This is a genomic window from Streptomyces sp. NPDC059866, assembly GCF_042731325.1.
GTDB lineage: Bacteria > Actinomycetota > Actinomycetes > Streptomycetales > Streptomycetaceae > Streptomyces > Streptomyces flavusporus.
In genome coordinates this window covers 57,672-164,143 of sequence record NZ_JBHWJT010000022.1, presented here as the reverse complement: position 1 = coordinate 164,143, position 106,472 = coordinate 57,672, and the positions used below count along the sequence as shown (strand labels likewise).

Below are 106,472 nucleotides of genomic sequence, written 5' to 3'. Positions count from 1 at the left end.
CGTGATTCGGCCGGGGGTGGCTTACCTCCCCCGGTTCGTGCTCCCCCACTCGGGGCGTTGCCCGCCCTCACGCGGGCGCCCGCGGGCCGGGGGCCGCCCACGGCCGCGGACCGCCCTGCACCGTCGTCGGCTCAGCGGACCCGTGAGCCCTCAGCCCGCACGCCGTCAAGGCGTCGGGCATACTCGGCCTGCTCGGTGTAAGCCGTCACCTCGGGGGTCTCGGGCTCCGGAAGGCCGCAGACCTTCCGGGCAAGCTGTGCCATCGGTCCGGAGGGCGACAGCTCCGAGCGCTTCATCGTGAGCATCCGCGTGGGGAGCAACGGGGTCCCGTTGAACTGCTCGAAGGTGCTCACCCGGTCGCCGAAGTCGGAGAGGAAGAGGTCACGGATGACACGCGAGATGCGCATGCGGTCGTAGGGCTCGCCGACCGCACCCGCCTGCAGCGGCGCGAGCCAGTCGTGAAGCTCGGGATTGTTCCACTGCTCCTCGGTGGGGAACAGCAGCGAGGCACGACCGGCGAGGTCGACCACCTCGTTCCTCATTTCCGCGTAATGGTCCAGGTAGTACGACCGGCCGAAGTCGAAGAGCAGGACGTTCGGCTTGTAGAGCCCCGCCGGCGAGATGAACCCTTCCGTCTCGGACGCGATCACGTGGGCTCGTATCGTCTGGTAGAACTCGACGAGACGCGCCACGCGTGCCTGGACCGGCGGAAGCTGGTAGGTGCCGAGGTGCTCGGTCATCAGCATCGCGAGGCCGGCCATGAGTTCGGCCCGGACCATCGTCCGGATGAGCGCCTCGTAGTGCACCCAGTCGAAAATGCGCTGCGGGTACAGAGAAGCGTGCTCGGTGCTGCCGATGTGGAAAACGTGCTCCCACGGAATGAATACATTGTCGAAGATGACGGTGCATTCGAGCTCGTCACCGGCCGAAGAAATCGGGTGGTTCTCGGGGTCGTCACGAACCGTCGCCTCGCGGGAAACCATCGCGACGCCCGGCGCGTTCGCCGGACACACGCCGTAGATGACCTGTTCGCTCTCGATTCCCGGGCGGTAGAAGACGCCGATGTGAATGTAGTCGGCGAACGGCGTACCGGTACTCACGGCTTTGACACCGTTGACCACGATGCCGTCGTCGCGAGTCTCCACGATACGCAGCGCGCTCTTGGCCGCGTGTGTCTTGGACCGGTCGATCTGAGGGTCGATGAAGGCGAAGGCGCAGTTCCAGTCCTCCTCCTTCAACTGATCCAGGAACTTTCGGATGCCGACGGTCAGGTCACGCCCGCCGGTGCCCACGGACTGGTCACTCCACGGCTGCGGGTCCTCTTCGTAGGTGATCAGGCCGTAGTTGTTCGCGCACGGGGTCCGGCCCGTCGAGCCGCCGTCGAGCTCCCGGACCACGGTCTCCAGATACACACGCTTGCGCCGCAGCCCCGCGGCGTCCGTGTGCGTGAACCACATCATCGAACGACGCACTCCGTCGTCGTCGACGAAGGTCATGACGTCCTGCATCTCGGGCTCGTGATGCAGGTCGTAGAACTTCGCCATGCGCTGGGCCTGCGCCCTGGTCAGCGGGTGGGTCGTGACGTCGTCGACCCGCTCACCTCCGACCCAGACAACGCGCCCGTCCCTGAGAGACTCCAGGTACTGCTCGCCAGTTCGCATCAAGTGCCACCTCTCCACTTCACCCAAGTACCGTCGTGCATGGACTTTTGTTGCCGGCCGTCGGACACGTTCCACTCGACAGAACGTCACTGGGAAGCTGCCGCGAACCCGTTTGTGAACTTAGCCTCAAGGCGTTAGGAGCCGGGAAATCGGCGCTGTTATCGACTGAGCACTCGAACCGCTCGATCAGAATCGACGAAAGCACATATTTCCCAGAAGTGGGGACTCGCTCGGCCGTTGATTCCCTTGAGCTTAGCCACGGGATGTTAGTGGGGTGTTAACCGCTACGAAACAGCGCCGTCAATTCCGTTAGGGAGCCCGGTAACAGGGCATTGGGAGCTCGACCGGCGCATGAATGGCCGGCCTGTTTCACAGCCGCGACGGGTAACAGGTGGACGGGGTCACGCACGAGTACTGCCGAGGGGCTTCAGGCCTTCCTCGTCCGGCACAGCGTGAGGCCGGCCGGACTTCCGTCCGACCGGCCTCCTTGACCTGACGTTTCAGAGCTGGGCTTCCACCGGTGCGGGCGGCGCCGGCATGTCCAGCTCGAAGGCCATGACACGGTGGAAGCGTGACAAGGCGTTCCACATGCTGATGCACATGACCAGCTCGACCAGCTGTGCCGCGTCGAACACCCGCTGCACTTCGTCGCGGAGACCCGCCGGGACACCAGTGAGGCCGTCGTCCGCGGAGACCGTCGGAAGGGAGACCGTCATCTCCTCAGCCAGCTGAAGTGCCAACTGCTCCTGCCCGGCGAAACCTTCGAGCTTGCCGGTCGCAACGGCCGCGAGCTCGTCGACCTCCACCCCCTTGGCCAACGCCGACGTGCAGCGGTGACTCGCGGTATAGCGGCAGTGGTTGAGCACGGCGATGCGTACGGCGACCAGGTCCTTCAAGCGCCCGTCCAACGCCCCCGGGCCGTTGAGCTGCCCGAGGAAGGGGAGGTACTTGGCGAGCAGGCCGGGACTGTTCCCGATGGCGCCCCAAGTGTTCAGCACTTCACCGTAAGCCTTCACCCCCTGGGCGAGGGCGGGTTGGTCGGCCGATGAGAACTGATCGGATGTGAGGATCGGCACCAGCGACATGGGAATCACCTTTCGACAGGCCCTGCCGGTGAGCGGCTGGGCTCGGGTTGAGGTCTGGGCGGCACGCCTAGGGAGTGGCCGTGTCCGCGGGCGAGGTCCGGCAGCGCGGTGAAGCGCCGGGTTTCCGCAGGCCGATCGCGATCCCCATCGTCGCGTTGAGCCACGGCACGAGGAAGGTCAGGGCGACGCGCGAGGCGAGCACCCATGTGAACGGGCCGTCCCGGACCTGCGAGTACAGGTTGACCAGGAAAAGAACCGACCCGACCGCCAGGGCGGCCACGATCGTCTGCGTCAGTGACCTGCCCCGTACGGCACTGCGCAGCGCCACGCTCCAGGCGACAGGGGAAGTCTCCGTTCGCGGGTCTTGCTCAGGCCGGCTCGTGGTGTCCCTCAACGCTCCGGCCTCACGCCACCATCGTTCGTGCCACGTCTCCCGCCGGGTGCCTCGAGGTGGCAGACCTCCATCACCCATCCCTCCTTCACCCTCGGAACAGGCTGAGCGCAGGCCAGTGTGCGCCTCTCACCGTTAGCCCTCGGGAAGGTGCGAGGTGGTCCGACTGCCCACGTGTGAACCCTCCGTTAACCGCGCTTGCAGCGGCCTCGGCTCGTCAGTTGCACTCTCCGCAGCAAGGATTGGACCGCTGACTGGAGGGGCCGAACATGGCTGCAGGTTGGAACTTGGAAGGCCGCACGGCTTTTGTGACCGGTGGTAGTCGAGGACTGGGCTTCGCCATCGCACAGGCGTTGCTCGAGCGTGGTGCCAAGGTGGCGATCGCAGCCAGGGACGAGGCGGCTGTCAAGGCTGCGGCCGGTCGCCTCATCACCGGATCCGACGCGGAGGGCGTGCTCCCCGTCGTCGCGGACGTCACCGACGCGGATTCCGTCAACAGCGCACTGGCAGAGGCGCACGCGTGGCAGGGCGGTCTCGACATCCTCGTGAACAACGCAGGTCCGCAGCTCGCCCCGACCCCCCTGGACAAGATCGACGAGAAGATCATCGCGTCGGTCTTCGACACGAAGCTGATCGGGTTCATTCGCGTCGCGCAGGCCGCTCTCCCGTTCTTGAGCCGGACTGGCAGCGGCAGCATCGTCAATGTGGTCGGCGCGACCGCACACATGCTGATTCCCCATGCCGGTGCTACGGCCATCGTGAATTCGGGTGTGGTCGCGCTCACGAGCTACCTGGCGGCCGAGGCGGCTCCCAGCAACATCCGGGTCAACGGGATCTCCCCCGGAATGACGAAGACCGAGGGCTGGCTCACCAAGACCGAGGCCATGGGCCGGCAGCAGGGCAAGAGCCCCGAAGAGGTTCGGGCCGGCATGGCTCAGGGGCTTGGCATTCGCCTCAACCGCTGGGCCGAGCCCGCCGAAATCGGCGCCGCGGCGGCGTTCCTGGCGTCCGACGACGCCTCCTACGTGACCGGTCAGGTGCTGCGCGTCGACGGCGGGATGACGAAGCCCGTCGCCTGATCGCAGGCCCCCGGGCAAGCGCCATCCAAGGCCCGCACTCGCCTTGGATGGCGCTCCTGGTTTGCGTACGTGGCCATCCGCCGAGTGCTGTGCACCATCGACACCCTGGAGTGTTGGGAATGCTGATCGGAATCGTGAGCGAAGCCCGCCGTGGCGAGACGCGCGTGGCCGCGACTCCCGCCACCGTGGTCCAGCTGGTGAAGCTGGGATACGACGTCGTCGTGGAGGCGGGCGCCGGTGCGCTGTCGAACTTCCCGGACGACGCGTATGTCGAGGCCGGTGCGAGGGTCGGTGACCCCCTCGCGGCAGACATCGTGCTCGGGGTGGACGCTCTCACGCCGGAGCAGTTGGACGGGTTGAAGCCGGGCACGACGGTCATGGGCATCATGAGCCCGGCGTGGAACCCCGCGCTGGTGGAGGACCTGGCGAAGCGGCCGATCACGGCGTTGGCGATGGACGCGGTGCCCCGCATCTCGCGCGCGCAGTCGTTGGACGTGTTGTCGTCGATGGCGAACATCGCGGGCTACCGGGCGGTGGTGGAGGCCGCGCACGTCTTCGGCCGGTTCTTCACCGGTCAGGTGACGGCCGCGGGCAAGGTGCCCCCCGCCAAGGTGCTGGTCTGTGGGGCGGGGGTGGCGGGTCTGGCCGCGATCGGAGCGGCAGGCAGCCTGGGCGCCGTCGTCCACGCCACCGATCCGCGGCCGGAGGTCGCCGACCAGGTGAGGTCACTGGGAGGCCAGTACCTCTCGGTCGAGGCGGCTGACACCGGCGAGGTGGAGGTGTCCGCGACGGGTTACGCCAAGGAGATGTCGGAGGACTACAACACCCGTGCGGCCCAGCTGTACAGAGAGCGGATCGCGGAGATGGACATCGTGATCACGACAGCGCAGATCCCCGGCCGGCAGGCGCCCACGCTGATCACCGCGGAGATGGTCGCGTCGATGAAGCCGGGCAGCGTGATCGTGGACATGGCCGCCGCGAACGGCGGCAACGTCGAAGGCGTGGTCCGGGACGAAGCGGTGGTCACGGCCAACGGTGTGACGATCATCGGCTACACCGACCTGCCGGGCCGGCTGCCGGCGCAGGCGTCCCAGCTGTACGGCACCAACCTGGTCAACCTGATGAAGCTGATGACCCCGGGCAAGGACGGCCGGCTGGTGCTGGACTTCGACGACGTGGTGCTGCGGTCCATGACCGTGGTGCGCGACGGCGAGTTGACCTGGCCGCCGCCACCGGTCCAGGTCTCCGCCGCGCCGGCGGCCGCTCCCGCTCGCGCCGAGGTGAAGCCGGCCGGTTCCGGGACCGAGTCACCGATGTCGGCCCGGCGTCGGTTCACCGTGGCCGGGGTCGGCGCCACGGTGTTGTTCCTGCTCGCGGCCCTGTCCCCGTCGGCGCTGCTGGGACACCTGACGGTGTTCGCGCTGGCGATCGTGATCGGCTACTACGTGATCGGGCAGGTGCACCACGCCCTGCACACGCCGTTGATGAGCGTGACCAACGCGATCTCGGGGATCATCGTGGTCGGCGCCCTGCTGCAGATCGGGCACGAGGGGACCCCGAACGGCACGCTGGTCACGGTGCTGTCGACGATCGCGATCCTGCTGGCCGCGGTCAACGTCTTCGGTGGCTTCGCGGTGACCCGTCGGATGCTCTCCATGTTCTCGAGAAGCTGAGGGGCCTGTCATGTCTGATCTGACGACTGTCGAGACCGCCGCGGCGGCTGCCTACATCGTCGCGGCCCTGCTCTTCATCCTGGCCCTGGCCGGACTGTCCCATCACGAGACCGCAAAAGCCGGCAAGACCTACGGCATCGGCGGCATGGCGGTGGCCTTGACCGCGACGATCGCGCTGGCGGTCCACCATCACATCTCCGGAGTTGGTCTGGCACTGATGATCGGCGCCATGGCGGTCGGTGCCGCGACAGGGCTGTGGCGGGCCCGGGTGGTGGAGATGACCGGGATGCCCGAACTGATCGCCTTGCTGCACTCCTTCGTGGGTCTGGCCGCGGTGCTGGTGGGCTGGAACGGCTACCTGCACGTCGAGGCCACCCTTGACGGCCCTGTCAGCGCCGAGGTCAAGGTGCTGGAGGCTCAGGAACTCCTCGGGATCCATTCCGCCGAGGTGTTCATCGGCGTCTTCATCGGCGCCGTCACCTTCACCGGCTCGATCGTGGCGTTCCTCAAGCTCTCGGCACGCATCAAGTCGGCCCCGCTGATGCTGCCGGGCAGGAACTACCTCAACCTCGGTGCCCTGGCCGGGTTCGCGGTGCTGACCACGTGGTTCGTCATCGACCCGGCACTGTGGCTGCTGATCGCCGTCACGGCCGTCGCGCTGGCCCTGGGCTGGCACCTGGTCGCCTCGATCGGCGGCGGTGACATGCCGGTGGTCGTCTCGATGCTGAACTCCTACTCCGGCTGGGCAGCCGCGGCGTCGGGATTTCTGCTGGAGAACGACCTGCTGATCATCACCGGCGCCCTGGTCGGCTCCTCGGGTGCCTACCTGTCCTCCGTCATGTGCAAGGCGATGAACCGGTCCTTCATCTCCGTGATCGCCGGCGGGTTCGGCATCGAGGCCGGCCCGGCCGACGACAAGGACTACGGCGAGCACCGCGAGATCACCGCCGAGGGCGTCGCCGAGCTCCTCGAAACGGCCGACTCGGTGATCATCACCCCCGGCTACGGCATGGCCGTGGCCCAGGCCCAGTACGGCATCGCCGAGCTGACCCGCAAACTCAGGGACCGAGACGTCAACGTCCGCTTCGGCATCCACCCGGTCGCGGGCCGGCTGCCGGGCCACATGAACGTGCTGCTCGCCGAGGCCAAAGTCCCCTACGACATCGTGCTGGAGATGGACGAGATCAACGACGACTTCGACGACACCGCCGTCGTCCTCGTCATCGGCGCCAACGACACCGTCAACCCGTCCGCCGCCGAGGATCCCGGCTCACCCATCGCCGGCATGCCCGTCCTGCAGGTCTGGAACGCCGAGAACGTCATCGTCTTCAAACGCTCCATGGCCTCCGGATACGCCGGCGTCCAGAACCCGCTCTTCTACCGCGAGAACTCCGCCATGCTCTTCGGCGACGCCAAGGACCGCGTCGACGACATCCTCCGAGTCCTCTGATAGGCAAGTCTTGCTGCAGGCGTCAGCAACTGACCAGGCCCAGCAACGAGATTGGCGCGCAATCCGGGCTCCGGGAGTTCGACGCCGGTCCACGCGCTCGTGACGGTCGAGGGGCCACGAGTGACGGCAGCACTGGCAGGCGAGAGCCACCCGCGGCTCGGAGACGCCGAGCTGGTCACCTTTTCCAAGCGCGTCGAGGACGCTGAGGTCGCCGAGCTTTCCGGCACCGTGACGCAGCGCCCTGGGCGGGGACGCAGTATGACGCATCGCGACGCAGTGAGTCCGACATGCCAGGAATCGAGCGCGCCGTTTTCGACAGACAGACCGCACCTCGTCAACAAAGTGAGAGGACTCGGATTATGAACAGCGTGGACAACGTCTGGGGCGGCGGCGTAGAGCAAGAAATGGTCGGTGCTACCGCCATCTTGACCATTCACAATGGCGAGCGGAACCTGCTGAACCCAGGCATCCTCACCGACATCCGCACCCGCCTGCAGGAGTGCGACGACAACCCGGACATCCGCGCCGTCCTGCTCACCGGTGCAGGTGACACCTTCTGCGGCGGTCTCGACATCGCTGCCATCAAAGCTGGTGCAGATCCAGCTCTGTTCGGCGAGGCGTTGCTGGAGGCCCTGCGGATCTTCCCTCGTCTGGGTTTGTCTGTCGCGGCTGCCGTCAACGGCGACGCGCTCGCCGGGGGCGCTTCGTTCGTAGCGGCCTGCGACTTCGCCGTCGCAGTGGACAGTGCGCGAATCGGCACGGTGGAGGTCAGCGCCGGGAAGTGGCCGATGATCGCGCAGGTGCCCATCATTCATCGGCTTGGGCCACGCCTGGCGTTCGAGAACATCGGTTCCGGCGAGCCGTTCACCGCCGAGAGGGCCCGCGAAGTGGGTCTTGTGCAGGCCGTGGTTGAGGCCGGCCGAGCAACTGTGGTCGCCCAAAAGTGGCTCGACAACGCACTGCGGGCGGCTAGCGCAGGTGCCCCTGGCCGTCGCTCCCTCTACGAGTTCGCATCGATGTCATACGACGACGCACTCGACGCTTCGCTACCACGTTTCATCGAGTTGTTCCATCACTGATCTTGCTGCCAAGCCGCTGCTGTGACAGGTGGTGCTGGTTCATAGCACCGCCCGTCACGGAGCAGCCGGCCCGCGACCGGGTGGATGCCGAAGCGCACGTCCTGCGGGTCCTCTGATATGCGCCTCGCCGAAGGCGCCGCCCATCGGCGACGAACATCCATCGTCTTGTACGTCCCTGATACAGGAGCCCCCATGCACGTGTCGACAGACCACCGCACTCACTCCGACTTCCCGACCGAATTCCGCGGCGCGGTGCTGCGGCCCGGCGACGACCAGTACGACACGGCACGTGCGCTGTACCAAGGCCGTGCCGCCGACGAGGGTCCCGCGCTGATCGCGCAGTGCGCCGACGAGGAGGACGTCGCCACCGTCCTGCGCTACGCCACCGCACACACCATCCCGGTGGCCGTACGCAGTGGCGGGCACGGTTCCGACGGCTATGCGATGCCGGGCGGCGCGTTGGTCATCGATCTCTCGGCGATGCGGGACGTCATCGTCGACCCCGAGACCCGGGTGGTACGGGCCCAACCGGGCGTCAGGCTCGGCGAGATGGACGCCGCCGCACAGCAGCACGGCCTGGCCGTACCCGCCGGGACGGTCAGCAACACCGGCGTCGCCGGGCTGACCCTGGGCGGCGGCATCGGCTTCCTGATGCGCCGCTACGGCGCCACCGTCGACAATCTGCTGGCCTGCGACATGATCACTGTGGACGGCCGCAAGGTCCGCGCCGACGAGACCGAGAACCCCGAGCTGTTCTGGGCGCTGCGCGGCGGGGGCGGCAACTTCGGAGTCGTCACCTCGCTCGAGTACCGCGCGCACCCGGTCGGCCCCGAGGTCGTTGCAGGACAGCTGATCTTCCCGTTCGACCAGGCCGCCGACGTCCTCGGCAAGCTTTCGGCGCATCTGGCCACAGCCCCGCGGGAGCTGGGCCTGCTGGTCGCGATCTCTGATGCTCCCTCGCTTCCCATGCTGCCCGATGAGGTGCACGGGAAGCCGGCGCTGATTCTCGTCGTGGTCCACACCGGGGAGCCCGCCACGGCCGACGAGGTCGTCGAGTCGCTCGCCGCGCTCGGCCAACCGCTGGCCAACCTGGTCACGAAGACCACGTGGGTTCAGGCGAACAGCATGCTCGACGCCGTCGCCCCCTACGGCATGCGCATGAACCTGCGTGGTGGGTACCTGCCGACACTGTCCGGCAACGCCGTCGACGTGCTGCTGGAGCACGTTGCCACCGTGCCGGCCAAACCCGGCGACATCTACGCGATCAACATCTCGTTCATGGGCGGTGCGATCTCCGAGGACATGAACGAGGACGCCATGGCCTTCTCCCGTGCGGGAGCCGGCTGGCTGTGGGAAGCCATCTGCAAGTGGGACGAACCCAAGTCCGACGCGCAGTACGACGAGTGGGCGACGACCCTCACCGAGGCGATGCGGCCGCACACGCTGACGAACGGCTACGCCAACCTCACCGACGACCTGGGCGAAGAGTGGCGCCGCGGAGTGCACGGCAGCGAGGCCAAACACCAGCGGCTGCGTTCGATCAAGGCCGCCTGGGACCCTCAGAACCTGCTCCGCTTCAACAAGAACATCGCACCTGAGACCACCGACTGACCGCACACGGACAGGGCGTCACACGAGCGGCTCGCCGTGTGGCGCTCTTCCTTTCGCCTCGTACCGGCGGGGCGAACTCCGGGATCTCCGCGGCAGCCGGACCGCGGCCGTACCTGTCGGCGGCCCCACCGAACTTCCCCGCGCCGCCACAGTCCTGCTCCACCGTCACGACGCTCTCGCCCTGCGCCTGAAACGCATGATGACGTTGTAGTCGTCACCATGCGCTTTCCCGGTCCGGTGCGTGGAGCGTACGTCCGTGCGACGTCCCGTGAGTTCTCGCCGGGACGTCGCACAGAGGGCTCTGCTTCTTCCTCTTGGCCTCGGATCTACGTGATCTGCCGGCCGCGGGTCTCCGGGAGCGCCAGCACGCCGACGATCACCAGGACGTACCCCAGTGCTCCGATACCCATGGCCGCCTTCAGTCCGAGGATCGATGAGAGCACGCCGACGAGGGCGGGGAAGAAGGCGGCGACGCCCCGGCCGAAGTTGTGGGCGATGCCGACGCCGGCGCCGCGTACCCGGCTGGGGAACAACTCGCTGAAGAACACGCCCGAGCCGGCCAGCAATCCGCACGCCGCCATCCCCAGCGGCACGCCCAGCACCAGCAGCAGGCTGTTGGCCCCCTCGGGGATCCAGGTGTAGGCGACCACGCACACCACGCCGCTGAACGCGAAGAGGATGTACGTCTTCCGGCGGCCGATCCAGTCGTGCAGGTACCCGCCGGTCGTGTAGCCGAGGAAGCAGCCGACGATGATGACCGAGAGGTAGCCGCTGGTCCCGACGACCGTCAGACCGCGCTCCTTGTGCAGGTAGGACGGCAGCCAGGTGAAGACGGCGAAGTACCCGCCCTGCGCTCCGATCCCGACCAGCAGGGTCAGCAGTGTGGTGCGCCGTAGGTCGCGGCGGAACAGTTCGGCGAATCCGCTCCACACCGTTGTGGCGGACGCCTCCTTGGCCCGGCGGCGATTCTCCTTCGAGGCGTCCGAGTCCTTGACGTTGCGCCGTATGAAGATCAGCGCGAAGGCGGGGAGGATGCCGAGGATGAACAGATAGCGCCAGGCGTCAGGGCCGGCGTGGCTGAAGATGACGGAATAGGCCAGGACGGCCAGGGCCCAGCCGACCGCGTAGGAGCTGGCGACGAATCCCATGATCCGGCCGCGATGCCGGGCGGGGGCGATCTCGGCGATCAGGACCGCGCCGGCTGCGAACTCGCCACCGAATCCAAGTCCTTGGAGCCCCTTGAACAGCAGCATCTGACCGTAGTTCTGGGACAAGCCGGACAGTGCGGTGAAGACCGCGAAGGTCGCGATGGTGATCATCAGGACCCGCACCCGTCCCACCCGGTCCGCCAGCATGCCCGCGAGGGCACCGCCCACCGCCGAGGCCAGCACGGTCACGGTCACGATCATGCCCGACTCGGTGGAAGTCAGCGCGAATGCCGCGGCGATGGACCCGAGGGCCAGCGGCAGGGTCATGAAGTCGAAGGCGTCCAGGCCCCATCCGGCGGACCCGGCCCAGAACGCTGGCCGGTGCTCGCGTGGGATGGAGTGGTACCAGCGGGGAAAGGGTGCTTCCGGGGACGCGGCGGCCGTCGGCGCGGCCGAGGGCGGTGCTTCGGTCATAGGGTTCTCCTGAGCTCGTTCTCGAACGGGTGGGGATTCCCTGGGAGTTGTGTTGCGACCGGACGGCGGCCCGGGGCGTTGCGGGAGGGGTCCGGTCGCGGCCGACACCGCCCCGCGGGACATGAACACGTCAATCCGGGATCAGGACGCTTCGGGGAGACCGCGAGTCAACCTCGTGGTGCGGCACATCGTCCGGCGCTGTCAGCAGGACCGGGTGCGAGGAGCCACGGGCGGCGCCCGCGCCCATCGCGCCCGGTCCGAGGAAACCGAAGGTCCGCGTCAGCTCTTCCAGATCGACTTGAGGTTGCAGAACTCCCGGATGCCCTCCGCTGCGAGCTCGCGGCCGATGCCGGAGTCCTTGACGCCGCCGAAGGGCAGCTCGGGGTAGGAGACGCTCATGCCGTTGACGAAGACGGCACCGGCCGCGAGGCGGTTGATCAGGAACCGCTCCTCGTCCGGGTCAGTGGTCCACACCGACGAACTGAGACCGAAGGTCGTGTCGTTGGCGAGCTCCGCCGCCTGCTCGATGTCGTCGACCCGGTGGACCACTGCCAGCGGGCCGAACGTCTCCTCCCGGTACACCCGCATCTCGCCGGTGACCTCCTCCAGCACCGCCGGCTCGAAGAACCACCCCTCGGTACCGACCGCCGACCCACCGCACCGCAGGACGGCACCCTTCGCGACGGCGTCGTCGACGAGTTCGACGAGCTCGCGCCGGCCGGACTCCGTGGCGATCGGCCCGATCTGGGTTTCCTCGTCGAGCGGGTCGCCGATGGTCAGCGCCTTTGTGCCCGCGACGAAGGCCTCGACGAACTCCTCGTACACCTCCGTGTGGACGATGAACCGCTTGGCCGCGATGCAGGTCTGGCCGTTGTTGATCGTACGAGCGGTCACGGCGGTGCGGGCGGCGGCGCGGACATCGGCGGAAGGCATCACGATGAACGGGTCGGACCCACCCAGCTCCAGCACGACCTTCTTCACCTCGGAGCCGGCGACAGCGGCGACCGACCGCCCGGCCGGCTCGGAGCCCGTCAGCGTCGCGGCGGCGACGCGCCGGTCGCGCAGGACCGCCTCGACGTCGGCTGCTCCGATGAGGAGCGTCTGGAACGAGCCGGCGGGGAAGCCCGCCCGTTCGAAGAGCTTGTCGAGGTACATCGCGGACTGCGGCACGTTCGACGCGTGCTTGAGCAGGCCGACGTTGCCGGCCATCAGCGCAGGCGCGGCAAAGCGGATCACCTGCCACATCGGATAGTTCCACGGCATCACGGCCAGAACGACGCCGAGAGGCTGGTAGGAGGTGTAGGCAACCGAGGCCTTGACCGTGCTCGGGTCGGCGAGCGGCTGGTCGGCCAGCAGGCTTTCGGCGTTGTCGGCGTAGAAGCGCATTGCGTGCGCGCACTTGAGGACCTCGGCGCGGGCCTGCGCGATCGGCTTGCCCATTTCGATCGTGAGCCTTCGCGCCGTGTGGGCCGCCTCGGCCTCGACCAGGTCAGCGGCGGCCCGCATCCACTGGGCGCGAGTGCCGAAGTCGGTTGCCCGGAGCATCGCGGCCGCGGCCTCTGCTTGCGTCAGTCGCTGGTCGACCTGTTCCTTCGTGAGTGGAGTGAACTCTTCGATGAGCTCACCGGTAGCGGGGTTGACGGTGGCGATGGGCACGGCGCTCTCCTCGTGGCGTGGGCACCAATGAGTCTCGATTGGATCCATCGTAGGCTTCGCATTGACCGTGGACTAGTGCCCTTGCAGCACAAACACCATGCGCTAGCACCAAGTTGGATACATTTCAGTCGGCCGGCCGACAGGGTCCGATCAACGGCGCATGGTGGGAGCCGGTCCCGCTGCGTGTGCCGAAGGCGCACGACGGGGACCGTCGTCGCGGTATCCGGTGCCGGACCGGCTGCCCGGTCAACTCGTGGTCCAGCAGGTCCGCCGATGGCTCGACCGGTCGGACCGTTTCAACCGTCCCGGCGGTCTCCTGCGCGTCCGCTCAGGAGACCGCAGGCCTCCCGCTCGCGTCGTCGCTGTCGACGAAAAGCTCGGGATGGGCCGTGAGTTCGACCCTGGTCCGGCGGATGTGCCCCGTGAGGTACCGCTCGCAGTCCTCAGGATCGCGGCGCCGCACGGCGTCGAGGATCAGCCGGTGTTCGGCGTTGACGATCGTCGCCCGGTCGGGATCGGCGAGGACCATGAACGCACGGCGGTAGTGCTGGGTGGAGTTCCAGAGCCGCTCTGTCATGGCCAGCAGGTGGCCGCTGGGGCAAGCCGAATAGCTGGTCATGTGGAAGTCACGGTCGAGCAGCAGGAACCGGTTGATGTCGCTCTGGTTCTCGATCTCGTCCTGGATGCGCTCGAGGCGGGCGAGATGCTGGTCGGTGAGGCGGGTGAGGCTCTCCGTCAGAGTCAGCGGCTCGAGTCGCTCACGCATCCGGTAGTACGTGTTCACGTCCTCGAGACTGAGCACGGGAACCCGCGCGCCCCGGTTGGGGAACGACTCGGTGAGGCCCTCCGACTCCAGGATCCGCAGCGCTTCACGGACCGGGATGCGGCTCGCGCCGAGGCGCGCGGCGAGTTCGTCCTGGCGCAACCACGTGCCGGGGGTCAGATCGCCGGCGAGGATCTCGTCACGGAGGATGCCCGCGATGCGCTGGCTCCTGACACTGTCCGACCCGCGCGGATCACGAGCGTGCGCAGGACTCAAGTGCGGTCACCTCTGGAATGCCGACGGGTCGTGGTCGTAGGCCTTGCCGTCAGGATAGGACACCAGCTCAAAGTACATCCCCCACGGTGAGAGGAAGTAGACCCACCGCTGCCCCTTGGACGGTCCGGCACTCACGGTCGGGGCTCCCAGTACGGGAACGCCCCTCGCCCTCAGCCACGACACTGCCTCGTCCAGGTCCTCGACGTAGAGCGCGACATGGTGACCGCCGACGTCGCTGTTGCGCGGGACAGCCGTCCGCTGCTCAGCCGTCTGATACTCGAAGACCTCGAACACGGCCTGCTCTCCGCACCGGTAGAAGCGCAGTTGACGCAGCACCGTGCGCGCGTCCACGTCGAGATGCTCCGACATCCAGTCGTCCGCCGAGCTCAACGGGCCGATCGCATACAGGTACTCACAGCCCAGGACGTCCACGAGCCAGGCGTGCGCCTGCTCCAGGTCCGGCACCGTGAAGCCGATGTGGTCAAGGCGGGTGAGACCGGGTAGAGCCATGATCTTCCTCCTTTGGATCCAAAGCGAGCTCCATAGTGGCCATGTCGACGCCAGAAGTCGAGGGGAGTCTTGTTATTGGATCCAATCCTGTGGCAGGGTCGGTGCACTCCGGTCGACTGAAGGAGGCTCCCGATGCCTGCCGAACACCAACTCCAAGCAAAGGCCGCATGGTCGGAGTCCGTCGTCACCCAGGACGACTGGGACGCCGCGGACCCCGACCTCCTGACGGGCATGTTCAGCCAGTTGGTGCTGATCCGGACCTTTGAGGAGTACGTCCTGGAGCTCGCCGCGGACGGGCTCATCCACGGCCCCGCGCATTCCAGCATCGGCCAGGAGGGCGGCGCGGTCGGTGCGTGCTTCGCCCTTTCGTCGCAGGACACCGTGAACGGCTCGCACCGCGGCCATCACCAGTTCCTCGCCAAGGTGCTGGCCCACCTCCATCCCAAGGGCATCGACCCGACGAAGCCGTTCCCGGAGGATGTGCGGGCCGTGCTCCTGCGCAGCCTGCGCGAAATCTGCGGACTCGACCGGGGTTTCAGCCACGGTCGCGGCGGCAGCATGCACCTGCAGTGGCACGAGGCCGGCGCCATCGGAACCAACGCGATCGTCGGCGGCGGGGTACCGCTCGCGGCCGGATCCGCCTGGGCCCACAAGAAGGCCGGCACCGACGCGGTGACCTTCACCTTCTTCGGCGACGGAGCGATCAACATCGGATCCACGCTGGAGAGCCTCAATCTCGCGGCGGCGTGGTCGCTGCCCTTGTGCTTCTTCGTCGAGAACAACCTGTACGCCGTCTCCACCCACGTGTCCGAAGTCACCGCCGAACCACGGCTGTCCGGCCGCGGCCCGGGCTTCGGCATCCGGAGCTGGAAGGTCGACGGCATGGATCCGCTGGCCGTGTACCTCGTGACGCAGCAGGCCCTCGCACACATGCGCAACGGCAACGGTCCGACGATGATCGAAGCCGATGTGTACCGCTACTTCCACCAGAACGGCCCCTTCCCCGGCTCGGCGTTCCGGTACCGCACCAAGGAAGAGGAAGCGCAGTGGCGTGCCCGCGACCCGATCGACACCATGGCGGGACACCTGGTACGCCGCAGAATCCTCACCAAGAAGGCGATCGCGGAGACGATCAAGCGCGCCAGGACCCTGATGTCCGAGCTCGGCGACGTCCTCCTGGAACCGCGGCCGGGCGGCAAGCCGGGCGAGCGACGCATCGTGCCTTCGGAGTGGCCTGACCCGGCGTTCGTCGACGAAGGCGTCCGGGGCGACCTCTCGGAGCTGGCCGGGATCGAGTTCACCGACACCGAGGACTTCTCCGGCGACCTGACCGATGTCAAGTTCCTGGGCGCCGTCGCCGGCGTGATGGGACGCCGCCTGGACAGCGATCCTCGCGTCGTGGTGATGGGCGAGGACGTGCACAAGCTCAACGGCGGAACCAACGGCGCCACCCGGGGTCTGAGCGAGGCGTTCCCCGACCGGGTGATCGGGACCCCGATTTCGGAGAACGCGTTCGCCGGCCTCGGTGGCGGACTGGCTCTGGACGGCCGGTTCCGCCCGATCGTCGAGTTCATGTACGCCGACTTCATGTGGGTGGCGGCAGACCAGCTGTTCAACCAGATCGGAAAGGCCCGCCACATGTTCGGAGGTGAGGGCAAGGTGCCGTTCGTCCTGCGCAGCAAGGTCGCCATGGGTACCGGCTACGGATCACAACACTCGATGGACCCGGCCGGCATCCTCGCGACCGCACCCGGCTGGCGCATAGTCGCACCGTCGACGCCGTTCGACTACGTCGGCCTGATGAACACGGCCTTGGCCTGCGACGACCCGGTCGTGGTTCTCGAACACGTGGACCTGTACAACTCGACCGGTCCGGGCCTGCCGGAGAACTACGATCACTACCTTCCCGTCGGCAAGGCCGCCGTACGCCGCGAGGGAGCGGCCCTGACCGTCCTCACCTATCTGGCGATGACGCCGGCCGTTCTGGCCGCCGTCGACCAGACGGGCGTGGACGCCGAGGTCATCGACCTGCGCTGGCTGGACCGGGCCAGTCTGGACTGGGACACGATCACCCGATCGGTGATGAAGACCAACAACGTGCTCATCGCCGAGCAGGGCGCCATCGGCACCTCCTACGGCGGCTGGCTCGCGGACGAGATCCAGCGGCGGCTGTTCGACTGGCTCGACGCCCCGATCGAGCGGGTGACCGGTGGCGAGGCGTCGCCGAGTATCAGCAAAGTGCTGGAGCGTGCCGCGTTCGCCTCGACGGAGGAAGTCGTCGCCAAGCTCCGCGAGATCTCTGGGGAGCGGAACGATGGCTGAGGTCCTGCGCATGCCCGAGGTCGCCGCCAACACCGAAGAGGCAATCCTGCAATCCTGGAACGTCGGCTTGAACGCCCGTTACGCGGCGGGGGATCCGATCGTCACGGTGGAGACCGAGAAAGCCGTGGTCGAGGTGGAGGCCGAGGGCGACGGCGTACTCCTGCGCCTCCTGGTGGATGCGGGTTCGACCGTGGCGGTGGGTACACCGATCGCGATCTGGGGGGCGCCGGGCGAGTCGGCGTCCGCGGTGGACGCCCTGGTGGCTTCACTGGGAACGGAAGCGGTGCCCATGGCGGCTTCCTCCGCCTCGGTGTCGGCGCCTCAAGAGCGCGCGACGCCGACAGCCATGGTCGCTCAGGCGCCCACGGAGGCGGCACAGGACAAGGGTGAACGCCTCTTCGCGAGCCCGCTGGCGCGACGTCTGGCGCGCCGGCTCGAAGTCGATCTGAACGGCGTGGTCGGGAGCGGCCCGCACGGACGGATCCGGCGGTCCGACGTCGAGGCGGCTGCCGCCAGGTCGGCGGAGCCGCAGGAGGAGGTGCCGGCCCACCCGCGCGAAGACTTCCGGACGACGGCGACTTCGGCAGTCGATCCACGGTTCGTGGACGTGCCCGTCACGCGGATGCGTCGGGCCATCGCCCGTCGGCTGACGGAGAGCAAGCAGACCACACCGCACTTCTATCTACGCGCCGGCGCACGCGTCGACGCGTTGCTCGAGCTGCGGCGGCGGATCAACGCCGGCCAGGGCGTGAAGGTGTCGATCAACGACCTGCTCGTCAAGGCGATCGCGTCCACGCACGGGATCGTTCCCGCCATGAACGTGCAGTGGAACGACACCTCGCTCCGGCAGTTCTCGGGCGTCGACATCGCCGTGGCCGTCGCCACCGACGGCGGTTTGGTCACCCCGGTGGTCCGCGACGTGGACTCCCTGTCGATGAGCGGCGTTGCCACGGCGACGAAGGACCTCATCGCCCGTGCGAAGGAGCGCCGGCTGCGACAGGAAGAACTGGAGGGCGGCACGATCACGATCACCAACCTCGGCATGTACAGCACCGACGACTTCGCAGCGATCATCAACCCGCCACAGGCCGCGATCCTGGCTGTCGGCGCGGTGCAGCAGGCGGCGGTCGTCGAGGAAGGTGCGGTCACCGTCGCGTCCGTTCTGCGACTGACGCTCGCCGTCGACCACCGGTCGGTGGACGGCGCCACCGCGGCCGAGTGGATGAAGGCGTTCGTGGACGTTCTTGAACATCCGCTACAGATCCTGCTGTGACCACGCCGACGTTTCTGCAGTCGGCGGCTCCGTGCTTCTCCGAGAGAAGAACCGAGCCCCGAGCCCTCGGCAAGCGCGGTTAACGCAGGACTCACACGAGAGCGCCGGGCCGCCTCACGCTTTCCCGACTGCTAACGGTGCGAGTCTCATACTGGCTTGCGCCCAGCCTGCCCCCTAGGACGAAGGAGGGATGGTGATGGAGGTTTTCAGCCTCGAGACACCCCAGGGAAGACGGGGCCTCCGTGGTCGCAGCCTCGCTGGTGGAGCCCGCTCGCGCACCAAGGTCGCGATAGGGACCTTCGACGGCGTTCACCTCGGTCACCGTCAGGTCCTTCAGGGGTGCGACACCGTGCTCACCTTCGATCCTCACCCGATGCAGGTACTCGAACCGCACCGTGTTCCGGGCCTGTTGAGCGATCGCCGGCAGAAGCTCCACAAGCTCGGCTCACTGGGGATCCGACAGGTAGTGATCGTCCCGTTCGACCATGCCTGGTCGCGAGTCCCGGCTGAGGACTTCGTCGAAAGCGTCGTGCTCGACCGGCTCGGTGCGCAGTTCGTCAGCGTCGGCCAGGGTTTCCGGTTCGGCGCCCGGGGCGCCGGGACGGCAGCCACCTTCGATCGGTATCCCGAGCTGAGCACCCAGGTCGTTCCTCTCGTCACGCGGGGCCCGGCCGGTGAGCCGGTCTCCTCCACGCGCATCCGCCGGCTCGTCTCCGACGGCGACGTCGAATCGGCCGCTGACCTGCTGGGAGCCTCCCTCACCCTTCCGGCAGTCGTTGCCGACGAAGGCCGGTTGCTCATCTCGTCCAGGTTCGCGCGTCCCGCACCCGGGCTCTATCTCGGATGCCTGGACGGTCACCCTTGCACGCTTGAAGTGTGCCGGGATCACACGGTGGCCGCCATGGGCGCAGCGCCGACCGGCACCACTGTGGAGGTGACGTTCGTGAAGCAAGCGTTCAGTGACGCTGCACATAAACCTGCCCATCCCTGAAGCCCTGCAGGAAGGCGGCTCGCGACAACCGCGGCCCGGCGGAAGTTGACGTCACCCGCCCCTGCCTGTTTCAGCACCACCTGACAACGTGCGCCCATGCCGAGTGCACACGGCGCGCGTGCCGCTCCCATCCCCGCAACTACACGCCGGCAAAGGACTTGTGATGGCGATTCCGACGTTTGGACCGAACACGGTCGACTGGGAGACCCGAGTCGACATGAACAGGCTCCGCGACGAGCGACTGGCCAGTCTCCGCAAGTCGTTGGAGCAGTCCGACCTCGGCGCGGTCCTGGCCTTCGACTTCGCCAACATCCGCTACATGACCTCGACCCACATCGGGACCTGGGCGATCGACAAGATGATCCGGTTCTCCCTGCTGGTCAGGGGAGGTGAGCCGATCGTCTGGGACTTCGGTTCAGCCGCCAAGCACCACCAGCTGTACAACCCGTGGCTGGACTATTCGAACGCCCACGTGGACGGTGATCCGCACGGAGCCCACCACGGGGCCGATGCCCGCAACCCCAGCGGCGCTCGCGCCGGCATCTCGACGTTGCGCGGCGCCATCAACCCCCTGGTCGGGATGGCCGACTCCGTCGCCGAGAAGATCAAGCGTGAACTCGAGCTCTACGGACTCCTGGGGGAGCCGGTCGGCGTCGACGTCGTCGAGCTCCCGGTCCTGATGGCCCTGCAGAACGCGGGCATCACCGTGGTCGACGGCCAGCAGGTTTTCCTGGAGGCCCGACGCATCAAGACACGTGACGAGATCCACCTGCTCACCCATGCGTGCTCGATGGTCGACGCCGCCTACGAGAACCTCTACGAGTTCCTCCGGCCGGGTGTGCGTGAGAACGAGTGCGTGGGTGTGGTGGCCAAGACTCTCTACGACCTCGGCTCGGAGTTCGTCGAGGGCGTCAACGCGATCTCCGGGGAACGGTGTGCACCACACCCCCACGTCTTCTCGGACCGCATCGTGCGGCCCGGGGATCCGGCGTTCTTCGACATCCTCCACAGCTACAACGGCTATCGCACGTGCTACTACCGCACCTTCGCCGTCGGCAGCGCCTCTTCCGCTCAACGCGACGCCTACACGCGGTGCCGTGAGTACATGGACGAAGCGATCAGCCTGGTCCGCCCCGGAGCCACGACGGCCGACATCGTGTCGGTGTGGCCGACGGCGCAGGAGTTCGGGTTCCCCGATGAGGAGGCGGCCTTCGCGCTTCAGTACGGCCATGGTGTCGGGCTGTCGATCTGGGAGAAGCCTGTGTTCTCCAGACTGGTGTCCTTCGAGCACCCCGAGGTGCTCGAAGAGGGCATGGTGTTCGCCCTGGAGACCTACTGGCCGTCAAAGGACGGCTGGGGCGCGGCCCGGATCGAGGAGGAGCTCGTGGTGACCGCGGAAGGGTGTGAGGTGATCACAAAGTTCCCGGCGGAGGAGCTGCTGGTCGCCGGTCGGCGTTACTTCACCGTCTCGGGACCGTTGTCGGCCGAGCGCGACTCGCAGTCGCACCTGAACACGGTGGCCGGGACCCGGTCCAGCCACCGGGACGACTCTGCCGGCCTCTGACCGGAAGGTCGTCCCGGCCCAAGCCCGCGGGTCCGCGCGAGCGCGGTCGACGTCATGCCCGATGAGCGCAGCTCGCACAGTTCTCTTCACGGCATCGTCGAGGCCGTCGCGGGGACCCCGGAAGCGCCTTCACCGACGCGGTGATCCGTCTGCTGGTCGGCACTCCTCTGCGCTCTGACGACCGGCTGACGATCAAGTCCCTCGCCCAGGGGGCGGGGCTCAAGCGCAACAAGCTCACCCACCAGCACACCGGCCTGAACGGCCTGTTCTACGCCCTGGTGCGGATGCAGGACAGGCGGCCGATTTCGTGCCAGACCCGACGTTCAGCGCGGAGTGGTGGCCTGCACGGGATGGAGGTCCATAGGCCGAGAGATGTTCCGGTGCGATGGCGGGCGCGGCCGGTGAATGCCGGCGGCGCCCTCGCGGAGCACGCGGTCTGCTGCTGAAGTTCCCGGGGCGGAACGTAGCGAGCCCATCGGTGCCGCAAGGATCGGACAGCCCAGGATGCGGCACCTGTTCATGTGCCGCTGCTGTTCCCGCCCGCCTTTGGCGGGCAGGGTGCGCAGTCCACGCGCCCGTAGGTGCGGGCCCGGCTCGGTTTCCCTTCGCGGATGCCTCAGCCGACGGGCGCGTGACGGCGTGCTCCTCGATGAGATCCTTCGGGACGCCACGACCGTATGGCCAGGAGAGTGGAAGGATCGGTGCCATGGGCACCGAGAAGGGCTGGATGTACCGGGTCGACGAGCCGCACGGCTCGCAGGGCTGGCGCCCTTACAGCGGCCATCCCGAGCGGTGGCGGGGGACCATCATCACCGATGATCCCAAAGAAACCGCCGAGTACGTCGCCGCCCTCGTCGTCACCGACCTGGTGACCGAGTGGGAGGTGCGCGGCACCGGACAGAGGCACGTGCGCGTGATCGTCTGGAAGAGCGAGGAAGGCGACGGCCCCGAGGACGCGGCCTTCACCGTGGAGATCCAGCCCGACATCGATGCAGTGTGACCGATCCGGCCGCACGGGACGGGCTTGGCATGGTAAAGCCTTCGCACGTGGCCAGGCCCGCGCGAAGACTCCGAGGGCAAAACAGTCCCCGGTAGTGCTGCGCGTGTCCTGAAGCTTCAGTCGTCACTGTTGCCTCGGTGTCGCGCCGGCTTGCCGGGGGCCTGAGCCACATCCTGTCCAAGTCACTCCGCCGACTAGACGTCCTCACCGACTTTGTGACTCTTTCGGTGTTGTGGCCTATTAATAACGATGCACGAGATATGTGGCGAGTCAATAGGGTTTAGGTAAATTCTCCATCATTCGGTGAGTGAAAGCGCTGTGGCACCGCATGGACGGCCGCCCAGGCGAACGCAGCCGGATCCCTGTACTGGCCGATCCAGTTCACCAACACCAACACCAACACCAACAGCTGCGCGGCTATCCCGCTCCACACCCCCGCCCCCCTACGGGTCTGCTCGCGCATCTTCACCATCAGCCCCATGACAACAGGAGTTCCCGGTCGCCGTCGCCGGGCTCCCGATCGCCAGGCCATTCGTGAGCGGCGAAGACGGCGGTGAGGAAGCCACCGGGGCTTCGACGTCCTCAGGCGTCGTGGATGATGTGTTCAGTCCGCGTCGGGTTCTGCAAGCGTGTAGCCGTACAGCAGGATCAGTTTGATCGTTTCCAGGGCCAGCAGGCGGTCCGTCTGCTGTTCCTCGTGGGTGAGGTCGGCATACGGGACCAGCAGGGGGTGGGTGCGTCTGCGGTCGCTGCGGCGGGGGCCGTGGCGCCAGCCCTCCGCCAGGCGCCGGCGCGCCCAGTTGTCGTGCGCGTGCTCCGCGAGGACCTCGATCAGCGCGTGCAGGCTCTCGGGGACCTCCACGCCGTCGGTCTTCGCCGGAGCGGGCTGCCAGCTCCCGGTCGCGGAACGGGTTTTCCTGCGGCCACGGAACGTCATCCGGCCCTCCTCGGCGGGGTCGGCCACGCCAGCCGGATCGCCTCGACGATCAGTGTGGCGGCGGCGTCGGCGGCGTACGCCTTCCACGGTTTGTCTTCATCCGGCCGCAGGGAGCCCACCCGTACCCCGGCACTGGCTGTGCCCGCTACCCCGCACACCAGCGAGACGGGCACGTGAGTACGCCCGGCGCGGCGGACCTGGGTGATGGCGCGTGCCGCGTTCGATCCGTCGAGTTCCACCGCGGCCAGCTCGGGCCAGGCGGCGAGCAGCGGGCGCAGCGCCGGGTCGCCGGTGCCGCCGGCAGGTGCGTCGCCCGAGGCGACGGCGCCCACCCGGATGCCGGGGCCGCCCTTGCGGGAGGGCGTGGCGGGCAGCCGTTCGTGCACCTTCGCCGCCCAGGAGGCGTGGTTGGGGCGCATGCTCTCCCCCAGGGCCGATATCCCCTCGTGCGCCAGGTGGCTGCAGTCGGGACGGGGCAGGCAGGCCTGATCGAGTTCGTCGTGCGTGTAGCCGTGGACCCGGCTGGAGATCACGACGTCGCCCGGGCGAGGTCCGCATCCAGGGCGCAGCACACGCCGACGAAGACCACCGCCTCCGGCTGGTATTCCTCGATCGTGGCGGCGATGGCGCCGCCCACACCGTCGGGCCCGCCGCAGGGCTCGGCCACCACCAGTTCGTAGCCGCTGCTGCGGCCGACCGCCTCGATGCCGACGTGCAGCCAGCTGCATCCCGTGCCGTGCCGTATGGTCTCCACGCGCGCCCCCGGGCTTCCACGTGCCGACGCAGCGCCTGGTGGGCCTCGGGCAGCAGGCTGATCACGGCGATGTCGGCGCGCCGCTCGGTGGGGGCGATCATCCGCAACTCCTTCGAGGACGACGCGCGGTGGGGCCGTGCGGCGGTACGCGGACTGGGCGCGGGCCTGGTCTCGGTGCTGCTGTACTTCGCCTGGCAGCTGCTGAGCGTGCCCGCGCTCCTGAACGACCTCGACGTACGCCGCCTGCTGTTCTTCACCATCCCCCTCGGCTTCACGGCAGGTTTCACCTTCGACCTGGTCTTCGAACGCCTGCGCCAGGGCACGGCGGGCCCACCGCCCGTACGGCCGCCGGACCCGCTGGCGCCGGGCACAGGGCCGCCCACAGGCCGGGACTGAAGCACACGCCGCCAGGCGCCCTCCTGCTACGGGCCTGCTGTGCGTCGGCCGGCGCGGTGAGAAGGCCGGGCAGCAGTTCCCCACCCCCATCGCTTCCAGAAAACGGGCCATGCCAGGCAGCCTGAGGAACACCACTGACAATGCCCTTGGTCGAAGCCGGCATCGTCGATGCCGTACGCGGCCGGCTTCGGCGCATGGTGTCCGTCGAGAATGGCGGTTGCCCGCACTTCGGGCGCGGCGAGGAGCCGGACGCCCCTCCACCTTCGAGTGCCGGTCCACCGCCGACAGCCCTGGCCCGCGCTGTCACCTGCCGGGCTCCGCCGGCGCGCTGGGCCGGGAAGCGGTGCGAGCCTTCGAAGCGGAGCACGACATTGTTCTGCCCGAGCCTTACCGGACCTTCCTCGCCCAGATGAAGCGATCCGGGTCTGATGGAGGCTCCGGCCTGTCTCATCTCCCCTCGGCGTATGTCACACCTTGGGCAGGTTGTCTGTCATAAGGGCAAAAGCAGGCGCGAGCCTACTGACCCAAGGAGCGCAGTGATGACCAAGCCCGTTCTTGAGCCCGCGGCGCAGGAGCTTGCGGATGCGACGGCCAACCCGCCGTTCCTGTATGAGCTCGGCCCCGAGGGTGCCCGCAAGGTCCTGGACGACCTGCAGGCAGAGCCGGTGCAGAAGCTGGATGTGCAGGAGAAGTGGATCACGGTGCCCGCCGACGTCGGCGATGTGCAGGTACGTATCGTCAAGCCCGTCGATGTCGAGGGCACCCTGCCGGTCGTCCTCTACGTGCACGGCGGCGGCTGGGTCCTCGGTAACGCCGGCACTCATGACCGTCTGGTGCGCGAGCTGGCCGTCGGGGCGAATGCCGCCGTCGTGTTCGTCGAGTACGACCGTTCGCCGGAGGCCAAGTACCCGGTCGCCATCGAGCAGGCGTACGCGACTGCTCAATGGATCACTGCGAAGGGTGCCGAGGAAGGTCTGGACGCTTCACGTCTGGCGGTGGCCGGCGATTCCGTCGGCGGCAACATGACCGCGGCACTGGCCATCATGGCCAAGCAGCGCGGCGACGTGACCTTCGTGCACCAGTCGCTGTACTACCCCGTCACGGACGCGGCCCAGGACACCGAGAGCTACCGGGAGTTCGCGGACGGGCCCTTCCTCACGGCGAAGGGCATGGCCTGGTTCTGGGACTGCTACACCACCGATCCCGCCCAGCGGGCGGAGATCACCGCCTCGCCGCTGCGGGCGAGCCTGGAGGAGTTGGAGGGCCTGCCGCCCGCGTTCGTCATCGTCGACGAGAACGACGTGCTGCGGGACGAGGGTGAGGCCTACGCCCGCAAGCTGACCCAGGCCGGTGTTCCCACCACGAGCATCCGCTACAACGGCATCCTGCACGACTTCATGATGCTCAACCCCCTCCGGCCCACGCAGGCCACAACTGCTGCGATGGAGCAGGCCATTCATACCCTGCGCATCGTCCTCCGCAGCAACTGAACGTACTGCGCTGCTCAGCCCAGCCGCGGCACCTGACGGACCCGCAGCAACGAAGCTGTTCACCACCTCGGCCGCTCGTGCGCGTGGACCTCGCAGCCCAGAACAACGATCATCCACTTCCTCCACTTTTCACCACCCCACAGGCAGATAAGCACTGTGGACAAGCCGGTCAGTGCGGTCGCTCGGCACTCTGCCAACCCGCACAGGGACCGTAGAACCCGATCGATTCACTGAGCCGACCCTCGGCCGCAGCCCGCTCCCGGCAAGGCGGGACGTGTTCCCGCTTGCCGCTCACGGTCTGCCTCTCCATGACTTGCGGCAACCAACTGCCGCAATGCGGTCAGGTCCACCTGTACGGACATGACCGAAACCCCTGCCTCGAAAGGGCTTTTCATGCATCGTCATTCGCGAATTCGGCGTGCCCGCACGCCTCTCGCGCTCATGGCCTCGGCGACGGTCGCCACCGCCATCCTTGCCACGACGGTTGGCTCGGCAAGCGCCGCCAAGAGCACCACCCCCGAGCGCACCACCTCAGAGGGCAAGCCGACCGTGGTGCTCGTGCACGGCGCGTTCGCCGACTCCTCCAGCTGGAACGGCGTCATCAAGAGGCTGAAGGAGGACGGCTACCCGGTGGTGACCGCGGCCAACCACCTGCGCAGTCTGAGCAGCGACGCCGCCTCCGTCAGGAGCGTGGTGGACAGCATCGAGGGGCCGGTGGTTCTCGTCGGGCACTCCTACGGCGGAGCGGTGATCAGCAATGCTGCCCACGGCGCCGACAACGTCAAGGCACTGGTGGTCGCCGACGGCTTCCTGCTCGAAAAGGGCGAGAACTCCAATGAACTGGTGAGCAAGTTCCCGGGCAGCGTCATCAACGATGTTCTGCGGCCCATCCCGATCACCAAGCCTGACGGCTCCCAGGACGTCGACCTCTACATCGACCAGGCCAAGTTCCCCCAGGTGTTCGGTGCGGATGTCCCCGAGGACACCGCTGAGCTGATGGCGGTCACCCAGCGTCCGGGGACCGGCACTGCCCTCAACGAACCTGCTGGTGATCCTGCCTGGAAGACCATCCCTACCTGGGCCCTGGTGGGCACCAATGACAAGATCATCCCCCGGGATGCTCAGGTCTACATGGCCAAGCGCGCCAATGCCCAGATCAAGGAGATCAAGTCCTCCCACGCGGTGAGCGTGTCCCACCCGGACGCCGTCACCGACATCATCGAGAAGGCGGCCCAGGCGGTCGACTGACCGGCACACTCAGCAGGGCGGGGCGGCGAAGGTGCCGCCCCGCCCGTTCGCCGTCAGCTGCCACCAGTCTCCTTTGAGCGTCCGCGGTCGGCGTGCGGCTCGGACGGCCGCTCAGGTCCGACCGTGGTTCTCATCCGACCTCCTCGCGTCTGACCGCGAAGCAACAAGTGCGGGTCGGGGATGCCGAGTCATCCGCCCAAGGGGCGACGCCGCAGGTCGCGAGGCGAGGGAGACATGGCGCGGAGCTCCATGGGGTGTGCCCGGTGAGAAGCACTGCCGGCGTGCGACGCCGACAGGCCGGTCTTCGACCCGTGGCGTACAAGCTGAAGCTGTGGGAGGCCATCAGGCGCGGCTTGGTGGCGCCGTATCAGGTGGTGTCCGGACATCCGCGATCCGGAGCTGTACGCCGTGCTCGCGGTGGAGTCAGCCGGCTCGGACTTCGTGCGCGGGGCGCGCCTGGCAGCGCGGCGGACGGGTTCGTCGACTGCGGTGGCCAGGGAGCGGCTGCGGCGCATCCTGACCTTCCACAGCCACGTCAGGTAAGCCGAGGCCAGGGCCGCGGGGGTGCCTGGTGTGGGGGCGCAGCCGGCGGAGGAGGATTGGGGGGAGTTCGCGCCGGCGGGGCGGTGTGGGCGGACTGGCTGTACGGCGAGCACACGCCCTTGTATCGGCGCCGGGTCCTGGATGAGTTCGCCTCGGATTTCATCGATGGCGATGAGGCGGTCGGTGACCTGGACCGTGGCCGCGTCCGGCCCGTCCCAGGTCTCCGGCTTGGCGAAGCGGAACTCCTTGCCGTGCTTCGGAGGCCGCCCGCCCTGCGGCGGCGAGATCCACAGCACCGGGACGGGCTTGCGCATCATCCGGTCCGACCGCATTCGCCCTGGAACTGAGCGAGGCTGAGGCCGCGCCGACCGCGTGGGCGGAGATTCCGACGCTCAGCCACGGGTGAAAGCGTCGATCACCCTTTCAGCCCTCTGCCTTGTGGCGAAGTCCGTCCGAGGGCGCCAGCGACACAAAGTGCGTCGAAGGCGTGTCCAACGCCGCCGCGAAGCCGCCCCGTGAAGTCGGTGGGCTCGCCTCAGGTACTCGCCGATCAGGGCCTGAGGTGCGGGGGAGGTCTAGTTCGGCCCAGACGACCTTGCCGCCTGGCGTCGAGCGGGAGCCCCATCTGCGGGACAGCTTGGCGACGAGGAAGAGGCTGCGGCCGTTCTCGTCCGTGGGGCGGGGGCGACGCGGCCGCGGGACGAAGGCCTCGGTGTCGGACACTTCGACGGTCAGGACTTGGTGCCGGACGAGCCGCAGCCCGATCTGGCCGGTGCCGTGGCGCAGGGCATTGGTGGCGAGTTCGCTGACGATCAGTTTTGTGGCGTTCTCAAGACCTTCCAGTCCCCACTCCGTCAGTTGGCATGCTGCAAGGTTGCGGGCGCTGCGGACGGCGTCCTGGTCAGCGGGCAGTGTCCAGGAGGCCACCCGGCTCGGGCTGAGGGAGCGGGTCCGGACGAGGAGGAGCGTGACGTCGTCGCACGGCGCCTGGTCAGGAAGGGTCTGCGTTGCGATGTCGCAGCGTTCTTCCAAGGATCGGCCCGGCTGTGCGAGGGCGCTGCCCAGTCGGCGCATTCCCTCTTCGATGTCATGGCCGCGGGTCTCGATCAGGCCGTCGGTGTAGAGGGCGAGCACGCTTCCTTCGGCCAGTTCCAGTTCCACGGACTCGAACGGGTCCCCCAGGCCGACACCCAGGGGGGCTCCGGTGGGAAGGTCGAGGTACGTGACCCGGTCTTCCGGGTCGATGATCGCGGGCGGGGGGTGCCCGGCCGATGCCATGGTGCACCGGCGGGTGGCGGGATCGTAGACGGCGTACAGACAGGTGGCGCCCGACACCGCGGAGATCTCGTCCGGGAGATCGCAGTCTTCCTCGGCCAGTCGTTGAACCGTGTCGTCGAGGTGACTCAGCAGTTCGTCGGGGGGCAGTTCCATGCTGGCGAGGGTGTGGACGGCGGTGCGGAGCCTGCCCATGGTCGCGGCGGCGTGCAGGCCGTGCCCGACCACGTCGCCGACGACGAGCGCCACCCGGGCGCCGGACAGCGGGATCACGTCGAACCAGTCGCCGCCGACGCAGTGGTCCACGTCCGCGGGCAGGTAGCGCGACGCCACCTCGATCGCCGTGCCGCCTCTCAGCCGGCGGGGCAGCAGACTGCGTTGCAGCGCGAGGGCGGCGGTGTGCTTGCGAGCGTACTGACGGGCGTTGTCCAACGACTGCGCGGCCCGGTTGACGAGCTCTTCGGCCAGGAGCAGATCGGCCTCATGGAACGGCACGGGATCCTCTGTGCGGACGAACAGCGCCATGCCCAGCAGGGCGCGCCGTGTACGGATGGGTACGACCATGATCGAGTGCATGCCGCTCTCGCGGACCCTGTGCGCCAGTGCCGGTACCTCGTCGACCCATGTGCCCGAAGCGGTGTCCAGGACCGGCTCCAGGCGAGACTGCCCGGCATGCAGGGCGGCGGTAAAGGGTGAGGTGGGAGGCACGTTGATCGGCTCACCGCGCACCCAGGGGGACTCCGGGACGCCCTGGCGGATCGAGGCCAGGCCTGCCCGCCGGAAAGCGGGGAGGCGCTTGCCCGTCGCGCCGATGCGGACCGGGGGCCCCTCCCCGAACGAGACCGACTGCTCCAGGTCCACGGCGACGTAGTCGGCGACCAGCGGTACGGCGACGTCGGCCAGCTCCTGGCTGACCTGCATCACATCCAGCGTGCTGCCCAGACGCGCACTGGCCTGGCCGAGGACGGCGAGGCGCTCACGCGTCTGCCGGTTCGCGGTGACGTCGGCGCTGATGACGCACACCCCCAGCGCTGCGCCGTCGGCGCCCTGGAGGCACTGGAACGAAGCCGCGAACTGGTGCTCCGGGCCCTGGCTCGTCGGCAGATACGTCCGGTACTCGTGGATCTTGGTCGCACCGTTCTGGAGGACCTGCCGCATCACCGCCTCCAGTGTCTCGGCATGGGGACGGGGCCGTACATCGGTATGTCGACGCCCGAGCCGCCGGGCACCGGGAAGGCCGTCGTGGCTCTCAGCGACGTCGTTGACGAAGGTGCACCGCAGCTGCCGGTCACGAATGACGACACCGATCGGCTCGCGGGCGAGGAGGGGCCCCCTCACCGATCCGTCCGTCCCGTCCTCGGACAGCGGGCCGGTGCCGGTCATGGACGCGAGCCATCGCGCTGTTCCGTCCTGACCGCGCAGCATCGTGAGCCGCAGACCGACGTCGAGTACACGGCCGTCCCGGTGGCGCAGCGCCTGGGCCCCCGGCCAGCCGTTCTCGGTACGGCACTGCTCGACGAAGGCCGATGTCGTCGCGGCTTCCTCGAAGGCCGGCAGGACGAGCGCGGCGGACCGTCCCACGACGTCCCCGGCGGAGTATCCGACAAGCCGTTCGGCGGTCTGGGTCCACCCGGCGACAATCCCCTGCTCATCGAGCAGCGCGATTGCCGTGTCGGATATGTCAGACGCGTTCAACTGCTTGCCGAGTGTCACTGCGCCGAGGCTGGTCATGGTCATCGAGTGCTCTCCTCGGGTGTCTGGGAGGGCCGGCGACCTGAGGCTCAGATGTCGATTTGCCCCTCTTGTTGCATGCATGACCAGATCAGACCCGGCTTTGTGACAGGGGCAGGCCAGCCAGCGACGCCGTCAGGACGGACAGTGCACATCGTTCGGCTCCAGCTCACGTGGTGACGCAGAGCAGTTGCACTCACCGGCCGTAATGCCAGCGGGTGAAGCCGTCCGGATGCGGTTCAGACGACGAACGGCATGGCGTGCCCACGTTCACATCGTCACTCCCAGCGGCACGGGGGGGGGGCGCCGGCCCGTCCCGCGATTCATCACAGAGTGTTACTGCCGGACACGGACCGGAGCCAATCGTTCGGCGCAACTCCCGATCATGGAAGGTGCATCGATGACCAGGGAGAGCGTGGCCGGGCACGAGGCCGGCGAGTCGGCAGCGGCTGTGCCCGCGAAGGCCGTGGACGGCGTGGAGGAGATGGTCATCTCGCTGGTCTGAGAGGTCGGGATCTGACATGCCGTCCCCCATGGTGCCCCCGGCACCGCGCTCAGCCCGGTCCGGGCGCTCACGGCAGGCGTGCCCGCGAGCCTCGCAAGGCTCTGACGGCCTCCCTCGTCCACGAGTACGGATGTCACACCCGGCCAGGGTGGGCGGTCATGTCTTGACGACAGCAACAGCCACCCGCCGTACAAGTCGGCGGTGGCCCATGACGCATATCCACAAGGACACATCGTGACCACTGGGCCCGCATTGACGAGCGGAACCAACCTCCGCTCGCTACTGAGGTGCGCGATGGTCGCCGCTGCAGTTCCCACCGCCCGCCTCGTGCTTCGGCGGCCTGCCGGGCAGATGCCGCGACCAACTCGACAGGCTTTCCTCACTCAGGCCGTTCCCCTCCGCATCGGTCAGGCTCGCGCTCAAGGCCGACGGCTACTTCGTCGGACAGATCAATGGAAACGGGCACTGGGGCGCTGTGGGCGATCCCTGGAGTATTTCCCCCACATCGGCCGTGTCGGAGTTGCCTTCATATTCGGCAAGGACATGGTGCGTTCCGGCAACACAGAGACCCGCCGTCCACGCATCGCTGACCGGTCACGCCCACTCCCACACACCAGCCGACTGTGGAACGCGAACGCGTTCCACAGCCCTGAGCTCAATGCACAGGAGCGCCTCATGTCCTACCACGAGCACACCGACCACCAGTACGCCAAGCACATCCGTGCCGGCGCCCCTGCGGCCTTCAAGGCATTCGTGGCCTGGGACGCACAGGTTATGCGTGGCAGTGACAAGGTCATTCCGCCGAAGTACACCGAACTGATGGCCGTGGCCGTGGCACTGACCACCCAATGCCCGTACTGCATCGAGGCACATACCAAGTCCGCACACGCCGCAGGCGCAACCCAGCAGGAACTGGCCGAGACCGTCATGGTCGCGGCAGCGCTGCGCGCAGGCGGAAGCTACGCCCACGGCTTCATGGCGATGAAGTTCTTCGACCAGGCCGAGAGCGGCGACACCCCTGACGCGTAAATACAAAACTGCGGCCGAGGCTGCGCCTGTCGGCTGCCACCTGCGGATACGGTTGGTGGCGCCGCTGACAGTTCATTTCTGTGTACCCAAATCGAGGGAGTTCTTCGATGGTTGATGGGCCGATTCTGGTACTTGCCGCGACCGGCGGACAGGGTAAGGCCGTGACCGACGCGCTGTTGGGTCGCGGCGCCGAGGTGCGGGCGATGGTACGGAATCCCGAGCACAAGGCTGCGCGCCAACTGGCCAATCAGGGCGTCGACGTTGTGGCGGGTTCCTTGAGTGATCGCGGATCCCTCGCCGCAGCGATGGACGGGGTCGCGGGAGTCTTCGCCTACACCACGCCCTTCGAGGCCGGCGCGGATGCCGAGGTGGCCCAGGGGCAGGCAATCCTGGCTGCCGCCGGCGAGAAGCGCGTACCTCATTTGGTGTTCAGCTCGGTGGCCGGGGCTGACCAGCAGAGCGGCGTACCGCATTTCGACAGCAAGGCCCGCATCGAAGCCGTACTGGCCTCCGGCGATGTGCCTCATACGATCCTGGGGCCGACGTACTTCTTCGACAACGCCCTCGGCGGAACGGAACGCATCCTCAGCGGGGTGCTTGACCTGCCGCTCCCCTCCGACAGGCCGTTGCAGCAGCTTGCCCGCACCGACCATGGCGCGTTTGCGGCCGGGGTGCTGCTCAACCCCGCCCCCTACCTGGGGCAGCGTATCGAGCTGGCCAGCGATGCCCCCACCCCCGCCCAGATGGCAGCCGCACTGAGCGCGTCCTTGGGGCGGGCAGTCCGGCACGAGTACGTACCGCTGGAGGCGATCGGCAACCCCGACATGCACGCGATGTGGGCGTTCCTCAACGGACCTGGATACCGCGTCGACATCCCAGCTCTGCATACGGCTCATCCGGAAATCGCCTGGACCAGCTTCGCCGACTGGACGCAACAGGCGTTCGCCACCACCCACTGAGCCCGAGGCGCTCACCCATCAGAGCCGGGGCCTCCGGCCGCGCACACCACAAGACACACTGCATCGCGGCGATATTGCGACGGGATTTCACAATGACAACCTCGCGCTTTCATGAAGCGGACTGTCCGACAGGTGGTCAGCGAAGCTGAGAAGTGCCTATCGGCTCGCACCGACAGCGCCGGAGGCACGAAAGCGTTCCTGCACCACATACATGTCCTGCGCTCGCCCGGGATGCGCGCCTGCTTTTCCGTCGGACACCCCGTCACCGAGCTGGTCCGCCGTGCGATCCGGGCCCTGCTCGAGCAGGTCTGGTACCCCGCGCTGGAACAGGGCGGCTCCTTGCGTCACGGTGCGCAGGTCGCCGAGCCGACCGGCATGGTCGGCCTGGACGGCCACCCGGACGGCACCCGGACGGCACCCGGACCACCGTGCGGCACGAATGCCCGCCCCCGGGCGCCCAGTTGCCGTTGTTGGACCTGGCCGAGGGAATGTGTCACGAGGTCTTCCTCACCGACGCCTTCCTTTCGCGCCGCAGGTGTCCAAGGGAAAGGCTCGCCGAGGCGCTGAACGGAACGTTCAAGGCCGAGCTGATCGAGATGCAGGGTCCCTGTTGCTGTTGCTTGCCGGTGAGGCAATTTTCTTTGCCGAGTGTCACATTTTCCGGGACCTCTCGGTCTAGAAGTCGGAGATCGGGACGCCGGGACAGAGGGGCGGTGGAGACTCGTGGTGAACGCGGCAAAAGAATCAGGCTTGGCGCTGTCACGTCGGCTTACGGCCGAGTCGAACCGGCCTGGGCGGTACGGGAGTCGACGACTGCATCCAACCGGCGAAGGCCGGCGACGTGTCCGTCGTCGGCCTGTCCTCTTCTGGGCTTCGGCCAACGGCCGTCGCCCAACGCCTCGGCAGAGTCGAGGGGGTAACCGGCCTCAGCGGTGGGGCAGTGCGGAAGAGCCGCCGTTCTGGTACGTCATCCCGACCGTGGACGACGACATCCCGGCCGTCGCACCCCGTCGCATCCGGCGATGAAGTCGCGCCTCGCCTCGTCCTTCGACAGATCATGACCGGCCATCGGCCCCCCTGCTAAGGAGCACACTGATGCAACCCGACACCATCGTCCTCGTCCACGGCTTTTGGGTGACGCCGCGGGCCTGGGAGGACTGGATCGCCCACTACGAGAACAAGGGCTTCCGTGTCATAGCGCCGCCGTACCCCGGATTCGAGGCGGAGGTCGTCTCCCTCAACGCCGACCCGACCCCGATCGAGACTGTGACCGTTCCGGCGATCATCTCCAGCCTTGAGAAGCTGATCACGGGGCTGAACCGGCCCCCCATAGTGATGGGGCACTCCGCCGGCGGCGCTTTCACCCAGATCCTCCTGGATCGCGGCCTCGGCGCCGCCGGAGTGGCGATCAACTCCGCCCCCGTCGAGGGCGTGCCGGTCGTACCGCTGTCCCAGGTCCGGTCCCTCTTCCCCGTCCTGAAGAACCCGGCCAACCGGCACCGCGCCGTCGGACTGGACTTCGACCAATGGCGCTACGCCTTTGCGAACACGTTTCCCGAGAACCAGGCCCGCGCCACATACGAGCGCTACCACATCCCCGCACCAGGCAACATCGTATGGAGCAGCGCGCTGGCCAACCTTCACCCCGGCCACACTGACACCTACGTGGACTTCCACAACGCCGGCCGGGCGCCCCTCCTGTTCCTCTCCGGCGAGGACGACCACCTCATGCCGCCTAAGGTCCAGCTGTCCAACGCCAAGCACTACAAGGCGGAGGGCACCACGACCGAGGTCAAGGTGTTTCCCGGCCGCTCCCACCTGATGGCCGTCCAGGACGGCTGGCAGGAGATCGCCGACTACGCCCTCGACTGGGCGCTCGCCCACTCCTGAGCCGTGCCCCCTACGCGGTCAGGACGGCATTTGTCCGTCCCGAGCGCTGGAAGGGAGCTCCCGCATGGGCGATATCTGTATCACCTGCAGCGCAGGCCGACCACGCCGATCGAGACTCCGCCAGCATGCTGTCCGGATGTGATCGGGAAGCGAAAGTGCCTTCTGAACTGGGAAGACGAGGCTTGTCGAAGGTCTCTGTCGTCACAGCAGGGAGGCACTTTCTGCATGCACACCACCGGATCACGCCGCAGGCTCGTTGTCTCGGCCGACGGTCGCGGGGTGGTCAACCACGCCGGATCCCGCCTGCTGGCCGATGTCGCAGATGCCACCGGCCTGACCGGCGTCTTCAGTGACGCGCTGCGCCGGCTTCGGCCCCGCGGCACCGGGCACGACCCGGGCCGGGTCGCGACCGATCTGGCAGTCATGCTCGCCGACGGCGGCGAGAGCATCACCGGCCTGGCTCTGCTGCGACGACCGGTTGAGTCCGGGTGATTCCTTGACGTCCGCGGCCCGGACGTCGGCGCCGCTGATGGTGGCGATACGCGCTCCGATCATGCCGAGCCGCCGAGGCCGATGACGCCGACTCTCACGCCGGGCCCCCGCGCCCCTGAGCGAGGACGGCACGGTAGGAAGTCACCCCGGCTCCGTGGCCACCGCAGCCGCGAGGTCGTCCACCCCGTCCGGCACCGTGACCAGCTCGTCGGCGAAGGCCAGCACCCGCTCGGCGTATCCACCATCACGCCCGGATCCCGGCCCGGCCGGCCCTGCAAGCTCCCCGCTTTCGGCCCGGGGCCCGGGTGCGCTGATGGTGCCGCAGATCTCGTGGCCCAGGGTCATCGGAGTGAACGGCAGGTGGGCTCCGCCGCTCCGGATGTGGCTGACATCGGTATGGCACAGGCCCGCCGCCGTGACATCGACGACGACCTGCTGATCTGCCGTATGCGGGTCCGGGGCCTCGCGCCAGGCCGACCCTTCCGAAGCGGTGAATCGCCGTGCGTGCAAAACCTTCAGCTCCTTTTCAAGCCCAGGGCCTCGCCGATCGAGGCCCTGGGGTGCGCGGTCTCTTCGATGACCTGCCGGAATCAGACGCGGGTCGCCTGGAGGGACAGATCCCACAGGCGAGCGGCGGCGTCTTCATCGAGGGCGTGAGGAGCGACCCCCTTGTCGGGGGACTGGCTGACCACGGCCTCGTTGCAGTCCTCGAAGTAGCGACCAGAAATGCCGTCGATGACGGGTGAAGCAGCGAGCAGGACGGAGGTGGCCGCCCCCTGCTCGTCGGTCTTCCAGTCGGCGGCGTCGAACACGGCCTGGATCTCGGGGGTCATTTCGATGTGCCGGTGAAGGTTGGTGCGGATGCTTCCCGGGTGCAGCGAGTTGACCAGGATGCCGTCGTTGGCCCAGCGTCGGCCGGCCTCGAGCGCCATGAGGATGTTCGCGGTCTTCGACTGTCCGTAGGCCGACCACCCGTCGTAGGGCCGGCGCTCGAAGTTAATGTCGTCGAACACCACCGGCGAGGCGTGGTGACCGCCCGAGCCGACCGAGACGACAGGGGCGCCTCCTGCGGCGGCGAGGGCGTCGTGCAGGCCGGCGGTCAGGGCGAAGTGCCCGAGGTGGTTGGTGGCGAACTGCAGTTCCCACCCCTCGGAACTGAGCTGCAGCGTCGGCAGGTTCATCACGCCGGCGTTGTTGACCAGGATGTCCAGCGGTCCGTCCCAGGCGTCGACGAACGCGGCTACCGAGGCCCGGTCGGCGAGTTCGAGGGAGGCGACGTGCACGTCGCCGTTGCCCGTCTTGGCGGTGATCTCGTCGGCCGCCTCGCGTCCGGCCTTCTCGTTGCGGACGGCGAGGGTGACGTGGGCGCCGGCGCCAGGATGCGGCTGGCTCTCGCATGGTGAGAGTTGGACCTCACCAGCGATCAGAGCGAGGCGTCGTCGGTGAGCGAAGGCATGGCGCACGGACGCAGGACCATGAGCGAGCCTTCCAAGGTCGCCACCATGGCAAAGGGGAACCGGTCGACCTCAAGACAGAGTGCAACGTCATCGGGATGGACTCCTTGCCGCACGCCCTCCGCCAGTTCGGCGGCGGCGCGCGACTCGGCAGCGCGGCGGAGGAACTCAGCAGCATCCGTCCCAGCCTCGGTGGCCCTCCGAGCGATGTACTGAGCACACGCCAGATCTTCATCGGCCTGCCCATCGTCGCCAGTGACCACGAACGTGACACTGTCACTCTTGCGTGTCCGCAAGAGCTGAGCCGTTGCCTCCGCCACCACGAAGCTGGCGCACAGCACCAGCGGCGCCTCCTTGACCGCAAGGGCGCCGACTGTCCCTGCCGTGGTTTTCTGCACAACGGTCCGTCCGCCGAGGTCAACAGACCGCAGCAGGCCCGGCGAGTTGACGGTGTCGAACCCGGGCGCGGGCGGACCGTCTTTGAGCGCCACCCAATCCGGGTGGCGAGCCTTGAGCGCCAGGGCTTCGTCCAACGACTCAGCAAGAACGATCTTTTCCGCCCCCTGGGCAAAGGCCCAGGCAGCCACGGTGAAAGCACGCATGACGTCGACCACGACCGCCACGGACGGGGCTTCGACCAGATCAACGATGCCAAGGAAACGAGCTCCATTCCGATCATGATCGCGCATGCCCGACCCGAGCTACCCAGAGAGTGATGACCGCGGTCCCCGCCGACAACAACCCGCAGGAGAAGGCAGGGCAGGAGGCTCTCCACCCGCGCTACGAGTGGCGGCTGCAGGAGCTGATGGCTGTCCGCAAGAACTGGTACAGCTCAGTTCCGGACCGCACGGGGAGTCCCCCGCTGTCGACCGGTGACGGACGCACGCTTCAGTGCGAGGTGGATCCGATGGATGGGACAGAGCCGACGGTGCTGAACTACGCACAGGCGCCGACCAGGAAGGTGACCGCCGCCAACGGAATCGACTACGCCTGTCGCACCCGTGTTGGCGTAGATGCGCCCGTAGGTCATCAAGTACAGCTGAGGATTGAACAGTTGTCGGTAAAGCCTCTCCAGAGGCAATCCCTTTCACCACGCTTGCGGATGACGTCCAGCACCGCTTCGGCGCTCTGCATTACGCATGCCCCGTAGGCGATCCCGTGGTACGTCTTCGTGGTACGTCCGGGTGCGCACTTTCACCACTGGAGACTGGGCTTGAAGCAGTTCAGCCTTGGCCATATCGCGCGGGTCTTGCGGCACATCGGCCTGGACACCTCCGGCCGGCCACCGCTTCCCTGGCATGCTCTTGTCCCCTCGCGCTTTCGCGTCCAGGTGCAGTTCTCCCGCACATGGCTTTCCGACATCGTTCACCAGCTGGCGTGCGCCGTCGCCCTGCGTACGGTTCCGGTGAGGCGGTAGACCCCGAGCCGGGTGATCCACCCGCGAGTGAAGTCGTGGACCGAAGCGGCCGTGACGATGACCCTTCGGGCGGCGCTCCGCACGGAGCGCGGTCCGGCCGGAGCGCACCAGGGGTGGCGGACGAGGGTGCTGTGACGACGTCTGTGCCGGAAGTTGTCGGCCGGCGGCTACCGGGTTCGTGACCGTGCGGTGACCGCAGTGTCGATACAACGTTTGTCCGGTACAGCGATCTTGCCGGACTGCCGATTTCGAGAAGTGGTGAGACACGACGACGGCTCACGCGGCCTCGGCAACGTACCAGCGCCCATCGGGAAATCTCCGCACACCGTCCACCACCTCCTTCGACAGGAAATGAAGCGGATGACCCATCACTTACGCACCTTGACCGCGTTGGCCGTGACCGCCGTGCTGGCGGTCGCGTCGCACACCTCCGGCACGGACACGGTCGCAGCGGCGGCCTCCCCCATCACAGCCCGATTCCCCGTCCACGCCGGATCCGCCGGCACCGGCTCCGTGCTGCAGCCGGGAGACGTCGCCGGAACGACGGTGGTGGAACCGCCCCCGGCCGACGTGCTGGTCCGCCGTCCCGGACGGGCGCAGGGAGAGCTGTTCGTCACGGCGCAGAGCCCGGAGCCGAACTACGCCCGAGGTCCGCATATCATGGATGACCGCGGCCGCCCCATCTGGTTCCGCGAGGTGCCGGACGGCTACTTCGCCACCGACTTCCGCGTACAGGAATACCGCGGCGAAAAGGTCCTGACATGGTGGGAAGGCAAGTCCACGAACACCGGCATAGGCAGCGGAACCGGCTATATCGCCAACGAGAACTACGAGATCATCGCGACGGTGCAGACGCCTGATCCAGGCGAGGTGATGGACCTTCACGAGTTCCTTCTGACCGAGCGTGGCACCGCGCTGATCATCAGCTATCAGCCGAAGCCGTACGACCTGAGCGAGCTGGGCGGACCCGCGAACGGCACGGTGGTCGACAACGTTGTGCAGGAGATCGACATCGCTACCGGCAAGAAGGTGATGAACTGGAGCGCTCTGGAGCACGTTCCGCTCACCCACTCCGACATACGGCCTTCCCCCGACAAGAACATGGCGTACGACTACCTGCATGTGAACTCCGTCGACGTCGACACCGACGGGAACCTGCTCATCTCCGGCAACGGCGCCAGCACGATCTACAAGGTGGACCGGCGGACGGGCGAGATCATCTGGCGCCTGGGCGGTCGCAACAGCGACTTCCGGCTCGGGGTGGGGGTGCGCTTCAGCTGGCAGCACGACGTCCGGGCGGTCGGCCGCAACACCTACCGCCTCTTCGACAACGCGACGCGGCGCGGCCTGGAGGGCTACGAATCGCGGGTGGCGTGGATCAAGGCCGACCCCGAACGCGGCACGGCCGAGCTGGTGCGCCAGCAGGTCCACCCGGAGCTGGTGTCCGGCACCATGGAGGGGGGCAGCCAACAACTGGACAACGGCAACACGTTCGTGAGCTGGGGCGTGTCCTCGCCGGGCCGCATGTCGGAGTTCTCGCGCGACGGCCGGCTGCTGTTCGACGCCACGTTCCCCCGCTCCACCAGCAGCTACCGCGCCTACCGGCTCGCCTGGGAGGGCCGGCCCCTGACCGACCCCCGACTCCTCGTCGAGCAGGCCGACGAAGGCGTGGTCCGGGCCAACTGGAACGGCGCCTCGAACGTGGCCCGTTGGCGACTGCTCGCCGCCGGGGCGGAGGGCGACCTGAAGCCGGTCGGGACCGCGGCCTGGGACGGGTTCGACACGCCGATCACCCTCCCGGCCACCGCCCGTGACGCCGACCGGCTGCAGGTACAGGCGCTTGACGAACGCGGCAAAGTCATCGACAGCTCGCCCGTCACGCCCGTCGGCGCCGCCTCGTCCGACGGGAACTGAGCGGATGGCAACCATGACGCACGCGCGAATCACAGACCTCGTCTTCAGGACCCCGCCGCTGATGAAGATGGCGGAGCTGGCGGATCACGTCGCCGCCGACGCCGGTGGCGACGCCGTCGCGAAGGTGGTGGGCAACTCCGCCATCACCACCAAGGGCATGGCGGTCAACGTGCTGGTCGAGGACCCGCGGCGGTGGCCCACCCGGCAGCGTATGGACCGCAGCCTCGCCGAGGCCACGCGGCTGGGCCGAGAAGCGGTGCTGGAGGTGCTCGACCAGGCCGAACTGCGCCCGCAGGATGTCGGACTCCTGGCCACCGTCACCACCACGACCCACTCCGCCCCAGGGCTCGACGCCCTCGCGCCGGCGCTCGGCATGCGCGAGAACGTCGAGATCCTCTCCCTCGGCCCGATGGGCTGCTACGCGGCCCTGCCGACTCTGACCGCCTGCGCGCACTGGGTCGCGGCCCGGCGCCGCCCCGCCGTACTGCTGGCCGTGGACCTGTTCTCGCCGCACCTGCAGCCACCGCCGTACGACAAGGAGGCGGCCGTGGTGCTGACACTCTTCGGCGACGGCGCGGCCGCGGCCGTGCTGCGGCCCGACGAGCCGGGCGCGCCAGGGGCGCGGGTGATCGACGCCGAGCAGCTGACCGTCCCGGCGCACGCCGAGGACCTGCAGGTGCATCTCGGCAACCAGGGACTGTGGATCCGGCTGGCCCCGACCATGCCGGACGTCGTGGCCGGCGCCGTCGGCCTCCCGGCGAAGGCGCTGCTAGCGAGGAACGGCCTCGCCTGGGACGACGTGACCTGGTGGGCGGTGCACCCCGGCGGCAGGCGCATCCTCGACCGGGTCGAGGAAGCGATCGGTCTGCCCGAGGACTCCATGGCCGTGGCGCGCGCCGTGATGCGCGAGTACGGCAACACCGCGGCCCCGGCCGTGCTCGGGGTACTCCGCCGGCTCCAGTCGACCCGGCCCCTGGGCCCCGCGGAGCACGGTGTCGTCCTGGCCTTCGGCCCCGGGGCCACGATCTGGGCGGTGCTGCTGCGCGGCGCGTAGCCCTCCGGACCACCCCTACGACATGGCACATCCCTACGACATGAGAGGGACCCATGCTGGAAATCTTCGGCGCCGGCTTCGGTCGCACCGGAACCCTGTCGCTCAAAACCGCTCTGGAAATGCTCGGCTTCGGCCCCTGCCACCACATGCTGGGCCTGTTCGAGGACCCGGACTCCATTGCGCTGTGGCAGGCCGCCGCCCGCGGCGAGCCCGTCGACTGGGCGCAGGCCTACACGGGCTACCGGTCGAGTGCCGACTGGCCAGGCGCCGCCTTCTGGCGGCAGATCACCGCGGCCGTCCCGGAGGCGAAGGTGATCCTCACCGAACGCGCCCCGGACGCCTGGTACGCCAGCGCCGAGAGCAGCATCTACGCCGCCGCTGTGGCCCCGCTGCCCGACGACGCCGACCCGCTGTTCGCCCAGGTGCGCCAGATGTCGCTCGACGTCGTCTGGAACGGCGTCTTCGACGGCCGGTTCGCCGACAAGCAGCACGCCCTGCAGGTCTTCGAGCGGCACAACACCGCGGTCAAGGAGGAACTCGACCCCGCCCGGCTGCTCGTCTTCGAGGTCGCCCAGGGCTGGGAGCCGCTGTGCGAGTTCCTCGGGGTACCGGTCCCCGACGAGCCCTTCCCACGCAGCAACGACAGGGCGGCCTTCGCGGCGCACATCGCCCAGCGCAGGTCCGCCGGCGGCACGGTGGGGCCGGCCGACTGACCCCGGTCCCAGCCGCCTGTCCCGAGACGTTGGTGACGGGCGCCAGAGCCTTGAGTCTTCCTTGAACTGGGTGAGGGCCCCTGGGTTCGGTGTGGATCGCGGGATCGTCCGGAAGCGCAGCGCGCCCGGGACTGCTTCGACCAGGCGATGCGCGCCTTCAACGACCCGGACGAGCCGATCTGGGCGGCATGGGCGGCCTGGAGCCTGGGCGCCCTCGGCATCACCTCGCCGGACCATCAAGTGGCGCAGCTCGACGACGCGGCGCGGTGGCGTCGGACAGCCGCGTGGCCGCGTCGGCGATCTCGGAAAAGCCGCCGTCAGGCCGCTGCTTGATGAGCAGTCCGGAAGGAGCTGCGAGGCAGGGAAGCAGGGCCGTCCACCCGCGGCCCGGCCGCGCAACGCCCGGCTGACGTGCGGCCGAGAGGCGGTGCCCCCACGGGACGGGGGAAGGCCGCCGTGGGGGCACCGCGGATTCAGGTGGTGGCCAGTGCCTCGGTCGGTGGGAGACGGGCCGCCCGTACAGCCGGATAGAAGCCGGCCAGGCCGCCGATCACCAAGGTGGCGCCGACGCCGCCGGCCATCGCCCAGGCCGGGACGACGGTCGGCCAGCCCTGGTAGGCGGCGTACCCTGTCGTGACGCCGATGCCCAGGACCACGCCGCCGAGGCCGCCGAGCGCGGACAGCAGCAGCGCCTCGGCCAGGAACTGCGTGCGGATCTGGCCGCGGGTGGCGCCCAGGGAGCGGCGCAGGCCGATCTCGGAGCGGCGCTCCAGCACGGAAATGACCATGGTGTTGGCCACACCGACCCCGCCCACGAGCAGGGCGACACCGCCTAGTCCGAGCAGTAGGCCGCTGAGGGCGTCGTCCGTGGCCTGCTTGGCGGCCAGAGCGTCGGACGGCCGGGAGACCTCGACCTCGCTGGGCATCTCCGGGTTGGCGGTGGCGCCCAGGATCGACTGGACGTCGCTGACGGACGACTCCTCGGCGCGGGTATAGATGCTGGTGGGGTAGCCGTCGAAATCCAGCAGCCGTTCCGCGACCGGCCAGCCCACCAGTGCCGCCGAGTCCAGGGTGGGCACGAGTTCGTTGGGGGCGAGCAGGCCGACGACGGTGAACCAGCGTCCGCCGAGCCACACCTTCACGTCGGCGCCCACTCGGTCGACGCCGAGCTGTTCGGCCGCCTTGGCGCCGAGGACGACCGCCGGGTAGCGGCTGTGGGCCGCGTTCAGCCAGCTGCCCGCCACGACCTCGGCGCCGACGGACTTCGGCAGGTCCGTGCGGGCGGCGTCGACGGTGAGGCCGCCGGTCTCCTGCTCGGGCACATGGTCATTGCGGTAGACCTTGGCGTCCGTGCGGCCGATCGCCGACACCGACTCGATCTCCGCGATGTTGCCGATCATCCCGACCGACTCGGCGGGCAGATGGGCCCCCTCGCCGCTGAAGGACGTGCCGGGTGTGATCGTCAGCAGGTTGGTGCCCAGGGCCGAGAGCCGGCGGTTCAGGTCCTCGGTGGAGGAGGTGGAGATGCCCACCACACCGACCATGGCGGCGATGCCGATAGCGATGCCCAGCGCCGAGAGGAACACCCTCATCGGACGCGAACGCAGCCCTGAACCACCCACTCTCAGCACATCGGCCGGGGGCATGCGTGCGGGTTTGGGCCGCTTGGGCGATGGGGTGCCCTCCGGTGCGGTCGGCGGCTTGGTGGCGCTCATCGCACTCATCCCACGGCCTCCTGGGGAACGAGGGACATGGACGTCGCCTCGCGGGCGGCGGAGTCGTGCTCGAGGCGGCCGTCCTTGACCCGCACCTCCCGGGGCAGGGAGGCGGCGATGTCCCGGTCGTGGGTGATGACCACCACCGCCGTACCGGACTCGTGCAGTTCGTGGAGCAGTTCGAGCACCACCGTCCCGGAGCGTGAGTCCAGGGCGCCGGTCGGCTCGTCGGCCAGCAGCAGCGGCGGGTCGCCGAGTACCGCGCGCGCGATCGCCACGCGCTGCTTCTCGCCTCCGGAGAGCTGGTGCGGTTCGTGCTGGAGACGGTGGCCGAGGCCGACCCGGCGCAGCGCCCGCTCGGCCAGACGCCGCCGCTCACCGCGCGGCCGTCCGCTGTAGAGGAGCCCGTCGGCCACGCTGTCCAGCGCCGGCACCCCGGGGGCGAGATGGAACTGCTGGAATACGAACCCGATGGTGCCGGCACGCAGCGCGGACAGCTCGCGGTCGCTGAGGCGGGACACGTCGTGCCCGTCGATGCGCACCAAGCCGGCCGTCGGCCGGTCCAGGGTGCCCATGATGTTGAGCATGGTGGACTTCCCCGAGCCGGACGGGCCGACGATCGCGAGGAGTTCACCGCGCCGGACTACGAGGTCCGCGTCGCGCAGGGCGACGACGTCGCCGTACGCCTTGGACACCCCGGCCAGTTCGACCAGGGGGCGGCCGACGGGGTTGGGTACGGTCACTTGGGTACCCCCACGACCGTGCCCTCCTCGATGCCGGTGCCGGACACCTCGACCATGCCGTCCGCGAACATGCCCAGTTCGACGGGGCGCAGTTCGGTGCCGGTCTCAGTGACGACCTCCAGGGCGTAGCCGCCGCCCTGACGGGCCATCAGCGCGTCGACGGGCACGGCGAGCACATCCTTGCGGCTGTCGGCCTTGAGGGTGACCTCGACGGCGGCGGCCTGGTAACGGCCCAGGCCCTTGGGGTCCTTGACGGTCAGTTCCACGGGCAGGGTCGGGTCCTCGCCGCCCGAGTCGCCGGAACCGCCGGAACTGCTGCCGCCGTCGCCGGCGCCGGAGTCGTCGGCGCTGGTGGAGGTCGGGGTGCCGATGTCCGTCACCTCGGCCTGGACCGTGCTGTCGTCGGGGAGCGTCACCGTGGCCCCGGTGCCCTCCTCGACCAGGTCCTCGTAGGCGACGTCCAGGTCGACGCTGATGATCCGTTCGGTGTCGGTCCAGGACAGCACGGCGCCGCTCAGCGAGGCGCCGGGGACGGTCTCCTGCGTGGCGACGCGCCGGGCGCCGGTGGCCATGACGGCGTCCGCGGGCGACACCGTGCCGGTCTCCTCGCGGCCCAGGTCGTCCTGCCACTCGCGCACCGCGTCGGCGGTGTCCGAGGTGTACTCGTCGTCGATGGTGAAGCCGTCGTAGCCGAGGGCGCGGAGGTTCTTCTCCAGCATCGCCACGTCGGCGCCCTCGGTGCCGGTCTGCAGGGTGCGATACAGCGGGAAGGAGCCGTAGAGCAGCGGCACCTTCTGCTCGTTGACGCGGTAGACGGCGTCGCCGCGCTCGATGACGCGTCCCTCGTCGGGCAGCCAGGTGACGATGCTCGCGGTGTCGGAGCCGCCGTCCGGCGCCTGCTGCCCGCTGCCGGTCGCGGAGCCGGTGCCGGACTGCGCGGCGGGGGCCTGCACGGTGGTGGCGCTGCCGTAGCCGAGGTTGCCGTCCACGGTCTGGGTGTCGGTCAGGGTGGTGCGCTGCACCTTCGTCGTGGCGGGCGGTGCGGTGGGCGCGGCGCTGCCCGAGTCGCCGCTGTCGCCGCCGAGGGCCCCGGTGGCGGCCACGCCGGCCGCCGCGGCCACGGCGATCGCGGCGAGCAGGATCAGGGACATGCGCAGCGGCCGGCGCCGGCGGTGGCTACCGGCGGCCGGCGCTTCGGCGGTGGCGTGCCCGCCGCGGCCACCGTCGGCCGTGGCGGGAGCCTGCTCTTCCCGCGTGGCGAGCGAGGGTGCGTCGTCGTGCGCGGTGGCGACTGCGCCGGCCTGCGGGGACGCCATCTCGCGGGAGGCGAGGCGCTCCAGGGCTCCGGAGGTGTCACCGCCGGGTGGTCGCGCCTCGCTCTCGTCGTGGCTCGTCACTGGCCGCCACCTCCGCCGAACTGAACGGCGCCGCCGGGGTACTTGCTCTGGCAGGTCTGCATGGCCTGCTGGAACTTCGGGTCACCGGGGTCGACGCCGGCGCCCATGATGTCGATGTTCAGGCTGGAGCCGTTGATCTCGGGGTCCGGGAACTTCGGCACGCCGTTGTCGCGGATGCACTGCGCCCACTCGGCGGCCTTGGTCGAGTCGATCGTCCCGCCGCCGCCGGTACCACCCGGGCCGCCCTGCGGGGCGAGGTCCTGGCAGGCCTGCTGAGCGTCCTGGAACTCCTGGGAGTTGGGGTCGAGGCCGTCCTGTGGGCTGATCCGGATGCCGCCGCCGTCGGCCTGCGGGTCGGGGAAGTTGGGTACGCCGTTCTCACGCATGCACTGGGAGTAGGCCAGCGCACGGTCGGCGGGGCTGGTCGGCGATGCTTCGTCCGAGCCGGAGGAGGCCGCGGCGGGGTCGTCGGAGCAGCCGGTCAGGAGGGTTCCGGTGAGCAGGGCGGCCGCTGCCACGAAGGTGCGGACGGCCGACTTCTTGTATGTCGTGGTGAACATGGGTCCAAGTTCTACGCAGCGTCCGGTCACACCGGGGACACAAAATCATGTGCGCCGACAGCGGCTTTGACGTGCGCGTACGGGGGTATTCCGGGCATGCCGAGAGGCCGCGCAGTGGGCGGCGCGGCTGTTCGGCACGGGGAGCCGACCGGGAGGTCAGGCTCGCTCGGGGCTGCCCCGCGCGGCCATGCGGCCCGACGCGACGAGCCGGAGTGTCTCCTCCTCGGTGGCGTCGACCCGTTGCATGGCCATGCGCAGCAGCGGCGGTGCCATGACGGAGGTGACCACCGCGACCAGGACGATGATCGTGTACGTCCGTGTGTCGAGGATGCCCAGTCTCAGGCCGACCATCGCCACGATCACCTCGATGACCCCGCGCGCGTTCATGCCGGCGCCGAGCGCCAGGGCCTCCCAGCGGCTGAGCCGGCTCAGCCGGGCGCCCAGGTAGGCGCCGGCGAACTTCCCCACGATCGCGACCGCGAGCACGGCCGAAGCAGCCAGGAGCACGGCTGGTTCCCGCAGGGCCCGCAGATCGATCCTGAGGCCGGCCGTCGCGAAGAACACCGGGGCCAGCACGGCGAGCACGACCATGCGCAGGGAGGCCGTGCGCACCTGGTCGAACTCCCCGCTGGAGCCGATGAGCATGCCGCACAGGTAGGCGCCGAGCACCGCCTCCAGGCCGAGGGCCTGCGTCCCGGCGGCCGCGAGCAGCATCATCGCGGCGGCCACGGCCACGGTGCGCTCGTCCGAGCCGCGGCACAGCCGCAGTGCCCGGCGCACCACCGGCCCTCTCAGCAGCGCCGCCAGGCACATGACGAGCAGCAGGGAGCCGACCGCATGCAGCAGGTCGCCCGCGGTCAGGCCGCCCAGCGTCATCGCCGAGATGACGGAGAGCATGAGCCAACCGAACGCGTCGTCCACCATGCCCGCGGCCAGCGTCAGCTGCCCGACGTCACGGTGGACGAGGTCCATGTCCATCAGCGTCTTGGCGATGACGGGGATCGCGCTGACGCACATCGCCACGCCCAGGAAGATCGCGAACATCTGCCGGTCGGCGGAGCCGATGTCCAGCAGGCGGGCCAGCGGGTGGCCGAGCCCGATGCCGAGGGCGAGCGGCACCAGCAGTCCGGCCAGGCTGACCCGGACGGCCGTGGCGCCTCTGCGGCGGATCATGGCCAGGTCCATCTCGATGCCGGTCAGGCCGACCAGTAGCAGCACCGCCACCTGTCCGACCGCGTCCAGCAGATGCATCTGGGCGGGGTCGGACGGCAGCAGCCAGTGCGCGGCCGACGGTGCCAGCCAGCCGAACAGGGAGGGGCCGAGCAGCACGCCCGCGGTGAGCTCGCCCACGATGGCGGGCAACCCCAGGCGGGCCGCAAGCCTGCCCAGCAGGATCGCCGTCAGCAGCAGCACACCGACCTGCAGCAGGAACACCAGCAGGGAGTCCGCCGCCATCGGCTGGACGGGGGTGGCCCACGGCAGGGCGGGACCGGACACGCCCTCACTCCTCCCGGTCAACGCCGATGCCAGGGTCGCCCGCCGCGGCCGGCACCGGCCGCGGCAGTTCGCCGTACCGGCGGAAGCCGTACAGCAGAGCGCTGTCGTGGTGCAGGTGCGTCACGGAGCGCACCGCGCCGACCACGATCATGTGGTCGCCGGCGGCGTGCGTGCGTTCGACGGTGCAGTCGGCGACGGCGTGCGCGGCCTCGACCAGTGCCGGGCTGCGGGTGAGGCCCGACGGCCGCCACGCCACCCGGTCGAACCGGTCGGGCGCGCCCGAGGCGAACAGCGCGGCGACCCACTCGGCCTCGCCGTGCAACAGGTTCACCGCGAACGCGCCGCCGGCGAGCACCGCGTGCAGGGTCGGGCTGCCCATCCGCAGGCAGGCCAGCAGCGTCGGCGGGTCGACGCTGACGCTGCACAGCGAGGAGCACGTCATGCCCCAGGGACGGGCGGTGCCGGACCGGGCCGTCACCACCGACACCCCGGTCGGGAACGCCGCCATCATGTCGCGGAAATCGCCGCCCGCCGGCGACGGTCCGCCGCGCCCCGGCGGCAGGTACCTCTCCCGCTCGTTCATCTCCCCCGCTCAGAGCCCCTCTCGCATCTTCTTGAAGTACTCGTTCTGTGTGGGCAGGCTCCCCACCAGGATCCGGGCCTTGTCGCGGATCGCCTGGAACTCGGCGAGGGCGTCCTTCTCGTCGACGAGGTCGAGCGCGGGCGACGGCCTGGGCTCGATGCCGCCGGTGCCGAGCAGGATGCAGTTGTACGAGTAGGGCGGCAGGCCGTGGTAGCGGGGATGGACGGTGTCGGCGTCGGGCACCTTGCTGCGCCACAGTTCCAGCCGCTCGGCCAGCGCGTCGGGCACGGTACGGGTCTTGGTGTCGCGCCAGTACTGGTTGTCGGCGCGCTTCGCACCCCGGTAGTGCAGGACGAGGAACTCCCGCACCCCGTCCATGACGTTCGCCATCGAGCTGTTGTACTGGTCGCGCAGCGAGGCATCCCAGTCGGCCGCCGGGTAGTGCTTGACCAGTTGCTCGATCGCGTAGTGGATGAAGAAGATGCCGGTCGACTCCAGGGGCTCGACGAACCCGCTGGACAGGCCCACCGCCACGCAGTTGTTGACCCAGGCGCGGTTGCTGCGTCCGATGCGCATCCGGATGTGGTTCGCGGGCACGTCGGCCGCGGCGGGACCGACGAACTCGCGCAGGGTGCGCTCGGCCTCCTCGGGTTCGAGGTAGTCGCGGGCGTAGACGTAGCCGGTGCCGATCCGGCGAATCAGCGGGATCGTCCAGATCCATCCGGCGTCCTGGGCGGTGGCGGTGGTGCACGGCCGGATCGGGTCCTTGTCCATGTCCATGGGCACCTGCAGGGCCACCGCGCTGTCGTTGGGCAGGGTGTCCCGGTACGACACGAACGGCTCGCCGAGTGCCTTGCCCAGCAGCAGCGCCCGGAACCCGGTGCAGTCGACGAAGAGGCCGCCCTCGATGCGTCCGTGTTCGGCGGTCTGCACGTGCGACACCCAGCCGCGTTCGTCCAGCCCGACGTCCTCCACGGTGTCGACGATGTGCCGCACTCCCCGCGAAGTGGCGTACTGCGTCAGGTACTTGGCGAGCAGGTGCGCCTCGAAGTGGTAGGCGTACGGGAACTGGGCACCCTGGTACTCGGCGATGGTGGACGGCAACTCGTCGGCCTCGACGAAGTCCTGTTTCAGCAGGGCGCCGTCGAGGTGGCGCGGGCTGCGTCCGGCGTCGCACAGCGAGGCCATGACGAAGCAGTCCACGTCGAACCGGTCGGTCGTGGGGTGGCGCAGCCACCAGTCGGTGAGCGGGAAGCCCTTGACCGACCGCAGCTGTTCGAAGGGGTGGTAGAAGTGGTGGCCCGGCTCACGCCAGTTCTCGAAGCGGACCGCGAGCTTGTACGTGGCGTTGCAGGCCGGCATCCAGTCCCGCTCGGCGAGGCCGAGAAACTCGAAGAAGTGCCGGATGTCGCTGAAGGTCGCCTCGCCGACGCCGATGGTGCCGACGTCGGCGGACTCCACAAGCGTGACGGCGACCCGGTCGCCGAAGGCGGCGGCCAGGTAGGCGGCGGTCATCCAGCCGGCCGTGCCGCCGCCCACGATCACGACGTCGCGCACGGCGGAGGTGCCACCGTGCCCGGGTAAAGCGGTGTGTGTCATCGAGGCTCTCCTTCGTGGATACCCCCGGCTTCAGCCGGGGGAGGAAACGAAGCTCCCGCGGAGTGGGGCACGGAAAGACGAATCGCCGCCAGGGCGACGCGGCCTCTGCCGATGATCACCCGACAGGTTTCACTCACAAGGAATCCGACAGAACGGACGAGCAGGCAGCTGGGCTGTCGCGCACGTTCGGCTGCGTCCGTCTCGTCTGCAACAAGGCGCTGGAGAAGCGCGCCCCCGCTTGGTACTTCGAGCAGCGCCGGATCTCCTACGCGGAGTCGTCCGCCGCGCTGACGGAGGGGAAGAAGACCGGGGAACTGGCGGAGCCGCTGGACATCCGCTGGTCGCGTTCCCTGCGGGATGCGTCGTGGACGGAACTCCGCTCCACGCTGGAGTACAAGTGCGCCTGGTACGGGCGCGAACTCGTCGTGATCGACCGCTGGTTCCCCAGCTCGAAACTGTGCGGGAACTGCGGGACGGTCCGCGAGAGACTGCCGCTCGACGTTCGCACGTGGACCTGCGACTGCGGCACCGTGCATGACCGCGACGTGAACGCGGCACGCACCATTCTGGCCGCCGGGCCGGCGGCGTCTGCCTGTGGAGACGGGGTAAGACCTCAACGGGAGTCCTCCCGGACGGGGCAGTCGTCGGTGAAGCAGGAAGCCCGGCGGGCGACCGCTGGAATCCCCCGCCTTTCCGCGGGAGAGGAAGTCAAGTCCCACCCCTGATCTCGATCGGAAAGGCGGTCGGTCACCAGGTCACCGGCATACGCTGTACGCCGTACGCGGTCGACAGGACCCGGAAGGGCACGTCCTCGGCGGGGATGTCGAGGCGCAGCCGGGGGAAGCGGTTGAGCAGTGCCGTGAAGGCGATCCGCAGCTCCAGCCGGGCGAGCGCCGCGCCCAGGCAGTGGTGGATGCCGTGGCCGAAGGCGACATGGGCCACGGGTTCGCGTGTGAGGTCGAGGCGGTCCGGTTCGGCGGTGAGCGCCGGGTCCCGGTTGGCCATGGGAATCGAGCAAACAACGGTCTCCCCGGCCCGAACGAGCCGGCTCCCGACCCTGACATCCTCCAGGGCGGTCCGGGGGGTGGGGGCGTGCGGCACGGACAGGTAGCGCAGGAGTTCGTCGATCGCGCGGTCCGTCGCCGACGGGTCGGCGCGCAACCGCTCCAACTGGTCGGGGTGTTCGAGCAGCGCCAGGGCGCCGAGGCCGATCATGCCGGAGATGTTGTCGAGGCCGGCGAGCATGAGCAGCACGCAGATGCCGCGCAGTTCCTTGTCGGTGAACTCGTCGCCGTAGTCCCGTACGAGCATGCCGAGGAAGCCGCCGTCGGGGTCCTTGCGGGTGCGTGCGATGAGCGCGGTGAGGTAGCGGGTGAAGGCGGTTCCGGCGGCCGCGCGCTCCTGGCGGCCCAGGGTCGCGAGGTGGGCGTGGCAGCGGCGCAGGAAGTCGGCGCGGTCGTCGCGGGGCACGCCGATGAGTTCGCACAGCACCGGTCCGGGGACAGGGTCCGCGAAGTGCTGCACCAGGTCGGCGGGCGGTCCCATGCGTTCCATGGCGTCGAGGCGTTCGTCGACGATGGCCTCGATGCGCGGCTCCAGTCGGCGGGTGCGCCGATGGGTGAACTCCGCGACGAGCATCTTGCGCAGCCGGGTGTGTTCGGGCGGGTCGTAGTCCATGAGCTGGCCGATCGCCTCGTCCGGCCGCCACTCGTCGTCGCCCCCGACCGGGGTGCGGGTGCCGAACCGGCGGCGGGTGGAGAAGCGGGTGTGGTCGCCGAGGACCTGGCGCACCTCGTGGTAGCCGGTGACCAGCCAGACGGGGCGGCCGTCGGCCTGCGGGTCGCCGTCGATGCGGGTGACGGGCTGGCCGGCGGTCAGACGGCGCAGGTCGTCCGCCGGGTCGAAGTGCGTACGGCGGATGTGGAGGGGGACGGCCGCGGTGTCGTGGTTCGTGTGGTGCGCCATGGGTGTCGCCTCCTACCAGGCCACCGGCAGTGTTTCCACGCCGTAGATGCCGGACGGGGACTTGTAGCGCAGTTCCTGTGCCGGCACGGCCAGCCGCAGGCAGGGCAGGCGGCGCAGCAGTGCCGGGACGGCGACGCGCAGCGTGAGCCGGGACAGGGGCGCGCCTAGGCAGTGGTGGATGCCGTGCCCGAAAGCCAAGTGGTTGGAGCTCTCCCGGGTGATGTCGAAGGCGTCCTCGGCGTGCGGGCACTTGGCCCGGTTGGCGGCGAGCAGCGAGCAGAGGACCACGTCACCGGCCTTGACGACCTGTCCGGCGAGGGGGACGTCGACCAGGGCGGTGCGCGGCGAAGCCGTCGAGACGACCGAGGTGTAGCGGAGCATTTCGTCCACCGCCCGGTCGACGATGTCGTCGCGCTCGCGCAGCAGGGCAAGCTGCTCGGGGTGCCGGAGCAGGGCGAGGATGCCGAGCGCGAGGGTCCCGGTGACGTTCAGGATCGCGGGGGCCAGCAGGGTGGCGACAGTTCCGGCCAGCTCCTCGTCGCTCATCTCCATGCCCTGCTCGTGCAGGAGCACACTGATCAGATCGTCGCCGCCGTGCCTGCGCTTGCTCGCCCCGAACTTGGTCAGGTACGCCATGTACGCCTTGCCGGCCGCCATCCGCTGTTCGCGCGGCCGGTTCTCGCTGCGGCTGAGGTCGAGATTGCGGGCCAGTTCGGCGTGGTCGTCGCGCGGAATGCCGAGCAGCAGACAGCCGACCAGGGTGGGGACGGGCTGGGCGTAGTGCCGGACCAGGTCGGCTGGTTGCCCCGCTCGTTCCAGGGCGTCCAGATGGTCGGACACGATCTTCTCGACCATGGGTTCCAGCCGGCGCATCCGGCGCCCGGTGAACTCCGGGGCCTGCATCTTGCGCAGCCGGGTGTGCTCGGGCGGGTCGTACTGCAGCAGGTTGCCCTCCTGGACCAGACGCCGGGAGTCCGCTTCGGTGTCTGCGGGGGGCAGGGTGGAGAAGCGTTCCGCGTCGCCGAGTACGGCGCGTACCTCGTCGGGACCCGTGGCGAGCCAGGTGCGCTCGGCGGTGCCGACGCCGTCGATCCGGGTGAGTGGGGTCTGCCGGATCATCAGCCCGAGTTCGGGCACGGGATCGATGCCGTCCCGTCGCTCGTGTGCGGGAACGTCCGTCGGCTTCGCCATGCTCGGGTTCCTCTCCCCCTGTTCGCTCCGGTCAGGCATCGGCCGACGCCTCCAGTGCGGCGGTGATGACCCGACCGATGTGTGCCGCCGGCTCGGGCTGGAACATGTCGTAGTGCCCGACGGCGAGTTCGTGCGCGTCGATGTCCCCGCCGATGCAGGGCCGCCAGCTGTCGATCGCGACCGGCACCGGCAGTTCCGTCGGGCGGTCCTCGGTAGCGATGAACAGCAGGAGGTCGCCCGGGTAGCTGGGCGGGGTGTGGTCGGGGACGAAGGCCGACGCGTTGCGGATGACCTTCGCCATGTTCTTCTGGAGGCGGTCGTCGACGCCCATGCGGACGGCCTCCATGTCGGCTGGCATGGCACGTTCGCGTTCGTCGGGGCTGTCGCCGGGCGGGCGTTCCTCGGTGGTGACGAACCGGCCCACGCCTCCCGGGTAGGCGTCGAGCACACCGAGCAGCGCGACTTCCTCGTCCTGGTCGCTGAGGCGCGCGGCGATCGCCTGGGCGAGCAGGCCGCCGAAGGAGGACCCGATGAGGTGGTAGGGGCCGGTGGGCTGGACGGTGCGGATCTGCAGCAGGTAGTCGGTGACCATCTCGTCGATGCTGCGCGGCATGGGTTCGGGTCCGGCCAGGCCGCGGGCCTGGATCCCGTAGACGGGCAGGTCCGGGGGGAGGTGCCGGAGCAGGGAGCGGTAGCCCCAGGCGAGGCCCATGGCGGGGTGGACGCAGAACAGCGGGGGCCGGCTGCCTTCCGCGCGCAGCGGCAGCAGTACGCCGAGGTCGCCGCTGCCGCGGCCGACGCGGCGGGCGGTGCCGGTGCTCCGCCGGTGGTCCTCGTCCCGTACGACGAGCAGGCCGGCGGAGGTGCGTTTGGCGCGTTCGTCGGTGCGCAGCATCCGGTCCCCGTCGGGTCCGTAGGGGCAGGCGACGAAGCGCTCGGCGGTGGCGTCGGGGGCGCCCGCGTATCCCCGGGCCAGGGCCGCTCCGGCGACGTACAGGTCACCGACGGCGCCTTGGGGTACCGGGCGCAGGAAGTCGTCCAGCACGTAGGCGCGGGTGTTCCACACCGGCTGCGCGGAGGGCGGCTGTCCGGGTGCGAAGCGCAGGTCGAGCCAGACGCCGGCGGTCTCCGGGGTGGCGTGGCCACTGACCGGGGTGGCGTTCGCGGGGAGCTCGAACCGGGTCGGCGGCGCGCCGTCGCCGCCTGCCGGGGCGGCGTCCGGCGGGAGGTCGAAGCGGGTCACGGGCCCGTCCTCACCACCGTTGAGCAGCATCACCTGCGGCCGGGCCGCGTCGGCGGGCGGCTGCCCGTGCGGGGCGGGTGCGCCGAACCGTACGCCGGCGCCCGCGCACAGCGCCGCGAGGAGCTGGGTCACCAGTGCGGCAGCGGGGGCCTGGGGGTCGACATCGGCGGGGCGGTCCGCGGGGAGGGTGCGCATGCGGTACGCCGTGTGGTTGAGGAGCGTGCGGTGTTCGATCACGGAGCCGACGGAGCCGTCGGTGCCGAGGACGAGTGCGGCCTGCCGGGGGCGCGGCGGGGTGAGCGGTGGGGGCTTCGGCGCCGTCTCGTCCACGGGGGCGGCGGCGTCGGGGGTGAGCAGCGGGACCGTGTCGTCCTCGGGGAGGGCGGGGGTGGCCGTCGTGCCGACCAGGGCGGCGGGACGGGTGCCGCGCAGGGCGGACTCCGTGTCCCGCAGCGGGTGCTCCGGGTCGGTGAGGAGGCAGGCGGCGCCGGACCTGAGGACGCCGAGCAGGGCGACGACCAGACCGGTGCCGGGCGGCAGCGCCACGGCGACGGTGTGCTCGGGTCCGGCGCCCTGCCCGGCCAGGCGATGGGCCAGCCGGGCGGAAGCGGCGGCGAGCGCACTGTAGGTGAGCGTGGCGCCCTGGTCGGTGACGGCGACGGCGTCGGGGCTCTGGGCCGTCCGTTCGGCGAGCAGGCCGAGGACGGTACGGCCGGGCAGCTGGGCCTCGGTGTCGTTGCCGGTCTCAAGTGCCTGACGCAGTTCGTCCTCGCCGAGCAACACGTCGAACCGGCCGAGCGGCGTCTCGGGGTCGGCCGCCGCCTGTTCCAGGACCCTGCCGAACCGCTGGGTGAGCGCGGTGACGGTCGAGGCGTCGAACAGTTCGGTCGCGTAGCGCAGGAGTCCGTCGATGCCGTCGGGTTCGCCGTCGGGCCGGTGCCGCTCCGTCAGGTGGAAGGAGAGGTCGAGTTCCATGGTCGTCACGCCGGTGTCCAGGCGGGTGGTGTGCAGGCCGGGCAGCTCCGACGCGTCCCATTCCTCGGTGCGGTCGTCGAGCACGTCGAGCCCGACCTGGAAGAGGGGGTGCCGGGCCGCGGAGGCGGGGGGTGCGAGCACGTCCACCAGGCGTTCGAAGGGCACGTCCTGGTATCCGCCGGCGTCCTGGACAGTTTCCCGCACCCGTTCCACGAGTTCTTTGAAGGTGGGGTCGCCGGAGGTGTCGGTGCGCAGGACGAGCGGTCCGGCGAAGGGGCCGACGACGCCTTCCAGGTCGCCCTCGGTGTCCCGGCGGGGCAGCAGGGTGCCGATCGGGATGTCGGTGCCGGCGCCGAGTCGGGTCAGCAGCAGCGCGAGCGCGGCGTGCACCACCATGGCGGCGGACGTGCCGTCGGTTCCGGCCGCGGCCATCAGCCGCCGGTGGGTGTCGGGGTCGAGCCGCACCGGTACCGAGTCCGCCCGGTGGGAGGCCAGGACCGGTCGGGGGCGGTCGGCGGGCAGGGCGAGTTCGACGGGGGCCTCGGCCAGGGTGTCCTTCCAGTAGGCCAGTTGGTCGCCGGCCAGGCTGTCGGGGTCCTGTTCGCCGCTGAGGAGTTCCCGCTCCCACAGCGCGTAGTCGGCGAACTGCAGGGGCAGCGGGGCCCGTTCGGGGGCCCGGCCCTCGCGCCGCGCGCCGTACGCGGCCGCCAGGTCCCGTACGAGGATGTCGAGGGAGGCGTCGTCGGCGGCGATCCGGTGCACGGCCAGCAGGAGGACGTGGTCGGTGTCGCCGAGCGCGAACAGATGCTGCTTCCACGGCACTTCGCGGGCCAGGTCGAACCCGCTCGTGGCGTGCGCGGCGAAGAGGCCGGGCAGCTCGTCCTCGGTCGTGGGGGTGACGGCCGGCTCGGGGCGGGCGGCGGTGTCGTCGGCGGCGAGGATGTGCTGGCGCAGGTCGCCGCCGGAGCCGGCGAAGGTGGTCCGCAGGATGTCGTGGCGCCGGGCGACGTCTCCGAGCGCGGCCCGCAGCGCGTCCCGGTCCAGGTCGCCGCCCAGGCGCAGCGCGACACAGGCCTGGTGGGCGGCGCTGTCGCCGGTCAGCCGGGTCATCGCCCAGGCGCGCTGTTGTGCGGCGGTGGCGGGGACCTCGCCGGGGTGGTCGACCGGCTGCAGCACGGGGCGTGCCTTCGCCGTGAGCATGCGGGCCACGCCCTTGGGGGTGGACTCGCCGAACAGCCGCCGCATGCTCAGTTCGACGCCGAACTCCTCGCGGACCCGGGCCGCCAGCCGCATGGCCAGGCCGGAGTCGCCGCCGAGGTCGAAGAAGTTGTCGTCGGCGCCGACCCGTTCGAGGCCGAGGATCTCGGCGAACAGGGCGGACAGCTTCTCCTCGGTCTCGCCCTGCGGGGCCAGGTCGGAGACGCGGTCGGAGAAGTCGGGCGCAGGCAGCGCGGCCCGGTCCACCTTGCCGTTGCGGGTGAGCGGCAGGGCGTCCAGGAGGGTGACCGCGGTGGGCACCATGTAGTCGGGCAGGCTGCGCGCCGCCTGGTCGCGTACGTCCGACAGGTCCGCCTCCGGGTGGTCCGGGACGACGTAGGCGGTCAGGCGCCGGTCGCCGGGCCGGTCCTCGCGTGCGACGACGGCGGCCTGGCGGACCGCGGGGTGCGCGGTGAGGACGGCTTCGACCTCGCCGGGTTCGATCCGGAAGCCGCGGATCTTGACCTGGGTGTCGGCGCGTCCGTCGAACCGGAGCACTCCGTCGGGCGTCCAGCGGGCGAGGTCGCCCGACCGGTACATGCGGGCGCCGTCGGCGAAGGGGCAGGCGACGAACCGCTCGGCGGTGAGGCCGGGCCGGCCGGTGTAGCCGCGGGCGACGCCGGCGCCCGCCACGTACACCTCGCCGGTCACGCCGACGGGGACGGGCTTGAGGAAGGCGTCCAGGACGTAGACGCGGGTGTTGCCGACGGGCCGTCCGACGGGCGGCGGCGGGTCGTCGGGCGAGAGCGTGTCACCGAGGGGGGCGGCCGTGGCGATGACAGTGGTCTCGGTGGGGCCGTAGGTGTTGGACACCCGGGCCCTGCCGGTCCAGCGGGCGGCCAGGCCGGCGGTGAGGAGTTCGGCGCCGAGGACCCAGGTGCGCACCTCGGGCACGTCGTCCGGGTCGAGTTCGGTGAGCAGGGAGGGCACGACGCTGGCGGCGCTCACCCCGGCCGAACGCATCATGCGGGTGAGGGCGGGGATGTCGGTGCGCTCGTCCTCGGTGGCGACGGCGAGGGTGCCTCCGGCCGCCAGGGTGACCGCGACGTCCAGGACGGCCGCGTCGAAGCTGAAGGAGGCGAACTGCAGGGCGGTGACGCCCTCGGCGACGTCGAGGACGGGCCGCATGGTCTCGGCGAGGTTCGCCACGCCGCGGTGCGCCACGGCCACGCCCTTGGGACGGCCGGTCGACCCCGAGGTGTAGATGACGTAGGCGAGTTGGTCCGGCGCCGGGTTGGCGAGCGGCGGTTCGGCGCGCCGGTCCGCGAGAGTCTGCTCGGCCTTGTCCAGCAGGACGGCCTGGGCCGTGCCGAGCGGCACACCGTCCAAGGACTCCGCCGTGCCCAGGACGACGGCCGCCTCGCTGTCGTCGATCATGTAGCCGAGCCGGTCGGCCGGGTGGCGGGGGTCCAGCGGCACGAACGCGCCCTGGGCCTTCCACACCGCGAGGAGGGCGACGACCATGTCCACGCCGCGCGGCAGGCACAGCCCCACCCGGGTCTCCCGGCCCACGCCGAGCCCGGTGAGGTAGCCGGCCAGCCGGTCGGCGCGCTCGTCGAGGGTCGCGTACGACAGCTGCTCGGAGCCGCAGCGCACGGCGACGGTGTCCGGGGTGCCGGCAGCCCAGCCCTGGACGGCGTCCACCAGGGTGCCGGGCGGAACGGGACGGTCGGTGTCGTTGAACGCGTCGACGAGCCGGGTCCGCTCGCGCGGTGCCAGGACGTCGATGTCGGCCACCCGGGCCCGCGGGTCGGCTGCCATCTGCTCCAGCACCCGTACGACCCGGTCGAAGACCGCCTGGGCGGTGTCGGCGTCGAACAGGTCGGGCCGGTGGTCGAGTTTGCAGTGCAGGCGGGTACCGGGCGTCACGACCAGGGTGAGCGGGTAGTGCGAGGCGTCCTGTGCCATGCCCGACGGGCGCATGGCGAGCGCGCCGGGTGCGTCGGCGCCCTCCGGCGGGTGCGGGAAGCTCTCGTACAGGACCAGGGTGTCGAAGACCGCCGCGGGGCCCGCGATCTTCTGGATCTCCAGCAGTCCCACGTGCTGGTGGCCGATCAGCCGGGCGTGGTGCTCCTGCAGCCGGGTCAGCATGTCGGCTACGGTGTCCGCCCCGTCGAGCCGGACGCGCACCGGCAGGGTGTTGATGAGGAGCCCCACCATCGACTCCGCGCCGGGCAGGTCCGCGGGCCGTCCGGCCGCCGTGCTGCCGAACACCACGTCGGCGCGTCCGGCCAGGCGTGCCAGCACCAGCGCCCATGCGCCCTGGACCACCGTGTTCATGGTGACGCCGAGGCTCCGCGCCAGCCCGGCCAGGGAGCGCGTGAGGTCTTCGGGCAGTTCGGCGACGACCCGCTCGGGCAGCACCGGAAGGCGAGTGGGGTCCGCCTTTGCCACCAGGGTGGGTTCGTCGGCACCGGCCAGCTCCGTGCGCCACGCCTCCCGGGCGGCCTCCTTGTCCTGCCGGTTCAGCCACGCCACGTATGCGCCGTAGGACGCGGCCCGCTTCAGCCCGGAGGCGTCGCCGCCGGCCTCGTACACCGCCGACAGCTCACCGAGGAGCACCGGCATGGACCAGCCGTCCAGCAGGATGTGGTGGAACGTCATCACCAGGCGGTGCCGCCTCTCGCCGAGCCGCACCAGCAGCAGCCGCATCAGGGGCGGCACGGCCGGGTCGAAGCGCTCGGCCGTCTCGCCCGCGGCCAGCTCGCGCAGTTCCTCCTCCGCCTCGGCCTCGGACAGCCCGCTGATGTCCGCCTCCCGCCAGGGCAGGGTCACCTCCCGCAGCACGACCTGCACCAGCTGAGCGCCGCTCACCGGGCGGAAGCAGGCCCGCAGCGCCGCGTGCCGGGCCACGAGCGCCTCCCAGGAGGCACGCAGCCGGGCCGGATCGAGGGGACCGTCGATGTCCAGCGCGGACTGCACGGTGTAGACGTCGGGGCCCTCGTCGGCGAGAGCGGCGTGGAACAGCAGCCCCTCCTGCAACGGCGACAGCGGCCACACGTCCTCGACAAGGGATCGCGTCATCGCTCCTTCTCCTCAACCACGGTTGGTGCGGCAACGGTGCTGCCCAGCGGGGACGGTGTCCCTGTCCGGCCTAGCGGGGACGGTGTCCCCGGCCGAACGCCGCTTCGAGCTCCTCGATCTGGTGCTGTGCGAGGTCGAGCAAGGGGAAGTCGGACGGGGTGTGCCCGCCCGCGTCCGGGGACGTGGTGTGGTCGGCCAGGCCGCCCAGCATCGCCAGCCAGGTCTCGCCCAGCCGCTCGGCGTCGGCCTCCCCCAGCAGCCGTCCGGCCCAGCTCAGCGTGATCTCCAGTTCGGGCCCGTCCGCGGTGTCCCGGACGACCGCGGCCGCCGCCACGGAGTGGGTCACCGGCAGATCCGGGTCCACCGAGCCGCTGACCCCTCCGGTCGGCTGCCAGGACCCGGCGGGGCCCGTGCTGCCGCCGGTGGCGAACCGGCCCAGGTAGTTGAAGCCGACCTGAGGCATGGGCGCCTCCCGCAGGACGGGGGCGGTCTCCGGGTTGAGGTGGCGCAGCAGGTCGTAACCGAGTCCGTCCCCGGGTACCGCCCGCACCTGCTCCTTGACCGCCTTCACCAAGCTACCCGCGGCCGGCCCACCCGCCATAGCGTCGTCCAACTGACCAGCGGGCACCTCCAGCCGCACCGGATGCGAGCTGGTGAACCAGCCCACCGTGCGCGACAGATCCACCCCCTCCACCGGCTCACGACCATGCCCCTCGACCTCCACCAGGAGGCTGCCGTCCGAGTTCCCCCGCCAGTGCACGACCGCGGCCGCAAGACCGGCGAGCAGCACCTCCTGCACTCCGCAGTGGAACACCGCCGGCACCCGCTCCACCAGAACCGCCGCCTGCTCCGCCGGAACCGTCCAGGAGCGGTGCAGGAGGGTGGGCGCGGTGTCCACGTCCGGGTCGAGGGCACGACCGCCCAGGGGCGGTTCCGGTTCGCCCAACAGGGCTTGCCAGGCTTCGAGTTCGGCCACTCGTTCCTCGGAGACCGCCTGCTCGGAGAGCAGGTGCGACCAGCGGCGGAAGGAGGTACCCACCGGGTCCAGCACCGGCTCCCGTCCCTCGGCGACCGCCTCGCAGGCCGCCCGGAGGTCCGGCATGAGCACCCGCCACGACACGCCGTCCACCACGAGGTGGTGCGCCACCAGCACCAGCCGGCCGGCCTCGTCCGGCCCCGCATCCACCCACACCGCCTGCACGTTCACCCCTGCGGACGGGTCGAGGCGTGTCACGGCCTCTCGGGCCACCTGTTCCACGTCCGCCGGTCCCGCCTCGACCCGGGAGACCAGCGCGGCGGCGTCCACCGAGCCCGGCACACCCACCACGAGCTTCGGCTCACCGGGAACCGCCCGCGCCCGCAGCATGTCGTGCGTGTCCAGTACGGCAGCCAGGCCCGCCGTCAGCACCTCCAGGCCGAGGCCGGCCGGCGCACCCAGGACCACCCATTGGGCGAACCCGGTGCCGACGACCCGCTTCCCCAGCGCGTGCATCACGGGCGTCCAGGCCACCTCGCCGACGCCCACGTCGGCCACCTCGGCGCCCGTCGTGGTGGGCCGGACCACCTCGGCCAGCCGTTCCGGTGTCTTCTCCTCGAACACCTGACGTGGGGTCAGGGCCAGCCCTGCCCGGCGTGCCTTGGACGCGAGCTGCATCGACATGATGGAGTCGCCGCCGAGTTCGAAGAACCCGTCCTCGACGCCCACCCGGTCCAGACCCAGCACCTCGGCGAACAGCTCGCACAGCACGCACTCGGTCTCCGTACGCGGCTCACGACCCGACACACGGGCGGCGAAGTCGGGGGCGGGCAGCGCCGCCCGGTCCACCTTGCCGTTGGGGGTCAGCGGCAGCCGGTCCAGGAGGACGAACGCCGTGGGCACCATGTATTCCGGCAGCCGCGCCGACAGATAGGCCCGCAGCTCCTCCGGATCGGCGCCGGCGACAACGTACGCGACCAGGCGGCTCTCACCGGCCCGGTCCCCCTGCGCGACGACGACCGTCTGCGCCACCTCGGGGTGGGCGGCCAGAGCCGATGCGACCTCGCCGGGTTCGATGCGGTGGCCGCGGATCTTGACCTGGTCGTCGGCGCGGCCGACGAAGACCAGCTCGCCGTCGGCGGTCCACCGCACCACGTCTCCGGTGCGGTACATGCGCTGCCCGTGGGCGTACGGGCAGGCCACGAACCGTTCGGCCGACAGCCCCGCCCGCCCCAGGTAGCCCCGGGCGAGCCCGGCACCGGCCACGTACAGTTCACCGGCCACACCGACCGGCACGGGCAGCAGGAACCCGTCGAGGACGTACCCCCGGACACCGGCCATCGGGCGGCCGATGGGCACCTGGTCGCGGCCCGGCGCGAGAGGGGTGCTCATCGCCGCGCAGACCGTCGTCTCCGTCGGCCCGTACGCGTTGACCATCCGCCGCCCCGCCGACCACCGGTCCACCAGCCCCACCGGGCAGGCCTCGCCCGCCACGACCAGGGTCTGCAGTACGTCCGGCAGCGTCTCCTCCGCGCCGAGCACGCTCGGTGGCACGGTGATGTGGGTGGACCGCGCCTGACGCACAGCCTCCCCGAGCGTTGTCCGCGGCGGCAGCTCCTCCGGGCGCGCCACCACCAGGGAGCCGCCCGACAGCAGGGCCATGCACAGCTCCGACACGGCGGCGTCGAAGCTGAGGGACGCGAACTGCAGCACCCGCGAGTCGTCCCGTACGGCGAACCGCTCGATCTGCGCCCGTGCCAGGTTCCCCAGCCCCGCGTGGCTGACCACGACGCCCTTGGGGTGTCCCGTCGAACCGGAGGTGTAGATGACGTAGGCGGCGTTGCCCGCCCGCAGCGGCACCGGCCGCTCTGCGTCCCCGACCGGCCCGCCGGGACACGCGGCCACCGCTTCGGCCACCGCCGGGTCGTCCAGCACCGTGGGCCGGGGGGCCGCCGTTCCCTCGGGTACGGACCCCAGCGTCCGCGTGGTGCACAGCACCAGGTCCGGGTCGGAGTCCCGCAGCACGTGGGCGATCCGCTCCGCCGGATAGTCCGCGTCGACGGGCACGAACACCCCGCCCGCCGTCGATACCGCGAGCAGAGCGACCGCGGTGGACACCGACCGTTCCGCCATGACCGCGACCCGATGCTCCGGCCCGACCCCACGGGCGATCAGGTACCGGGCGAGCCGTCCGGCGCGCTCCGCCAACTCCGCGTAGGTCAGGGTCCGTTCACCGGACACGACAGCCACCGCGTCCGGTGTGCGGCGCGCCTGCCGTGCGAACAGTCCGGGCAGCGGCACGGCCTCGGCCGCCGCTCCGGCCCGGTTCCACTCACACAGCACCAGATCGCGGCCGGCCGTGTCCACGGCCTCCACCCGGCCGACCGGCAGCGAGGGGTCGGCCACCATCTGTTCCAGCACCCGCACGAGGGCGGCGATCATGGCGTCGGCCCGGTCGCGGTCGAATACGTCCGGCCGGTGGACGAAGTCGCCGCGTATGCGATCGCCGGGCGACACGACGAAGGTCAGCGGGTAGTGGCCCATGTCGTCGGGGGCGCCGATCGGACGGATCGAGAGCGTGTCCGGGTCGGGGGCTTCGGCGGGCGCGTGGGGGTAGTTCTCGTACACGACCAGCGTGTCGAAGGCGGCACCGGATCCCGCGAGCCGCTGGATCTCCGCAAGCCCCAGGTGCTGGTGGCCCAGCAGGGCGACCTGGCGTGCCTGGACGTCGGCGAGCAGGTCCGCGACCGGTCGTCCGGGGTCGAGCGGCACCCGCACCGGCACGGTGTTGATGAACAGGCCGATCGCCGACTCCACACCCGGCACGTCGGTGGGCCGGCCCGCCACCGTGGTACCGAACACGACGTCCGTACGGCCGGTCAGCCGTGCCAGCAGCAGCGCCCACGCGCCCTGCACCACCGTGTTCACCGTCAGCCCGTGCCCACGGGCCAGTTCCGTGACCGCGCTGGAGAGTTCCTCCGTGAACTCGAACCGCACCCGGTCCGGCACCACGGCCTCGGCGCCGGAGTCCGCGGGCACCACGAGCGTGGCCTCGTCCAGGCCGGTGAGTTCCGCCCGCCACGCGGCACGCGCGGCCTTCTTGTCCTGCCGGTTCAGCCACGCCAGGTAGTCCCCGTAGGAGACGGCCGGCGTCAGGACCTCGTCGGCGTCCCCGCCGTCCGTCGCGCGAGCCGTGTACGCCGCCGACAGGTCGTCGATCAGGATCGGCAGCGACCAGCCGTCCATGACGATGTGGTGGCTGGTGAGGACCAGGCGGTGGTGGTTCTCGGCGAGCCGGACCAGCAGCAGCCGCAGCAGCGGCGCCCGCGTGACGTCGATCCGTTGTGCCTGTTCCTCGGCGGCCAGCCGTCGCAGTTCGGCGAGGGCGTCGTCCTCCGTACGGTCGGACAGGTCGGCCTCGCGCCACGGCAGTGCCGGGTCCTTGACGACGACCTGCACGGCCTGGCCCGACGCCAGCCGGTGGAAGCCGGCCCGCAGCACGGGGTGCCTGCGCAGCACCGCGTCCCAGGCCGCGCGCAGGCACCGCACGTCCAGCGGCCCGTCCAGGGCGAGCATCCGCTGCCCCTGGTAGAGGTCGGGGCCGCCGTCGTCGAAGGAGGCGTGGAACAGCATGCCCTCCTGCAGCGGGGACAGCGGCCACACCTGTTCCGGTGCCGGCACCGCGGCCTCTGTCTCGTCCACGCCGTCCTGGGTCAGCGCGAGCAGCGGGAAGTCGGAGGGGGTGTGTCCGCCCGCGCCGGGGGACGTGGTGTGGTCGGCCAGGCCGCCGAGCACGGCCAGCCAGTCCCGGCCCAGCCGCTCGGCGTCTGCCTCGTCCAGCAGCCGGTCCGGCCAGCTGAGGACGATCGTCAGTTCGGGCCCGTCGGCGGTGTCCCGGACGACCGCTCCGGCCTCCAGCGTGTGACCGGCGGGCAGGTCCGGGTCGACCGAGCCGCCGAGGGCCGACGCACCGGCCGGCTGCCACGCGGCGACCTGGCCGCCGCCGGGCCCCTGGCCCCCGAACCGGCCCAGGTAGTTGAAGCCGACCTGGGCGGTGGGCGCGGCCCGCAGGACGGGGGCCGTCTCGGGGTTGAGATGGCGCAGCAGGTCGTAGCCGAGCCCGTCCCCGGGCACCGCCCGTACCTGCTCCTTGACCGCCTTCAGGAGTCTGCCGGCGGCCGGGCCGCCCCTCGACGCCTGCGGCAGGTCGGTTCCGGTCACGTCCAGCCGGACGGGGTGGGAGCCGGTGAACCAGCCGACCGTGCGGGACAGGTCCATGTCGTCGCCCAGCGGTTCGCGCCCGTGCCCCTCGACGTCCACCAAGAGGTGCGAGGCGCCCTCGGCATCCCGGCGCCAGTGCGACACCGCGCCCGCGAGACCGGCGAGCAGCACCTCGTCCACCCCGCAGTGGAACGCGTCCGGGGTGCGGCCCACGAGGGTCGCCGCGTGCTCCGGCGGGAGGGTCCATGTACGGCGGCGCAGGGTGCGGGCGGTGTCCACGGCGGGGTCGAGGGGGCGCTTGCCGAGGGGGGCTTCCGGTTCGCCCAGCAGGGTTGTCCAGGTGTCGAGTTCGGCGACGCGTTCCTCGGCGCTCGCCTGCTCGGACAGCAGCTGCGACCAGCGCCGGAAGGACGTGCCGACCGGGTCCGGGACCGGCTCGCGCCCGTCGGCGACCGCCTCGCAGGCCGCCTGGAGGTCCGGGATCAGCACCCGCCAGGAGACCCCGTCGACGACCAGGTGGTGCGCCACCACGACCAGGCGGCCCACCTCGTCCGGGCCCGCGTCCACCCACACCACCTGCACGTTCACACCCGCCACCGGGTCCAGTCGGCCCGCCGCCTCGCGGGCCAGCCGGTCCACGTCCGCCGCCTCGGCCGTGACGCGGGAGACCAGTGCGGCGGCGTCCACGGATCCCCGCTCACCGACCACGAGCTTCCGCTCGTCGGGCAGCGCACGCACCCGCAGCATGTCGTGGGTGTCCAGTACGGCCCTCAGACCGGCCGTCAGCACGTCCGGGCCGAGCCCGGCCGGCGCCCCCACCGTCATCCACTGCGCGAAGCCCGGGCGTACCGCGTCCTCACCCATCGCCAGCATCGCGGGAGTCCAGGCAACCTCACCGGTTCCGGCATCCTCCGGTCCGGTGCGTCGTCCCGCCGGTTCCGCCACGGCCGCGAGCCGTTCCGGCGTCTTCTGCTCGAAGATCTGACGTGGGGTCAGTGCGAGTCCGGCCCGGCGGGCGCGCGAAGCGAGCTGCATCGAGCTGATGGAGTCGCCGCCGAGGCGGAAGAAACTGTCGTCCACGCCGACCCGTTCCAGGCCCAGCACTTCGGCGAACAGCTCGCACAACACCCGCTCGGACTGTGTACGCGGTTCACGGCCGGAGGTGCGCGAGGCGAAGTCGGGGTCGGGCAGTGTGGACCGGTCCACCTTGCCGTTGGGGGTCAGCGGCAGTTCGTCCAGCACAAGGACGGCTGCCGGCACCATGAACTCGGGCAGACGGCCCGACAGATACGCCCGCAGTTCCTCCGGGTCCATCTCGCGCTGCCCGTCCGCGACGACGTACCCGACCAGCCGCTTGTCGCCGTTCTCCGTGTCCCGCGCCGTCACCACGGCCTGCGCGACGGCCTCGTGTCCGGCGAGCGCGGCCTCGATCTCACCCAGCTCGACCCGGAACCCGCGCACCTTCACCTGCGCGTCCGCCCGTCCCGCGAACTGCAGCTCACCGTCCGCCGTCCACCGGGCCAGATCCCCTGTGCGGTACATGCGTTCCCCGGCGCCGTACGGGCAGGCGACGAACCGCTCTCCCGTCTGACCGGGCCGTCCGACATAACCGCGGGCCACACCCGGACCGGCCACATACAACTCGCCCGTGACGCCCGGTGGGACCGGCCGCAGGAAGTCGTCCAGAACGAACGTCCGTACGTTCGCCAGCGGACGCCCGATCGGCGGCGCCTCGTCCTCGGCTCCGATCCGCGCGTCCACCGGACCCGCGGTCGCCATGACCGTCGCTTCGGTCGGCCCGTAGGTGTTCCACAGCCGCGACCGGCCCGCCCAACGGCTCGCCAGGCCCGCTGTGAGCAGCTCGGCGCCCAGCACCCAGGTCGCCACACCGGGCACCGCGTCCGGATCCAGTACGCCCAGGAGGGACGGCACGACGCTCGCCGTCCCGACCTCGGCCGAACGGATCATCCCTGACAGGGATTCCGGTGCGTTGCGGTCGTCCTTGGTGGCGATGGCCAGCGTGCCGCCGGAGGCCAGGGTCACGGCCACGTCCAGGACCGCGGCGTCGAAGCTGAACGAGGCGAACTGCAGCGCCGTCACGCCCTCGTCCACGCCCAGGACCGGCCGCATGGCCTCCACCAGGTTCGCGACACCGCTGTGAGCGACCGCCACGCCCTTGGGCCGTCCCGTCGAACCGGACGTGTAGATCACATACGCCAGCTGATCGGGGGCCACCTGCACACCCAGCGGCTCGACCGAGTGGGCGGACACCTCAGGATCGTCAGGGGACACCCACGGCACCCCTCCGAACGGCACACCACTGCCCACCACCACACGGACGTCGCTGTCCGCGACCATGAAGGCCAGCCGATCCGCCGGATACTCCGGATCCAGCGGTACGAAGGCCCCACCGGCCTTCCACACCGCCAACTCCGCGACGATCATGTCCACCGACCGCGGCAGACACAGCCCCACCCGCACCTCACGCCCCACACCAAGGGTGACCAGGTAACGCGCCAACCGATCGGCACGCTGCTCCAGCTCCCCGTACGTCAGCACGGTCTCTCCGCAGCGCACCGCCACCGCGGCCGGTGACCGCCGCGCCCAGCGGGCGAACGACTCCGGCACCAGCGCATCCGGCGCGGCCGTCCCGGTGTCGTTCCAGGCGCCGGTCACCCGCGACCGCTCACCGTCGTCCAGGACGTCGACGCGGCCCACGGGTACCTCGGGGTCGACCGCCAGTTGTTCCAGGACGCGCACGAGTCGGCGGCCCACCCGGACGGCGTCCTGCCGGTCGAACACGTCCGGCCGGTAGGTCACCCGCACCTGGAGCCGTCCGTCGGGGACGACGCTCACCGCCAGCGGGTAGTGGGTACCGGCCTGGGTGTTCATCTGGGCCATCGCGAAGCCGATGTGCTCACCCTCGGGGCCGGACAGGGCGGTGGTGTTCTTCGGGTAGTTCTCGAACATCAGCATCGTGTCGAAGCCGGCGCCGGCTCCCGCGACGGCCTGGACGTCCGAGAGGCCCACGTGCTGGTGGGGCATCAGTTCGGACTGGTTTTGCTGCAGTGCGGCGAGCATCTCCGTCATCGGCTGCCGGGGATCGAGCCGCACCCGCACGGGCAGCGTGTTGATGAACAGGCCGACCATGGACTCGATGCCGGATATCTCCGCGGGACGGCCGGCGACGGTGGCGCCGAACACGACGTCCGTACGCCGGGCCAGTCGCGCCAGCACCAGCGCCCATGCGCCCTGCACCAGGGTGTTCAGGGTCAGGCCCCGGCTCCGGGCGAGGTCGGTCAGTGCCCGCGTGGTGGTTCCGGAGAGTTCCATCGCGCGCTCCTCGGCCGCGACCTGCGCCCGGTCCATGAGGTCGGCACTCGACACGAGGGTCGGCTCGTCGAGGCCGGCGAGTTCCGTACGCCAGGCAGCGCGCGCGGCTTCCCTGTCCTGGCGGTTCAGCCACGCCAGGTACTCGCCGTACGACGCGGCGCGCCCCAGGGCGGAGGCGTCTGCGCCCGCCTGGTACACGGCGGACACCTCGTTGAACATGATCGGCGTCGACCAGCCGTCGGCGACCATGTGATGACTGGTGAGGACCAGACGGTGCCGCTCGTCGGCCAGCCGGACCAACAGCATCCGCAGCAGCGGGGGCGTGGTGATGTCGATGCGCGCGGCCCGCTCCTCGGCGGCCAGCCGCTCCAGCTCGGTGCGGGCGCTGTCCTCGGTACGGTCGGACAGGTCGGCCTCACGCCACGGCAGCACCGCGTCCCGCACGACGACCTGCACGGCCTCGCCCGAGGCGAGCCGGTGGAAGCCCGCCCGCAGCGCTTCGTGACGGGCGACCAACTCCTCCCACGAGGCGCGCAACCTGCCGGCGTCCAGGGGGCCGTCGAGGGCGAGGACCCGTTGGCTCTGGTAGACGTCGGGGCCGTCCTCGTCGAAGGTGGCGTGGAACAGCATGCCTTCCTGCAACGGGGACAGCGGCCAGATGTCCGTCAGCCCGGGCACGGCGGCCCGGAGCTGGTCCACGCTCTCCTGCGTCAGGGCGGGCACCATGGGGAAGTCGGAGGGTGTGTGGCCGCCGGCGTCGGGAAGGTCGGTGTGCTCGGCCAGTCCGCCCAGCATCGCCAGCCATGTGTCACCCAGCCGTTCCGCCTCGGCGTCCGTCAGCACGCCGGCCGGCCAGCTCAGCCGGACCTCCAGCTCGGGCCCTTGCGGTGTGTCCCTGACCGTGGCGTTCGCCTCCAGGGAGTGCGGCAGCCGCATGTCCGGGGCGACCGTTCCGCCCAGCGCCGTATCGCCCGCCGACTGCCACGGGCCTACGGAGGCGGTGGTGGGGGCCGGGGCTCCGAAGCGGCCCAGGTAGTTGAAGCCGATCTGCGGTGCGGGAGCGGCTTGCAGGTCTGGCGCCGTTGCGGGGTTGAGATGGCGCAGCAGGTCGTGACCCAGGCCGTCCCCGGGTATCGCCCGTATCTGCTCCTTGACCGCCTTCAGCAGGGCGCCCGCAGCGTGTCCGCCCGCCCGCACGTCGTCCAGGTCGACGCCGGCGGCATCCAGGCGCACGGGGCGGGAGCTGGTGAACCAGCCGACGGTACGGGAGAGGTCTGCGTCGGCGACGGTGTCCCGACCGTGCCCCTCCACGTCGACGAGGAGTGCGGTGGCTGTCCCTTGTCGGCCGTGTGTGACGGCGCCGGCCAGCGCTGCCAACAGGATGTCTTCCATGCCGCAGTGGAACGCCGTCGTGGTACGGCCGAGCAGGGTGGACGTGTGGCGGGGCGGTACGACCCAGGTCTGCTGGCGCAGTGTGGCGGCGGTGTCGACGGTGGGGTCGAGAGCGCGGCCGCCGATGAGGGGTTCTGGTTCGCCGAGCAGGGCTTTCCAGGCGTCGAGTTCGGCGACTCGCGCGGCGGACGTGGCCTGCTCGGCGAGGAGTTGGGACCAGCGGCGGAAGGAGGTGGTCGGCGGGTCCAGTGCCGGTTGGCGGCTGTCGGCTATCGCTTCGCAGGCTGTCTGGAGGTCCGGCAGGAGGACGCGCCATGACACGCCGTCGACCACGAGGTGGTGCGCCACCAGCAGCAGGCGGCCCGTCTCAGCCGGGCCCGCGTCGACCCAGACGGCCTGAATGTTCACGCCGGACACGGGGTCCAGCCGGTGCGCCGCCAGCTGGGCCAGCTTCTCCAGGTCCGCCGAGCCCGCCTCCACGCGGGTGACCAGGGCGGCGGCGTCCACCGAGCCCGGTTCGCCCACGACCAGCTTCGGCTCGCCGGGTACCGCTCGCGCACGCAGCATGTCGTGCGTCTCCAGTACGGCAGCCAGGCCCGCCTTCAGCGCCTCCAGGCCGAGACCGGCCGGCGCGCCCACAATCATCCACTGGGCGAACCCCGGACGGATCGCGTCCTCACCCAACGCCCGCATCGCCGGAGTCCAGGCCACCTCGCCGACGCCCACGTCGGCGGTCGCCGCCGCCTTCCCGGCGGGCCGCGCCACGGCGGCGAGCCTTTCCGGGGTCTTCTCCTCGAACACCTGGCGTGGTGTGAGCGCCAGTCCGGCGCGACGGGCCCGGGACGCGAGCTGCATCGACATGATGGAGTCGCCGCCGAGTTCGAAGAACCCGTCCTCGACGCCCACCCGGTCCAGGCCCAGCACCTCGGCGAACAACTCGCACAACACCCGCTCGGACTGTGTACGCGGCTCACGCCCAAGAACGCGCGAGGCGAAGTCGGGCGCGGGCAGCGCCGCACGGTCCACCTTCCCGTTCACCGTCAGCGGCAGCTCCTCCAGCACCACCACCGCGGCCGGCACCATGAACTCCGGCAACCGGTCCGACAGATACGCCCGCAACTCCTCCGAGTCGACCTCACCCTGCGTCTCCGGGACGACGTATCCGACCAGCCGCTTGTCGCCGTTCCCTTCCGCGTCCCGCGCCGTCACCACCGCCTGCGCGACGGCCTCGTGCCCGGCCAGCACCGCCTCGACCTCACCCAGCTCCACCCGGAACCCGCGCACCTTCACCTGCGCATCCGCCCGCCCCGCGAACCGCAACTCACCCTCAGCCGTCCACCAGGCCAGGTCGCCCGTCCGGTACATCCGCCCACCCGCACCCCACGGGCAGGCCACAAACCGCTCCCCCGTCAGACCGGGACGCCCCAGATACCCGCGCGCCAGGCCACTGCCGGCCACATACAGCTCACCCATCGCTCCCGGCGGAACCGGCCTCAGGAAGGGATCCAGCACATACACCCGCCGGTTCCCCAACGGACGCCCGATCGGCAGCACCTCACCACCCACCGCACCCGGTGTCAGCACATGCCACGTCGCGCACAAAGTCACCTCGGTCGGCCCGTACAAGTGCCGCACGACCAGCCCCGGGCACGCTTCCCGCACCCGTGCCACCGCCCCGGCCGGCACCACATCGCCACCGGTCAGCACCTCGCGCAGACCGGCGAAGCACTCCGGCGACTCCTCCGCCAACACCCGGAACAAGCCCGCCGTGACATGGACCGCCGTGACTCCACCGGCGGCGGCCTCCCGGATCCGCGGCGCGTCCACCACGCCCGGCCCGGCCACGACCACACGCCCACCCGCCGCCAGGGGTGCCCACACCTCGTACAGGCAGACGTCGAAGGCGTGGGGCGCATGCATCAGCACCGCGTCGTCCGTCCTCAGCGACCAGCCCGCGTCCCCGACCAGCCCGGCCACAGCGCCGTGCGGCACCGCCACGCCCTTGGGCACGCCCGTCGACCCCGACGTGTACATCACGTACGCCGCATCGTCCGCGCTCAGCGCAGCCGTCGGCACCTCTGCGGCACGCTCCGCGAGCTCGGCCACCACCTCTGCGTCGTCCAGTTCCACCACACGTGTCGTCCCGTCGGGAACGCTCCGGCGGGTCCGCCCGGTGCACAACACCGCGGTTGGCGCGGAGTCCGCCAGCAGGAAGGCCACCCGCTCGGCCGGGTAGTCGGTGTCCACGGGTACGTAGGCAGCGCCTGCCCGCCACACGCCCAGCAGCGCGACCAGCAGCTCCGCCGACCGCTCCATCACCACCGCGACCCGGTCACCCCGCCGCACGCCGATCACGGTCAGATATGCGGCGAGCCTTCCCGAGGCCTCGTCCAACTCGGCGTAAGTGAGGACGTTTTCACCGTCCACCACCGCCACCGCGTCCGGCGAGCGTCGCGTCCGGTGGGCGAGCAGCTCCAGCACCGACACACCCGGGACCGGAACCTCCGTGGCGTTCCACTCCTCCAGCACCAGCGCCCGCTCGGCGGCGTCCAGTACGTCCACCGCGCCCACCGACATCGACGGTGTCGCCACGAGCTGCTCCAGCACCCGCACCAGCCGCCCGACCACGTCCGCGGCCTGCTCCTCGTCGAACAGGTCGGGCCGGTAGTCGAGTTTGACGGCCATGCGTGCGCCTTCGGGCGCGACGACGAGCGTGAACGGGTAGTGCGCGGCCTCGTCGCCGTCGAGGAACTGGACGGCGAACGCGTCGGGGGCGGGCGGCTCCTCGGGCGGGCGGGGGTAGTTCTCGTACACGACGATCGTGTCGAAGACCGCCCCGGGTCCGGCGAGCCGCTGGATCTCCGACAGCCCGAGGTGCTGGTGTGCCATGAGGGCGGACTGCCGTTCCTGGAGGTCGGCGAGCAGCTCGTTCACGCGCCGTGTGCCGTCCAGCCGTACCCGTACCGGCAGAGTGTTGATGAAGAGCCCGATCATGGACTCCGCTCCGGGCAGGTCGGTGGGCCGGCCCGCCGCGGTGGCGCCGAACACGACGTCCGTACGACCGGACAGTCGCGCCAGCAGCAGTGCCCAGGCGCCCTGCACCACGGTGTTCACCGTCAGCCCCTGGCTGCGGGCCAACTGGGATATTCCGGCGGTGAGTTCTGGGGAGAGGCGGGTGATCAGGCTTTCCGGGGACACCGGTGTGCGGTCCGGCTCGGCCGGCGCGACGAGGGTCGGTTCGTCGGCGCCGGCGAGCTCCGACCGCCAGGCGGCACGCGCAGCCTCCTTGTCCTGGCGGTTCAGCCAGGCCAGGTAGTCATGGTAGGGGGTGGTCCGCGGCAGGGCGCTCGGGTCGCCGTGCGCCCCGTACACCGCGATGAACTCGTTGAACAGCACCGCGAGGGACCAGCCGTCCATGACCAGGTGATGGCTGGTGACGACGAGCCGGTGCCGTTCGTCGGCCAGCCGGACGAGCAGCAGTCGGACGAGCGGCGGGACCGCCGGGTCGAACCGCTCCGCCCGCTCCCGCGCAGCCAATCGTTTCACCTCGGCCGATGCCTCGGGCTCCGCCAGACCGGAGAGATCCTCCTCCCGCCACGGCAGCGCCACTCGCCGGGCGATGACCTGCACCGCCTCACCCGACTTGCGGCCGCGGAAACCGGCGCGCAGCGCGCTGTGCCGGGCCAGTAGCGCCTCCCACGTTCGCCGCAGCCGACCCGTGTCCAGCGGCCCGACCAGTTCGAGCATCCGCTGTCCCTGGTAGACGTCCGGCCCGCGGTCGTCGAAGGAGGCGTGGAACAGCAGTCCCTCCTGCAACGGCGACAGCGGCCAGATGTCCTCGACGAGGGATCGGGTCATCGTTCGGTCTCCTCACAGCGGTCTTGCGACGACGACGTGCTCGAGCGGCGGGTCAGGAGTCGGGCCGGTTGGGGGGACGGGTGAGGACGGGTTGGGCGTTTCGGGGGAACAGCCGGCTCAGAGGCGGTTGTGGTCGGTGAAGTCAGTCTCGAACTCGTCGACCTCGTCCTGCGCGAGGTCGAGCAGGGGGAAGTCGGACGGGATGTGTCCGCCCGCGTCCGGGGAGGTGACGTGGTCGGCCAGTCCGCCCAGCATCGCCAGCCAGGTCTCGCCCAGCCGTTCCGCCTCGGCCTCCCCCAGCAGCCGTCCCGCCCAGGTCAGGACGATCGTCAACTCGGGTCCGGCCGAGGTGTCCTGGACGACGGCACCGGCTTCCAGCACATAGCGTGCGGGCCTCTCCTCGTGCCCCGAAGCACCGATCATGCCCGTCGGCTGCCAGGGGCTGACCGGGTCCGCGGGGCCGCCCGCGGTGAACCGGCCCAGGTAGTTGAAGCCGACCTGCGGCGCGGGAGCGGATTCCAGGGCCGGTGCCGTCTCGGGGTTGAGGTGGCGCAGCAGGTCGTAACCGAGTCCGTCCCCGGGTACCGCCCGCACCTGCTCCTTGACCGCCTTCACCAAGCTACCCGCGGCCGGCCCACCCGCCATAGCGTCGTCCAACTGACCAGCGGGCACCTCCAGCCGCACCGGATGCGAGCTGGTGAACCAGCCCACCGTGCGCGACAGATCCACCCCCTCCACCGGCTCACGACCATGCCCCTCGACCTCCACCAGGAGGCTGCCGTCCGAGTTCCCCCGCCAGTGCACGACCGCGGCCGCAAGACCGGCGAGCAGCACCTCCTGCACTCCGCAGTGGAACACCGCCGGCACCCGCTCCACCACGACGGCCGCCTGCTCCGCCGGAACCGTCCAGGAGCGGCGGCGCAGGGTGGCGGCGGTGTCCGAGGGTGTATGGATGGGGCGACCAGCGAGGGAGGCCTCGGGCGCCCCCAGGAGGGTTTTCCAGGCGTCGAGTTCGGCGACGCGTTCGGTGGACGTGGCCTGGGTTGTGAGGAGTTGGGACCAGCGGCGGAAGGAGGTGCCCGGTGGGTCCAGTGCCGGTTCGCGTCCTTCTGCTGCTGCTTCGCAGGCGGCCTGGAGGTCCGGCAGGAGGACGCGCCATGACACGCCGTCCACTACCAAGTGGTGGGCCACCAGCAGCAGGCGGCCCGTCTCGGCAGGGCCCGCCTCGACCCATACGACCTGGATGTTCACGCCGGACACGGGGTCCAGCCGGTGCGCCGCCTGCCGGGCCAGCACCTCCAGATCCGCCGAGCCCGCCTCCACGCGAGAGACCAGATCGGCGACGTCCACCGAGCCCGGCTCGCCCACCACGAGCTTGGGCTCGCCGGGCACCACCCGGGCGCGCAGCATGTCGTGCGTGTCCAGTACGGCAGCCAGGCCCGCCGTCAGCGCCTCCAGGCCGAGACCGGCCGGAGCACCCACGATCATCCACTGGGCGAACCCCGGACGGATCGCGTCCTCACCCAACGCCCGCATCGCCGGAGTCCAGGCCACTTCGCCTGTACCGACGTCTTCCGCACCAGCCTGCGGTACGGCCGGCTCGACCAGGGCCGCGAGCCGCTCCGGGGTCTTCTCCTCGAACACCTGGCGTGGTGTGAGCGCCAGTCCGGCGCGACGGGCCCGGGACGCGAGCTGCATCGACATGATGGAGTCGCCGCCGAGTTCGAAGAACCCGTCCTCGACGCCCACTCGGTCCAGGCCCAGCACCTCGGCGAACAGCTCGCACAACACCCGCTCGGACTGTGTACGCGGCTCACGCCCAAGAACGCGCGAGGCGAAGTCGGGCGCGGGCAGCGCCGCACGGTCCACCTTCCCGTTCACCGTCAGCGGCAGCTCCTCCAGCACCACCACCGCGCTCGGCACCATGAACTCCGGCAACCGGTCCGACAGATACGCCCGCAACTCCTCCGGATCCACCCTGCCCGGCGTGTCCGCAACGACGTACCCGACCAGCCGCCTGTCGCCGCTTCCTTCCGCGTCCCGGGCCGTCACCACCGCCTGCGTCACCGACCCATGTCCGGCCAGCACCGCCTGGACCTCGCCGGGCTCGACCCGGAACCCGCGGATCTTCACCTGGGCGTCCGCCCGCCCCGCGAACCGCAACTCGCCCTCAGCCGTCCACCGGGCCAGATCCCCTGTGCGGTACATGCGTTCCCCGGCGCCGTACGGGCAGGCGACGAACCGCTCCCCCGTCTGGCCGGGACGCCCGACGTAGCCACGTGCCAGGCCGGGGCCCGCCAGGTACAGCTCACCGACCAGGCCCGGCGCCACCGGCCTCAGGAAGTCGTCCAACACAAACGTCCGCACATTCGCCAGCGGCCGCCCGATGGACGGCGCCTCATCCCCGGCCCCGATGCCCCCATCCACCGCACCGGCGGTCGCCATCACCGTCGCCTCGGTCGGCCCGTACGTGTTCACCACCCGCGCCCGACCCGCCCACCGACTCGCCAGATCTGCCGTGAGCAACTCCGCACCCAGCACCCACCTCTGCACACCCGGCACCGTGTCCGGGTCCAGCACCCCCAACAGCGACGGCACCACACTCGCCGTCTCCACGCCGACGGACGTGATCATCCGGGCCAGAGCACCCGTGTCCGCACGCTCCTCCTTCGTGGCGATGGCCAGCGTGCCACCCGAGGCCAGCGTCACCGCCACATCCAGCACCGCGGCGTCGAAGCTGAAGGAGGCGAACTGCAGCGCCGTCACGCCCTCCCCCACCCCCAGCACCGGCCGCATCGCCTCCACCAGGTTCGCCACACCGCCGTGAGCGACCGCCACACCCTTGGGCCGACCCGTCGAACCCGACGTATAGATCACATACGCCAACTGCTCCGGCACGACCTCGACGTCCAGCGGCACCCCCGACATGGCCCCCACCGCCGGGTCATCGGGAGACACCCACGGCACCTCACCGAACCGCTCACCGGTCCCCACCACCACCCGCACACCACTGTCGGCCACCATGAACGCCAACCGGTCCACCGGATACTCCGGATCCAGCGGAACAAAGGCCCCACCCGCCTTCCACACCGCCAACTCCGCCACCACCATGTCCACCGACCGCGGCAGACACAGCCCCACCCGCACCTCCCGCCCCACACCCAGGGTGACCAGGTAACGCGCCAACCGATTGGCACGCGCCTCCAACTCGGCATACGTCAACGCAACCTCACCGCACCGCACCGCAACCGCAACCGGCGACGTGACCGCACAACGGGCAGTCAGCTCCGGCACCAGTGCGCCCGGCACAGTGGCGTTGCCACTCAAGGCGGGCGGCAGCTGCTCACCTGTGTCGATCCGTCCCAGGGGTACGGCGGGCTGCTTGACGCCCCGCTCGAGGAAGGCGAGGAAGGACCGGTGGGCGGCGCGGACCCAGTCGTCGTCGTAGAGCGTGGGGTTGGCCTCGAAGGTGATGCGCATGCCTTCGTCCGCCGTCCAGCCGCTGACCAGGACGCCGAAGTCCTCGGTCCGGCGGCTCGACAGGTCGCACATGATGCCGCGATGTGCGCCGAAGTGCAGGGTTTCGCCGGCCGCCGGCATGACGTTCACGTAGGGGCCGAAGTGCCGGCGGTCGCCGTGCGGCCAGGTGAGGTCGCGGCGCAGCTGCTCTCCGCGGTAGCGCTGGTGGGCGAGGAGGGCGCCGATCTCCTGGCCGGCGTGGCGTGCCAGGTCGAGCAGGCTTGTGCCGGCCGTGACGGGCAGGCGGACGGGCAGCATGTTGGCCATGGTGCAGGGGGTGCGCCGGGCGCGGTCGCTGGTGCGGCCGGAGACCGGGACGCTCAGGACGGCTTCGTCCGATCCGCTCAGGCGTGCCGTGAAGGCCGCAACCGCGGCGATGACGAGCCGGGGCCAGCTCACGTCGGCTCGGGCCGCAGCCGCGCGCAGTGCCGCCACGGCGTCGGGCGCCAGGTGGCCCGTTGCGCGCAGGACTTCGGGCGTGGCGGTCCCGCCACCGCCTCCGCGGGCCGTCGATCCGTGGCCGGGGACGGTGGGCGTGTCGGGCCGGTCGGCGAAGTGGTCGTGCCAGTACCGGCGGTCGTGTGCGTGCTGCTCCGAAGCCCGGTAAGCGGTCTCCTCGGCCAGCAGGTCGCGGAGCGGGGCGTGGTCCGTGGGGGCGGGGGTGTCTCCGCGCAGGAGGGCGGTGTAGATCTCGGCGGTCCTGCGGGCCAGCAGGGTGCAGCCGAAGGCGTCCATGAGGAGGTGGTCGTACCGGTGGAGCCAGATGTGACGGTCGGGTCGCAGCCGGAAAAGGGTGTGGGTGAAAAGCCTGCCGGTGGTGTGGCCGGTTTCCTGGAGCAGTTCCGCGTGCATGGCTGTTTCGGCGGCCGTCCGCGGATCGTCATCGGAACCGAGGTCGACGACGGTGAGAAGGGCTTCGGAATTCGAGGGTCCGGAGTGCGGCTGGTCCCGTTCCGCGGGCGGATCGACGATCTGCAGCACCGTGTCGCCCTCTTCGATGAATCGCGTGCGCAGTATTTCCGTCTCGGCCACGACGTGTCGCAGTGCGCGCTCGAATGTGTCCGCGTCGATCGGTCCGTCGATTTCGATGTACTGACCGGCGCTGTACGCCTGGCGGGAACCGTCCACCCGTTGCGCCAGCCATATTCCCTCTTGGGCTTCGAATACGGGCAGGGCGTGACCGGTGTTGCCGTTCATCTTTCCCCCTCGTTCCCCATTCGCCGAACACGAGCGCGTGTACGAGCCGTCAGCATCTGCTGTTTCGTCGGCTCGAGGCCAGTCCTGTCCAACCGTGTACCGCGCACGGTTGGACAGGACGGCAGCAATGGTGGATGCGCACCCGGAATCGCGCGGCGGATTACATGCTAGGAAAGAGGGCTGCCGAGGGGAAACGGGAATGAGGTCAGCGTGGTTCGGGGGTGCCGAGCAACGTCGGCAGTGCGAGCTGCTGGCGGCCCCGACGAGTGCGCGGCGGGAAGGACACCTCCACGACGAGCCCGCCGCGGGAGCGGGCCCGCGCACTGAGCGAGGCGCCGTGCGCGGTGGCGATGGACCGGACGATGGACAGGCCGAGGCCGTGGTGTCCGTCACCGGCGACCCGGTCCAGCCGCTGGAACGGTTCGAAGAGGCGGCCCACCCGGTCGGGTGGGATCTCGCGCCCGCTGTTGGCCACACGGACGACGCAGCGACCGTTGTGGACGCCGGTGAAGACCTGGATCCAGCCGTCGGGCACGTTGTAGTCCATGGCGTTGTCCAGGAGGTTGGCCAGCAGCCGTTCCACCAGGGCGCCGTCGCCCCAGACCTCCGCGGTGGCGATCGCCGTCTCCAGGCGCAGTCCGCGCGCCTCGGCGTCCCGGCGTCGGCCGTCGACGACCTGGTCGGCCACCTCGGACAGGTCCAGGGGCTCCTGGCGGTCCAGGCCGCGTTCACTACTGGACAGGGTCAGCAACGACTCCAGGAGGCGTGCCTGCTGCCGACTGAGGTTCAGCAGGCGTTCGAAGTTGGAGCGGAACGAGTCCACGGTGGCGTCGCGGTCGATGAGCGACTCCTCAAGGAGCGCGTGTTCGACGGTGAGGGGTGTACGTAGCTCGTGTGCCGCGTTGGCGACGAAGCGTTTGTGGGAGTCGAGGGCGGTCTCCAGCCGGCTGAGGAGTCCGTCGACGGTGTCCGCGAGATCCTTCAGTTCGTCGCCGGGGCCTTCGACGGCCAGCCGCTCGTGCACATTGCGGGCCGAGATCCGCTGGATGGTGGAGGTCATGGTGCGCAGCGGGCGCAGCACCCGCCCCGCGACCAGCCAGCCCAGACCGATGGCGATCACCGACATGATCGCCAGGGCGATGCCGGACTGGACCAGGAGGTGGTGCATTTCCGCGTCGTGCTGCTCCATGGCCTGCTGCCGCTGGGCCGCTGCGATCGGGTCGATGCTGCAGGGGGCGTCCGCGTTGCACAGGTGCAGGCCGTCGGCGACGGCGGCCGGGCCGCCGCCGGCGGAACGCCTGTAGAGGTAGAAGCCATTGGGGCGGTTGGCCAGCACGTAGGTGATGGCGAGCAGGACCGCGCCGGAGGCCACGAACAGCAGTCCGTACAGGAGGGTGAGCCGCATGCGGACTCGGCGAGGCAGGAGCCGGCGCGTGGCCCAGGCTCGCAGGCGGGTCGCGCGGGGTGAGCCGAGCAGTGGCATGGGCCTCACTTCACCTCGTCAGATCCGGTAGCCGCCGCGGGGCACGGTGCCGATCACCGGTGGGGAGCCGAGCTTGGACCGCAGCCGGTTGATCGTCGCCTTGACCGTGGTGGTGAACGGATCAGCGGCCTCGTCCCACACCCGCTCCAGCAGTTCCTCGGCGGAGACCACCCGGCCTTCGGCGGCCATCAGGTACTCCAGGACCGCGAACTCCTTGGGGGTGAGCGCGAGTCGCTCCCCCGCCCTGGTGGCGAGGCGTTGGGCGGGATCGAGCCGCAGGTCGCCGTGGACCAGGACGGGTGGCACCGCGGGGCGGGCGCGCCGGGCGACCGCGCGGATGCGCGCGACGAGTTCGGCGTAGGCGAACGGTTTGGGGAGGTAGTCGTCCGCGCCGAGGCTGAGGCCCTCCACGCGGTCGGCGATGGCGCCGGACGCGGTGAGCATCAGGACGCGGGTGTGGACGGGTTCGGCCACCAGGACGCCGCAGACCTCGTCGCCGTGGACGCCGGGCAGGTCCCGGTCCAGTACGACGACGTCGTAGTCGACGACGGACGCGCGTTCGAGCGCGCCCTCGCCGTCGTAGACGACGTCGACGGCCATTCCCTCGCGGCGCAGTACCCGGGCCACCGAGTCCGCGAGCTGGATGTGGTCCTCGACCACCAGCACCCTCACCGCTCACCCCCCATGAAGCGGCGTGTGACGTGGCCGAGCGGGTCGGAGGATGGGATCACGGCTGTTCACGATGCCCGGCCTGCCGTCACACACTGGTCACAGTCCAGCGCGGCCCTCGCCGCGCACACGGTCCGGAGGGTAGCGGGACTCGGTCCGGGCCGCCGCCGGAAGGAGACGTTGGGCCACAGCATGGCCAGGACACGACGGTGCGGTGCCCGCGGCGGGAAACCCCGCAGTGGACACCGCTCGTCGGCTGTCCGTACGGACGCGCGGTTACGGCTGTCTCATTCCTGTCCCGACACAGGCGGGCCGCCGAGGAGTCTCGGACCCGGGCCGCCGGGGCCGGGCCCGGGTCCGGGGCCGGGCCCGGGTCCGGGGCCGCCCTCGCCGGGTGGAGTGGGGAAGAGGAACAGGCCGGGCCCGCCTGGTGCGCCGCCGGGCATCGGGCCGCCGGTGCCGGCCGGGCCTCCGGTCAGGACGGCGCCGGGCGGTGCGCCGACCGGCGCCGGTTCGGGCATCGGCGCGTTGCCGTTGGCCGACGGCTGATGGGCGAACTGGGTGCGGTACAGCTCCGCGTACAGCCCGTCCAGGGCGAGCAGTTCCTCGTGGTTGCCGCGCTCCTGGACCCGGCCCTTGTCGATGACGAGGATCTGGTCGGCGTCGCGGATGGTGGACAGCCGGTGGGCGATCACCAGGGACGTGCGTCCCTTGAGGGCTGTCTTCAGGGCCCGTTGCAGCGCCGCCTCGGACTCGGAGTCGAGGTGCGCGGTGGCCTCGTCGAGGACGACGATCGGCGGCGCCTTCAGCAGCAGCCGGGCCATCGCGACGCGTTGCTTCTCGCCGCCGGACAGCCGGTAGCCGCGGTCGCCGACGACGGTGTCGAAGCCGTTGGGCAGGGATTCGATGAGCTCCCAGATCTGGGCCGCCCGGCAGGCGGCGATCAGCTCGTCCTCGGTGGCGTCGGGTCGTGCGTAGGTGAGGTTGTCGCGGATCGTCGCGTGGAAGAGGTGGGCGTCCTGGGTGACCATGCCGATGGTCTCGTTGAGCGACTTCAGTGTCACGTCGCGCAGGTCGTGGCCGCCGATCCGGATGGTGCCCTCGACCGGGTCGTACAGGCGCGGCACCAGATGGGTGATGGTCGTCTTTCCGGCGCCGGACGGCCCCACCAGGGCGGTGAGTTTGCCAGCGGGCGCGGTGAAGGTCAGGTCGCTCAGGGTCCAGGCGTTCTGGGTGCGCTCCGGCGTCGGCAGGGCGATCGACTCCAGGGAGGCGAGCGAGACGTCGGACGCCTTGGGGTAGCGGAAGGACACGCCGTCGAACTCGATGTCGGGTGCGGTGCCCTCCGTGGTGGCCGTCGGCAGGGGCTTGGCGCCGGGCTTCTCGGAGATCAGCGGCTTGAGGTCGAAGATCTCGAAGAGCCGGTCGAAGCTGACCATTGCGGTCATGACGCTCGTGTGGGCACCGGAGAGCTGGTTGATCGGCCCCATCAGCCGGGTGAGCAGCGTGGCGAGCGCCACCAGGGTGCCGATCTGGAAGGTGCCGTCGATGACGAGGCCGCCGCCGACGCCGTACACGAGCGCGGTGGCCAGGGAGCCGACCAGGGTCATCGTCAGGAAGAGCATCTTGCCGTAGACGGAGGTCAGGATGCCCAGGTCGCGGCCCTTGCGGGCCAGCCGGGAGAACTGTCCGGTCTCGCCGTCGGGTCGGCCGTAGAGCTTGGCCAGCAGCGCGCCGGTCACGTTGAACCGCTCGTTCATGAACGAGCCGACCTCGGCGTTGACCTGCATGTGCTCCCGCATGATGCGCTGCAGGCGCCGGCCGACGATGCGGCCGGGCAGGATGAACAGCGGGATCACCACCAGCGAGACGAGGGTGACCACCCAGGACAGCCACAGCATGGCGATCAGCACCAGCACCAGGGTGAGCCCCGCGGACACCACCGTGGACAGCAGCGACGTCACTGCCTGCTGGGCGCCGACCACGTCGGTGTTGAGCCTGCTGACCAGCGCACCGGTCTGGGCGCGGGTGAAGAACGCCAGCGGCTGCCGTTGCACGTGGTCGAAGATCCGGGTGCGCAGATCGTAGATCAGGCCTTCGCTGATGCGGCCGGAGTACCACGCCTCGACGAATCCGAGGCCGGCGCCCAGCAGAGCCAGTGCGGCGACCGCCACGGAGATCCACACGACGACCGAGGAGTCCCCGACGGCGATGCCGTTGTCGATGATGTATTTGAACAGGACTGGGGTGGCCACCGCTATTCCGGCGTTGAGCGCGGTGACGACCAGGAGAAGGGCGATGTGGAATCGGTACGGTTTTGTATAGGGGACGATCCTTTTCGCAGTGCCGGGCTTGATGCGCTGCCTGGTCACCGTCTCGTCCGGCCCCATCCCCCGTATCACCATCGGCCCCGGGCCGATCATGGCCACGAAAACCTCCCGTTTTCGCTGTTGTTGTCGGGCGGGGTGCCTAACCGGCGGCTTCGGCCTGTTCCAGCCTGTCCATCTGCTCGGCGAGGCTCTTCGGCCGCATGTCGGTCCAGTTCTTCTCGATGTACTCCAGGCAGGCCTTGCGGGTGTCCTCTCCGAACACGGTCCGCCAGCCCGGCGGTACCTCGGCGAAGGCGGGCCAGAGCGAGTGCTGGTTCTCATCGTTGACCAGGACCAGGAACGTACCGTTTTCGTCGTCGAACGGGTTCGGCATGACTACTCCGATCGATTTCCCTCGTCGGCTTTCGATGTTTTCTGCGGGCAGACCTGATTCACGCTAGACGCGTGCCGTGGGGCCTACAAGGCCGTCCAGGCGGGAGGCGTGCGGCCTGGAATTCGCGTTCTGCCGGCCGTGGTTGAAGAATTCGATGATCGCGGAATTCACGGCGGCGGGGTTCTCGAGATATCCGTAGTGCCCGCACCCGGGGATCTCGGTGTACCGGGCGCCGGGGATGGCGGCTGCGACCTCGCGTGACAGGTGCGGGCGGACGACGAGGTCGTCCTGGAACCCGATGATCAGGCAGGGGCGGCTGATGCGCCGGTAGGCCGGGCGGCGGTCCGGGATCAGCTGGAGGCCGAGCTGTCCGCGGACGGCGGACGGTTCGGGGGCCGCCATCTCGAAGACGGCGAGCCAGTCCTGCAGGCGTTCGTCGTCGTTGAGGGTGCGTGGCGAGAGGTTCTGCAGGGCCTTCACGTACGCGCGGAAGCGGGGCGGAAGGCCGGTGGCGCCGTCGCCGAGTTCGAAGTCGGCGGCCGTCATGGCCTCGGTCAGGGCGTCGGACCGTGCGGCGGTCGCCACGAGCACGGCCTGCCGGACCAGGTCGGGACGGGCCAGCAGCAGTTCCTGCACGGCGATCGCACCGAGGGAGTAGCCGACGACCCGGCAGGGACCCACGTCCAGCCGGTCGATGAGGCGGGCGACGTCGGCGGCCATGGCGTCGAGGGTGAAGTCGTCGGGGCAGGGGTCGCTGGGCGGGATGCCCCGGTTGTCGAGTGTGATCACACGGTGGCCGGCCGCCGTCAGGGCGGGCACCTGGTGGGTGCGCCACATGCGGCCGGGGGCACCGGTGCCGGTGACCATGACGACCGGCTCTCCGGTGCCGTACTCGTCGTAGGCGAGGGTGACCCCGCCCGCTCGGACGACCGGCATCGCGTCAACTCCTCTCGGTGCGCGTGGACTTCGCGGTCGGGTCCGCGAACCGGCCGGCCTTGTCGAGCACGTCCTCGCTGTACAGCCTGAGCGCCTGTTGCAGGGCGAACTCCGCCAGATAGGCGCGGAACGCGTTCCTGGGCTCGTCGGCGAGGTTCAGCATCCGCCGGTTGGCGAGCACGGCCTCGCTGTCGAGCCGGGCCAGGCTGCGTTCGACGGCGGCGTCCATGTCCTCGGGTTCGACGACCTCGTCGACGAGCAGCCGGGCGTCGGGTTCGCTCGCCCGGATACGGCGTCCGCCCAGCACGATCTGCCGGGCCAGCCGGGGGCCGGTGTAGCGCGCGAGGCGGAAGTTGGCGACGCCGGGGATGATCCCCTCCTTCGCGGCGGGCAGGCTGAGGTAGGCGTCGGACGCGGCGAGCACATGGTCGAAGACCAGCAGCAGCTGCATTCCGCCGCCGATGGCGAAGCCGTCCACGGCGGCCACCCACGGTTTCTCGATCCGGGGTGCGTGCCACTGGTCGGGGTGGTCGGTGAGCACGCCCCGCACGATCTTGTGGATGTAGCCGAGTTCGCGGCGCAGCAGGAACCCGGTCAGCGGAATGCCGCCGGAGCTGAGGCTCTTGAGGTTGATGCCGGCGCTGAACACCCGGCGGCCCCGGTGGCGGGGGTGGCTCATCCGCCCGCCGCGCAGCAGTGCCACCCGGGTGGCGGGGTCGAGCAGGGCGAGGTCGACGGCGGTCTCCATGTCGTCGACCTGTCGGACGTCCTCGGCGTTGAGGCAGTCGTCACGGCACATGCTCAGGCGGGCCACGCCATCGTCGCGGCGTTCCACCCGGACCGCCTCGAGTTCCGCCACGCCGGTGCGGGTGAACTCGGGCAGCATCCGCAGGGCGCGGTCCGTGGGGCGGAGCATGGAGTCCAGGAGGTGCTCTCCCGCGGTCGGTGAGCGCAGCACCGCGCGCAGCAGGATGCCCTGGTCGATCTCGTGGCCCTCCTTGTCGGCCTGGACCAGGCCGGTCTCGGCCGCGAGCCGCGCGGCGGTCGGGACAAGGCCGGGGAAGGCGTCGGCGGCGGCTTCGAGGAGTTCGTCGAGGCGCGGGCGCAGGGTGCGGCCGGTGGTGAGCCGGTCGTACACGGCGTCGGCGTACGCGTCCAGGAAGCGGGTGCGCAGGGCGCGCGCCGCCTGGTGGGCCGCCGCGGCGTCGGCCCGCTGGCCTGCGGTGCGGGCTCCGGAGGCGGGCAGCGTGGTCAGCAGGTCCTCGACGCGGGCTATCGCGCCGGAGGTGGTGGCCAGTTCCTGCCAGGCGTGCTGCACGTCTTCGTGCAGCGGCCGGGCGGGCAGGGTCGTCGTCATGAGGCCTCCGCGCTCTGCTCGGCGCTGCGGCGCAGGACGCGGTCGCAGGCCGCGAGGTGGGCGCCCAGGGCGTCCTCGAAGCTGGTCGTGGTGGCGTCGAACAGCAACTGGCGGCGGATCGCGACCTCTTGGCCGGACAGTCCGCCGGTCAGGTCGGCCGCGTCGGCCAGCGCGGCGGCCGGGTCCTCGGCGATCTCGTCGGCGATGCCGAGGGCCAGCGCCTCGGCGGCGGCGATCGGGTGGCCGAACAGCACGGCCCTGCGGGTGCGGGCGGCACCGGCCAGCTGGACCAGCCGGTAGCCGGCCATGCCGGGCCAGGTGGCGGTGGCTTCGCGGGGTACGAGCAGCCGGGTGCCGGGCAGGGCCACGCGGACGTCGGCGGCCAGGAACGCGTCGAGGGCGGTGCCGCCGCAGTCCCCGGCGGCGACGGCGACCGTGGCCCGGGGCAGCCGTTCGAGCCGGCGCAGGGCCCGTTCCCACTTGGTGACCAGTGAGACGTCGAGTCCGCTGGTCCAGGAGATGTCCGGGGCCCCGGTGACGCGTACGGTCACGATGCCGTCGGCGGTGTCCTCGGCCCGGGCGCACAGCTCGGTGACGGCCTTCACCGTCGCCACCGCGAGCGGCTCGCCGCCGTTCAGCTCGAGCGTGAGGGGGGTCTGCGTCGCTGTCTGAGTGGTCACCATCGAACCAACGCCGTTTCGATCGTGGAGCCGGGCCCCATGGTCATGAGCACTCCGTACTCGCCGGGGCGGATGACGGTCTCGTCGAGGAGCCGTTCGTAGGAGAACAGGAAGGAGCCGCTGGAGACGTTCCCGTGGTCGCGCAGCACGCCCACGGTGTGCCGTACGTCGTGGCGGGTCAGGCCGAGGTTGACGACGACCGCGTCGATGACCTTCTTGCCGCCGGAGTGCACCAGCCAGTGCCGGATCTCGCTGCGGCGCAGGCCGGTGCCGGCCAGCAGGCGGTCGACGGCGATCTCGGCGTGCGCGCCCACGACGTAGGGGATCTGCGGGTCGAGGAAGAAGCTGAACCGTTCCAGCGTGCGGTCCCAGTCGTAGCGCATGGCGTCGACCGCTTCGGGGATGATGCAGCTGGCGAACTTCAGGACGTCCGGTCCCGGTGGGACGTCCGGCCCACCGAGTGCGCGGTCGCCGCCCGCGACGAGCGCGACGGCAGCGGCGCCGTCCCCGAACAGGCTGTTGACGACCGCCGTCCGCATCGACGAGTCCATCGCGTACGCGGCGGAGCACGCCTCCGCGCACAGGACGACGGCGAGTTCGCCCGGGTGGGCGGTGGCCCAGCCGGCCACCACGCCGAGCGCGTTGAGTCCGGCGTTGCAGCCCATGCCGACGATGTCGCTGCGGCTGCAGTGCCGGTCGATGCCGAGCTCTCGGATGAGCAGGGCGCTCAGCCCGGGGGTGAGGAAGCCGGTGGAGGTGACGCAGCACAGGTGCCGCACGTCGGCGAGTTCCGCGCCGGCCCGTTTCAGGCAGGCGCGCAGGGCCTCGCCGCCCATCTCCAGGGCGAGGCCCTTGTGCTTGTCGAGCAGGTCGCCCTGCGACTCCGGGCTGCGGATGCCGTCGGCGGCAGCGGGCGGCAGCGTCAGGTTGCGCCGTTCGATGGCGCTGTTGAGGAAGACCGAGCGCACCTTCGGATCGGTGATGCCGAAGGCGTCGAGGACCTCCCGCTGGGTGTACGACGTGGGGGGCACCGCCGAGCCCACGCCCACGATCCGGGGATGCACCGGGAGTCGTCCAGGGCCCGGCCGGGCGGTGTCGTGGAGTTCGAACTCGGGCACTTCGCCGAGGACCTCGGCGGGAGCGATGTCGATGGTCATCGGAAGGTCCACCCCCACATACGGGGCTTGCTGCGCAGTCGCCTGCCGCTGGTGCCGGTCACGTGTCCGTCCTTTCTGCCGGGCGGCTGTGTCGGTGGGGCTCGCGCGGCTACGGCCGTTCGGCCTCGGCCTCGATGAAGCGGACCAGCCGTGCCGTGCCCTCGGTGATCTCGGCGGGGGTGAGGTAGCTGGTCGACAGCCGGATGCCGTCGAACCCCCCGCCGGCCGGGTAGAAGTACGTCATCGGCGTCCAGATGACGCCGAAGTCCTGTGCAGAGCGGGTGAGCGCGCCGTTGTCCGCCTGGAAGGGGACCCGGACGGTCAGGAAGAAGCCACCCGTCGGTTCGTTCCAGCGGACGCCCAGGGCTTCCCGGCGCGCGGCGGGCAGGCGGGCGTCGAGCTCCCGCAGGGTGGCCCGCATGGCGTCGCCGTAGTAGGCGGCGGCCGCCGTGGTGAGGTCGGAGACGCGGCCGTCGGCGCTCAGCAGGGTGCCGGCGACGGCGGCCTGGCTGAGCGACGACGTGTTGACCGTCACCATGCTCTTGATCCGGGCGAGTTCGTCCGCGAGCAGATGGGTGCGGCCGGCGTCGTCCAGGACCGGCTGGTCGGCGATGACGAAGCCGACGCGGGCGCCGGGGAAGACCGTCTTGGAGAACGAGCCGAGGTGGACGACCGTACGGGTGCGGTCCATCGACTTCAGCGTGGGCAGCGGCGGGCCGGGGCTCACCAGGCGGTACGGGCTGTCCTCCAGGACGAGAAGGCCGTGCCGGTGCGCGAGTTCGAGCAGGTCGGCCCGGCCCCGCTCGTCCAAGGTGGTGCCGGAGGGGTTGGAGTGGTCCGGGACCACATACAGGGCGCAAGGGCGGCGGCCGCGGGCCCGTTCCCTGAGGATCGCGGACTCCAGGTCGGCGCAGGCCAGGCCGTTCTCCCGTTCCTCGACGGGGGTCACCGCGATGTCGAGGAGCCGGGCCGCGCCGGTGATGCCGACGTAGCAGGGGCTGGCGACCAGCAGCACGTCGTCGGGGCCGGTGATAAGGGCGCGCAGCACCAGCAGCATCGCTTCCTGGGCGCCGACGGTGACCACGATGGACTCGGCAGGCACGTCGATGCCCTCGTCGGCGCGCAGCGCGTCCGTGATGATCTCGCGGATCTGGCCGGCGGTGGGGCCGTACTGGTACATCGCGGTGCGGATCTGCTGTGGTGAACTGCCCTGCTCCGCCAGGTGGTCGAGGTAGGTCCGCAGGTGGCGGAAGATCTGCTCGGTGTCGAAGAAGCCGTCGTAGGGGCGACCGGGAGCGAAGGAGATCGCGTCCGGGTGGCGCAGGGTGACCTCGTTGAGGAAGGTCATGGTGTCGAGGACCGGGTCGCTGAGGCTCGCGTGCAGGTCGGACCTGCGCAGGGCACGGGGCGCCGCGGTGTCCCCCGGTGACGGTGTCTCGGTCCGGGGCTCCCGCGGGCCGTGCGCCGGGTGCGCGGGCCGGGTGCCGGTCTCCGGACGGGCCGGGCCCGCCGCCGTGCGGATCACGTCGGGGCCGGCGTCCGCGACCGTGTCGGTGCCGGTGAACGCCATCGCCTCGGTCAGCTCCTGGACCAGCGCGCTCAGTGTCTCGGTCACGCCCGCGCGTCCCTTGGCGCGCAGCCCCTGCAGCACGGGTCTGCCCACGACGACCGCGTCCGCTCCCGATGCCAGTGCGGTCAGGACGTCCGCGCCGCGGCGGACGCCGCCGCTCAACAGCAGCGGGCAGCCATCGGCCACGGCCGCGCGGATCCGCGGCAGTGCGGCGAGGTCGGTGACCACGATGCCGTCGGCGCCGGCGTCCACCGCTCGGGCAGCGTCGGCGGCGGTGTGCACGCCGCAGAGCAGCAGCGGCAGTTCGGTGGCCGCCCGCAGCCTTCCCACGGCCGCCCAGTCGGTATGGGCGTCGAGCAGCCGCCGTGCGTCCGTGATGGGTCCGGTGTCGGCCAGGTTGGCGGGGGCGGCGACCGGGCCGAGCCGGATGTCGTCGCGGTCACCGAGCGCCAGGACCACGGCGCCGAAGCCGGCCTCCTCGGCCCGCCGGGCCAGCGCCCGGCCCGTACCGGGCTCCTGGAAGGAGTAGGTGCGCAGCCACGGCGGGACCCCGGCGGCCGAGGACAGTTCGCCGAAGGTCCGCTCGGCGAAGGCGCTCACGACGGCCGACAGGCCCGCCGCGCCCCCGGCCCGCACCACCGCCAGCTCGGCGCCGGGCCTGGGGGCGGCGGCGAGCGGTCCGACCAAAAGCGGCGCCGACCACAGACGGCCGAGGATTTTCACTGCGGTTTCCGGCGGTCCCGGACTGCGTCGTACGCCCTGTCGCAAACCGGTGCGTTCGAACATCTCCCGGTTCGTGGTTCCGGCGAACTCGGCGGCCGGGGAGAAATCAGCGGACGATGATTCCGTGTCGCCGTATTCGATGCCCCGAATGCTGCCGTCGCGTACCGCACGCACTCGGCCGTCGGAACTCACCATGGATTTCCCCCCGGTTGTCTGCGGTTCACGGGACGGCGCTTATCGGGCGCTCAGCGTCACATGAATCCGCGAGTGCCGACAACACCGTCCAACCGGCCGATTCGTCCACTTGGACAGGTGTGCGGACGGCATGACGGTGCCGAACGGAGCCGCCCGCGCCCGGAGGATCACACCGGCAGCGCGACGTCCTCGCCCTCGTCCCGTCCCGACTGCTCCCCGGTATGCCTCACGGCGTCCTCCCGCACGGCGGACCAGCCCCCTTTGCGCAGCTCGGCCACCATGCGGTCGGCGACCGCCTGCGGCACGGTGAACCGCACGGCCAGACTGTCGGCGGCGGCGGCGCCGACGTCGGCGTCCTCCGCCGCCACGCCGAGCCCTGCGGTGGCCGCCACCAGCCGCGCCAGTTCCCCGGGACGGTCGGCGACCCGGACCCGAACGCGCGGGTCGCCGGGCGTCGTCGGTGGCCGCGTGCCCGGGATGCCGGCCAGGCCGAGGATGCCCCGGTCCAGCAGGTCCACCAGGGTGCGCATGCCGAGTTCGCGGTCCCGGTGCCCGGGCCGGGCGAGCGCGTCGAGCGCCGGCACCAGCCGGGACAGGTCGGCGTGCAGGTCCCTGAGGACGTCGGCGACGGCGGGCGCGTTGGACTGCAGGATGTCGCCCCACAGCCGGGAGTCGCCGCCCGCGATCCGGGTGACGTCACGCAGGCCCTGTCCGGCGAGCAGGGACGTCCCGGCCGGCCCGTCCCGCAGCCGGGCCGCCATCAGGCTGGCCACCAGGTGCGGGACATGCGAGGTGACGGCCACGGCGGCGTCATGTTCCTGACTGGGCATCACCACTGGTACGGCGTCGCACAGTTCCACCAGGCACAGGGCGCGGTCGAGGGTGGCGGGCGAGGTCACCCGGGAGGGGGTGAGCGCCCAGTTGCGGCCCTGGAACAACTCCGCGCGGGCGGCGAGCGGGCCGGAGCGCTCCCGGCCGGCCAGCGGATGGCCGCCGATGTAGCGCTCGGGGTCGGGTGCCCGGCTCAGCGCGGCCCGCTCCGGCCCTGCCTTCACACTGGCCACGTCGGTGTAGCCGAGGGCGAGCCGGCTCGTCTGGGCCTCGGCGAGCACCCCGCCGACCTGGCTGGGCGGCACCGCGATCACGGCGAGGTCGACCGGCGCCGCGGGGGCGCGGGCGAGTCCGGCGCCGAGGGCGGCGGCCGTCCGCGCGGCCACCGGATCGCGGTCCGCCAGGAACACCGTCACGCCCCGTCGGCGTGCGGCGAGGGCGATCGAGGTACCGATGAGGCCGGTGCCGATCACGGCCATGGTGCGCAGCACAAGACATCACCCGTTCGAAAGGCCGTCGTCCACGGACCGATGGGCCAGGCGAGTTTACGCACGGCGCCGTGCGTCTGTCAGTCGGCCGATCCCCGCACTGTCCGGGCGATTCATTTGACATTTACGGATCTTTACCCCCGGGAACTTTCAACCACCTTATTCAGGCTCCTCGTTCATCGGTCGGTCGGACAGTTCGCTTCCCTCGGATGGATCCGTAGAGTTCCAAAAACCTGTTTCTCTCCTTTTCCGGGGGACACCCATGCTGGATTCATCGAAAGCAGCAGTTCCGCTGGAGGACCTCTCGATCGACCACGTCGGGATGTACGTCACGGACCTGGAGGCCGCCGTGTCCTCCTGGGTCGACGAGTACGCCTTCACCGTGGTCGGCACGAGTGCTTCGTCGCGGCACCGTGGGGTGGCGCTGCGTCAGGGCGGCATCACCCTGGCCCTCACCCAGGCAACGTCGGACCAGCACCCGGGTGCGGCGTACGTCGTCGCGCACGGGGACGGCGTCGCCGACATCGCGCTGCGCACCGCCGACGCGGAGGCGTCGTTCCGGGCGGCGGTGCAACGCGGGGCCCGAGCCGTGCGGCGGCCCACCCGTCATGCGGGCGGCGACCTCGTCACGGCGACCGTCGGGGGCTTCGGCGACGTCGTTCACACCCTCGTCCAGCACTCCTCCGAGGCGGGGCCCGGCCTTCCCGCCGGCTTCTCTCCCGTGGCCGGAGCGGACGAGGCGGCCGCCGACGACGCGGGCCTGCTCCGACTGGACCACGTGGCGGTGTGCCTGAACGCCGGCGAACTCCAGCCGACCGTCGACTACTACCGCACCGCCCTCGGCTTCCGGGACATCTTCCAGGAGCGCATCGTCGTCGGCGCCCAGGCGATGGAGTCGACGGTCGTGCAGAGCCCGTCGCGCACGGTGACACTGACACTGATCGAGCCGGACGTATCCGCCGCCCCCGGGCAGATAGACGAGTTCCTCAAGGGGCACCAGGGAGCGGGCGTGCAGCACCTGGCGTTCTCCTCGCGGGACGCGGTCACCGCCGTACGGTCCCTGACCGCGCGCGGCGTCACCTTCCTGCGCACCCCGTCCGCCTACTACGACCTGCTCGGCGAGCGCATCGCACTGGACCCGCAGCGGCTGGCGGACTTGCGGGAGACGAACGTACTGGCCGACGAGGACCACGACGGCCGCCTGTTCCAGATCTTCACCGCCTCCCGGCACCCGCGGCAGACGCTCTTCTACGAAGTCATCGAACGCCAGGGGGCGGCGACCTTCGGCAGCGCCAACATCAAGGCCCTGTACGAAGCCGTGGAGCTGGAGCGGACGAAGCAGCGTGGCTGACCCGGGCCCCGGGACGGACTCGGGCAGCGCCGGGGCGCGTGCTGCGGCCCGGGAGTTCGAGGAGGCGGGCTGTCTCGCGGATGTCGAGCGGGCCGCCGCAGCGGTGCTGCCGGCCGGGGTGCGGGACTTCGTGGCCGGGGGAAGCGGCGCCGAGACGACGCTGGACGCCAACCGGGCGGCCTTCGACCGGGTGTTCGTCGTGCCCCGAGTACTGCGGGACGTGTCGCGGTGCACGACGGACGCCACGCTGCTGGGGCGACCGGTGCGGATGCCCGTGGCGGTGGCGCCCGTCGCCTACCAGCGGCTGCTGCATCCGGAGGGCGAACTCGCCGTCGCGCGTGCGGCGGAGCGGGCGGGCGTGCCGTTCACCGTGAGCACCATGAGCAGCGTGCCGATCGAGCGGATCACGGCGGTGGGCGGCACGGTCTGGTTCCAGCTGTACTGGCTGCGGGAGCCGGGCCGGGCGCTGGATCTGGCCCGCAGGGCGGAGGACGCCGGGGCGCGGGCGGTGATGCTCACGGTCGACGTGCCATGGATGGGCCGCAGGCTGCGGGACGTGCGCAACCGGTTCACCCTGCCCGACCACGTGCGGGCGGCGCACCTCGCGGAGGGGACGTCGACGGCGCACCGCAGGCCCTGCGGGGCCGGCTCCGCGGTGGCCGCGCACACCGGCGAGACGTTCTCCTCCGCGGTGACCTGGTCGTCCGTGGCGGAGCTGCGGGAGTGCACCCGGCTGCCGTTGGTGCTCAAGGGTGCCCTGTCGCCGCAGGACGCGGTGCGGGCCGCGGAGTGCGGGGTCGACGCCGTCGTGGTCTCCAACCACGGCGGTCGTCAGCTCGACGGTGCCGTGCCCAGCATCGAGGCGCTGCCCGAGGTGGTTTCCGCCGTCGTCGGCCGCTGTGAGGTGCTGCTGGACAGCGGGGTGCGCGGCGGTACGGACGTGCTGCGGGCGCTCGCCCTGGGAGCCGGCGGCGTCCTGCTGGGACGGCCGGTGCTGTGGGGGCTGGGGGCGGGCGGTGAAGCCGGCGTGAGCCGGGTGCTGGAGCTGGTGGCCGAGGAGCTGCTGGACGCTCTCGGGCTGGCCGGCTGCTCCGACGTGAGCGCGGCCGGGCGTCTGCGCACCGTCGTACGGAATCTGCGGGCCCCCTGAACGCCGTGACGGCGGGCCCTGGTTCGGGCTCGCCGTCACATGCCTGCTCATCGGTGTGGTCACCAGCATCGCGCCGGCCGTCGCGGTCAGGCGCTCTCGACGACCTTGTGTTCCAGACGCGTGGCGAACTCCGCCCACATGCCGGCGCATTCGTTGGCCAGGCGGGCCACGATGCCACCGCAGTGCGGCGGGACGTTGTCGATGATCTCCTCCCAGTTCTGGGCGCTGATCGTGTAGACGTTGAGCAGCCGGAGCAGTGCGCGCCCCGTCTCGCTGAACCGCAGAGCGGGGTCCGCCCTGAGCCGTTCCACGACGGCGGTGCGGTGCTGTACCGGCGTCCGTTCGAGAACGGTTCTCACCGCCGGGACGGTGAAGTCCCTCGGCTCGGTCTCGTGGGCGGCGGCGCCTCCGGCCTGTTTGCGGGTGCGCGACTTCGGCATCGGGTCCTCGCCCCTGAGCATGCGGTTGCGCACGTCGCGTGCCGTCTCCGGGGAGATCGCCGCCGCGCGGGCGATCTGACGCAACGACAGGCCTGGGTTCTCGGCGATGAGTTGTCCGGCCAGCCGACGCCCTTCGGCGATGTTGATCGGGCGGACCCGCCCGTCCTGTCCGATCCGGGCGGTCTGCGCGGTGGGCACGTCCTGTGTCTGCCGGCGGATCGTCGCGACCGTCCCGGGCGCGAGGCCCGCGACCGAGGCGATCATGCGGTCCGACCACTGCGGGTGCGAGGCAATGATGCGCCGGGTCGCCAGCTTGCGCTCCGCCGTGGTCAGCGGAAGCCCGTGCGTGGTGTTGGACTCCACCGCCAGGACGAAGGCCTCGGCCTCGTCGCCGTCGAAGAACACCACGCAGATCTTGTCGTCGCCGCGGAGCCGGGCGGCGCTGAGTCGGTGCAGGCCGTCGATGACCTGCATGGTGGATCGCTGCACGATGATGGGAGGCAGCGGCGCCTGCGCCGCCACGAGTGCTTCCACATGTTCCGGATCGGCTCCGGAGACACGCGGCGAATCCCCCGTCACCAGAGAATCGATTTCGACTTCCACAACCAGGTTCTGATCAACCGTCCCGTGACCAGGTTGCAATTCCGCTTCCCCCTAAGTGAACTGATGTGACCGGTGCCCGGGTGTGCCGTTCAACGCGCCCCCGTCGGCGCGAAGTGGGCGTGCATGGGCGCACTTCGGCCACCGAGAATGCGCGCCGACGATGGCGTACGGCCTGGTCGGCCGGCCTGCATCGGGGTTCGAACGGGCACCGGGAGCAGTGTCGCCGGGATCGCCGACGAATTCCCAAGTGAGCCGGATGACTTCCGTACCGTCTTCGTCCCGGGCCGTCCGGTCGAAATGTGAGAAGTGGCATGCCCGTCGAATGCGAGAACCCCGGCCGTGACCGGTGTCCTTCACTTCCACCTGGCCTCACCGCACCACCTGCGATGATGCCTCGAACGCGCAGCAACAGTAACAAAACGGCTCTGCCGCCAGTACCCCTATCAATTCGATCTCGGTGCGGCACCCCTAAGCACCCCTACGCGCCCCCTACCGGGGGAAGAGGCACGACTCGGGGCGGTGGCCGACACGGGCACGGAACCGGGGGTGGCCGGCGAGCCGACGGGGGGAAGGGCGTGCGGCAACCGGTCCTGCACCCAGAATGGACACGCGCGGGTCACACACTGGTCACCGAGGACACAGCGAATGCTGACCGCGGTGTGACCGGACGTCTCCTAGAACTGTTGCGACGCGGGACCGTTGCCGGGCACACCGGTGACGAAGCGGACGTCAGGGAGAAGAGCCGTGCACTTGGAGGGCCGCAACGGGGCAGGGCCGAACCACTCGTCGACGGCACCGGCCGCCGCCCGCTCGGACACCGTTGACATGACGGCGTGCGGACGCCTACGAGGACCGCAGCCGGTTCCCTGCCTCGCCGTCGTCCTGTCCCGGGGACCACTCCTGCTGGTCCGGCTGCGCGGTGCTGCGCAGCAGCGCCACCAGGCCCATCCGGCGCCTGACGTTGAGTTTGCGGTACACGCGGGTCAAGTGCTGCTCGACAGTGCTGACCGTGATGAACAGCTGCGCGGCGATCTGCCGGTTGGTGTGCCCGCGGGCGGCGAGCGTCGCCACGCGCAGTTCCGCATCGCTGAGTTCGTCCACCGGCTGCGGGCGGGTTCCGACGGTCGTCGGCCACGACCGCTCGTGCGTGGAGGGCTGTTCGGCACCCCTGTCGCCACCGCTGCCGGCGGCTGCCTCCGGCGGGTCGTACGCCGGCTGCTCGGCGCCGCATGCGTGCAGCAGCCGCAGGGCGGTACGGGCCAGCGACCGAGCTCGTCCGGCGTTGCCGAGTTCGCGGTGGGTACGTGCCGAGTCGTCCGCGGCGCGGGCCAGTTCGTAGCGGTGGCCGCGCTCCCGGAGGATTTCCATGGCTTCGTCGAGGAGAGCCGGCCGTTGCCCGACGGGCACGGTGGCTGCGAGCACGCGCAGCGTGACGCCGCGGGCCCAGGAGCGTCGGCCGCCGAGCTGGGTGAGCTGTTCATCGGCGAGGGAGCGGGCGCGCCGGATGTCACCGAGCGCGAGGCAGGCCTGGGCGGCGTCGCCGCGCCAGGGCAGCCAGTCCGGCCGGTCGAGACCCCATCGGGTGGCCAGCCTGCCGCACTCCAGGAAGTCGTCGAGGGCGGCATACGGGCGTCCGGCGGCGAGGTAGTAACGGCCGCGCGCCGAGAGGTAGAGGACACCGCCCCAGGTATGGAAGGCCGCCTCCGGGACGGGGTCGCCGAGCCGGTCGGCAGCCTCCTCCAGTCTGCCCCCGGCAGACTCGGCGAACAGCGCCGCGGCGAGCGGGGCGGCAACGGCGACTCCCCATCCCTCGGGCGGGACCAGGGCGAGCGCCGTACGGGCGGCCTCTCGGGCGTCGGCCAGTGCGCCAAGCCTGATCTCGACGAGGGCCTTCACCGTCGCGAACAGCGCCTGCCACATCGGCGCACGGCGCTCCTGCGCCTCCTTCACCAGCAGGCCGCACCAGGAGACGGCCTTGTCCAGGTCGTCGACGACGACGAGAGCCGACAGCGCGATCAGGATCACGGGGAGTGTGTGATCGTCCAGGCGGGTGCCCTGCAGCATCTGCTCGGCCCGCGCGGCGACGGCGTCGCGTTCGCCGTCCGCGTCGGCGGGCCGGTCCATGACATCGGCGAGCAGCCGTATCGCCCGATGTTCGACGCCTCGGGTGTAGGGCAGCAAGCCGCGCAGGGCGCCCAACATGCCGGACGGGGTGGGCTGCGAGAGCCCCGGGAAGCGGATGGCCGTGCGCAGCCGTACGGCGTCGAAACGATCCTTCACGTCGGGTCCGACGTCGCCCGGGTCGGCGTCGGTCGCTTCGGTGTCGCGCCGTTCGGCGGTGTCGAGCACCTCGAGGGCCTGGTCGAGCCGGCCGAACCACAGCAGATGGGCGATGAGCGCCTCGGTGTCCCGGACTCCCAGCCGTCCGGCGAGGGCGGCGGCGGTCAGTTCGGGCAGCTGGCCGGAACCGGCACCGGGACCGGCTCGCCAGCCCACCCGCATGAGCAGGGCCTTGATCGACAGCGCCTGCCGTTCGTCGGGGCATCGGTCGCGGGCGGCCCGCAGACAGTCCAGGGCAAATCCGGTCTCGTCCTCGGCCAGCGCTCGGTCGGCCGCCTCCAACAGGGTGGGCAGCGCCCACGGGGCGTCGAAGGGTTCCGCCGCGATCAGGTGCCGGGCCAGTGCGGTCGCGGAGGCACCATGGTCGTGCAGCACCTGGGCGGCGCGGGCTTCGAGACGGGCGCGGTACGCCGGGTCCATGCTGCGCAGGACGGCGGGCCGGACCGCGTCGTGACGGAACCAGCCGGAGCTGAACAGCCCCGTCCCGTCCAGCGCGTCCAGATCGCGACGCGCCACCTCAGGTGTGGTGGAGAGGACGTCCGCCTGGGTCGCGTCCGAGGCGTCCGGGCCGAGTACCGCGCGCGCCCACGCTGCATGCCGCATAGCGGCGTCGCTCCGGTACAGGCAGGTGGTGACGGCCTGTTCGAAGGCCGGTCCGAGTACGGCTTCCGCCGTCGGTCCACGGGGCACGTCGCTGTCCGCGGCGAGCTGGCGGCGGTCGTCGAGCAGAGCCCGCACCAGCAGGGGATTCCCGCCGCTGAGCCGGTGGAACTCCTCGGCGGGCAGGCGCGCCCGCCGCCCCTCTGCGCCGACTGCGATCATCCGGCCGACGCCCTGGCGCGTGAGCAGCCGGAGCCGGACGTGCCGGCAGCTCGGCAGTCGGAGCAGCTCTATCCGGAATCGCGGATTCTCCACCGGGAAGCTGCTGCTCTCGCCGAGCACCACCAGAATTCGGGCGGTCTCGCTTCTGCGCGCCACATACAGCAGGCATTCCAGCGAATAGGCGTCCGCATGCTGAACGTCATCGACGCACAACACCAGTGGGATTTTTTTTGACTTTTCCAACAGAATCCCGCAAACGCCGGTGATATCACTGACGACCGCCGCGGGCAGTTCCCTTTCCGCGGGGGCGCGCAGTTCGTCAGCCGCGTCCCAGTCGAAGCGGCTGACGGCGACTTCCAGGTCGGCGCCCGGCAGCCCAGCGCCGAGCAGTAGTTGCTCGATCACGCCGAGCGGCAGCGAACGCTCCGCTCCGGACGCCGTGGCCTGCAGAAACAGTGTCTGCGCGGAATCGGCGCGGGCACCGAGCTCGCGAAGCAGTGCTGTCTTGCCCGTGGCGGCCGCGCCACTCACCAGCAGGACTGCGCCACGCCCGGACACGCAGGCGTCGAGCATGTCCTGCATCAGGGATAACTCGGTTTCCCGCTCCACCAGTTCCATGAGTCAGTTCCCCCCGTATCCTGACCGAGCGTTCCCCCATGCGAATTTCACCGAAGGGTCCGAATCGGTCGCTCCACTCTGACTTTGCCCCACCTGGGCCCGATTCTGCCACAGCGGAAAAATACACGCCATCGAAAGGAGACGAAGGCTTCGATGAATTCGACATGCACGGCAATCCTCGGCTCATCGCATCCGCACGGGCCGCATGGCGGGTGATCCATTCCGCGTCGCTGCCACGACGATTTCAGCATCCTGCACCACCCTGACCCGACTCACCCCTGTATGGGCAACTCTGCGGAGACTGCGGACAGGCGTCCAGCCGCGAAATCGGTCAACAACCCGCCCGGGTCCGCAGCGCCCACCGGTGTGCGGGGGCGGGGCGGTGGCAGGCTGTTCTTCGGCGGGAACGAACCGGCCGATGACCAGTGCTGTCACGGCGGCCAGAACGCGCCGCGCCACCCGAGCAGCTGGCCGGCCCAGGAGCCCAGCGGCACCCCAGCCGCGACGGCCATGGCCACGCCACCGGCCATACGAGGGCGGGATGGATCAACTCCACCTCGATGGTGAGGCGTTCAGCTCGGGCATCTCGACCAAGTGCCGGATGCTGGACAAGGCCCCGTACTGGGTGGACTTCCCCCTTCATACGGGCCTCGGCTTTCAGGCCGACGCCCTGGACATACCTCATGTCGGCGGCATACCGCAGCCATCGCCTGCCGTCAGCCCCGATTCACTGGGGCGCACCCCGATCGTGCGCCGCACCGGCAACCGGTTCTCGGTGAACGCGATGTCCGCGATCAGCACCAAGGGCCGGATGCACTTCATGGTGTTCACCGAGACCTTCGACGCCAGCGTGATGTGCCGCTTCCCGGACCGCCTCGCACACAGGACACTGCCGAGGTCGAAAGGCAAGCTGAACGGGCGATACATCCCCATCCCACGGCAGGGGGACGACGACTGCGCGCCGCCGAAGCCTGACCGGCCGTTCCGCCTCCGGGCGCCGGACTCCAGGTGCCGGTTCACCCGATTGGCCCGTCTGCGGAGGCCGCTCGCGCCCGCGCTGAGGAGAATCTGAACATGCCGGAATCTACGTCCAAGGCACGCCTCGTCGGCGAACTCTCTGCCGAGTTCGCCGGCACCATGATCCTCATTCTCTTCGGATGCGGTGTCGTCGCGCAGGTCGTCGCCGGTGGCGCGCTGACCGACGGTGGGTTGGGTGACCACGACAGCATCGCCTGGGGCTGGGGTCTCGGCGTCGTCTTCGGTGTCTACGTGGCGGCGCGGGTCAGCGGCGCCCACATCAACCCCGCGGTCACCCTCGCGCTCGCGGCCTTCAAGGGCTTCCCGTGGAGCAAGGTCCTGCCGTATGCGCTGGCCCAGACGGCAGGCGCCTTTGTCGCTGCCCTGCTGGTGCGCTGGAACTACAGCGAGGTGCTGGCGAAGGCCGACCCCGGCCACACCGACAAGACGGAGATCGTCTTCTCCACCCTGCCGGGCAACGGCGGTCTCCCGATCAGCCAGTTCGGGGCCTTCCGTGACCAGATCATCGGCACTGCCCTGCTGGTGCTGCTGGTCTTCGCGGTCACCGACCTGCTGAACACGCCGCCGGGCGCGAACATGGCCCCGTTCATCATCGGCCTGATCGTCGTCGCCATCGGCATGGCGTGGGGAACCAACGCCGGCTACGCGATCAATCCGGCCCGCGACCTCGGCCCCAGGCTGGCGGCGTTCCTCACGGGCTACGGAGGCGCTTGGCGGGATCAGTACGGCGACCTCTACTTCTGGGTACCGATCGCCGGACCCCTGATCGGCGGCCCGCTCGGGGCGTGGCTCTACCGCCTGCTGATCAGCCCCTACCTGCCGGTCGCCGAGCAGGAGCCCGGCCGGGTGCCCGCGCCGGACGAGTGAGAGGGAGGACCATGCCTGAATTCGTTGGCGCGGTGGACCAAGGAACCACCAGCACCCGCTTCATGATCTTCGACCACGACGGCAACGAGGTCGCACGCCACCAGCTCGAACACGAGCAGATCTTTCCCCGCTCCGGCTGGGTCGAGCACGACCCCGTGGAGATCTGGGAACGTACGAACTCCACGATGCAGAACGCCGTCCGCCTGGGTGACCTGTCCGCCGCCGACTTGGCGGCCATCGGGATCACCAACCAGCGGGAGACCACGGTCATCTGGGATCCCAGCACCGGTCAGCCGTACTACAACGCGATCGTCTGGCAGGACACCCGCACCGACTCGATCGCCGCGGCGCTGGAGCGGGAGCACGGCGACCTTGTCCGGCGCAAGACGGGGCTGCCACCGGCGACGTACTTCTCCGGCGGCAAGATCAAGTGGATCCTGGAGAACGTCGACGGTGTCCGAGAGGCCGCCGAGGACGGCCGGGCCGTCTTCGGGAACACGGACGCCTGGGTGCTGTGGAATCTCACCGGCGGTCCGCACGGCGGCATCCACGCCACGGACGTCACCAATGCCAGCCGCACCATGCTGATGAACCTGGAGACCCTCGACTGGGACGACGAACTGCTCGACATCTTCGGCATCCCGCGCGCCATGCTCCCGGCCATCAACCCGTCCTCGCACCCGGAGGCGTTCGGGGCCACCCGCACGACCCGTCCGCTGCGGACCGCCGTACCCATCACCGGCGTCCTCGGGGACCAGCAGGCGGCCACCGTCGGCCAGGTCTGCTTCCGGCCGGGCGAGGCGAAGAACACCTACGGCACCGGCAACTTCCTGGTCCTCAACACGGGCACGGAGATCGTCCGGTCCAGCACGGGCCTGCTGACCACGCTGGCCTACCAGTTCGGGGACGCCCCGGCGGTGTACGCGCTGGAAGGGTCCATGGCGGTCACCGGGTCCGCCGTGCAATGGCTCCGCGACCAGATGCGGATCATCTCCTCCTCCGCCGAGGTCGAGACACTGGCTCGGCAGGTGGAGGACAGCGGCGGCATCTACTTCGTACCGGCCTTCTCCGGCCTGTTCGCGCCCTACTGGCGCTCCGACGCCCGGGGGGCGATCGTCGGTCTCGCCAGGTTCCACACGAACGCACACCTCGCCAGGGCGACCCTGGAGGCCATCTGCTACCAGAGCCGCGACGTGGCCGAGGCGATGGAGCAGGACTCCGGGGTAACACTCGACGTACTGCGGGTCGACGGCGGCGTCACCGCCAACGACCTGTGCATGCAGATCCAGGCCGACGTCCTCGGCGTACCGGTCAGCCGCCCGGTCGTCGCCGAGACCACCGCGCTCGGCGCCGCCTACGCGGCGGGGCTCGCCACCGGCTTCTGGGAGAGCACCGACGAGCTCCGCCTGCACTGGCACGAGTCGAAGCGGTGGGAGCCGCAGTGGAGCGACGAGCAGCGGGAGAAGGGCTACGCGGGCTGGAAGAAGGCCGTGGAACGCAGCCTCGACTGGGTCGAGGTCGAATAACCGGGACTCCGGGCGCCTGCAGGGTCAGAAGTTCTCAATGACCATCGGCAAAGTCACCTGGACGCTCGGATGGAAGCTGCCTGCTTGTGCAGGCGCAGCCCGTCACTGATCTCCTGGGCGAGGACGCGGCGACGGCGAGGAGGAACGGGGATCACCACACCGCTTTCACGGCCAGAGTGAGCCGCGTGTCCTGGCCGAGGAGGGCAGAGCCGACGCCGATCCCGGCGTGTGCGAGGGCCGCGTCATCGCGGTGCACAAGACGCGGGCCTGGGTCTCGGTGAGCTCACCGTCCGCCTTCGGAAGTCCACGTGACCTGGCGCGGCGACACCGCAGACCCGGCCGTGGTCCTGCAAATTTACGGCCACGCGCTCGACGACGGCCCCCAGGGCAAGATGGCCGGCGCGCTCATCCTCGACCGCGCCTGCCAGCAGCCCTTCCACCGCGAGGATCCACTCACGCGCCCGCTCGCTCCGCGGGACGAAGCGCGCCCACCGGGCGGGCCGCCAGGCGCAGCGTCGCCCCCACCGCGGAGCCACCGCCGTCCTGCGCCCCGGGATCGGCGAGGACAAGGCGCACCTGGTCGGCCGGGACCACGTCCCAGTGCCGGATCGTCGGCGAAGCCCTCGCCCACGCATCCGCCGACAGCGGGCCCGAGGACGCCGCGGAGGTCCGGGCCATCACCGACGTCATGGTCCGCCTGCTGATCGGCGCCCCGCTGCACTCCGACGGCAAGCTGACCATCGTCTCCCTCGCCGTCGAAGCCGGGCTTCGACGCAACAAGCTCACCCACAAACACACCGGCCTCAAGGATCTGTTCTACGCGTCTGCGCCGTCCCACCGAGGAGATGGCCGAGGGCCGGGCCCTGGCCCCGCTGACCGCCATGCAAGCCGAGCATGGGCTTTCGGTGCCCGGTCGAGCGATTGGCATGGTGAGCAGCTCACTGTCAGCGAGCTGCTCCGCAGTGCGCGGATAACGCGCCGGGGCCGTACTGCCGACCTCGTCAGGTCCGTCAGGGCCTCTCGGCCGGGATACGGGTCGGGATGGTCGGGAGCACCACATGCTCCGGCACCGCGGTCGGGACGCGGCCGGAGCGTGCGATCTCGAGGAGATTCGGAAGCTCGTAGTCCTGTGCGGCGTCGAGATCGACCGTGTATCCGAGGTCCCCCAGGCTCGCCACCGTCAGCCGGCTCAGGGGGTTGTTGCTGCCATCGATGTTCGGCGACATCAACTCGTTGTCGAAGACGCTCTCACGCCAGTGGCCGCCCGCGCTTCCGGCGCCGCCGACATTGGCGACCGGCACCGGGGTGGGCCCTTCTCCGGTGAGCCTGCCGAACTCCTTCATGGCGCCGGGGCCGACGAAGGTCGGGTCCGGGCCGGGGAAGTTCTTCAGGAAGCCGAAATCCGTCCAGACGGTTCCGATTCCCAGTACGTGCCCCATCTCGTGCGTAATGACGTCGAGGAGTGAGCCCTCTTCTTCCATCTGGGCCAGGTCCGCGCTGTCGAACATCATGCGCCCCTTCACGGGAAGTCCCGCTCCGCTGGCCGCGTCGTCCCTCCGGAACCGCGTCGGGCCGGCCTGCCCGAGAATGTTGGGAACGTTGTTCACACCGTCGATCGGCACGCCTTCGGCGTCGATCAAGAGATCGTCGACCACGACCCTGCCGGTGAGGTCGTTGATGATCGCGGTCTCCAGGTCTCCCACGATGACGCGCGTCCAACGGTCCGCGGCCTCGGCGAAGGCGCTCTTCTGACTACCCGTCAGTCCTCCGAGGAACCGCACCTCGATCTGGAACGGAGACGTGGTCGCGGCGAGCTCCGCGGCACGGCCGCTGTCAGCGACTGCTCTGTGGGTCTCAAAGGCGTAATTGATCTCCCTGCCCATGGCTACTTCTCCCATCGTATGTAGCCGGCCTTGCCCTCCTGAACCACGCTAAACTTGTTCGGAGTTGTAGGCGATGCAACCAAATATCGTTGAATGTTCGCCTGTTTTCAGTGCCGTACATGGCAGTACATTTTCGGGGCTCGTATGCTGGAAGTGCACGACAGAGTGGGAAGCCCAGGCCGTTCGCTTCGGTTTCAACCACCGCTGGATCCCCATGATTTCGGTAGGGCTTCTCACGCCTGAATTCCATGCGTGAAGGGAGCCTTCAATGGCCGCCAAGAAGCGTGCGTCCGTCAATCCCCAGCCCTCCGCAAGCGGCCAGGACAAGCTGATCAGCGACCTCAAGCAGTTCATCCGTGCCCGGGGATCGGGGTTCCTCAGCGACCCGAATGTGTCCTCGATCGGTATCGGGTACAAGGAGAAGAACGGGAAACCGGGCAAGGAACTGGCCCTTCAGTTCACGGTCGACAAAAAGGTCCGGCCGGAGGAACTGGAGGAACTGAGGACCGCCGAGATCCCCGCGGTCATCGACATAGGTGGCGGCGTCGAGGTGCCGACCGATGTCGTCCAGCGCTCCTACAAGCCGCACTTCCTCGTGGTGGACGAGGGCGAGACACCGGAGCGTCAGCGGCGCGTCGATCCGGCCCGTCCCGGCGTGAGCGTCGGCAACGTCAAGGTGAGCGCCGGCACCTTCGGGTGCATCGCCTTCGACAGGAACGACGGCTCGCCCTGCGTGCTGAGCAACTGGCACGTGCTGAACGGCCGGAAGGGCGAACTCGGCGACGTGGTCGTGCAGCCCGGCAAGAAGGACGACAGCCGCATCGCACTGAACCGTCTCGGCAGACTCAAGCGCGCCCACCTCGGCAGGGGCGGCGACTGCGCGGTGTCGACGGTCACGGATCGTGATTTCGCCATGGACATCCTCGACCTCGATGTCACACCGACGAAGCTGGGCGAACCGCAGATCGACGACAAGGTCGTCAAGAGCGGCCGTACCACGGGTGTCACGCACGGTGTGGTGAGCAGGCCCTTCGCCATCGTCAGCATCGACTACGACGAGCCGGTCGGAGTGCGCGAGATCGAATGCTTCGAGATAGGCCCCGACCCCAAGCATCCGGCGGAGGGCAACGAGATCAGCCTGCCCGGCGACTCCGGATCGGTCTGGATGTTCACCAGCCGCTCCGGCAAGCCCACGGACGTAATGGCCGGTCTGCACTTCGGCGGTGAGGGGGACGGGAACCCCGAGGACCGCGCTCTGGCCTGCCTCCCCCAGGCGGTCTTCGACGAACTGAAGATCACCCTCGCACCGCCGGACCCCGAATCGCTGGAGGCCGTGACCGGGTACGACCCGGGCTTCCTCGCGGTACCGATCGGCACCCCGCAGCTCAACCGGTCGATCAAGGGGGATGCCGTCCGGCTCAGCGGGTCCGAGGTGGTCCCCTACACGCACTTCTCGCTGGCCCTCAGCACATCGCGGCGCTTCGCCTTCTGGGTGGCCTGGAACATCGACGGCGGCACCCTGAAGAAACTCGACCGGAAGGGCATCGGCTTCGTCAAGGACCCGCGCCTTCCGGCTGCCGCCCAGGTCAGCAACGAGCTGTACAAGGGACGCAACAACCGGCTCGACCGTGGCCATATCGCGCGCCGCGCCGACGTCGTGTGGGGCTCGCTGCCCGAGGCGAAGAAGGCCAACAGGGACTCGTTCTTCTACACCAACATCACTCCGCAGATGGACGACTTCAACCAGAGCGGGCGGAACGGCATCTGGGGCCACCTCGAAGACGCGGTCTTCGAAGATGTCCGTGTCGATGACCTCAAGGTCAGCGTGTTCGGCGGCCCGATCTTCCACGAGGACGACCGTGTCTTCCGGGGAGTCAAACTCCCGCGCGAGTTCTGGAAGGTGCTCGTCTTCTCCGAGGACGGCAAGCTCAAGTGCAAGGCGTTCCTCCTGACGCAGAACCTGGATGTGTCCGAAGCCCTCGAGCTGGACGAGTTCCGGGTGTTCCAGGTCAAGCTGTCCGAGATCCAGACGCGGACCCACTTGCGGTTCTCCACCGCGATGACCACGGCGGACACGCTGGTTGTCCCGGAGTCCCTGGAGGAGCGGACCCCGCTGGAGCGTCAGTCCGACATCGACTGGAGCTAGGGCCCAGGGTCACGGTGATCTCGCTGGTGGGTGTATCCCTGTGTCATGCGGTATCCCGATGGGGTGGCCTGACCGCGAAGCAGCGGGCCCGGCGGGAGCAAGTGCGGTTCAAGGCCGCCGAGTCATTCGCGTAAGGGGTGACACCGCCGCAGGTCGCGCGGCGGTTACGGGTCTCACGGATGCCCGCCTATGCCTGGCATGCCCGCTGGGGGAACGGTGGTGTGACGACGCTGCGGTCCAAGCGGCAACGCGGCCGTCCGCCCCGAGCGGACCGCCCGGGCTCTCCACCAGGTCATACGCCAACTGCGAGATGAACACCCCAGAACCCTCACGTTCTGGGCCGCGTACGTCCACGTCGGGACATAAGCGTCGGAGCGGGGGCGGGACTGGCCCACGCCTCAACCTCGCACTGGCTGCTGTCTCATGGTATGGAGAACACGCCAGACTGCTCGGAATCAGCGCCCGGGCCTCGGCGAGCCCAGGACGGCCGTCCGACGTTGATATTCCTGTACTGCCGCTGCCCGCCCCCGTGACCGAGTACGGCCACGGTCTTTTCCTGGTCGGGGCGTCCGCTCCGACGCCCCGCTCAGTGAGAGCCTGGCGGGTGATCTTGGGCTAGTTGTCCCCGCGCTCGTCAATCGCGACCGTACGCCTCATCTGGGGTGCCTGAGCCGAATCGGCAGTTCACAGCCTTAATGACCGTCAAGGCAGTTGACTTCTCCCCCTCGTGAACGAGGGGGATTCTCACGGCTCGCGCCGTGAGGGTTTCTGCTTCACCGCCGACTGCCCGCCCGGAGTTCTCCGTTGAGGTCTTACACCAGCTCCACAGACAGATACCGCCAGC

70 protein-coding genes and 4 pseudogenes (1 of these 74 only partly in view) are annotated in these 106,472 nt (G+C 70.2%); 31 read left to right on the top strand and 43 right to left on the bottom strand.

The window, feature by feature from the left end:
- Positions 1-131: 131 nt before the first annotated feature.
- From ACFV7R_RS31115 to ACFV7R_RS31105, 3 genes are all read right to left on the bottom strand, one after another.
- Positions 132-1,661, bottom strand: coding sequence for a 4-hydroxyphenylacetate 3-hydroxylase N-terminal domain-containing protein (locus tag ACFV7R_RS31115; RefSeq protein ID WP_385269385.1), 1,530 nt, complete (start codon positions 1,659-1,661; stop codon positions 132-134).
- A gap of 500 nt (positions 1,662-2,161) precedes the next feature.
- Positions 2,162-2,746 (bottom strand): carboxymuconolactone decarboxylase family protein, encoded by a 585-nt coding sequence (locus tag ACFV7R_RS31110; protein ID WP_385269383.1) that lies wholly within the window; start codon positions 2,744-2,746, stop codon positions 2,162-2,164.
- Positions 2,747-2,813: 67 nt separating this feature from the next.
- On the bottom strand, positions 2,814-3,074 hold the full coding sequence (locus tag ACFV7R_RS31105) for a hypothetical protein (RefSeq protein WP_385269381.1): 261 nt from the start codon (positions 3,072-3,074) through the stop codon (positions 2,814-2,816).
- 332 nt (positions 3,075-3,406) lie between these two features.
- Here ACFV7R_RS31105 and ACFV7R_RS31100 point away from each other — a divergent pair, with 332 nt between their 5' ends.
- From ACFV7R_RS31100 to ACFV7R_RS31080, 5 genes are all read left to right on the top strand, one after another.
- A complete protein-coding gene (locus ACFV7R_RS31100) occupies positions 3,407-4,216 on the top strand; it encodes an SDR family NAD(P)-dependent oxidoreductase (protein WP_385269379.1) in 810 nt (269 codons plus the stop codon).
- Positions 4,217-4,335: 119 nt separating this feature from the next.
- Positions 4,336-5,889, top strand: coding sequence for a Re/Si-specific NAD(P)(+) transhydrogenase subunit alpha (locus tag ACFV7R_RS31095; protein WP_385269377.1), 1,554 nt, complete (start codon positions 4,336-4,338; stop codon positions 5,887-5,889).
- Between the two features lie 10 nt (positions 5,890-5,899).
- On the top strand, positions 5,900-7,339 hold the full coding sequence (gene pntB / locus ACFV7R_RS31090; RefSeq protein ID WP_385269375.1) for a Re/Si-specific NAD(P)(+) transhydrogenase subunit beta: 1,440 nt from the start codon (positions 5,900-5,902) through the stop codon (positions 7,337-7,339).
- A 359-nt stretch (positions 7,340-7,698) separates the two neighbouring features.
- The gene (locus ACFV7R_RS31085; protein WP_385269373.1) at positions 7,699-8,418 is read left to right on the top strand and encodes an enoyl-CoA hydratase/isomerase family protein; all 720 of its coding nucleotides are present in this window, start codon (positions 7,699-7,701) and stop codon (positions 8,416-8,418) included.
- 192 nt (positions 8,419-8,610) lie between these two features.
- Entirely contained in the window at positions 8,611-10,029 is a 1,419-nt protein-coding gene (locus tag ACFV7R_RS31080; protein WP_385269371.1) for an FAD-binding oxidoreductase, read from the top strand.
- Positions 10,030-10,355: 326 nt separating this feature from the next.
- On the opposite strand, the gene ACFV7R_RS31075 is transcribed toward ACFV7R_RS31080, so the two are convergent.
- The 4 genes from ACFV7R_RS31075 to ACFV7R_RS31060 all read right to left on the bottom strand — a co-directional run bounded on the left by ACFV7R_RS31075 (position 10,356) and on the right by ACFV7R_RS31060 (position 14,856).
- The gene (locus ACFV7R_RS31075) at positions 10,356-11,651 is read right to left on the bottom strand and encodes an MFS transporter (RefSeq protein WP_385269369.1); all 1,296 of its coding nucleotides are present in this window, start codon (positions 11,649-11,651) and stop codon (positions 10,356-10,358) included.
- A gap of 279 nt (positions 11,652-11,930) precedes the next feature.
- Positions 11,931-13,307, bottom strand: a complete 1,377-nt coding sequence (locus ACFV7R_RS31070; protein ID WP_129801665.1) for an NADP-dependent succinic semialdehyde dehydrogenase — start codon at positions 13,305-13,307, stop codon at positions 11,931-11,933.
- A gap of 328 nt (positions 13,308-13,635) precedes the next feature.
- Positions 13,636-14,346 carry a GntR family transcriptional regulator gene (locus tag ACFV7R_RS31065; RefSeq protein WP_385269367.1) on the bottom strand — a complete coding sequence of 237 codons (711 nt, stop codon included), beginning with the start codon at positions 14,344-14,346 and terminating at the stop codon, positions 13,636-13,638.
- A gap of 6 nt (positions 14,347-14,352) precedes the next feature.
- Complete coding sequence (locus ACFV7R_RS31060) at positions 14,353-14,856, bottom strand: VOC family protein (RefSeq protein ID WP_385269365.1); 504 nt, start codon at positions 14,854-14,856, stop codon at positions 14,353-14,355.
- Positions 14,857-14,988: 132 nt separating this feature from the next.
- Between ACFV7R_RS31060 and ACFV7R_RS31055 the strand changes: the two genes are divergently transcribed.
- From ACFV7R_RS31055 to ACFV7R_RS31030, 6 genes are all read left to right on the top strand, one after another.
- Positions 14,989-17,178, top strand: a complete 2,190-nt coding sequence (locus ACFV7R_RS31055) for a thiamine pyrophosphate-dependent enzyme (RefSeq protein WP_385269363.1) — start codon at positions 14,989-14,991, stop codon at positions 17,176-17,178.
- On the top strand, positions 17,171-18,451 hold the full coding sequence (locus ACFV7R_RS31050; RefSeq protein ID WP_385269361.1) for a dihydrolipoamide acetyltransferase family protein: 1,281 nt from the start codon (positions 17,171-17,173) through the stop codon (positions 18,449-18,451). Before ACFV7R_RS31055 ends, ACFV7R_RS31050 begins: the two co-directional genes overlap by 8 nt.
- Positions 18,452-18,647: 196 nt before the next feature.
- Entirely contained in the window at positions 18,648-19,442 is a 795-nt protein-coding gene (locus ACFV7R_RS31045) for an FAD synthetase (RefSeq protein WP_385269359.1), read from the top strand.
- A 163-nt stretch (positions 19,443-19,605) separates the two neighbouring features.
- On the top strand, positions 19,606-21,006 hold the full coding sequence (locus ACFV7R_RS31040) for a M24 family metallopeptidase (RefSeq protein ID WP_385269357.1): 1,401 nt from the start codon (positions 19,606-19,608) through the stop codon (positions 21,004-21,006).
- 140 nt (positions 21,007-21,146) lie between these two features.
- Positions 21,147-21,452 (top strand): hypothetical protein, encoded by a 306-nt coding sequence (locus ACFV7R_RS31035; protein ID WP_385269355.1) that lies wholly within the window; start codon positions 21,147-21,149, stop codon positions 21,450-21,452.
- Between the two features lie 260 nt (positions 21,453-21,712).
- Positions 21,713-22,006: a hypothetical protein gene (locus ACFV7R_RS31030; protein WP_385269353.1), complete on the top strand. Its 294-nt coding sequence runs from the start codon at positions 21,713-21,715 to the stop codon at positions 22,004-22,006.
- A 604-nt stretch (positions 22,007-22,610) separates the two neighbouring features.
- Here ACFV7R_RS31030 and ACFV7R_RS31025 read toward each other — a convergent pair.
- The 3 genes from ACFV7R_RS31025 to ACFV7R_RS31015 are packed head-to-tail and all read right to left on the bottom strand — an operon-like array spanning position 22,611 to position 23,697.
- The gene (locus ACFV7R_RS31025) at positions 22,611-22,943 is read right to left on the bottom strand and encodes a RyR domain-containing protein (protein WP_385269351.1); all 333 of its coding nucleotides are present in this window, start codon (positions 22,941-22,943) and stop codon (positions 22,611-22,613) included.
- Positions 22,940-23,476 carry a hypothetical protein gene (locus ACFV7R_RS31020; protein ID WP_385269349.1) on the bottom strand — a complete coding sequence of 179 codons (537 nt, stop codon included), beginning with the start codon at positions 23,474-23,476 and terminating at the stop codon, positions 22,940-22,942. The genes ACFV7R_RS31025 and ACFV7R_RS31020 overlap by 4 nt, the downstream gene beginning before the upstream one ends.
- Complete coding sequence (locus ACFV7R_RS31015; RefSeq protein ID WP_385269347.1) at positions 23,473-23,697, bottom strand: hypothetical protein; 225 nt, start codon at positions 23,695-23,697, stop codon at positions 23,473-23,475. Before ACFV7R_RS31015 ends, ACFV7R_RS31020 begins: the two co-directional genes overlap by 4 nt.
- A 69-nt stretch (positions 23,698-23,766) precedes the next feature.
- Here ACFV7R_RS31015 and ACFV7R_RS31010 point away from each other — a divergent pair, with 69 nt between their 5' ends.
- The 4 genes and pseudogenes from ACFV7R_RS31010 (at position 23,767) to ACFV7R_RS30995 (ending at position 26,831) form a co-directional block, all read left to right on the top strand.
- Complete coding sequence (locus ACFV7R_RS31010; protein WP_385269345.1) at positions 23,767-24,093, top strand: hypothetical protein; 327 nt, start codon at positions 23,767-23,769, stop codon at positions 24,091-24,093.
- 328 nt (positions 24,094-24,421) lie between these two features.
- Positions 24,422-24,505 (top strand): annotated as a pseudogene (locus tag ACFV7R_RS31005) (SMI1/KNR4 family protein); the annotation flags it as partial.
- A 127-nt stretch (positions 24,506-24,632) separates the two neighbouring features.
- Positions 24,633-25,583, top strand: coding sequence for an alpha/beta hydrolase (locus tag ACFV7R_RS31000; protein ID WP_385269344.1), 951 nt, complete (start codon positions 24,633-24,635; stop codon positions 25,581-25,583).
- 441 nt (positions 25,584-26,024) lie between these two features.
- On the top strand, positions 26,025-26,831 hold the full coding sequence (locus tag ACFV7R_RS30995; protein ID WP_385269342.1) for an alpha/beta fold hydrolase: 807 nt from the start codon (positions 26,025-26,027) through the stop codon (positions 26,829-26,831).
- A 719-nt stretch (positions 26,832-27,550) separates the two neighbouring features.
- Here ACFV7R_RS30995 and ACFV7R_RS30990 read toward each other — a convergent pair.
- Both ACFV7R_RS30990 and ACFV7R_RS30985 read right to left on the bottom strand, forming a co-directional pair.
- Positions 27,551-27,727 (bottom strand): annotated as a pseudogene (locus ACFV7R_RS30990) (transposase); the annotation flags it as partial.
- 70 nt (positions 27,728-27,797) lie between these two features.
- The gene (locus tag ACFV7R_RS30985) at positions 27,798-30,386 is read right to left on the bottom strand and encodes a SpoIIE family protein phosphatase (protein ID WP_385269340.1); all 2,589 of its coding nucleotides are present in this window, start codon (positions 30,384-30,386) and stop codon (positions 27,798-27,800) included.
- 1,174 nt (positions 30,387-31,560) lie between these two features.
- Here ACFV7R_RS30985 and ACFV7R_RS30980 point away from each other — a divergent pair.
- The 4 genes and pseudogenes from ACFV7R_RS30980 to ACFV7R_RS30965 all read left to right on the top strand — a co-directional run.
- The gene (locus tag ACFV7R_RS30980; protein WP_129798189.1) at positions 31,561-31,914 is read left to right on the top strand and encodes a carboxymuconolactone decarboxylase family protein; all 354 of its coding nucleotides are present in this window, start codon (positions 31,561-31,563) and stop codon (positions 31,912-31,914) included.
- Between the two features lie 107 nt (positions 31,915-32,021).
- A complete protein-coding gene (locus tag ACFV7R_RS30975) occupies positions 32,022-32,873 on the top strand; it encodes an NmrA/HSCARG family protein (protein ID WP_385269338.1) in 852 nt (283 codons plus the stop codon).
- 1,095 nt (positions 32,874-33,968) lie between these two features.
- A complete protein-coding gene (locus ACFV7R_RS30970) occupies positions 33,969-34,763 on the top strand; it encodes an alpha/beta hydrolase (protein ID WP_385269336.1) in 795 nt (264 codons plus the stop codon).
- 225 nt (positions 34,764-34,988) lie between these two features.
- Positions 34,989-35,234: pseudogene (locus ACFV7R_RS30965) on the top strand (IS1380 family transposase); the annotation flags it as partial.
- A gap of 162 nt (positions 35,235-35,396) precedes the next feature.
- Here ACFV7R_RS30965 and ACFV7R_RS30960 read toward each other — a convergent pair.
- The 3 genes from ACFV7R_RS30960 to ACFV7R_RS30950 form a co-directional block, all read right to left on the bottom strand.
- Positions 35,397-35,765, bottom strand: a complete 369-nt coding sequence (locus tag ACFV7R_RS30960) for an alcohol dehydrogenase catalytic domain-containing protein (protein WP_385269334.1) — start codon at positions 35,763-35,765, stop codon at positions 35,397-35,399.
- Between the two features lie 80 nt (positions 35,766-35,845).
- Entirely contained in the window at positions 35,846-36,718 is an 873-nt protein-coding gene (locus ACFV7R_RS30955; RefSeq protein WP_385269332.1) for an SDR family NAD(P)-dependent oxidoreductase, read from the bottom strand.
- Entirely contained in the window at positions 36,679-37,398 is a 720-nt protein-coding gene (locus ACFV7R_RS30950) for a 2-phosphosulfolactate phosphatase (protein WP_385269330.1), read from the bottom strand. Before ACFV7R_RS30950 ends, ACFV7R_RS30955 begins: the two co-directional genes overlap by 40 nt.
- Positions 37,399-37,424: 26 nt before the next feature.
- Here ACFV7R_RS30950 and ACFV7R_RS30945 point away from each other — a divergent pair, with 26 nt between their 5' ends.
- The 4 genes from ACFV7R_RS30945 (at position 37,425) to ACFV7R_RS30930 (ending at position 41,807) form a co-directional block, all read left to right on the top strand.
- Entirely contained in the window at positions 37,425-37,859 is a 435-nt protein-coding gene (locus ACFV7R_RS30945) for a hypothetical protein (RefSeq protein WP_385269328.1), read from the top strand.
- Between the two features lie 627 nt (positions 37,860-38,486).
- Positions 38,487-40,040, top strand: a complete 1,554-nt coding sequence (locus ACFV7R_RS30940) for an arylsulfotransferase family protein (protein WP_385269326.1) — start codon at positions 38,487-38,489, stop codon at positions 40,038-40,040.
- Between the two features lie 13 nt (positions 40,041-40,053).
- Complete coding sequence (locus ACFV7R_RS30935; RefSeq protein ID WP_385269324.1) at positions 40,054-41,094, top strand: type III polyketide synthase; 1,041 nt, start codon at positions 40,054-40,056, stop codon at positions 41,092-41,094.
- A gap of 53 nt (positions 41,095-41,147) precedes the next feature.
- Positions 41,148-41,807 carry a sulfotransferase family protein gene (locus ACFV7R_RS30930; RefSeq protein WP_385269322.1) on the top strand — a complete coding sequence of 220 codons (660 nt, stop codon included), beginning with the start codon at positions 41,148-41,150 and terminating at the stop codon, positions 41,805-41,807.
- Between the two features lie 473 nt (positions 41,808-42,280).
- Here ACFV7R_RS30930 and ACFV7R_RS30925 read toward each other — a convergent pair whose 3' ends face one another.
- From ACFV7R_RS30925 to ACFV7R_RS30895, 7 genes are all read right to left on the bottom strand, one after another.
- A complete protein-coding gene (locus ACFV7R_RS30925) occupies positions 42,281-43,522 on the bottom strand; it encodes an ABC transporter permease (protein ID WP_385269443.1) in 1,242 nt (413 codons plus the stop codon).
- Positions 43,523-43,527: 5 nt separating this feature from the next.
- Positions 43,528-44,265, bottom strand: coding sequence for an ABC transporter ATP-binding protein (locus tag ACFV7R_RS30920; RefSeq protein ID WP_385269320.1), 738 nt, complete (start codon positions 44,263-44,265; stop codon positions 43,528-43,530).
- A complete protein-coding gene (locus ACFV7R_RS30915; RefSeq protein WP_385269318.1) occupies positions 44,262-45,662 on the bottom strand; it encodes a peptidoglycan-binding protein in 1,401 nt (466 codons plus the stop codon). Before ACFV7R_RS30915 ends, ACFV7R_RS30920 begins: the two co-directional genes overlap by 4 nt.
- Positions 45,659-46,222 (bottom strand): hypothetical protein, encoded by a 564-nt coding sequence (locus ACFV7R_RS30910; protein ID WP_385269316.1) that lies wholly within the window; start codon positions 46,220-46,222, stop codon positions 45,659-45,661. Before ACFV7R_RS30910 ends, ACFV7R_RS30915 begins: the two co-directional genes overlap by 4 nt.
- Before the next feature lie 156 nt (positions 46,223-46,378).
- A complete protein-coding gene (locus ACFV7R_RS30905; protein ID WP_385269314.1) occupies positions 46,379-47,719 on the bottom strand; it encodes a cation:proton antiporter in 1,341 nt (446 codons plus the stop codon).
- A 4-nt stretch (positions 47,720-47,723) separates the two neighbouring features.
- Entirely contained in the window at positions 47,724-48,302 is a 579-nt protein-coding gene (locus tag ACFV7R_RS30900; protein WP_385269312.1) for a flavin reductase family protein, read from the bottom strand.
- Between the two features lie 9 nt (positions 48,303-48,311).
- Positions 48,312-49,901 (bottom strand): tryptophan halogenase family protein, encoded by a 1,590-nt coding sequence (locus ACFV7R_RS30895; RefSeq protein WP_385269310.1) that lies wholly within the window; start codon positions 49,899-49,901, stop codon positions 48,312-48,314.
- Positions 49,902-49,963: 62 nt separating this feature from the next.
- Between ACFV7R_RS30895 and ACFV7R_RS30890 the strand changes: the two genes are divergently transcribed.
- Positions 49,964-50,626: a zinc ribbon domain-containing protein gene (locus tag ACFV7R_RS30890; protein ID WP_385269308.1), complete on the top strand. Its 663-nt coding sequence runs from the start codon at positions 49,964-49,966 to the stop codon at positions 50,624-50,626.
- A gap of 22 nt (positions 50,627-50,648) precedes the next feature.
- Here the strand turns inward: ACFV7R_RS30890 and ACFV7R_RS30885 are convergent, their stop codons facing one another.
- The 15 genes from ACFV7R_RS30885 to ACFV7R_RS30815 all read right to left on the bottom strand — a co-directional run bounded on the left by ACFV7R_RS30885 (position 50,649) and on the right by ACFV7R_RS30815 (position 90,835).
- Positions 50,649-51,866: a cytochrome P450 gene (locus tag ACFV7R_RS30885; protein WP_385269306.1), complete on the bottom strand. Its 1,218-nt coding sequence runs from the start codon at positions 51,864-51,866 to the stop codon at positions 50,649-50,651.
- 12 nt (positions 51,867-51,878) lie between these two features.
- Complete coding sequence (locus ACFV7R_RS30880; RefSeq protein ID WP_385269304.1) at positions 51,879-53,057, bottom strand: cytochrome P450; 1,179 nt, start codon at positions 53,055-53,057, stop codon at positions 51,879-51,881.
- 31 nt (positions 53,058-53,088) lie between these two features.
- Entirely contained in the window at positions 53,089-59,556 is a 6,468-nt protein-coding gene (locus ACFV7R_RS30875; protein ID WP_385269302.1) for an amino acid adenylation domain-containing protein, read from the bottom strand.
- 70 nt (positions 59,557-59,626) lie between these two features.
- Positions 59,627-73,336, bottom strand: coding sequence for an amino acid adenylation domain-containing protein (locus ACFV7R_RS30870; RefSeq protein WP_385269301.1), 13,710 nt, complete (start codon positions 73,334-73,336; stop codon positions 59,627-59,629).
- Between the two features lie 117 nt (positions 73,337-73,453).
- Positions 73,454-78,052, bottom strand: a complete 4,599-nt coding sequence (locus ACFV7R_RS30865) for an amino acid adenylation domain-containing protein (protein WP_385269299.1) — start codon at positions 78,050-78,052, stop codon at positions 73,454-73,456.
- Positions 78,053-78,257: 205 nt separating this feature from the next.
- Complete coding sequence (locus ACFV7R_RS30860) at positions 78,258-79,457, bottom strand: sensor histidine kinase (RefSeq protein ID WP_385269297.1); 1,200 nt, start codon at positions 79,455-79,457, stop codon at positions 78,258-78,260.
- Between the two features lie 96 nt (positions 79,458-79,553).
- Complete coding sequence (locus ACFV7R_RS30855) at positions 79,554-80,207, bottom strand: response regulator transcription factor (RefSeq protein WP_385269295.1); 654 nt, start codon at positions 80,205-80,207, stop codon at positions 79,554-79,556.
- Between the two features lie 284 nt (positions 80,208-80,491).
- Positions 80,492-82,627 carry an ABC transporter ATP-binding protein gene (locus tag ACFV7R_RS30850; protein ID WP_385269441.1) on the bottom strand — a complete coding sequence of 712 codons (2,136 nt, stop codon included), beginning with the start codon at positions 82,625-82,627 and terminating at the stop codon, positions 80,492-80,494.
- 46 nt (positions 82,628-82,673) lie between these two features.
- A complete protein-coding gene (locus tag ACFV7R_RS30845; protein WP_129798163.1) occupies positions 82,674-82,907 on the bottom strand; it encodes an MbtH family protein in 234 nt (77 codons plus the stop codon).
- Positions 82,908-82,970: 63 nt separating this feature from the next.
- Positions 82,971-83,843, bottom strand: coding sequence for an alpha/beta fold hydrolase (locus ACFV7R_RS30840; RefSeq protein WP_385269293.1), 873 nt, complete (start codon positions 83,841-83,843; stop codon positions 82,971-82,973).
- Positions 83,844-83,847: 4 nt separating this feature from the next.
- On the bottom strand, positions 83,848-85,200 hold the full coding sequence (gene dpgC, locus ACFV7R_RS30835) for a (3,5-dihydroxyphenyl)acetyl-CoA 1,2-dioxygenase DpgC (RefSeq protein WP_385269291.1): 1,353 nt from the start codon (positions 85,198-85,200) through the stop codon (positions 83,848-83,850).
- On the bottom strand, positions 85,197-85,883 hold the full coding sequence (gene dpgB, locus ACFV7R_RS30830; protein ID WP_385269289.1) for an enoyl-CoA-hydratase DpgB: 687 nt from the start codon (positions 85,881-85,883) through the stop codon (positions 85,197-85,199). The genes dpgC and dpgB overlap by 4 nt, the downstream gene beginning before the upstream one ends.
- Positions 85,877-87,037: a 3,5-dihydroxyphenylacetyl-CoA synthase DpgA gene (dpgA, locus tag ACFV7R_RS30825; protein ID WP_385269287.1), complete on the bottom strand. Its 1,161-nt coding sequence runs from the start codon at positions 87,035-87,037 to the stop codon at positions 85,877-85,879. Before dpgA ends, dpgB begins: the two co-directional genes overlap by 7 nt.
- Positions 87,038-87,146: 109 nt before the next feature.
- On the bottom strand, positions 87,147-89,525 hold the full coding sequence (locus ACFV7R_RS30820) for an aminotransferase class I/II-fold pyridoxal phosphate-dependent enzyme (RefSeq protein ID WP_385269285.1): 2,379 nt from the start codon (positions 89,523-89,525) through the stop codon (positions 87,147-87,149).
- 167 nt (positions 89,526-89,692) lie between these two features.
- Positions 89,693-90,835 carry a prephenate dehydrogenase gene (locus tag ACFV7R_RS30815; protein WP_385269283.1) on the bottom strand — a complete coding sequence of 381 codons (1,143 nt, stop codon included), beginning with the start codon at positions 90,833-90,835 and terminating at the stop codon, positions 89,693-89,695.
- A gap of 271 nt (positions 90,836-91,106) precedes the next feature.
- Here ACFV7R_RS30815 and hppD point away from each other — a divergent pair, with 271 nt between their 5' ends.
- Together hppD and ACFV7R_RS30805 are read left to right on the top strand one after the other, a co-directional pair.
- The gene (gene hppD / locus ACFV7R_RS30810; RefSeq protein WP_385269281.1) at positions 91,107-92,195 is read left to right on the top strand and encodes a 4-hydroxyphenylpyruvate dioxygenase; all 1,089 of its coding nucleotides are present in this window, start codon (positions 91,107-91,109) and stop codon (positions 92,193-92,195) included.
- Positions 92,188-93,345, top strand: a complete 1,158-nt coding sequence (locus tag ACFV7R_RS30805; RefSeq protein WP_385269280.1) for an alpha-hydroxy acid oxidase — start codon at positions 92,188-92,190, stop codon at positions 93,343-93,345. Before hppD ends, ACFV7R_RS30805 begins: the two co-directional genes overlap by 8 nt.
- Before the next feature lie 86 nt (positions 93,346-93,431).
- Here ACFV7R_RS30805 and ACFV7R_RS30800 read toward each other — a convergent pair whose 3' ends face one another.
- The 3 genes from ACFV7R_RS30800 to ACFV7R_RS30790 form a co-directional block, all read right to left on the bottom strand.
- Positions 93,432-94,364: a ParB N-terminal domain-containing protein gene (locus ACFV7R_RS30800; protein WP_385269278.1), complete on the bottom strand. Its 933-nt coding sequence runs from the start codon at positions 94,362-94,364 to the stop codon at positions 93,432-93,434.
- A 698-nt stretch (positions 94,365-95,062) separates the two neighbouring features.
- On the bottom strand, positions 95,063-95,215 hold the full coding sequence (locus ACFV7R_RS30795; protein WP_385269276.1) for a hypothetical protein: 153 nt from the start codon (positions 95,213-95,215) through the stop codon (positions 95,063-95,065).
- A gap of 16 nt (positions 95,216-95,231) precedes the next feature.
- The gene (locus tag ACFV7R_RS30790; protein ID WP_385269274.1) at positions 95,232-98,168 is read right to left on the bottom strand and encodes an AAA family ATPase; all 2,937 of its coding nucleotides are present in this window, start codon (positions 98,166-98,168) and stop codon (positions 95,232-95,234) included.
- A 733-nt stretch (positions 98,169-98,901) separates the two neighbouring features.
- On the opposite strand from ACFV7R_RS30790, the pseudogene ACFV7R_RS30785 reads away from it, so the two are divergent.
- The 3 genes and pseudogenes from ACFV7R_RS30785 to glpK all read left to right on the top strand — a co-directional run.
- A pseudogene (locus tag ACFV7R_RS30785) lies at positions 98,902-99,045 on the top strand (IS630 family transposase); the annotation flags it as partial.
- 197 nt (positions 99,046-99,242) lie between these two features.
- The gene (locus ACFV7R_RS30780; RefSeq protein WP_385269272.1) at positions 99,243-100,073 is read left to right on the top strand and encodes an MIP/aquaporin family protein; all 831 of its coding nucleotides are present in this window, start codon (positions 99,243-99,245) and stop codon (positions 100,071-100,073) included.
- Positions 100,074-100,084: 11 nt separating this feature from the next.
- Positions 100,085-101,599, top strand: a complete 1,515-nt coding sequence (gene glpK, locus ACFV7R_RS30775) for a glycerol kinase GlpK (protein ID WP_385269270.1) — start codon at positions 100,085-100,087, stop codon at positions 101,597-101,599.
- 453 nt (positions 101,600-102,052) lie between these two features.
- Here the strand turns inward: glpK and ACFV7R_RS30770 are convergent, their stop codons facing one another.
- Both ACFV7R_RS30770 and ACFV7R_RS30765 read right to left on the bottom strand, forming a co-directional pair.
- Positions 102,053-102,289, bottom strand: a complete 237-nt coding sequence (locus ACFV7R_RS30770; protein WP_385269268.1) for a hypothetical protein — start codon at positions 102,287-102,289, stop codon at positions 102,053-102,055.
- Positions 102,290-102,609: 320 nt separating this feature from the next.
- Positions 102,610-103,482, bottom strand: a complete 873-nt coding sequence (locus ACFV7R_RS30765) for a leishmanolysin-related zinc metalloendopeptidase (protein ID WP_385269266.1) — start codon at positions 103,480-103,482, stop codon at positions 102,610-102,612.
- Between the two features lie 268 nt (positions 103,483-103,750).
- Here ACFV7R_RS30765 and ACFV7R_RS30760 point away from each other — a divergent pair, with 268 nt between their 5' ends.
- Complete coding sequence (locus ACFV7R_RS30760) at positions 103,751-105,628, top strand: DNA/RNA non-specific endonuclease (protein WP_385269264.1); 1,878 nt, start codon at positions 103,751-103,753, stop codon at positions 105,626-105,628.
- A 179-nt stretch (positions 105,629-105,807) separates the two neighbouring features.
- Positions 105,808-105,942 (top strand): hypothetical protein, encoded by a 135-nt coding sequence (locus ACFV7R_RS30755; RefSeq protein ID WP_385269262.1) that lies wholly within the window; start codon positions 105,808-105,810, stop codon positions 105,940-105,942.
- 430 nt (positions 105,943-106,372) lie between these two features.
- Here ACFV7R_RS30755 and ACFV7R_RS30750 read toward each other — a convergent pair whose 3' ends face one another.
- A protein-coding gene (locus ACFV7R_RS30750) for an RNA-guided endonuclease InsQ/TnpB family protein (RefSeq protein WP_385269260.1) crosses the window boundary here: on the bottom strand, positions 106,373-106,472 show its 3' end. The gene runs 1,097 nt beyond the window's last position; 100 of the gene's 1,197 nt are visible here — the last part of the coding sequence; its start codon lies beyond the right edge, outside the window; the stop codon is at positions 106,373-106,375.

Bases quoted from the DNA above. Each gene is read 5' to 3' on its own strand.
- ACFV7R_RS30865 (WP_385269299.1), bottom strand. From the start codon at position 78,052: ATGAACGGCAACACCGGTCACGCCCTGCCCGTATTCGAAGCCCAAGAG.
- ACFV7R_RS31085 (WP_385269373.1), top strand. From the start codon at position 7,699: ATGAACAGCGTGGACAACGTCTGGGGCGGCGGCGTAGAGCAAGAAATG.
- ACFV7R_RS31010 (WP_385269345.1), top strand. From the start codon at position 23,767: ATGTCGGCGCGCCGCTCGGTGGGGGCGATCATCCGCAACTCCTTCGAG.
- ACFV7R_RS31115 (WP_385269385.1), bottom strand. From the start codon at position 1,661: ATGCGAACTGGCGAGCAGTACCTGGAGTCTCTCAGGGACGGGCGCGTT.
- ACFV7R_RS30985 (WP_385269340.1), bottom strand. From the start codon at position 30,386: ATGACCATGACCAGCCTCGGCGCAGTGACACTCGGCAAGCAGTTGAAC.
- ACFV7R_RS30820 (WP_385269285.1), bottom strand. From the start codon at position 89,525: ATGGTGAGTTCCGACGGCCGAGTGCGTGCGGTACGCGACGGCAGCATT.
- ACFV7R_RS30880 (WP_385269304.1), bottom strand. From the start codon at position 53,057: ATGGCGAAGCCGACGGACGTTCCCGCACACGAGCGACGGGACGGCATC.
- ACFV7R_RS31060 (WP_385269365.1), bottom strand. From the start codon at position 14,856: ATGGCTCTACCCGGTCTCACCCGCCTTGACCACATCGGCTTCACGGTG.
- ACFV7R_RS30910 (WP_385269316.1), bottom strand. From the start codon at position 46,222: ATGTTCACCACGACATACAAGAAGTCGGCCGTCCGCACCTTCGTGGCA.
- ACFV7R_RS31045 (WP_385269359.1), top strand. From the start codon at position 18,648: ATGGAGGTTTTCAGCCTCGAGACACCCCAGGGAAGACGGGGCCTCCGT.
- dpgC (WP_385269291.1), bottom strand. From the start codon at position 85,200: ATGACGACGACCCTGCCCGCCCGGCCGCTGCACGAAGACGTGCAGCAC.
- ACFV7R_RS30770 (WP_385269268.1), bottom strand. From the start codon at position 102,289: ATGACGTCGGTGATGGCCCGGACCTCCGCGGCGTCCTCGGGCCCGCTG.
- ACFV7R_RS30950 (WP_385269330.1), bottom strand. From the start codon at position 37,398: ATGCGCGATCATGATCGGAATGGAGCTCGTTTCCTTGGCATCGTTGAT.
- ACFV7R_RS30765 (WP_385269266.1), bottom strand. From the start codon at position 103,482: ATGGGCAGGGAGATCAATTACGCCTTTGAGACCCACAGAGCAGTCGCT.
- ACFV7R_RS30870 (WP_385269301.1), bottom strand. From the start codon at position 73,336: ATGACCCGATCCCTCGTCGAGGACATCTGGCCGCTGTCGCCGTTGCAG.
- ACFV7R_RS30790 (WP_385269274.1), bottom strand. From the start codon at position 98,168: ATGGAACTGGTGGAGCGGGAAACCGAGTTATCCCTGATGCAGGACATG.
- ACFV7R_RS30845 (WP_129798163.1), bottom strand. From the start codon at position 82,907: ATGCCGAACCCGTTCGACGACGAAAACGGTACGTTCCTGGTCCTGGTC.
- ACFV7R_RS30850 (WP_385269441.1), bottom strand. From the start codon at position 82,627: ATGATCGGCCCGGGGCCGATGGTGATACGGGGGATGGGGCCGGACGAG.
- ACFV7R_RS31080 (WP_385269371.1), top strand. From the start codon at position 8,611: ATGCACGTGTCGACAGACCACCGCACTCACTCCGACTTCCCGACCGAA.
- ACFV7R_RS30860 (WP_385269297.1), bottom strand. From the start codon at position 79,457: ATGCGGCTCACCCTCCTGTACGGACTGCTGTTCGTGGCCTCCGGCGCG.
- ACFV7R_RS31025 (WP_385269351.1), bottom strand. From the start codon at position 22,943: ATGACGTTCCGTGGCCGCAGGAAAACCCGTTCCGCGACCGGGAGCTGG.
- ACFV7R_RS30935 (WP_385269324.1), top strand. From the start codon at position 40,054: ATGACGCACGCGCGAATCACAGACCTCGTCTTCAGGACCCCGCCGCTG.
- ACFV7R_RS30930 (WP_385269322.1), top strand. From the start codon at position 41,148: ATGCTGGAAATCTTCGGCGCCGGCTTCGGTCGCACCGGAACCCTGTCG.
- ACFV7R_RS31095 (WP_385269377.1), top strand. From the start codon at position 4,336: ATGCTGATCGGAATCGTGAGCGAAGCCCGCCGTGGCGAGACGCGCGTG.
- ACFV7R_RS30780 (WP_385269272.1), top strand. From the start codon at position 99,243: ATGCCGGAATCTACGTCCAAGGCACGCCTCGTCGGCGAACTCTCTGCC.
- ACFV7R_RS30795 (WP_385269276.1), bottom strand. From the start codon at position 95,215: ATGTCAACGGTGTCCGAGCGGGCGGCGGCCGGTGCCGTCGACGAGTGG.
- ACFV7R_RS30945 (WP_385269328.1), top strand. From the start codon at position 37,425: ATGACCGCGGTCCCCGCCGACAACAACCCGCAGGAGAAGGCAGGGCAG.
- ACFV7R_RS31050 (WP_385269361.1), top strand. From the start codon at position 17,171: ATGGCTGAGGTCCTGCGCATGCCCGAGGTCGCCGCCAACACCGAAGAG.
- ACFV7R_RS31030 (WP_385269353.1), top strand. From the start codon at position 21,713: ATGGGCACCGAGAAGGGCTGGATGTACCGGGTCGACGAGCCGCACGGC.
- glpK (WP_385269270.1), top strand. From the start codon at position 100,085: ATGCCTGAATTCGTTGGCGCGGTGGACCAAGGAACCACCAGCACCCGC.
- ACFV7R_RS31110 (WP_385269383.1), bottom strand. From the start codon at position 2,746: ATGTCGCTGGTGCCGATCCTCACATCCGATCAGTTCTCATCGGCCGAC.
- hppD (WP_385269281.1), top strand. From the start codon at position 91,107: ATGCTGGATTCATCGAAAGCAGCAGTTCCGCTGGAGGACCTCTCGATC.
- ACFV7R_RS30840 (WP_385269293.1), bottom strand. From the start codon at position 83,843: ATGCCGGTCGTCCGAGCGGGCGGGGTCACCCTCGCCTACGACGAGTAC.
- ACFV7R_RS31040 (WP_385269357.1), top strand. From the start codon at position 19,606: ATGGCGATTCCGACGTTTGGACCGAACACGGTCGACTGGGAGACCCGA.
- ACFV7R_RS30900 (WP_385269312.1), bottom strand. From the start codon at position 48,302: ATGAACGAGCGGGAGAGGTACCTGCCGCCGGGGCGCGGCGGACCGTCG.
- ACFV7R_RS30875 (WP_385269302.1), bottom strand. From the start codon at position 59,556: ATGACGCGATCCCTTGTCGAGGACGTGTGGCCGCTGTCGCCGTTGCAG.
- ACFV7R_RS30975 (WP_385269338.1), top strand. From the start codon at position 32,022: ATGGTTGATGGGCCGATTCTGGTACTTGCCGCGACCGGCGGACAGGGT.
- ACFV7R_RS30885 (WP_385269306.1), bottom strand. From the start codon at position 51,866: ATGGCGCACCACACGAACCACGACACCGCGGCCGTCCCCCTCCACATC.
- ACFV7R_RS30895 (WP_385269310.1), bottom strand. From the start codon at position 49,901: ATGACACACACCGCTTTACCCGGGCACGGTGGCACCTCCGCCGTGCGC.
- ACFV7R_RS30995 (WP_385269342.1), top strand. From the start codon at position 26,025: ATGGCCTCGGCGACGGTCGCCACCGCCATCCTTGCCACGACGGTTGGC.
- ACFV7R_RS30970 (WP_385269336.1), top strand. From the start codon at position 33,969: ATGCAACCCGACACCATCGTCCTCGTCCACGGCTTTTGGGTGACGCCG.
- ACFV7R_RS31055 (WP_385269363.1), top strand. From the start codon at position 14,989: ATGCCTGCCGAACACCAACTCCAAGCAAAGGCCGCATGGTCGGAGTCC.
- ACFV7R_RS30815 (WP_385269283.1), bottom strand. From the start codon at position 90,835: ATGGCCGTGATCGGCACCGGCCTCATCGGTACCTCGATCGCCCTCGCC.
- ACFV7R_RS30755 (WP_385269262.1), top strand. From the start codon at position 105,808: ATGCCCGCCTATGCCTGGCATGCCCGCTGGGGGAACGGTGGTGTGACG.
- ACFV7R_RS31000 (WP_385269344.1), top strand. From the start codon at position 24,633: ATGACCAAGCCCGTTCTTGAGCCCGCGGCGCAGGAGCTTGCGGATGCG.
- ACFV7R_RS31100 (WP_385269379.1), top strand. From the start codon at position 3,407: ATGGCTGCAGGTTGGAACTTGGAAGGCCGCACGGCTTTTGTGACCGGT.
- dpgA (WP_385269287.1), bottom strand. From the start codon at position 87,037: ATGACCATCGACATCGCTCCCGCCGAGGTCCTCGGCGAAGTGCCCGAG.
- ACFV7R_RS31075 (WP_385269369.1), bottom strand. From the start codon at position 11,651: ATGACCGAAGCACCGCCCTCGGCCGCGCCGACGGCCGCCGCGTCCCCG.
- dpgB (WP_385269289.1), bottom strand. From the start codon at position 85,883: ATGGTGACCACTCAGACAGCGACGCAGACCCCCCTCACGCTCGAGCTG.
- ACFV7R_RS30980 (WP_129798189.1), top strand. From the start codon at position 31,561: ATGTCCTACCACGAGCACACCGACCACCAGTACGCCAAGCACATCCGT.
- pntB (WP_385269375.1), top strand. From the start codon at position 5,900: ATGTCTGATCTGACGACTGTCGAGACCGCCGCGGCGGCTGCCTACATC.
- ACFV7R_RS30940 (WP_385269326.1), top strand. From the start codon at position 38,487: ATGACCCATCACTTACGCACCTTGACCGCGTTGGCCGTGACCGCCGTG.
- ACFV7R_RS30925 (WP_385269443.1), bottom strand. From the start codon at position 43,522: ATGAGCGCCACCAAGCCGCCGACCGCACCGGAGGGCACCCCATCGCCC.
- ACFV7R_RS30760 (WP_385269264.1), top strand. From the start codon at position 103,751: ATGGCCGCCAAGAAGCGTGCGTCCGTCAATCCCCAGCCCTCCGCAAGC.